Raw genomic sequence first — 112,367 nt, 5'->3', positions numbered from 1 at the left:
CGTTACCGGATAGCCGCACGTGGTTTGTTTTTAAAGGCTACGTAAGCGACTTCCCGTTTGATTTTGCAGCCAATACGGTTGTTTCCACTTCCGCCTCTATCCAGCGTTCCGGCTCTGCCGTCTGGGTACCAAAAGCGAGCGCCTAAAGCATGAAACTGACATTGGATTCACTGAAGCTGGCCGGAGCATTCACCGGCCGCCCGGTAGAGAAGGAAATCACCTGGAAGCAGGGCGAGCAGGAGCTCACGGCAACCGTCTTTATACGACCTATGGGCTACCATTCGGCAATGACCGACGTTATGGCGGCAAATGGCCGGGTGGATGGCGTGGCCGGGCGTATTGCGGCCTCCATCTGCGACGAAGCCGGGCATCCGGTGTTTTCCCCGGCGGACATTACCGGCGAAGCTGATCCGGAACGCGGCGCGCTGGATGGCCAGCTGACTATCGCTCTGCTGCTGGCTATCCAGGAGGTTAACGATCTGGGAAAGAGTACCAGCTCAGCGCCGAAGACGAGTTCTGGTGCGAGCTCGTCCTCAATGGCATCGGCGGAAGAACCATAGCCGAAGCGCGGGAAGCGATCAGTTTCAAAGAGTCGCAGCTCTGGGCGAAATACCGGGAACGATACGGCAGCCTGAACCCGATGATGCGAACGGAGTGGGGTGCTGCGCTTATCTCCTCCGTTCTGGCGAACGTCAATAAAGGCAAGGATGCCCCGGCATTCCGTATCAGTGATTTTGCTCCGCACATCCCCGAAGCGCCTGTCTCTCTGGAAGATGCCATGAATGCCTGGAATTGATGAAATAGGTTGAAGTTTTGTCATTACTCAATTCCCTGTTACTCTTTCAAAATCTGTGAAAGGAGGGGTGATGGCACTTATTAAATGTAAGGAATGTGGTGAGGCAGTATCAAGCAAGGCTGATGTTTGCCCTAAGTGCGGGGCACCTTTTAAGTTAAGGGTAAAAGGTCCTTCAGGATGCATGATGATATTGTTGGTTATGATTGGGGTTGTTTTTACTTTCTATTTCATAGCGAAAATGAGCTGAATTAATAATTAATATTAATTTCTATCGCTGTGAATTAACAATTTAATCATGCGATTGCAAATCAACCCGCTCCGGCGGGTTTTTCATTTTAGGGCTTTATATGGCTGGAAAATCACTTGGCACACTAACTATTGATTTAATAGCAAAGGTTGGCGGATTTGTAGCAGGTATGGATAAAGCCGAGAGGTCCTCAGCCAAGTGGAGACGGCAGATTGAAAATGATGCTAAGGCGGCGGGTTCAGCTATCCTGTCAGTTGGCACGGTTGCCGCTGGCGCAGCTGTGGCGACAGCATCTGCTGGAATTGTACTCTTAAAGACAATGTCCACTCAGGTAATTGAGACCGATCGCTGGGCTAAGTCCTTGAAGCTTTCCACTCAGGAATTATTGGCTTGGCAATTTGCTGCGGAAAAGGCCGGGGTTTCAGGTGAACAGATGGCCGATATCTTCAAGGACATTGGAGATAAGATTGGTGACGCTGTTTTAAATAAGTCAGGGGAGGCTGTTGATGCGCTTAATGCTCTTGGCTTATCTGCTTTAAAGCTCTCAAAAATAACGCCAGATAAACAATTATTAGCAATAGGTGAGGCACTAAGCAAGATCGGGACTAATGCTGAAAGAACAACAATATTAGAAAGCATCGGCAATGACCTCTCTAAATTACTTCCCCTATTCGATAACAATAACCAAAAACTTCAGCAGTTTATTCAATTAGCAAAAGATTATGGCGTAGCACCTTCGCCAGAATCAATTGATGATCTTGTTAAAGTGAACACCCTTTTTCAAGATATGGAGGCGCAAGCTAACGGCCTGAAAATGGAAATTGCTGCCGGACTGGCAAAGGTAGATTTATCACCGCTTCAGAACGGCTTGGATGACCTAAAGAAAACGTTCACGGACCCAAAAGTTTTGCAGGGTTTAGCTGAAATGGTCGGCGGGATTGCGTCTTTAGTTGGATGGATGGGGAAAGCGGCATCAGAGCTTGGGCGGCTGGTGGAGAATTTCCAAGGGGGCCAACGCGTTGCTGCTAATGCTTCTCGCAGTGAGATTGAGAGAAGAATTAAAAACCTTGAATCAGACCTTAACGATCAGGGTTTTCTTGCTGGCGTAAACCGAGTAGGAATGGACACTGATGCCAAGCAGAAAGAGTTAAAAGAATTACGAGATCGTCTGGCTGATGTTAAAAATTTCCAGACTTCTCTGCCGACCAGTCCAGCAACCCTTAGCGCTCCAGTAAGTAGTGGTTATGCACTTGGGAAAGGCGAAACTAATGGAAAACAAACTGCGGATGCTGGTGCTAAAAAGCTAGAAAACGCCTTCAAAGCTACAGAGCAAAGCTACCTTCGCCAGATAGCCCTGATCGACACAACTGGCAAAAAAACAGCTGAGGTTACAGAGCAGCAGAAGCTGCAATTTGATATCGCCGACGGCAAGCTGGAGGGCCTTAACTCGACGCAGCGCCAGCGCCTCGAGCAACTGGCCACAGAGGTTGATCGGCTTAATGCCGTTAAAAAGGCTAACGAAGATAATCTCAAGGTCGCTGAATTTGTGGCGAACCTGCAGCGCGAGAACGCCAACAACGCCGCCAGCCTCAATGCCGATATCTTTGGTGCTGGCATGGGTGACAAGACGCGAGATCGTATGCGCGAACGCCTGGCCGTCGAACGGGAATTCATCGAAAAGCGTGAAGATCTCCAGTTGCAGTACCAGTCAGGTGATATCACCGAAAGCGTTTATCAACGCGAATCGGAAGCTATTAATGATGCGCTGGCTACGCGACTCGGCAACTACGAATCCTACTACCAGCAGATAGACCAACTCGACGCCGACTGGGTAACCGGTGCGCGCGACGGCTTGGTTAACTGGGTTGATGACGCCACGAACTACTCCTCTCAGGCTGCCAGCGCAATGCAGAGCGCGATGTCCGGCATTACCAGCAATATTGTCGATATGCTCAACGATAACGAGGCTTCTTGGAAGGACTGGAGCGTCAGCGTGTTGAAGTCGATCCAGACCGTGCTGGTTAATATGGCAATCGCCAATGCTGTCAGCAGTATCGGCTCGTTTTTCAGCTTTGGCGCTGTAGCGGGCGGCAGCACGCCTTCAGGTTCATATGCCAACGCGGCGGCGGGGGTGAAGCTAAATGCTAAAGGCGGAGTGTACGAATCCGCGGATCTGAGCAAGTTCAGCAATTCCATCGTCAATAGCCCGACCATGTTCGCGTTCGCTAAAGGCGCTGGTCTGATGGGGGAGGCCGGGCCGGAGGCGATCATGCCGCTGACGCGTGCCGCCGACGGCTCGCTGGGGGTCCGTGCTCTTGACACTGGCGGGGGGAATGGTGGAGGCATGAATATCCATATCCATGCTCCCGTCAGCGTCGTGCAGGATGGTTCTGCAGGTGAAATCAGTAATGCCAATACCGCCAGCACAGCACGTCAGCTTGAAGGTATTGTCCAGAAAACCCTTACCGATCGCCTGAAGAAAGAAATATCGCCAGGCGGCATTCTCTATCGCCGCTAAGGAGCAATATGGCAATCGACACTTTTACCTGGTGCGTCCGCATAGGGCCTACTGGTGCAAATACTGTGGCCACGCTTCAGGCGCAGTTTGGCGACGGCTATAAGCAGGTGGCTGGCAATGGGATCAACACCGATGCCGAAACCTGGAATCTGGAATGCAATGGCGATGTGGCGACGATGAAGAAAGTGCGCGATTTCCTTCTGAGCCATGTCATCAAATCGTTCTGGTGGGTAAACCCGTGGGGAGAGCAGAAGCTATATCGGGTTAAAGCTGATTCTGTCAGCCCGACTTTTCCCCACGGTGGCTTTGTAGAGATATCTTTTATTTTTGAGCAGGCATTTTCACCATAGTTGGTGAAAATGCATTTGTTGGTGAAGTTTGTGTGAGTGATAATCACCAAAAATAATATTATTGACACCAAATCTGGTGTCATCTATATTTATTTTGTCCAAAGGAACACGGACCTAACTAAGAAGTTAAAGATTTCCATCCAGCATGATGAGGTTTTTATGTTTAAAGAGAGACTTAAAGCAACTAACGTAGCGTTATTAATCGTTATTAATGCCCGCTTATACGCAGAAGAAAAAGGCAAAGCCATTACGCGTTACCGATTGACCAGACGCAGTTTTAAGCTCCTGGCACAGCGCTCAGCACTACATGCCACCTTCGTCGCAAGCGTTAACGAGGAGCTTCAGGAGCTAGGTTGGCAGTTGATTGAAGATCCAGACGGTAACTTTGCTTTTTTTGATACTGGAATTATCGATAACTGGGCACGGTTAAGTATTAAGCGTGTTAAAGAACTCAGAAAAGAAGATGAGGATGACTTAGTTCGCAATCTTCTGAGCTATCAAACAGAAGAAGACGAAGAGCAATTAGACGACTAACCGACCTTTTTCAGAAAGCCCGCTTACATAGCGGGCTTTTTTTATGGGTGAAATATGAGCTTTACGAACGACGTACAGAAACTGGAGCCGGGTGAACTGATACAGCTCATCGAGATCGACGGCACCGAATTTGGCATGGATACCATTTTGCGCTTCCATGCCCACAATATTGCTACTGCAGGCTGGGCTGCATTCGCAGCTGACAACCTGCCTGCCATTATCTGGCAGGGTCAGCAGTACGACCCTTACCCTTACGAGCTGAAAGGCCTGGAGTTGTCCAGCACCGGGGCACAGCCCACACCCACGCTTTCCGTGTCGAACGTCGGCAACTATGTGACTGCACTTTGCCTGGAGTACGACGACCTGGCGAGGGCGAAGGTGAAGATCCACACCACGCTGGCGAAATATCTCGACGCGGCCAACTGGACAGCCGGCAACCCGAACGCCAGCCCGGCGGACGAGCGCGTGCAGCTTTTTTACGTCAACGCCAAAACCGCTGAAACGCGGGTGCAGGTCGACTTTGAACTGTGCTCACCCTTTGACATCCAGAATCTGCAGTTGCCCACCCGGCAGATCACGCCAGTCTGCACATGGTGCACGCGCGGCTGGTACCGCACCGGCACAGGGTGCGACTACAACGGAAACCGCTATTTTCTCAAGGACGGCACCCCCACGGATAACCCGGCGCTGGATATGTGCGGCGGCCAGATACAGGACTGCGAAGCGCGGTTCGGGACGGGTAACCCCATGCCGTTTGGCGGCTTCCCGGCGGCAAACCTTCAGGGTAAATAACCATGCGAAAAAAACTGATGGATGCGATCCGCGCTCATGTTGCCGCGGAATATCCGAACGAGGCCTGCGGCGTGGTGGTGCAGGCCGGACGGGCGCAGCAGTACATTCCGTGCCGGAATATTTCAGCAACGCCCACTGAGGCCTTCACGATCTCGCCGGAGGATAAGCTGGCAGCATCGGCGCAGGGCGAAATCATTATGGTTATCCACTCGCATCCTGATGTGGTGCAGCTTGTGCCGTCCGAAATGGACAGGGTGCAGTGCGACTGGTCCGGGGTGGAATGGGGCATCATGAGCTGGCCGGACGGTGATTTTTGCACGCTGGCACCCCGTGAGGACCGGGACTACGCCGGGCGGCGCTGGGTGCTGGGCTTTGCTGACTGCTGGTCGCTGATCCGTGAGTGGTTTCAGCGTGAGCACGGCATTACCCTGGGTGATTACTCGGTACCGTACGAGTGGTGGGAGCAGGGCGAAAATCGCTACGACGATAACTGGGAGGCAGAAGGCTTTATCCAGGTAGACCCCGCTGATATGAGTCCCGGCGATATGATCATGATGCGCATACAGGCGCAGGTAACCAACCACGCGGCCGTTTATCTCGGTCACCACGAGCACCAGGACAATATCATGCTGCACCATAATTTCGGCAGCCTGTCCGCCCGGGTGCCGTACGGCAAATATTACCGAGACCGCACCGTTCGTGTGGTCCGGCACAGGGAGCTGATGAATGCTGAAAACACTGATTCTTGAAGGCCGCATGGCGAAAAAGTTCGGGCGCGAACACCAGTTTCACGTTGAGGATCTGCGCGAGATGCTGCGCGCCATGTGCAGCCAGGTTCCCGGCTTTAAACGCTACCTGTCAGAAGGGCATATGCAGGGGATCCGCTTTGCCTTCTTCAATGGCAAAAACAACATCGGCCTCGACGAGTTCGACATGACCCGCGGCGGTGCGGTGTACCGGATTTCAGCCATTACTGAAGGTTCAAAGCGCGGCGGTGTGCTGCAGATCGTTATCGGAGCGGTGGCGCTCGTGGCCGCGTATTTTACCGCGGGGGCTTCGCTGACGGCGATAGGTCTGAGCACGGCTGCCGCAACTGCGACAACAACGGCCCTGACTGGACTCGGCCTGTCGATGATGCTGGGCGGCGTGGTGCAGCTGCTGACCCCGCAGCCAAAATATAACGTTGGCGCGTCGTCCAGCACAGACAACAAACCCAATTACGCCTTTGGCGCGCCGGTGAACACCGTGGCTGTGGGTTATCCGGTACCTGTGTTCTTTGGTGAGCGCGAGATCGGCGGGGCCGTCATCAGCGCAGGGATCTTCTCCAGCGACCAGCAGTGAAATTTATTCTCAGCTACAGGCCACCTGCGCGTGGCTTTTTTTATGGGTGAACTATGCGACTTCCCGAAGATGAAACCCTTATTCAGGGACGTAAAGGCGGTGGCGCTAAACAGCACACTCCTGTTGAGGATCCGGATGACCTGCTGTCGACAGCAAAATTAAAAATGCTGCTGGCGATCGCTGAAGGTGAAATCCAGGGCGAGCTGACAGCACAGAACATCTTCCTTAACGACACCCCGCTGGCGAACGCCGACGGCAGCTACAACTTCACCGGCGTGAAGTGGGATTTTCGCCCGGGCACTCAGGATCAGGACTACATTCAGGGATTGCCTGAGGTCGACAACGAAATGTCGGCCAACGTGACAGTGAGCACCACCGTACCGTGGACACGCCAGTTCTCTGACCTGATGCTGGATGCCGTGCGGATTAAGCTGAGCCTGCCCGTACAGTACACCTATAAAGACAACGGCGACATGGTCGGCACGGTCACGGAGTACGCCGTTGATCTCTCGACTGATGGTGCGGCCTGGCAGACGGTGGTTAACGGCAAATTCGACGGAAAGACAACCACGGAATACCAGCGCGACATCCGCATAGACCTGCCAGCGGCCACTACCGGCTGGGCGGTGCGGGTGCGTCGCATCACGCCTGATTCCGTGGGTAACTCAAAACTGATAAACGCCTTCAGGGTGTTCTCGTTTGCTGAGGTGATCGACAGCAAGTTACGCTATCCAAATACCGCGCTGCTGTATATCGAGGTCGATGCCAGCCAGTTTACCAGTGGGGCGCCAAAGGTGACCTGCAGGCCGAAGGGCAAACTGGTACGTGTCCCGGACTCCTACGACCCGGTTACGCGCACCTACAGCGGCACCTGGTCCGGTGGCTTCAAAATGGCCTACACCAACAACCCGGCCTGGGTATTCTACGATCTGGTGCTGGATGAGATTTACGGCATGGGCACCCGCATCGATGCTGCCATGATCGATAAGTGGGAGCTGTATGCGATTGCGCAGTACTGCGATCAGAAGGTGTCGAACGGGGCGGGTGGTACCGAGCCGCGCTTCACCTGCAACGTCTACATCCAGAGCCAGCAGGACGCCTACACCGTTCTCAGCGATCTGGCGGCGATATTCCGGGGGATCACCTTCTGGGGCAACGACCAGATTTACGTGCGCGCGGATGTGCCGCAGGATGAAGTGGATTTTACCTACCACGCATCAAACGTGATTGACGGGTTGTTTACCTACGGCGGCGGCAGCTACAAAAACCGCTACTCGTCTGCCCTGGTGTCCTGGTCTGATCCGCAGAACCATTACAGCGATACTGTTGAGAGTGTCTACGATTCCGACCTGGTGAAGCGGTACAAGGTCAACCAGATGTCGATGACGGCGATTGGCTGCACATCCCAGAGTGAAGCGCACCGCCGGGGCCGCTGGGCGCTGCTGTCTAATGCGCGCGACGGAACGGTGTCATTTGGCGTGGGGCTGGACGGTTATATTCCCTTGCCTGCAGAAATTATCGGTATCGCGGATCCGTTCCGTGCCGGTAAGCAGAACGGCGGGCGTATCCGGGCGGTGAGCGGGCGAAATGTCACGCTTGATCGTCCTGCTGACTACGCCGCCGGCGACCGCCTGGTGGTCAACCTGCCAGACGGCAAGGCGCAGACGCGGACAATCGAGTCCGTAAGCGCAGATAAACAGACAGTGACGGTCACCACCCCCTTCAGGCTGCCGCCTGAGTCCGGTGCAGTGTGGGCCATCGACAGCGATAACCTGGCTATCCAGTATTTTCGCGTGACATCCATCCGGGCGAACGACGACAGCAACGGTGGTTTCACGATCACCGCGGTTCAGCATGACCCGAATAAATACCGCTATATCGATGACGGTGTACGCATTACGCCGGCACCGGTCACCGTCACGCCGGTAAGTGTTCTGCCGGCACCGAAAAACATTACCCTCACTGAAACCGACCACATTGAGCAGGGACTTACCGTTGCCACCATGAATGTGTCCTGGGACAGGGTGGATGGTGCTATCCGGTACCAGGCGCAGTGGCGCAAGGATAATGGCGACTGGATAAACGTGCCGGTGAGCAGCGCCCAGGGATTTACGGTGCAGGGGATTTACACCGGAAGTTATGACGTGCGGGTGCGTGCGCTTAACGCCCAGGATTCAGGCTCTCCGTGGGGTTATGCTGACACTACCTACCTTACGGGCAAAAACGGCAGGCCGGGAACGCCGCAGGCACTGGCCGCCACGGATGATGTTGTCTGGGCTATCGACATCACCTGGGCTTTCCCGGATGGCTCTGGTGATACGGCATACACCGAAATTCAGCGCGCAACCACCGAAGACAAGGCTAACCCGCAGTTACTGGCGCTGGTGCCGTATCCGGCCACGCATTACCAGCATGGCCCGATGCGGGCGGGCGTCAGCCAGTGGTACCGCGCGCGCCTGGTGGATCGTATCGGCAACACCGGAGACTGGACGGAGTGGGCGGCAGGCCAGTCCAGCTCTAACGCCGGTGATTATCTCGACATGATCGGCGACACGCTTGAACAGACCGAGGGCTATAAAAACCTCGTGTCGGACATTGCGGATCTGGGTGAAGATATCCAGTCGGCGCGCGACGACATCACCGCAGTCACGACAGAGTCGGCGGCGACTAAAGCGGGCCTGGCGCAGGAGGTCACGGACCGTAAGAAAGCCATCACCGACGAGGCCGCCGCGCGCGGGCAGGCGCTGCTGACCGAGAAGAACCAGCGCGTTGCGGATATCAGCAACGTCAACCAGACGATTCAGACTACCTCTGACTCGTTGGCGCAGCAGATCGCCCAGGTGTCAGCCGGCACCGGCTCGCAGTTTGATCCACTCAAAATCTGGCATTTCGATTCGACAGTGGAGGGCTGGACCGGGAACGGGACCCCGACCTTTGTTGACGGCTGGATACGCCCGGCGAACCATGCTACCGATCCCTGGGTGGCGTCTCCCGGCTCACTGGGTGTTAACTCGTCGTCCTATCGCTTCGTTAAAATGCGCATCAGGAAGTTCGGGGCGCCGGGCTGGGCGGGGCAGCTGCGGTGGCGTGGTACCGGTGGCTTCAACGACACCAACATGCTCACTGTCGGCGAGCCTGCATACGACGCCAACGGGATCGCCACGCTGGAGTTCGACAATATTCCCTGGCTGACAGAAGCTACGATGAATCAGTTCAGGCTGGACCTGTCCACCAAACAGGACGCCACAAACTATTACCTGATTGACTGGGTAGCAGTCGGACGGCCAACGCCTGGGGCCGGGATGGCGGCGCTGCAGCAGGAAACGGCGGCGCGCGTATCAGGTGACCAGGCGGAAGCTACGGCGCGCGAGACGCTGGCGACTCAGATCCGGGGCGGCTATACCGGTGACGATCCGTCAAAACTGGCATCGGGCTTGCTGTACACCGAACGCCAGGCGCGCATCACCGCGCAGGAAGCGGAGGTGACAGCCCGGACAGCGCTGGAAGCGACCGTTAACGCCAACAAAGCCAGCGTGACGCAGGAGCTGTCAACGCTGACGACTGAGCAGGAGGCGCAGGCCACTACGCTCTCGGGCCTGCAGACTACTGTTGGTAAAAACTCCGGCGATATTACGCGCATCGATAAAGCCGTCGCTGATAACAACAAGGCGCAGACCACCGCGCTGGCTGCGGTGAAGGCCACGACCGACCAGAACACGGCGGACATCAGCACGGAAACCACGGCCCGCACGGATGGTGACAGCGCGCTGGGTCGTCGCATCGATACGTTGAAAGTTGATGTGGATGGCAATACCGCAAGCCGTGACGCCGGTATCATCGGTAACATCACCAACGCGCTTGCCAACTTCACAGCTTTCTCTGATCAGCGTGTTACATTTGCTGTAGCCGACACGAAAGCGATGGCCGAGATCAGCGACGTCCGGAAGACCTCTGCGGATGCCACAAGCGCCGTGGCGGAGCAGGTCACTACGCTTAAGGCCACGGTAGAGCAAAACGGCCAGACCAACGCTGCAGCCATCACGCGCATTGATAAAGCCGTTACGGATCTGGAGAGCGCCACGGCAACCAGCATTCAGCAGGTGACGGCCGCAATTGGCGATACCAACTCCGCAGTCCAGACGACCAGCGAAGCTGTTGCTGATATCAACGGCAAGCTCTCCGCGCAGTGGGGCGTTAAAGTTCAGGTGGAGGCGAACGGCATTAAGCGCATCGCGGGTATCCAACTGGGGATTGATGCCACCGGCTCCTCTAACTTCCTCGTCAGCGCCGACACGTTTGCGGTTTACAACCCGACGACTACCGGGCAGGAACTGGTGTTTGCGGCAACCGGCGGCCAGATGTTTTTGCGGTCGGTGTTCATCCAGGATGGTTCTATGGATAACGCCAAGATCGGCAATTACATCCAGTCCAGTACGTGGGACGGGACGGGAAATGTTGGCTGGCACATCAATAAATCCGGGTACGCAGTGTTCAACAACGTAACCGTTCGCGGAACTGTCTATGCCACCAACGGGAGTTTTAAAGGAAGCATTGAGGCGACCAGCGGGAGTTTCAGGGGCACGGTCGAGGCGACATCTTTCATTGGGGATGTGGCAAACGTGGGTATAGCTGCAGATGCCTACGTATCAGGCGCAGCCGCAGCCTCTAGTTCGATTACCTTTACAGATTCCTCCTCCTCATCGCTGGATAAATCGGCCCTGCTCGAGGCAATGGTGTATGTGTCCTCTACCTCTGGTACTACGACCATCACCATCACACTCAACATCAACGGTAATGTCCGTGACATGGGGGCTATCAGCGTGCCGGCCGGGACAGGAGGGTTATGGATAACAGTGCGTCACGCTGTACGGAATCTTACTGCCAACGTGATTACAGGGACCATTACGGTTACTGGCACCGGCACGGCAAGTAAGCGCATTGCCGCTCCAACACTGATCATAACCCGGGGCACCGGTTCCTTCTCCTGATCCTCATAACCTCAGACCATCACACCCGGCTCCGGCCGGGTTTTTCATTTTAAGGACATCACGAATGGCTACGATTGATGACAATTTAGCAAAAACCGTCACGGAAGCATTTCGCCAGGCTCAAATTGATATCTCCAATCAGGACAAATTGCTGGTAGGCCCCGGCGACGTGACGCTTACACGGGCAGACGGAACTACGTTTACTGGTCCGTCATGGCCGAAGATGGCAGGGATCACCTCTTCTGCGATGCAATGGCGCGGCGGGATTCCTGCCAGCACCAATCTGAACACCATGGGGCCAAACTCAACCTATGTCGGCGCTTGGGGCCAGTCAAGCGTCAGCGCCACCGCTGCCGATCTTGCGAATGGATATCCAGCAGCAGAGCGCGGCGTGCTGGAGATATTCGCGGGCGGGCGCAGCAACGGCACCCAGCGATACACTACTGATGCAGGTCGGTTATTTATCCGCTGGCTTACCGGGTCATGGAATGGGTCAGGCCCTTGGTCTGATTGGTCTGAGGTTGGCGGGCTAAGCTCAAATACGGTGCTGCCTGCTGCTGTTGGACTTTCTGATGCTGCTTACTTTTCTCAGAATCAGACGTATGTATTATCCGGTTCACGGACAGATTTGCCTGCTGGTATAAACGGTAACGCTGTAATTATGTCGATTCGCCGCCAAGGTGGAACAATCGCAGGGCTTAACCAACTGCTATTTACCACTATTGGCACATATGAGCGACATGGAGCGCCTAATGCAGCTACCGGATGGACTTCTGTCAGTTGGTACGCTGGCGGAGATGCCAATGGCTGGCGTCTAATGGGTGCCGATGCGATGGCGGCGATCGGTATTGGCTTGGTCGCTCAGGCTCCAGTGTCAGCTTTCGACTGGCAACAGGCAGATTTTGTATCAGGATCGCAAATAGTCATCAACTTCTCCTCATCAATCAATCCACCTGCAGGTATCATATATTCCGATGGTACAGGTGTAACGATTGAAGTTATTCGGACTGCTAACGGCCAGGCAACATTGCGGTTGACGGCACATACTGGTGCTGGAACTAACCGTCGCGAATATTTGGTGTTTGTGAACGGAGCTAAAGGTACGCGAGGGTTCATTGTAAACCAGTGCTTTAACAGCGATTCATCCACCGTAATACCCATCACCAACGGCGGCACCGGGGCCAGCACTCCGGCTCAGGCTCGATCTAACATCGGCATCACGCTACAGACCAGCCTCAACGATCAGACTTCTGGGCGCGTTACTTCGGTGGGGTCGTTCGGGCTTGGCTCGACCGCGTTAACCACAATAAACCAGGAGTCTCGTCTTGGATCAGGCTTCTACATCTCAAAAATGAAGCTAGGCGGCGTTGACGATAACGCATCGGTAATCCTCGCGCCTTTCGATGCCAATACCGTTTATCAGGTCATCCTGCCGACTGTACTCCGTGAGCCAAAGATGTACCTCCGGATACTGAACACAGATAGCACCGTGAACGGCAAGCTGTGCGAGGTGTATACCACTGCCAACACAACGAAAGCGGCAGATGGAACGCTCAAAGGGGCTTCCCCAATCATCCAGATCTTTCATGATGGATCGCATTTGACAAACTCTGAATCCGAAGGGTGTGTTGTAACGCGCCTGGGTGTTGGTGAGTATCTGGTAAGCGGATGCATGGGCCTGAACGCCGATGCCGAGTGGGGCGGTATTGATGGCGGCTTTGACATCCCGAAAGATCGCAACAGACAGCCTCTGGTTTGGCTCGACTATGAAGTGAACGCAGATGGTTCTGTACTGGTGAAAACCTATCATCGCACTCACCCGGGGGCCCCGGCATTCGCCCGCAACGAACGCGAAGGATTTGCCGAAGGGGACCCAATAGATATACCTGCCGATCAGTTCGTTTCTGTCCGTGTTGAGATGCCTGCTGACAGCATCTATAACAAAAAGATGGAAGAGGCGGCGCTCATTCAGGCCGAGCGCGACGAGGCCAAAAGGCTGGAAGAAGAGGAGGCGGAGCGCGCGAAATCCGAGCAGGACAGGCTGGAAGCTGAAGCAATAGTGGAGCAGGAAAGGCTAAGAGCAGAAGCGGAGGCTGCAACCAATTCTGACGAACAACCGGATTTTCAGCAGCAATGATCAATAGGTACAGCCGCCTTGCCCTGACCTCTCCTGAAAACTACTGTATATAAACACAGTAAAAATAATAAGGAGGGGTTATGCCACGCAGAATCGATATTGAAGGGGCTTTTCGCGAAGCCATCAAACGGGAACCAAACGGCCGCCAGACGGTTTCGACGCAGGACTTTGTTGCGCAGCTGGTGGCGGTTAACTGGGAGTGGACGCTTAAAGAGGCGAACGACTGGATCGAGAGCCACGTTTCCACCTTTAAAGATATCTCAACCAGTGAGGGCCAGGCGCGCACCTTTATGCTCTATAACCCGAACGGAGGTCTGTAATGGGCTTTCCATCTCCAGCGGCTGATTACACCTCCCAGCGGATGACACCGGAACTGATCTGTGGCGTAGGCATCGATACGCGCATTCTTGAAACATCATCCGGGTTCGCACTGATCGAGCCAGTTACTCGTTTAGTGCAGGGGCAGACTCTGCTGATCCTCATTGGCGGTCGAACGCAGTTTGCGAAACTCAGGGGAAGGGCATTAATCACGGATGATGGCGAAGCGATTGAGGGGGAGGCCGCAGAGGAAGTGGAAGTTCTGGGGCGCGTGACGTTCTTCATCAACAGTACAGACGCTGATGACATTCCGGTGTAAGAAGTGGTGTGTTTTGGGGGCGAAATTGGGGGCAAAAATCATTTAGGGGCGTATTTTGGGGCGAGGAATTGACCAACATTGCCCGATATTGTCCATTACTGTTCTTTTGCAACTAACTGATTTTACGATAATTAAATGAATTTTCTGAAATTATAAAATCAGTTTCGTAGTTTAACGCTGATTATGTTGCACCGCGGATTAAGCAGCAAATCGTCTGTGGTGAAGGCATCGGCACCAGAATACTCGAAACGGTATCCGACTTTATTGTATTGTAGTGGTCAACAGGTTGGTGCAGGACCGGTTGCTTCCGATCCTTAGTGGTTGTGATGGGCCAATTTATATGTGGATTATTTGCACAAACGGTTGCCAAACGTGTAAAATGAGGGAAATGTCGGGGGGAGTAACTATGAAAAACCACTACTTCATTCCAGGTTTTGAACCTGATGAAATCCACGATATGGCGAAATCCGCGCTGAAACAGATTCATGAAAGAAAAGTTAATCTCGTTACGCATGGCAGTGACGAACCAAATCTTACTGTGATGGACGTGCCAATTGTGAATCTGAATGAACAATATGAATTTGAAGTGCATTACAGCTCAAATAATACTGATCCAAGCTGCGGGTATGGAGCTGGCGTAAGCGCAGGTTATAGAGCATTTCACCAGAATCATTATGTAACACATGTCCATAAAGGTTATGAGATTGATATAACGATTCATGACTTTGATCGACAGTTGGATTCTGCTGATCATGGCAAAAATGTTGTTGCTTATACAACCTCTAGCTCTAAGAAAGTAGCACAATAACAATTTTCATTAAACGCCCCGATTGGGGCGTTTTTTTATGGATTGATTATGACAGGACAGGATAAGAAATATGTATTCAGGGAGCTGGTTCAGAACAGAACAGATGTCCCCCAATTGATAGCATATGCAATTTATAAATCCCATAAAGACGAACGGGCGGTGTTCTTTCATGATGAGTTTGGAGAAGCATTGGTTCCTGCGAAGTTGCAAGAATGGCACGACAGTGTTGTGAACGATCCTCGGTGGCTCGATAACTACAGAAACAGAGCCGATCTCATTATCAAGGAGATAGAGATGCAGGCAGTTAGTAACGCTATGCCTGAAATCGAATTGAACCATCAAGGGGCAATTACTGCTCTCGAAAATGTTCATAAAATTGAAGTTGAGGCATTGACGCAACGCGTGCTGTCTGCGGAAAGCAAAGCGCGTGAAGAATGGGCAGAAAAAACAGAGGCTTGGGCTGTTAACCAAACCAAACCAGCGTGGTGGGTAAGTAATTTATTAGCTCTGTTAAAACTAATTGGTGGCTCAGTAATGGGCGTTTTAGGTGGTGCAATTGCAACAGCTTGTGTTGTAGGTTTATTAGCAATAATGAACCCAAGTTTAAGTGCCTCTGCTAATTCTATAGCAAAGGGATTGGTTGATAAGTTATTACCAACGGATGATCCATCTGGATTAGGTATTGAGAGTTTTACTAACGGACAACCAGCCTTAAACGAGAAAAAGCCCTGAAGGGCTTTTTTTTCATTCGAAAATAAAAAACCTGAACCATCAATTGGTAATGTCCAGACATTTAACCAATTTATAACTCCAGCATACATACTGCGCGAAAAAAAACGGCCGTATCCTATGATCTTTATCCCCTAGCGCTTGATACAGTACGGACTTAACAAGGTTTGTTTAAGTTACTTATCATACTAATAACTTAAGAGGATCTTGATCTATTATATGCAAAATAGAGTTATCAAAACTCTATGCCACTAATGCAAAAACAAGAAGTTATAAAGCATACCAAGAAGGCATAGAAATTGATTTTTTATTATAAATCCATTATAAAACAATTGGTTACAATTGGTTCATGGAACTACTGCTGCGTCATATGGAATGGTTCGAAGCCGCAGACCTGATCGTTAAAGGTATGGAAGGCGCGATCAACAACAAGACCGTGACCTATGACTTCGAACGTCTGATGGAAGGCGCTAAACTGCTGAAATGCTCAGAGTTTGGTGACGCGATCATCGAAAACATGTAATCCGGATTTCGGTTGTATGCGAACGGGAGCCTGATGGCTCCCGTTTTTTATGGGCGTTTGATGAGCGGATCTGAAGAGACCCCGGGCTAAATCCCGGTTATTTTAATTTGAAACCGCGCTGCATGACCGTTTCGCGTAAATTGATTCGCCCGCCGAGATAATCCAGGCTGGTCGCGGAATCAACGACGGAGCCGGCCCAGGTTTTGTCGCGCATATTCTGGCGACGACGAAATGCCTGATATGCATTTTCATAGCCTTCAAGGTACGAGCGATAGCGATCCTGTTGGTAGTGATTGTAATGGAGTACCATTGGCTGAGCCGGTCGCGGGCGAATGCTGCTGGTTCTGGCTCTATCGGGCCACCCGGTTGCCATGCCAAACGTGACAAAGCTGTACTCAGGCAGGTTGATGATATTTGCCACCTCTTTGGCAATATTACGCATCACCCCGAGATAGACTATTCCTAAGCCTATGGATTCCGCTGCAACGGCAGCGTTCTGGGCGGCAAGCGCGGCATCAATCGATGCCATCAGGAAAGAGTCGAGGTAGTCGAGCACAACAGGCTCTTTACCGGCATCTTTTGTTATTCCTGCACCTCGCGACAGATCTGCTACCCAGAGGAGCAGGGCGGGTGCTTCCTCAATCCACGGGATACGGTCCACGGGCACTGAACGTGCTACGGTATCTGAAATACGCTGTTTAAGCGCCGGGTCCGTAACGGCTACCAGGCTCCACTGATTCAGGGCAGAGGAGTTTGAGGCTGATTGCGCCGCAGCGACCATGGTCTCAATTGCCCCATCCGGGAGAGGTTCAGGCAAAAATGTCCTGACAGATTTATGGCCCAGCAGGGCTTCGACCTGCGGCGTCCAGATAATGTTGTCTGGTTTGGGTTGCTCAACACCGTATCGGGCTTCCAGCAACGCCTGTTGTTTTGCAGTAACGTCAGTCATGGTTTTACTCTCCTTCGGCAAATTTCATGACCGCAGGATAGCTGGAGTTGCCACACGGATAAGCCCCCGATTTACGACTTCAGTTTCCATATGTGTGCACAATCAGATGGCATACTTTAAAATAGAGACATGGATCATCTGTTAGCTATACGTATATTCCAGCGCATCGTAGAGACGCGCTCTTTCACAAAGGCCGCAGCACACCTGGATTTGCCGCGCTCCACTGTCAGTAAGAATCTCAAATTATTAGAGGAACATATAGGCACTAAGCTGATACAGCGCACGACACGTACTGTCACCTTAACGACTGAGGGTGCCGAGTATTACAGAAGGATCAGTAAGCTCGTCACTAAACTCGATGAAACCGAAGGCGCCATTCGGGATATGGGCGCCGCCGCGAAAGGAAGGCTGCGCATTGATCTTCACTCCTCGCTGGCGAATTTTGTCCTGATGCCGGTACTCGAAGAGTTTCGTGAACGCTATCCCCATATACAGCTGGCGCTTGGGGTGGGCGATCGCCCGGTTAATCTCATAGAGGAAGGTGTAGACTGCGCCATTCGCGCAGGTGAGCTGACGGATTCTTCTCTGATTGCGCGAACGCTGTATAAAGATCGCTTAATCACCTGTGCAAGCCCCGGCTACCTGAAACAGTATGGCGTTCCCAAAAAACTGACTGACCTTGAAAATGGACATAAAATCGTCGGCTATTTCAGTGCTGCAACCGGTGAGGCCTGGCCTCTGCGTTTCATGAGCAGGGGAGGCGAAAAACAGTTGGCAGCATTTGATATCGCCGCGAATGATAGTGCCGCGCTGATAAGTATGCTTGTCCACGGCATGGGCATAGGGCAAACACATGCTTCCGTAAGCCGTCGCTTTATAGCATCGGGTGAACTTGTTCCTGTTCTTGAAGACCTGACGCACAGACAATTTCCTGTCTCTATTATTTTCCCGCCAACAAAGCCGTTAAATGGCCGATTGAGAATATTCATCGACTGGATGATTGAGAGATTTTCTGGAAATAGTGCTTGGTAGGAAGCCGATGGGTGCCCGTTTTTTATGGTTACGCAGGAGGAATAATGCTTGATGAGACAGCGCTTCGCCGCATTGCCGCAGGTGAACTCTTGGCGGCAACACCAGCAGAGCTTGCCGCCGAACTTCTGACTATCCGTCAGGAGAACGCCCGCCTGAAGCAGCTTCTCGCAACCGAAGTGAAGCTCCCTTATGTCAGCGCCAGCCCGGTGTGCGATATCGAGGCCGGATACGCGGCAGGCGTCACCGACTGTAAAGAGGCGATACGTCGGGCAGGTTTTTTAATCGAAGGGGATGATTAAAAGATGAAACCCGACGGATGCCGGGCCTGCTCACATTAAAACCAGTTAAATTTGTCCGAAAGTATAAGCAACAAGGAACTGGCACAAACAAGGTTAATACAAATCACGAATCTGCTGGAAACATTCATGTTATCAATACCATTATGGCTGTACTGGGATTGTGCTAATAAGCGTAATCGCAAATCCCAGAACGTCAAATCGCAGGATAACAGGCAAAAAAAAGCCCACGAAACGTGGGCAAGTAATACTGGAAGCAATGTGAGCAATGTCGTACTGAATACCTGAGTGATTTGCTCAACTATTCAGTATTGAGAAAGATAATGTTTCTCATTAACGATTACAACCCCATCTTTTGTGTGGGACGCCGTTTGTGGACTTAATCTTAAAATCTTCACGTGATGGCTATCACAAACTTGCATTTCTGAATCCTGTGCTAAGCTTTCTGTGTACTTGATTTGACGACAAAAACCATACAGAGAGGAAAGCAGTTATGGGAATCATATCCTGGATTATCTTTGGGCTTATTGCAGGTATTCTGGCGAAGTGGATCATGCCGGGCAAAGATGGCGGTGGGTTCATCGTTACGGTCATTCTGGGCATCATCGGTGCCGTAGTGGGTGGCTGGATCAGTACCCTGTTCGGATTCGGCAGAGTCGATGGCTTTAACTTCGGCAGCTTTATGGTTGCAGTAATTGGTGCGCTGGTGGTGCTGTTTATTTACCGTAAGGTAAGAAGCTAACCCGACACACTTCAGAAAAAAGACCGCCAATAGGCGGTCTTTTTTCGCGATTCACCACCAGCCTAACTGGCTTCCGGCCACGGCCACAATGGCGACAATCAGCATAATAATCGTCGTTTTTCTCATTTATCCCCCAGGCGCAGCGTAGCCGCCGATAAAAAACCACGTTAAAAACACCACCGCCGTGATAAAAATCACGATCGGGAACAGAATACCAAGCCGCATGCTATCACCTGTCCTGAAATACAAAACCCGTCGAGTGTACGGGGTTAATCGATATTGAGAAAGGGCGTTTTCCGTTTCCCTTTTTTATCGCTGTACATGGCGGCGTCGGCTACCCGCAGTGCGCTATCTGCATCCAGTCTGGCAGGATCCACCTCAATCACCCCCAGGCTGGCGCCCGGGTAGACCAGATGCACATCCCCCAGCCAGTACTCCCCGGCGATCTGTGCGCTCAGCTGTCTCTTCAGCACCGTCAGCGACGTCTGCTCGCCGCTTTCGCTATCATGACTCAGGCAGGCCACCAGGAACTCGTCGCCACCCAGCCTGCCGACGATATCATCCTCGTCGCGTCCTTCATTCAACCGTTTACCCACTTCCACCAGGAACCGATCGCCAGCCTCATGGCCAAAGCGATCGTTAATAAGTTTGAAATTATCCAGATCGATATAGGCGATAATGGCGTTGCGGTTCAGATGACGCGCCAGCGAGAAGAGGGTGGTGAGATTTTCAAAAATCGCGCGACGGTTAGGCAGCCCGGTCAGGGCATCGGTATAGGACCAGGTAATCAGGGCGGCGTTAGCTTCACGCAACTGCCGGACAAGCGACTCTTTCTCAATGTACTGGGCGATGAGCCCGGCGAAGAGCTTTAAGACCTGCTCGCCGCGTTCGCTCAACGGTTGTTTATGGGTGCTGGTGGCGCAGAGGGTGCCATAGAGCGAACCATCCGTCAGATGAACCGGTATGCTCACGTAGGTGGTGATACCCAGCGCTTTTGCCGCGTCGCAGTCTGCAAAGCGTTCGGGGACGTTATCGCTATAGAAGCAGTCGGAATCGATCGCCCGTTTGCACAGCGTGTCGCCCCAGGGAACGCTGAGCCCTTCCGGGATTTGCATCTGTTTGCTGTTTCTGGCGTAGAGAATATGCTGCAGACGGGCGTTGATATCAATTTTGGTAAGGTAGGTGGACTCCATGTCCGTCACTATCTCAAGCATTTCGAGCAGCTGACGCACCAGGCCCTCAAGTGATTGCTCAGTGCTGAGCGTTTCTGAAACACGGGCAAGAATAATATCCGACATGACGCTGCTCAACTCCCCTTACAGATGATCTCTGTACCTGTCTGATTTGCTCAAAGATTGACGGCGGATAGTAAAACATGAATTAACAACATTTCATATATTCAGGCGAGGAAGGGCACATTCTGGCAGGAAAAAGCCCCGGCGCAGGGCCGGGGAAAATAACAGCTTGATTACGGAATGATGTTCTCTGGTCTTTGCGAGAACGATGGCACTATAGCGAGGAAAGATGTTGGCAGAATGAAGAAATCATGGAGAAAGATTAACCGCCTCCCCTGGTGACAGGGCAGACCGGCTGGGATAAACTTTGCTAAGATAATTCTTAAACTCTCAGTATCCAGCACGAGGAAGTATGTTCCAGTTAAATCCGGGCAGCCTGGCGATGGTTATCGGCGCCCGCACGCCAGCAGGTCGTCGCAATATTGGTAAATCTGTGGAGCTGTTTAGCCTCTGTCAGCCGGGGCAGCGTTTTTTAAACCCGGTCAACGGCGTGGTGACCGAGCTGCCGCGAGGGGCAGAACGTCCCCTGTGGCTGGTGACCGGTGATGTCTGGTCGGTGGATAACCAGCACGGTTTTGCCTTTGTTCGCCCGGAACACCTGATGCCGCTCACTCCTGAAGAGGCGCCTGAAACTCTCGACGCGCTGATGCTGGACTGAATTACAGCTTACGCAGCCAGTCGGCTAACACCAGCGCGTGATTTTGCTCCCGGTCTTTCGCGCCGTAGAGCAGCGTCACGGGCTGGTTGTCGGCCAGACGGGCAATGCGCCGCCCCTCATCTTCCTGCAAGGCCAGCTCCTGACGATAATGTTTGCTGAAGCTGGCGAAATCGATGGTCTCACTGTGAAAGTCCTTGCGCAGTCCATTGGAAGGCGCCAGCGTTTTACACCACTCATCGCACGCTAACGCCTCCTTTTTCATGCCCCGCGGCCAGAGTCTATCCACCAGGATACGGTAGCCATCGTCCTGGCTTGCCTCGTCATACAGTCGTTTGCACTGAATCATTCTCTTGCTCCTTAATCCGGGTGACGCGGTGCTGGCGGTCACGATCGTAACGGTATCACAGGTTGGCTTTCCGCTTTTGCCCACTTATTTTAAAGTGTTGTGATATCAACGAAAGATCGGTAGTCTGACGCGCCTTATGTTATCTGATATTTATCTGGCATAAGGATCACTGTATGGAACTCTCTGCCCTAAAAGATACCCTCCGAATTGCGCTGGTCGGCGACTACAATCATGACGTGCCGGCTCACCAGGCGATTCCTCTCGCCATTGATGATGCCGCCGCGGTGCTGGACATTACCGCCGACTACGACTGGCTGGCCACCACCGAATTAACCAGCCCGGAAGACCTGGTCGGCTACGACGCGATCTGGCTGGTTCCTGCAAGTCCCTATAAAAATGCTGACGCTGCGTTCATTGCGGCGCGGTATGCCCGGGAGAACAGCGTGCCGTTTCTGGGCACCTGCGGCGGATTCCAGCATGCGCTCATTGAATATGCGCGTAACGTTCTTGGCTGGCAGGATGCCGCCCACGCAGAAACCGATACCGCAGGGCGAATGGTCATTGCCCCCCTGACCTGCTCGCTGGTGGAGGTCGCCGATACCATTGAACTACGCGCTAATACCCTGATTGCTAAAGCCTATGGTCAGGAGGAGATCGAGGAAGAATATCGCTGCAATTATGGCGTTTCGCCTGAATTTGCGCAGGAGCTGGAGAAGGGCGATATGCGCGTCACCGGCTGGGACGCGCAGGGGGAGATCCGTGCCGTAGAGCTGGTCACCCATCCATTCTTTGTGGCGACGCTGTTCCAGCACGAGCGCGCTGCCCTTGCAGGGCGTCCTGCGCCGCTGGTGCAGGCGCTGCTTCGCGCGGCACAGAGTTACTGAATAAAGGGCTTAGCCGGGTGTGATCTCCCGGTCACGCCCGGCAAGGATCCCGCACACGGCCATGATGACTGACACCAGCGCACAGGCCAGCAGCGGGATCCGCCAGTCGCCGTTGGCATCATGGATTTTACCCATCAGCGGCGGGCCACAGGCGGCAAGCAGATAGCCGACCGATTGCGCCATCCCGGAAAGGGCTGCCGCCTGATGGGCCGAACTGGCGCGCAGGCCAATAAACGTCAGGCCGAGGATCATCGTCGCACCGGAGCCAAAGCCAAAAATCAGCGTCCACATCACCGCCATCGCCGGCATAAACCACAGCCCGGCAGCACTTACCGCACACATCATCGCCGCCAGTCCGGCGATACCGCGCTGATCTTTCAGGCGAAGCAGGATCAGCGGCACGACAATTCCCGGTGCCGCGGTCGCCAGCTGTAACAGCCCGTGCAGGGAACCCGCCTCGGTTTCGCTGTATCCGTGACTCTGCAGGATCGCCGGAAGCCAGCCAATAATCACATAGTAAATCAGCGAGTTAATCCCCAGAAACAGCGTCACCTGCCAGGCCAGTGCGGAACGCCAGATGCCCCGGCTGTGCAGGGCGCGGGCGCCGCTCAGGGTGCCGGCAGGGCGCTGACGCCATTGCGGCAGCCACAGCAGCAGGGCCAGCAGAGGAAATACCATCAGCATTAACAGTGCGCCGTGCCAGCCCGCGCCGCTCAGGGCAACCGGCACCACCAGCGCCGAGCCCAGCGCGGCGGCAGCTCCCATGGTCAGGGAGTACGCCCCGGTAAGTTTCGCCACCTGGCCGGGGAAATCGCGTTTGATCAGCCCCGGCAGCAGGACGTTGCCCAGCGCAATACCGCAGCCAATGATGGCGGTGCCGCCAAACAGCAATGCCGAAGAGGGAAGCGAACGCAGGGCAATCCCGGCGATGATCAGCAGCAGGGCGATAAAGAGGCTGCGCTCCATCCCGATGCGCCGGGCGAGGCCGGCCGCCAGCGGCGAAATCAGCGCAAAGGCCAGCAGGGGAAGGGTGGTAAGCAGTCCGGTCTGGGCGGTGGTCAGGGCATAATCTGTACGAATAGCATCCAGCAGCGGCGCTGCACCGGTAAAGGTCACCCGCAGTGAGGTGGCAATCATCAGGATCCCGGCAATCAACAGCGCTCGCTGTTTGCCGGTAGCAGAAAGGGCAAGGGTCATGGGAATCTCTTACGTCGAAATGAGGCTACAGGATACGCATTTTCACCGTGGTTGAAATCAAGCTAAAATGACAGATTATCGCTAATATCGGACAAAATGATGCCTGGACTCGGCCTTGCGGGATACGATCCCGACAGCCAGCACGATCCTGCGGTGGCGTTTCATGTACGCGTGGTGGAAGACGAGCAGCGCATTCCGTTCCACCAGCACCGCAAAGGCCAGCTGATTCTCGCCCTGCACGGAGCCATTACCTGCGAGGTGGAAAATGCCATGTGGATGGTGCCCCCGCAGTTCGCCGTCTGGATCCCCGGCCTGCTGCCGCACAGCAATAAGGCCACGCCCAGCGCCCGCCTCTGCTTTTTGTTTATTGAACCCGGCGCGGTATCGATGCCGGACCGCTGCTGCACCCTGAAAATCTCACCTCTGGTGCGGGAGTTGATCCTGACCCTGGCGGAGCGCAGCCCCGCTGAGCAGGAGCCTGCCACCCGGCGGCTGGTGCAGGTGCTGTTTGATGAGCTGCCCCGACAGCCACAGGAGCAGTTGCAGCTTCCGGTATCCACGCATCCCAAAATCCGCCTGATGAGTGACACCATGGCCGAATCGCCTGCCGCCTGGCAGACGCTGCACCAGTGGGCGCGCCATTTTGCGATGAGTGAGCGCAATCTCGCCCGGCTGGTGGTCAGCGAAACCGGGCTCAGCTTTCGCCGCTGGCGGCATCAGCTCCAGCTGATTGTCGCCCTGCAGGGGCTCATTAGCGGGCAGTCGGTGCAGCAGGTGGCGCAAAACCTGGGTTATGACTCCACCACGGCGTTTATCACGATGTTCAAAAAGGGGCTGGGCCAGACCCCGGCCCGGTATGTCGCCAGCCTCGCTACGACTTCCCGATAAACAACGACACCAGCCCGGCGGCGATCAGCGGGCCGACCGGGACGCCGCGGAAGAGCGCCACGCCCAGCACCGTACCCACCAGCAGACCCGCGACCAGCGTGGGCTGGGAGCTCATCAGCGTAACGCCGCGACCGCCAAGCCAGGAGACAAATACCCCCACGGCAATGGCGATCAACGATTTCCAGTTCATAAAGGCATGGATAAGCGTGGAAGCCGGTAATGTGCCGCTGGCGATGGGGGCCATCACCCCGATGGTCAGGATGATGATCCCCACGGTCAGCCCCTGTTTTTCAATCCACGGGAAAAAACCGCTAAGCGGCGTCACGCGAACGATGATCAGAACCAGAATTGATATTGCGACCGTGGTGTTATGGCTGATAAAGCCCAGCGCGGCCAGGCCCAGAAGAATGAGCAGGGTAGGGTCAAACATAGGGTATTCCTTGCCAAAATAGAAAAGTAAGCCTGCTTACTTTACGTGCTCGCGTGCCGGTAAAAAGGGTTTTGTGCAAAAAAGAGTGTGATTTGGGCGATTGCCTGAAGCGGAGAGACGGTGCGGGTTAACGCCACGGACAGGCGGTTCAGCCGGGAAAAAATGGCGTTATTTTGAATATTCGCTGCTGGCGTTGAGTATCAGCAAAACCAACAACATGACAATTTACAACTTTTTTCTACCGCTCTTATTCTCCTCACGCAACGTTGTTCCGGTTTACCCCCTTCGGCAAACTTTACGTAGTTTATGTGCCTGCTCGTTAAGCGCTTTCGTTATCGAAAGGATTCGGTTTCGCAGCGGTACACCACGCCACTCTTCAATCAGGCACAGCAATGAAAAAATTTACGTTTCCCCCCCATCCTCTGGCTCTGGCGCTGCTCACCGCCTTTTCCGGCGCAGCGCTTGCCGCGGGGACTATCAGCACAGCACCGGTGAACGATCAGGATGTGATCACCGTGACGGCACCGGTTCTTTCTCCACTTGAAGTGGTCACGTCGCCCAAAACCCCGCGCCAGCCGGTGCCGGCCAGCGACGGCTCGGATTACCTTAAAACCATCCCCGGCTTTAGCCAGATCCGTAATGGCGGCAGTAATGGCGATCCGGTATTTCGCGGCATGTTTGGTTCGCGTCTGCGCCTGCTAACCAACGACAGTGAAATGCTCGGCGCCTGTCCGTCGCGAATGGATGCGCCAAGCTCATACATCTCGCCGGAAAGCTACGATCTGCTGACGGTCACCAAAGGGCCGGAAACCGTGCTCTGGGGGCCGGGAAACTCCGCCGGAACGGTGCGCTTCGAACGTGAACCGCCCCGTTTTGACAGCGCCGGCATCAAGGGCGACGCCAGCTTTCTCGCCGCTTCGAATGACCGCTTCGATGAAAATGCCAATGTCAGCTTCGGTAACGACACGGGCTATGTACGCCTCAACGGCAATAAATCGAAAGCGGGCGACTACAAAGACGGTAACGGCGATCGTGTGGCCTCGAAATGGGACAAGTGGAACACCGATCTGGCCATCGGCTGGACACCGGATGCGGATACGTTACTGGAACTCACCGCCGGTCAGGGGGATGGCGACGCAAGCTATGCCGGGCGCGGCATGGACGGATCCCAGTTCAAGCGCGAAAGCCTGGGCCTGCGCTTTAAGAAAGAGAATATCGGCGACATTTTCGATTCCCTGGAGATGAGCGCCTATTACAACTACGCCAACCACATCATGGACAACTACTCCATGCGCTCCTCCGGCACCCCGGATTCCGGCTCCATGAACGGCATGCCGATGGGATCGATGGATATGTCGATGCCGATGGAAAAACAGGTCGATCGTCGCACCGTCGGCGGCAGGATGGTGGGGACCTGGCTATGGTCAGATTTCCAGCTGCAAAGCGGGCTGGATATGCAGACCAACACCCATCGCAGCAATGAAGATGATGAGGACAAAGGCTGGCAGGAGGATGCACGTTTTCACGATTACGGCGCGTTCGGCGAGCTGACGTGGAATGCGACCGATCTGAGTAAAGTGATTGGCGGCGCGCGTCTGGATAAGGTCGAAGTGGATAACTATACCAGCATCGGCAGCGACAGCCGCGAGGATACCCTTCCGGCGGGCTTCCTGCGCGTGGAGCATAATCTGGGCACGGCACCGGCGATGGTCTACGCCGGGCTCGGTTATACCGAACGATTCCCCGATTACTGGGAGCTGTTTTCGCCCACCTATGGCCCGGACGGCACCTCGGATGTCTTTGATAATCTCAAACCAGAGCAAACCACCCAGCTTGACGTCGGCGCCCAGTATAAAGGCGAGCGTACCACCGGGTGGATCTCCGCCTATGTCGGGCGCATCAACGACTTTATTCTGTTTAGCTACGATCCTGACGATTCCCACGTCAGCCAGGCCGACAACGTGGATGCCACCATTATGGGTGGGGAGATGGGCGCCTCCTGGCAGCTGAGCGATCAGTGGAAAACCGACGCTACCCTTAACTACTCCTGGGGGGAGAACACGGACGACCACCAGCCGCTGCCGCAAATGCCGCCGCTGGAGGCGCGTCTTGGCCTCACGTGGGAGCAGGGCGACTGGAGTTCAACCGGCCTGCTGCGCATGGTGAGCCCGCAGCATCGGGTGGCGATGAATGAAGGTAACGTGGTCGGCAAAGATTTCGATCAGAGCGCTGGCTTTGCCATTCTCTCCGCCAACGCGGCATGGAAGGTGAATAACTACCTGAAGCTGAGCAGTGGGGTCGATAACCTGCTGGACAAAAACTACAGCGAGCATCTTAACCTGGCGGGGAACAGCAGCTTTGGCTACTCCTCCGACACGCCGGTCAATGAACCGGGTCGGACCGTGTGGGCAAAAATGAACGTTACGTTCTGACAGAAAGCTAACGTAAAACCGCCGGTCAATGACCGGCGGTGGCGTTAACTGTTGCTGGTGGCAGATTGCTTATGGAAAAGCTCTCTGAATACCGGATAGATATCGTCCTGGTCGCGAATGTGCTGCATCGCGAAGTTATCAAACGTGCTTTGCAGATGTTCATACTCACGCCACAGCGTCTGGTGAGCGCGGCGGGTGATCTCGATATAGCTGTAGTAACGCACAACCGGCAGCAGTTTTTTCGCCAGAATTTCATGGCACAGCGGCGAATCGTCTGCCCAGTTATCACCGTCCGACGCCTGAGCAGCATAGATGTTCCACTGCGCCGGGTCGTAACGCTCCTTCACCACCTCATCCATCAACTTCAGGGCACTGGAAACGATAGTCCCCCCCGTCTCCTGTGAGTAGAAGAACTCATGCTCATCCACCTCCTTGGCCTGGGTGTGATGGCGAATATAGACCACTTCCACGTTCTTATAGGTTCGGCTCAGGAAGAGATAGAGCAGAATATAAAAGCGCTTGGCCATATCTTTGGTAGCCTGATCCATCGAGCCGGAAACGTCCATCAGGCAGAACATCACCGCCTGGCTTGAAGGCTCAGGACGCTTTTCATAGTTCTTGTAACGCAGGTCAAAGGTGTCGATAAACGGCACGCGCTCGATTTTGGCGCGCAGTTCGGCGATCTCTTTGCGTAAACGCTCCTCTTCCAGCAGCTGCGCTGGCTCGCTTTTCGCCACAATATCCAGGCTTGCTTCCAGCTCGCGCAGTTCACGCCGTTTGCCCGCGGTCATGGCGGTACGGCGCGCCAGTGAGTTCTGCAGCGAACGCACCACGCTGATATTTGCCGGCACGCCGTTGGCGGTAAAACCGGCCCGGTGGGTTTTGTATTCGTTCAACTGACGATGCTGGTTCTTCTTCAGATTCGGCAGGGCCAAATCCTCAAACAGCAGATCCAGGTACTCATCCTTGGAGATCTGAAACACAAATTCGTCCTGACCTTCACCGTCCTGGCTGGCCTGGCCCTGACCACTGCCGCCGCCACCGCCGCCCCCCTGTGGACGTTCAATACGGTCATTCTGGACAAAATGGTCATTACCGGGATGAACGCGATGGCGCAAACCACCGCGCCCCTGATGGAACATCGGTTCGCTAATATCATCCGTCGGGATAGAGACGGACTCCCCACTGTCTACGTCGGTCACCGAACGCTTGTTAATGGCCTCGGAGATCGACTGTTTGATTTGCGCTTTATAACGACGCAAGAAGCGCTGGCGATTCACCGTGCTCTTGTTTTTGCCGTTAAGACGCCGGTCAATAAACCAGGTCATATGCCCCCCGTACTGCATTTGCCAACTTTCAGTGCCCGTAAGTGCCGGACAGCGCTGACGCTTATCCGGCCTACGGAACATTGTTGTAGGCCCGGCAAACCACACGCCGCCGGGCTTTTTGGGCTGTTAAGATGACTTACGCACGCGCAGGTACCATTCGCAGAGCAGGCGAACCTGTTTGCGGGTGTAACCTTTCTCCATCATGCGGTCGACAAAATCGTCGTGCTTTTTCTGCTCTTCGGTTGAGGTTTTGGCATTGAACGAAATGACCGGCAACAGCTCCTCGGTATTGGAGAACATTTTCTTCTCAATAACGGTGCGCAGTTTTTCGTAGCTGGTCCAGTTTGGATTCCGTCCGCTGAAGTTCGCTCTGGCGCGCAGCACGAAGTTGACGATCTCGTTACGGAAGTCTTTCGGGTTACTGATCCCGGCAGGCTTCTCGATTTTTTCCAGTTCCGCATTCAGTGACTCGCGGTCAAAGAGCTGGCCGGTATCCGGGTCGCGATACTCCTGATCCTGGATCCAGAAATCGGCATAGGTGACGTAGCGGTCAAAAATGTTCTGTCCATACTCGGAGTAAGATTCCAGATAGGCGGTCTGGATCTCTTTGCCAATAAACTCGGCATATTTCGGGATCAGATAGCCTTTCAGGAACTCCAGGTAACGTTCAGCCTGTTCCTGCGGGAACTGTTCACGTTCAATCTGCTGCTCCAGCACGTAGAAGAGGTGTACCGGGTTAGCGGCCACTTCGGTGTGGTCAAAGTTGAACACACGGGAGAGGATTTTGAACGCGAAACGCGTGGAGAGACCGTTCATCCCTTCATCGACACCGGCGTAGTCACGATACTCCTGATAGGATTTCGCTTTCGGGTCGGTATCTTTCAGGCTTTCACCGTCGTAAACACGCATTTTCGAGTAAATGCTGGAGTTTTCTGGCTCTTTCAGGCGCGACAGGATTGAGAAGCGCGACAGCGTCTCCAGGGTTCCCGGGGCGCAAGGGGCATGAACCAGCTCACTGTGGTTAAGCAGTTTTTCGTAAATCTTGATCTCTTCGGAGATCCGCAGGCAGTAAGGCACTTTGACAATGTAAACACGGTCAAGGAACGCCTCGTTGTTTTTATTGTTTCTGAACTGAACCCATTCAGATTCGTTGGAGTGCGCCAGGATAATGCCGTTAAACGGCAGGGCGGAAATACCTTCCGTCCCGTTGTAGTTACCTTCCTGGGTTGCCGTCAACAGTGGATGCAGCACCTTAATCGGCGCTTTAAACATCTCGACGAATTCCATAATCCCCTGGTTGGCGCGGCACAGCGCACCGGAATAGCCGTATGCGTCAGGATCGTTTTGCGCGTGGTTTTCCAGTTTACGGATATCCACTTTACCGACCAGAGCAGAGATATCCTGGTTGTTCTCATCACCCGGTTCAGTTTTGGCAATCGCAATCTGCTCCAGAATGGATGGCCATACTTTCACCACGCGGAATTTGGTGATATCACCGCCAAATTCGTGCAGGCGCTTCGCTGCCCACGGCGACATGATCGTCCCGAGATAGCGGCGAGGGATGCCGTACTCTTTATCCAGTATCTGCGCATCTTCCTGCGGGTTAAACAGGCACAGCGGATGGTCGTTCACCGGGCTACGTTCACCGTTGGCGCTCAGGACGTAGATAGGTACGCGCTGCATCAACGATTTCAGCCGCTCGGCCAGCGAGGATTTACCGCCGCCAACGGGACCCAACAGATACAAAATCTGTTTCTTCTCTTCCAGACCCTGAGCAGCATGTTTCAGATAAGAGACAATCTGCTCGATGGCATCTTCCATGCCGTAAAATTCTTCAAACGCAGGATATCGGGCGACGACCCGATTCGAAAACAGACGGGAAAGCCGTGGCTCCTGGGCGGTATCAACCATATTTGGCTCACCGATAGCCATCAATAGTCGTTCCGCCGCATTGGCATAAGCACTGCGATCTTGCCGGCAGATGGTAAGAAACTCCTGCAGTGTGAACTCTTCGTCCTTGGCAGCTTCATAACGCTGGCGATAGTGATCGAATATATTCATGGCATGCCGTCCTTTCGTTTTTTAGCACAGGAAAAGAGCCGTTCATATGAATAGTAGAGGCTCCCGGAAGCGGGATCCGTTGCACCTCACTGCCAGAGCAGCAACCCGTGTGCCAGGTCGGGCGGCTGAAACTGCGGGGTGATCAGGTATTCAGCTTCTTAAAATTAAGCGTAGATGGCATTTGCAAAACTTGCATGTATGCCAAAACTAATTTCAATGACATATCAATAACTCATCCAAAAAAATAGCCAAATCTTAAACGTCAAACACACTTATTTCACTGAACGGTAATGCGCGTGACAGCGTTTCGTCATCTGCCGCAAACAAAATATTCTGTTAATCAAATTGATTAGCAGACAAAAAATTTTGAGCAATGGGGGAGATGACGGTTACACTTCACTCGCTGATTATTTGACTACAGGAAAGAATGGATTGTGACCAAACTCAAACTTCTGGCACTGGGGATTATCGTTGCCACCTCAGTAAGTACAGCATACGCGGAGAATCAGTGGTCAATTGGTGCTGGTGTCGGCGTAATCAATAGCCCTTATAAACAGTACGATCGTGATTTCTACCCGGTTCCGGTTATCACCTATGAAGGCGATAACTTCTGGTTCCGTGGGCTGGGCGGTGGCTACTATCTGTGGAACGACCAGACCGACAAACTCTCCATCATGGCTTATTACGACCCGACGCACTTCAAGCCTGGCGACAGTGACAACCGTCAGCTGCGCCAGCTGGACAAGCGTAAAAGCACCATGATGGCGGGGATTTCATGGGTACATAACACGCAGTACGGTTTCCTGCGCACCGCCCTGGCTGGCGACACGCTCGACAACAGTAACGGTTATATCTGGGATCTGGCGTGGTTGTACCGTTACACCAACGGCGGGCTGACGCTCACCCCGGGCATCGGTCTGGAATACAACAGCGACAACTACAACGACTACTATTATGGCGTTTCCCGTAACGAAGCACGACGCAGCGGCCTGCGCAGCTACGATGCAGACGACAGCTGGCAACCGTACCTGGAGCTGACGGCCAGCTATAAATTCGCCACGGACTGGAACGTCTACGGTACCGGCCGCTATACCCGTCTCAGCGATGAGGTGAAAGACAGCCCGATGGTTGATAAATCGTGGACCGGTCTGATGTCGGTGGGTGTGACCTACAGTTTCTGATTGTGCATTTGTACTGCGCAATTTGTGCATCATAACGGGGCCCTCGGGCCCCGTTTGTTTTAGGGTGGTGCAGACAAACAGGAGCGTATTATGAGCGAAAAAACCGTCAACTTTGGCGACAACAGGGTGCTTCCGGCCATCGGTCAGGGCACCTGGTATATGGGTGAAAAGGCAAGCCGGCGCCGCCAGGAGAGCGATGCCTTACGGGCAGGCATTGAGCGGGGGCTGACCCTGATCGATACCGCGGAGATGTATGCCGAGGGCGGCGCGGAAGAGGTGGTTGGCGAGGCGATTAAAGGCCTGCGCGATAAGGTCTTTCTGGTCTCCAAAGTCTACCCGTGGAATGCCGGTGGCAAAAAAGGGATTGCCGCCTGCGAAGCCAGCCTGCGCCGTCTGGGCACCGATCATATTGACCTCTATCTGCTGCACTGGCGGGGAAATTATTCTCTGGCAGAGACTGTCGAACTGATGGAGACGCTGCAACAGCAGGGCAAAATTGGCCGCTGGGGCGTCTCGAACCTTGATTATGCGGATATGCAGGAGCTGGGACAGGTGCCGGGCGGGCAGGCCTGTGCCACCGATCAGGTGCTCTACCATCTGGCCTCACGCGGTATCGAATATGATCTGTTGCCCTGGTGCCAGCAACAGCAGATGCCGGTGATGGCCTATTGCCCGCTGGCGCAGGCCGGGCGACTGCGCGCCGGGCTGATGAATCACCCGGTGGTCAATGCGATTGCCAGAGAGTACAACGCCACGGCGGCCCAGGTGCTGCTGGCGTGGGTGATCGGTCACCCTGGGGTGATGGCGATCCCGAAGGCGTCATCAATCATGCATGTGGAAGAGAACGCGGGCGCGCTGGGCATTACCCTCTCAGCAGAGGCGTTACAGAAGCTGGATGCCGCCTTCCCGGCGCCGAAAAACAAAACGGCATTAGACGTGGTGTGAAGTGTGCGTCATGCCCTCTCAGCATGGAGAGGGCAAGGGCAGGGCATTAACGCTTCACAATGTGAATGGTTTGTCCCAGACGGGTCGGTTTCTCTTCCGTCGCTTTTTGCGGTTCGCTGACGCAGGCGGTCTCTACGCAGACAAAGGTTTTATAACCGTCATCCGGCATATCGCCCATGCTGACTGACAGCGCCGGGCCAGGGTTCCAGCCAACCACGTTGCTGTGGTGGTGATGAATTACTTCAATGGCGCGGTTCAGGGAGGTATCTTCGATAACGCTGCACGCTTCCGGGTTCAGATAGACGCGGTCGGTACGATCCGGGAAGGTTTGCGCGCCGTCGGTCAGTCGGCCTTCTTTCGCATTATCCACTTTGTCGATAAAGGTATCGCCAAGGCCGTTCACGGTGACGGCAGCGATATCGCCGACGTTGAAGTAAGTGTGCAGGGCGGAAGTGGTTTCAAATTCACCGTGCGCTTCCAGTTCGATCTCGCAGGTTTTACCCAGCTTAAAGCGGGCATAGAGAGTGAAGTCGTGCGGCCAGAGTTTGCGCGTTTCATCATCGCTTTGCAGCTCAAAGGTTAACACCACGCCGGACTCATCTTCGTTGTGGGCTTTCAGCGTCCACGGCAGGTTGCGGGCAAAACCGTGCGACGGCAGACCCTCCTGCGCCGCCGGGCCAAACCACGGCCAGCAGATTGGTACGCCGCCGCGAATAGCGGCCCCTTTTTTGAAAGAGGTGTTATCGCTTAGCCACAGCGCTTCCATTTCACCTTCCGGCTGCCAGGAGAGCAGGTGCGCGCCGTGCAGGGCAACAGAAGCCTGAACCTGCGGATGGTCAACTACGATCACTTCAACATCGTCAATCTGACGGCGGGAAAGCACAGGGGTAAGCTGTTCGACTACCGGAAGTGCAAAAATTGTTTTAATCATTACGCAATCCTCTGTCTTTAAAGCAAAAAAAAGGCGACCAGGGTCGCCTTTTTGGATCAATTTCTCATCTCACTTATTTGGAGATGTGAGCGATCAGGTCCAGAACTTTGTTAGAGTAGCCGGTTTCGTTGTCGTACCAGGAAACCAGTTTCACGAAGTTGTCGTTCAGTGCGATACCTGCTTTAGCATCGAACACGGAAGTGCAAACTTCGCCGTTGAAATCGGTAGAAACAACGTCGTCTTCGGTGTAACCCAGAACGCCTTTCATTGGGCCTTCAGAAGCCGCTTTGATTGCTTTCTTGATTTCTTCGTAGCTTGCTGCTTTTTCCAGACGAACGGTCAGGTCAACAACAGATACGTTTGGAGTTGGAACGCGGAACGCCATACCAGTCAGTTTGCCGTTCAGTTCTGGCAGAACTTTACCTACAGCTTTAGCTGCGCCGGTAGAAGATGGGATGATGTTCTGAGCTGCGCCGCGGCCGCCGCGCCAGTCTTTGTGAGACGGGCCGTCAACGGTTTTCTGAGTCGCGGTGGTTGCGTGAACAGTAGTCATCAGACCTTCGACGATGCCGAAGTTGTCGTTGATAACTTTTGCCAGCGGTGCCAGGCAGTTGGTGGTGCAGGATGCGTTAGAAACGATGTCCTGGCCAGCGTAAGTTTCGAAGTTAGCACCACGAACGAACATTGGGGTGTTGTCTTTGGAAGGACCGGTCAGAACAACTTTTTTCGCGCCAGCGGTGATGTGCTTACGCGCAGTTTCGTCGGTCAGGAAGATACCGGTTGCTTCAGCAACAACGTCAACACCGATTTCGTTCCATTTCAGGTTAGCTGGGTCTTTTTCAGCAGTAACACGGATGGTTTTGCCATTAACAACCAGGTGGCCGTCTTTCACTTCAACGGTGCCGTTGAAACGACCGTGAGTTGAGTCGTACTTCAGCATGTATGCCATGTACTCAGCGTCTAACAGATCGTTGATGCCAACGATTTCGATGTCAGAACGTTCCTGCGCAGCACGGAAAACAATACGGCCGATACGGCCAAAACCGTTGATACCTACTTTGATAGTCATATATTCCACCAGCTATTTGTTAGTGAATAAAAGGTTGCGTGTAAAATTACAAAAACCTTACGCAGCGTCAAGCGGAATCGTGTCAATCATTGCGACAAATCAATCCTTAGCATTAGCTTTGCTCGATTGACCTACCTCACATTCCCTTGGAGCTTGCACCCATATGGGGCCTGCGCACGGAATTTTAAAGGGCTGCCCACATAAAAACGTGGAGTAGATCACATTTGTCTGACCGCTTCTGCGCAACGAGTAAGTTTAGATCAAAAGTTCATACTTCAGTGTTAATGTTTTGTTAGAATCGGCTGTAAAAGTTGTCTGTTTCAACTGCGAGATGTAAGCCTATGTCGAATCAACATAACTCCGATGAACTGAAAAAAAACCTCACCGAAATGCAGTTCTACGTGACGCAAAATCACGGGACGGAACCGCCATTCACCGGGCGTCTGCTGCATAACAAAAGGGATGGTGTTTACCACTGCCTGGTCTGTGACGCTGCGCTGTTTAGCTCCCAGAGTAAATACGATTCTGGCTGTGGCTGGCCAAGCTTCTATGAACCGGTCAGTGAAGAGGCTATTCACTATCTGAAGGACCTCAGCCATGGTATGGAGCGCATCGAGATCCGCTGCGGAAACTGTGACGCCCATCTCGGTCACGTCTTCCCGGATGGCCCACAGCCGACAGGCGAGCGTTTTTGCGTCAATTCCGCCTCCTTAAGCTTCACCGACGACGAGAATGGCGACCAGACGAAAGGCTGAAAAATCGATTCAGCAAATTATTCCTTCGGAGCCCGATTTAACATGAATATTGAAGAGATGATCAATGGCATGACGCCGGAAGTGTATCAGCGTCTGGTCACGGCGGTAGAGCTTGGCAAATGGGCCGATGGCGTGGCCCTGACCCCGGAGCAGAAAGAGAATTGCCTGCAGCTGGTGATGCTCTGGCAGGCGCGCAATAACACCGAAGCGCAGCATATGACCATCGACACCCAGGGCCAGATGGTGATGAAAAGCAAACAGCAGCTGAAGGAAGATTTTGGTATTGCACCGAAGCCGATTGCGACGCTGAAGGTCCAGTAATCAGAACCATTGCAGCCCGGTGAATGGCTCACCGGGCCTGTTTAACGTTACGGGTGTTTTATCCCCAGCGACTCGGCCAGCTGCTTCGCCAGCTGGTTGTTATCATCCGCGCCGTACTCCCAGAACATCGCTCCGGCCAGACCTTTCTCTTTGATGTACTCGGCTTTGATCGCCACCGAGCGCGGGTTTTCATACGACAGGGCAAACAGCGGATTGCCGTTATCGGACTTCACCGACAGCCACGGCACTTTCGCCTCATCGTCCCACTGTTCGGTAAACCGTTTCTGCGGATCGTTTAAAAACGTCTTCACAATGTCGTTGTATTTCACGTAGGTGTCTTTGGTCAGATCGTAGCCCAGTGATTTGAACAGGGCGATCTGCTGTGCGCTGAAGTAGGGCTGGGTCGCGGGATTTTTCTGCGCGTCCGGTTTGCTCCAGTCGATACCTGGCTCGACGGCACGTTTCGGCACGCGACCATAGAAGCCGATACCGAGATTCATCTGCTGTGGCTTCAGCCCGGCGGCCAGATAGTTGTTCACCACAAAGTCGACGCTATATTTATCCGCGGCGGCAACGGTCGGCCAGGCGCTGGAGTCATAGAGGTTGGCGTTAAAATACTGGGTGCCATACGCCATGTCGTAGGTCATCAGGTTGATGTAATCGAGCAGGGGCGCCACTGCCTTCACATCCACCCAGCTTTTTGGGCTCTCGGCGTTGGCGCCCACCGCGATGGTCACCAGTTTTTTATCCCCGAACGCGCTACGCAGCTCTTTCAGCAGGGCGGTAAAGTTAGCCCGGTCTTCTGGCTTGCTGGCGACCAGCCCCCATGCGCCGTTAACCGGAAACTCCCAGTCGAGATCGATCCCGTCGAGGCCATATTTCTCTACGATCGCCCGTGCGGAGCGGATAAACACTGCGCGGGTCTCCGGGGTGGATGCCGCGCCCGAGAAGCCACGAGCCCCCCAGCCGCCAACAGAGAGGAGCACCTTAAGGGCAGGGTTCTGTTTACGCAGGACAGGGAGCAAAGCCAGATCGGCTTCAACCTTAGGAGATAACCAGATTTGATGCAGTCTGGCCGGGTCTTTTAACGCCGGATTGGTTTCGTCTTTCTCGTCGTTATAGATCAGACCAAAGGAGTAGTTCAGGTGGGTGATCTGGCGAACATCGAGTTTATTGATATCCCCGCCCGGCCCGGCAGTGACGTCGCCGCCACCGTTAAAATAGCCGACGGACATCAGCGAACTGGCGGAAGCAATGGATGCGCAGAGCAGGGGTAAAGCTGCCAGCAAGGGCAAACGTTTCATAGCAATTCCTCTTCAATTTTGACGGTAAAAAAAGCACGCCACGTAAGGGCGTGGCGAAAAAAGTGCCAAAAAAGAATAACATTGCCGTCTCGCTGAGAGTGCGAGGCAGTTCACTTTATGAGACTTAATGAGAATTATGCCCGGTGGCGCTGCGCTTGCACGTGCCGACGGATGGCGGGTTTTGCCCGGCGGCGCTGCGCTTGCACGGGCCTACGGTTGGCGGGGTTTTGCCCGGCGGCGCTGCGCTTGCACGGGCCTACGGTTGGCGGGGTTTTGCCCGGCGGCGCTGGCGCTTGCACGGGCCTGAGGGTTTTGTAGGCCGGGTAAGGCGTAGCCGCCACCCGGCACAAGGCTATCAGGCCTGCGTCTCCTGCCAGTCCGCCAGCGTATACAGCGTCGCACCTTCCGCCGCCATATCCATAAACGCCTGGGCGCTATCCTGGCGCTGAATATTCACCCCACGACAACCGTCGGTAATGACGTTCACCCGGTAGCCCAACTGCAACGCGTCCAGCACGGTAAATTTTACGCAGTAGTCCGTCGCCAGCCCCATCACAATCAGCTCCACAATTTCGTGATGGCGCAGCCACTGATCCAGCCCCGTTTTTTGCCGGTGCCCATTGTCGAAAAAGGCGCTGTAGCTGTCGATGTCAGGGTTTTCACCCTTCTGGAACACCGCGTCAATGGCTTTGCTGTTAAGCAGGGGATGCAGCTCTGCGCCTTCGGTATGCTGCACGCAGTGATCGGGCCAGAAGGTCTGCGGCAGGCCGTCCAGTTCGCCCTCGGTAAAGGGCTCAACGTCATGCTGGCTGGCAAAACTGCCGTGATCCGCCGGGTGCCAGTCCTGGCTGGCAACCACCGCTTCACCGCGCGCCTTACACCACGCAATCAATTCGTTGGCGACGTCTACCGTACTGTCGCCTTCGGCCACCGCCAGCGCGCCGCCCGCGCAAAAATCATTCTGTAAATCGACCAGTAACAGGGCTCGTTGCTTCATAGGAACTCCTTATTCGTCTGGCGTCAGTTCGCCACGCAGGTTTTGCATCATCGCGGTGCGGATCGCCTGCACATCCAGATCCTGACTGAGTAAGTAGTGAAGTTTAGTCAGCGTGGCCTCGACCGTCATATCGAATCCGCTCACTACCCCCGCTTGCGCCAGGGCGTTACCGGTGGCGTAGCCGCCCATATTTACTTTACCGGACATACACTGGGTCAGGTTCACCACCACAATCCCACGGCTGCTCGCCTCCTGAAGTTCTTTCAGGAACTCGCCGTTCTGCGGGGCGTTACCCACGCCGTAGGAGCGCAGGATCAGCGCTTTCACCGGCTGACGGAGGAAGTTACGCACCACCTCGGCGGAGATACCGGGGTAGATCGTCACCACGCCAATGGGCTGCGGGGTGATCGGATGGACCACCAGCTCGCCGGAGGTGTGCGGCGCCGGAGGCGTACCGAGGCGGCGAATATGAATACCCGCTTCCAGCAGTGGCGTGAGGTTCGGTGAGGCAAAAGCATCAAAGCCGTCGGCGTGGGCCTTGGTGGTGCGGTTTCCGCGGTAGAGCCGGTTATTGAAGAACAGGCTCACTTCGTTGATCGGGAAATTGGCCGCCACGTAGAGGGAATTAAGCAGGTTGATCTGCCCGTCGGAACGCAACTCCGCCAGCGGGATCTGCGATCCGGTGACGATCACCGGCTTGCTGAGGTTTTCCAGCATGAAGGAGAGCGCCGAGGCGGTAAACGCCATGGTGTCGGTGCCGTGCAGGATCACAAAGCCGTCGTAGTCGTCGTAATGCGCTTTAATGTCGTCGGCGATGTGCTGCCAGTCTTCCGGGGTCATGTCGGATGAGTCCATCAGCGGATCATATTCGTGAATGGTGAAGTCCGGCATCTCCGGGCGATGGAATTCAGGCATTAATGCCAGCTGGCGCTGCAGATGGCCAGATACCGGGATGTAGCCATTTTCCGAACGCTGCATACCGATGGTACCGCCGGTATAGGCCACATAAATTGATTTCTTTTGCATGATGTAAGGTTCGTTTGCTTCAAAGAAAAATCCCCTCTTCGCGGAAGAGGGGATGGGAATTACCGTACGTTAGCGCAGGTGAGGCAGAACGCGTAGCGGTTTTGCGGATCGTTGAAGGCGGCCAGCTTGTCGCCCTCGGCTTTGACCGCTTTCGCCGCCGTGGCGACCGGAGCGGGCAGGTAAGCCTGCAGCGCGTCTGGCAGCATGGCTTTTACCGAGCCGGAGACGCTGTCCATCACGAGATCCATGAAGGTCGGCTCATCCTGATAGAAATCGACGTGCCACTGCTTCAGCTTCGCCAGTTCAGCGGCTTTGGCGACGGCATCATCGAAGTCGCCCAGGTTATCCACCAGACCGTTGCTCTTCGCATCCTGACCTGTCCAGACGTGACCCTGGGCAATCTGGTCGATCTGCTCCGGGGTCCGCTTACGGGAGTCGGCCACCAGGGTGATAAAGCGCTTATAGCCATTCTCAATGCTAAGCTGCATCATCTGCGACACTTCCGGCGGTAACGCTTTGGTTACGGCAATGTCGGCCAGCGGCGACGTGGCGACGCCATCGGTATGCACCCCCAGATAGTCGAGGCTGTTTTCAACGGTGTTAATCACCCCGAAGATGCCGATGGAGCCGGTAAGGGTGCTCGGGTTCGCCACGATGTAGTTCGCCGGGGTGGAGATCCAGTAGCCACCGGATGCTGCCATACCGCCCATGGAGACCACTACCGGTTTCCCGGCGGCGCGCGCGGCTGCCAGCTCAGCGCGGATCACTTCCGATGCGCTGACGCTGCCGCCCGGGCTGTTAACCCGCAACACAATCGCTTTCACTTTCGGGTCGAGGCGCGCGTCGCGGATCTGCGCGGCAGTGGTATCGCCCCCAACGTTGCCCGGCGTCTCTTCGCCATCCATGATCGCGCCGTTCGCGAAGACCACAGCGATGCTGTCCCCGGTATCGGCTCGTTTTTTCGCCTGATAATCATAGAAGCTGATGGCGCTGTAGTTCTTCTCCTCTTTGCTCCAGCCGAACTGTTTGGTCAGGGACTTTTCAATTTCGGCGCTTGAGCCCAGGGCATCCACCAGCTTGTTATCCAGCGCATATTTCGCGGTATCGCCATCAACCTTACGCAGCCCATCCAGCACGCCCTGCGCGCCCGGGAAGACCTGCCCGGTGGTGATCTGGCGGTTAGCGGCCACGGTGCTGAGGTAGTTCTGCCACAGTTCGCCAATCCAGCGGCTGTCCGCTTCACGGGCGGCAGGGGACATATCGTCGCGGATAAATGGCTCAACGGCAGATTTATAGGTCCCGACGCGGAAGACGTGGGTGGTGACCTTCAGCTTATCGAGAAGCGATTTGTAATAGAGGCCGTTGGTGGCAAAACCGTGCAGATCGACGGTGCCCTGCGGCGAGAGCCACACTTTATTGGCAAAGCTCGCCAGATAGTACTGCCCCTGGCTGTAGTTATCGCCTACCGCAATCACCGGTTTGCCGCTGTCGCGGAATTCCCGCAGCGCTTTACCGATATACTGCATCGAAGGCTGATCTGCCCCGGCAAAATTTTTCAGATCCAGCACGATGCCGGTAATGTTGCGATCGTCCTTCGCCTGACGAATGGCGTCGACGATATCGAACAGTGAGTTTTCCTGCAGACGGTCACCGCTGGCACCAAACAGCTGGCGGCCCAGCACGCCAAGGCGATTGCTGGTGGACGGTTTATCCACCACCACGCCAGCGATATCCAGCAGCAGCGCGCCACGCCCGGCGCTCTGACTCTGGCTGGAGGCGCTGAGGTGCATCCAGACACCGACGCAAACTATCACAAACAGGATGAAAAAGAGGTTCATCACCAGGTTGCGGACGAAATTCAGCAGTCGCCACGTCCATTTAAAAAAGCCGGCAAACAGTCGCCAGAGGGTTCGCATGTATTCTCCCTGTCCAGATAATTACCTATTCCGTCGCTACTGGACGGCGTTGTCGGGCTATCGTAATGACCCGACCGTCACTTGTCAGCAGGAATCGCCTGCTACGCTGTAACAAAATCTGCCGTCGTGTTAATTTTGAGTAAATTTCAAGACAGGAGTTAACCCAATGGATGCACTCGAACTGCTTGTTAACCGTCGTAGCGCAGCGCGTCTGGCGGAGCCCGCGCCAGCAGGCGAACAGCTGGAGAATATTCTTCGCGCCGGAATGCGCGCCCCGGATCACGGTACCTTGCAGCCGTGGCACTTCTTTATCATCGAAGGGGAAGGACGCGAGCGCTTTAGCACCCTGCTGGAGAAGGGCGCTGTTGCCGCCGGGCAGGATGAAAAGGCGATTGAGAAAGCCCGTAACGCGCCGTTCCGCGCCCCGATGATCATCGCCGTGGTCGCGAAATGCCAGCCGCAGCACAAGGTGCCGGTGTGGGAGCAGGAGATGTCCGCGGGCTGCGCGGTCATGGCGATGCAGATGGCGGCAGTCGCCCAGGGCTATAACGGTATCTGGCGTAGCGGCGCACTGACCGACAGCCCGGTCGTGCGGGAAGGCCTCGACTGCGGCGCAGATGATAAAATCGTCGGTTTCCTCTATCTGGGCACCCCGCAGCTTAAAGCCTCCACCACCGTTTCCGTGCCTGACACCGCGCCTTTTATCACCCGTTTCTGATTAATGGCATAAAACTGTCTGGATCCTGAGCAAGTGCAGCAGAATTCAGACAGTCATACTTATCACTTAATGGAATGAGCGCTAACATAGTGCAATTGTAATGAAAGGAGATTGTCATGAGCGAGCAAGCTATTCGTTTAACGCAATACAGCCATGGAGCCGGTTGCGGTTGTAAAATTTCCCCCAAAGTGCTGGAAACCATTCTGCACAGCGAGCAGGCGAAGTTTATCGACCCGAACCTGCTTGTTGGCAATGAAACCCGCGATGATGCTGCCGTCTACGATCTGGGTAACGGCACCAGCATTATCAGCACCACCGATTTCTTTATGCCGATCGTAGACAATCCCTACGATTTCGGGCGCATTGCGGCCACGAACGCCATCAGCGACATTTTTGCAATGGGCGGCAAGCCGATCATGGCGATTGCGATCCTTGGCTGGCCGATTAACACCCTGGCCCCGGAGATCGCCCGCGAGGTAATCGAGGGCGGGCGTTTCGCCTGCCAGCAGGCGGGGATCGCCCTGGCGGGTGGCCACTCCATTGATGCCCCGGAGCCGATTTTTGGCCTGGCGGTGACCGGCGTGGTGCCAACGGAGCGCGTCAAGCGCAACAGCACCGCGGAAGCGGGCTGCAAGCTGTTCCTCACCAAGCCGCTGGGCATTGGCGTGCTCACCACCGCCGAGAAAAAATCGCTGCTGTTGCCTGAGCACAAAGGGCTGGCAACAGAGGTGATGTGCCAGATGAACCTTGCCGGTGCTGCCTTTGCCGACATCGAGGGGGTGAAGGCGATGACCGACGTCACCGGTTTTGGCCTGCTGGGCCACCTGAGCGAAGTGTGCCAGGGCGCAGGCGTTCAGGCGCAGGTCTGGTATCAGGACGTGCCGAAGCTGCCGGGCGTGGAAGCCTACATTGCGCAAGGCGCGGTCCCGGGCGGCACGCAGCGTAACTTCGCCAGCTACGGCCATCTGATGGGCGAGATGCCTGCCGAGTGGCGCGATCTGCTGTGCGACCCGCAGACCTCCGGCGGCCTGCTGCTGGCCGTGACGCCGGACGCCGAAGAGGCAGTGCGCGCGACCGCCGCCGAGTTCGGTATTACCCTGACCGCCATTGGCGAGCTGGTGACCGCCCGCGGTGGCCGTCCGATGATTGAGATCCGTTAATTCAATGCGGTTATTTATTGCCGAAAAACCCAGCCTTGCCCGGGCGATTGCGGACGTTTTACCCAAACCGCATCGCAAGGGTGACGGCTACATTGAGTGCGGAAACGGCCAGGTGGTCACCTGGTGTATCGGCCACCTGCTGGAGCAGGCCCAGCCGGACGCCTACGACAGCCGCTATGCGCGCTGGAATCTTAACGATCTGCCCATCGTGCCGGAGAAGTGGCAGCTGCAGCCGCGCCCGTCGGTCACCAAACAGCTCAACGTCATTAAGCGGTTGCTGAACGAGGCATCCGAGGTGATCCACGCCGGTGACCCGGACAGGGAAGGGCAGCTGCTGGTGGACGAGGTGCTGGATTACCTGAGTCTGGCGCCGGAAAAACGCCAGCAGGTGCAGCGCTGTCTGATTAACGACCTCAACCCGCAGGCGGTAGAGCGGGCCATCACCCGTCTGCGCGCCAACAGCGAGTTTGTTCCGCTGTGCGTGTCGGCGCTGGCCCGCGCCCGCGCCGACTGGCTCTACGGCATCAACATGACCCGCGCCTATACCATCCTCGGGCGCAACGCGGGTTACCAGGGGGTGCTCTCCGTTGGCCGGGTGCAGACGCCGGTGCTGGGGCTGGTGGTGCGTCGCGACGAAGAGATCGAGAACTTTGTCGCCAAAGACTTCTTCGAGGTGAAAGCCCATATCGTCACCCCGAAGGACGAACGCTTTACCGCAGTCTGGCAGCCGAGTGAGGCCTGTGAACCCTACCAGGATGAAGAGGGACGTCTGCTGCATCGTCCGCTGGCCGATCACGTGGTGACCCGCATCCAGGGCCAGCCCGCCGTCGTCACCAGCTATAACGATAAACGGGAATCAGAACCCGCGCCGCTGCCGTTCTCCCTCTCTGCTTTGCAGATCGAGGCGGCAAAACGCTACGGCCTGAGCGCGCAAAACGTACTCGATATCTGCCAGAAGCTGTACGAGACGCACAAACTCATTACCTACCCGCGTTCCGACAGCCGCTACCTGCCGGAAGAGCATTTCGCCGGGCGCCACGCGGTGCTGAACGCCATTGCCGTACACGCCCCCGATCTCGTTCCACAGCCGGTGGTCAACCCGGATACCCGCAACCGCTGCTGGGACGATAAAAAGGTGGATGCCCACCACGCCATCATTCCCACCGCGCGCAGCAGTTCCGTCAACCTGACGGATAACGAATCGAAGATTTATACCCTCGTGGCCCGCCAGTATCTGATGCAGTTCTGCCCCGATGCGGTGTTCCGCAAGTGCGTCATTGAGCTGGAGATCGCCAAAGGCAAGTTTATTGCCAAGGCGCGTTTTCTGGCGGAAGCAGGGTGGCGTACGCTGCTGGGCAATAAAGAGCGGGACGAGGAGAACGACGGTACGCCGTTGCCGGTGGTGGCAAAAAATGACGAGTTATTGTGCGAGAGGGGCGAAGTGGTGGAGCGACAGACCCAGCCGCCGCGGCACTTTACCGACGCCACGCTGCTCTCCGCGATGACCGGTATCGCCCGCTTTGTGCAGGATAAAGATCTGAAGAAGATCCTCCGCGCGACTGACGGCCTGGGAACCGAAGCGACCCGCGCCGGGATCATTGAGCTGCTGTTCAAACGCGGTTTTCTGCACAAGAAAGGGCGTTATATCCACTCGACGGATGCCGGAAGGGCGCTGATCCACTCCCTGCCGGAGATGGCCGCGAGGCCAGACATGACCGCCCACTGGGAGTCGGTGCTGACTCAGATCAGCGAAAAGCAGTGTCGCTATCAGGACTTTATGCAGCCGCTGGTGGGTACGCTGTTCGATCTGATCAACCAGGCGCGAAACACGTCGGTGAGGGATTTTCGCGGCATGGTGGCGCCGGGCGGCGACAAGAAGAAAAAGTTTAAGAAGAAGAGTGCGGCGTAAAGAATTGCCGGGTGGCGGCTTCGCCTTACCCGGCCTACAAAACACGAACCGTAGGCCGGGCAAGCGCCAGCGCCGCCCGGCGTAGCATCCGCAGTGAAGGCTTAGATCACACCCTGACCCATCATCGCATCGGCGACCTTCACAAACCCGGCGATGTTCGCGCCGCGAACGTAGTTGGTCTGCTTCTCTTCCCCACCGTACTCGACGCAGGCGTGGTGAATATCCAGCATGATATGGTGCAGACGCGCATCCACTTTCTCCGCCTTCCAGCCCATGCGAGCGGCGTTTTGCGCCATCTCGAGGCCAGAGGTCGCCACGCCGCCCGCGTTAGCCGCTTTACCCGGGGCAAACAGCACGTTCGCTTCGAGGAACAGGTCGGTGGCTTCAATGGTGGTGGGCATGTTGGCCCCTTCAGCTACCGCTTTCACGCCGTTGGCGATAAGCTGGCGCGCCGCCTCGACATCCAGTTCGTTCTGGGTGGCGCAAGGCAGGGCGATATCCACCGGCACTGACCACGGCTGTTTGCCTTCAAGGTAGGTCAGACCGAATTCACGGGCATAGTCGGCCACGCGACCGTCGCGGCTGGCTTTGATTTCGCACAGGCGCGCCAGTTTTTCGGTTGTAAAGCCCGCTTCATCCACCACGGTGCCGCTGGAGTCGGAGGCGGTGATGACGCGTGCGCCGAACTGCATCGCTTTTTCGATAGCGTACTGAGCCACGTTGCCGGAGCCGGATACGGCGACACGCATGCCCTCAAAGCTCATCCCATGACGCTTCAGCATTGCTTCAGTGAAATAGACCAGACCGTAACCGGTGGCTTCCGGGCGGATCAGGCTGCCGCCGAAGGAGAGGCCTTTACCGGTAAAGACGCAGGCGCTGTTGTTGGAGAGTTTTTTCATCATCCCGGCCATAAAGCCCACTTCGCGTCCGCCAACCCCGATATCGCCAGCCGGTACGTCGGTGTCGGCGCCCAGGTGACGATAGAGTTCCGTCATCAGCGCCTGGCAGAAACGCATCACTTCGCCTTCGCTCTTGCCTTTCGGATCAAAATCGCTGCCGCCTTTGCCGCCGCCCATCGGCAGGGTGGTCAGGGCATTTTTAAAGGTCTGTTCAAAGCCGAGGAACTTCAGAATCGACAGGTTTACCGACGGATGGAAACGCATGCCCCCCTTGAACGGGCCGATCGCCGAGTTGAACTGTACGCGCCAGGCACGGTTAACCTGTACCTGGTTGCGGTCATCAACCCAGACCACGCGGAACTGGATCACGCGTTCAGGTTCAACCAGGCGCTCAAGCAGGGACATCTGACGATAGCGGGGATTTTGTTCCAGGAATGGCCAGAGGGTGGTCATTACTTCGCGGACGGCCTGAGCAAATTCGCTCTGATGCGGGTCACGCTGCTGAACACGATTCAGAAAGGAGTCACGGGAGCAAGCCTGGTCCATAACTATAAGTTCCTCTAATATATTGGGATTATTTAATTTGTAACAAATATCTTCGTGATGTTGTGTTTTTCGACTATACCACCCGACAGGCTTTGTGACGCAAGCTAAATTTCGTCCTCAAGTTAAATTCATTAAACGCGCCGGGTCATAATAAAAAACGATGACCGAAGGGGGGATTAAAGCTTCGCGCTGTTTTTACCGTTATAGTGAATATCAGGACATAACAGGAAGAAGCGTCGATGAAGCGTATTGTGATGGCTGTTTTGCTTGGGGTTTTCGCGGCTGGCAGTCAGGCCGATCAGCGGTTTGGAACCGGGGTGGATGTGAATATCCCGCCGGAGATCTTCAGCTCCAGCGGTCAGCGTCCACCGCCGTGTAACCAGTGCTGTATCTATCAGGATCAGAACTATTCAGAAGGGGCGGTGGTAAAAGCCGAGGGGGTATTGTTGCAGTGCCAGCGCGATCCTAACGCCCTGAGTACGAATCCGCTGGTGTGGCGTCGCGTAAGAGAATAAACGCCTGTAACAAAGGGATATCTGCCGGGGCGAGGTCGTAATCCAGCGCCTCGTGCGGTGAACACCATACCAGCTGGCTGTGATAGCGCGCTTCCGGCGTGCCGGTGAATTCCGCGACGTGCCAGGCGTGTAGGTTAATCAGTCGCTGGGACACTTCCCGTTGATGGCTGGCGATATACTCTGCGGGGCAGGCCTCAATGCCCAACTCCTCGCGCAGTTCACGCACTAATGCCGCGGGCTGGGTTTCCCCCGCCTCCACTTTTCCCCCGGCAAACTCCCACAGACCGGGCTGATCCGCATGCAGCGGGCGTTGCGCCAGTAAAATTTTGCCATCCCGTTCGAGAATAGCGCAGACAACATCGAGTGTTTTTAGCATGGTCGTCAATAATGAATAAAAGAAAAAGAGTTAGGATCTGCGCACTTAACACGCCAGGAGCATCCTGTGAAAGAGAGACCACCCGTCTGGGTTAAACCCATCGAATCCATTCCCACCATTCTAACGCCTGTCGCGGCAATGCAGAAAAAACATTATGGCGCAGTGCTTAATCCGCTGCGCTGGTGGGGAAGAATGCCCCGGCTGTTCTGGCTGGTAGCGCTGTTTGTAGGCTTTCTGGAACGCAAAAAATCGCCCCTTGAGCCGGTACTGCGTTCGCTGCTGATGACCCGCGTCTCGCAGATCTGCCACTGCGCCTTTTGCATCGATGCCAACGCGCTGCGCCTGGCGGAACGCAGCGGCGGGCTGGATAAAGTGCAGGCCGTCGCGACATGGCGCGACAGCAGCCTGTTCAGCGATAAGGAGCGCGCCGCGCTGGCCTATGCGGAAGCCGTTACCGCCACACCGCCGGTGGTGGATGAGGCCACCAAAGCGGCGCTGCGCCAGTACTTCAATGACGAGGCGATTACCGAGATGACGGCGCTGATTGGATTTCAGAATTTATCCGCCCGCTTTAACGCGGCGCTGGATATCCCCTCCCAGGGGTTGTGCGCGATAAGAGGAGAAAAACAGGATGCTTGACCGCCACCTTCATCCGCGCATCAAGCCGCTGCTCAACCGGCTGGTCGCAACCCTGGATAAACCGGGCATCACCCCGGACGGTATTACGCTGATGGGCTTTGCCATCGGGGTACTGGCGCTGCCGTTTCTGGCGCTGGGCTGGTACCTGGCGGCGCTGGTGGCCATTGCGCTGAACCGCTTGCTCGATGGGCTGGACGGCGCGCTGGCCCGGCGGCGCGGGCTGAGCGATGCCGGAGGCTTTCTCGATATCTCCCTCGATTTCCTCTTCTATGCCCTGGTGCCCTTTGGCTTTGCCCTGGCGGATCCGGTTAACAATTCGCTGCCTGCCGCCTGGCTGCTGTTTGCCTTTATCGGCACTGGGAGCAGTTTTCTGGCGTTTGCTACCCTGGCCGCGAAGCATGAGATAGACAATCCAGGCTATGCCCACAAGTCGTTTTACTATCTGGGTGGCCTGACGGAGGGGACGGAAACGCTGCTGCTGTTCGTGCTCATTTGCCTGTTCCCGGCGCATTTCGGGTGGCTGGCGTGGGTGTTTGGCGCGTTGTGCTGGCTCACCACCACAACGCGCATCTGGAGCGGGTATCTGACGCTGAAGGAGGTTCAGCGCCAGCCGCGATCAGAGTGAACTGTCTGGCCCGCGTTCCCCAGCCACTACCGGGTTCTGCGGGTTGCTGCTCCACTCATACCAGCCGCCGTCATAGACGCCGATATGTTTCCAGCCCATCGCCCGGGCATACATAAAGGTTTCTGATGCCCGCCAGCCGGTGCCGCAATAGAAGGCCACCTGCTGATCCGGCAGGATGTTCCACTGCTTCCACATCCTGGCGATATCATCCGCGCTGCGCATGGTGCCGTCCGGGTTATGGAAATCCTCCATATGGGTCGAGTCGCTTCCGGCGTGGCCCCAGCGGGCGCCCTGGATCTCCCCTTTAGGTTTGATGTAGCTGTAGCCGCTGGTGACACCGGTAAACTCCGGCCACGAGCGAACGCTCACCAGCGAAGCGTCCTGACGATGCAGCAGGCCGCGGGCCTGTTCGGTGCTCAGCATCAGCTGCGGCTGACCGGGGATCGGCGCGCCAAAATCGGCGGCGGGTTTGACATCGTCGGGCGTGCCGCGCTCGACCGGCAGCTTCGCGTCATCCCACGTTTTCCAGCCGCCGTCCAGCAGGCGAACATCTTTCACGCCGGCATACAGCATGATCTGCGCCACGCGCGCGGCGGCGTAGACATCGCGTCCGTAGAGGATCACCGTGGTGTCATGGCGGATGCCGTGTTTCGCCAGCATCGCCTTCAGATCGGCATCAGAGACCTTGTTCCACAGCGGCTCGCTTTCCACTTCGTTGGTGTCGATATAGTCCGCGCCGGGAATGTGGCTCAACAGGTAAAATTTCGGCGCGCCCCAGGCGGCCTCAATCACTTTCCACTCGCCGGCAGGGGCGGCAGGGACCGGTTTTCCCTGCTGGAGCTTATGTAACCACTGGGGATAGACCAGCTGTTCGAAATGGGCGAGACGCTGCAGGCGAGACGGGGTTTGCAGGGCATCACCGAGCAGGGTGATGTGGCTGAAGCCTGCCTCAGTCAGCCGCGCCTTCACGGCCTGGTTATCACTGTCGCTGCCATATAATGCGATGGGGGTGGTCAGCGTCAGTTGATGCCGCATGGCCCAGGCTTTCAGCTGCGCCTCAGACATGGCACCCAGCCAGCTGGCAGAGAGGTTAAGAGCCGAAGGCTCATGTCCGGATGGGCCGTTCAGCGTCTGGGGCCAGCCGTTGTAAAAGGCGCTGATGCGGGTATCGATCACCGCGCCTTTCTGCTGCTGAAGCTCTGCAAGTGTGAGGGAAGGCGCCATATCAGCGGCAAAAGAGAAGAAAGAGGCGAGACCTAACGCGGCGGTCAGCGCGGTCAGTTGAGAAACACGTTTCATCGAAATGCCCGTCGTAAGAAAAAAGAGCGGTGATTGTGGCAATCCTCCCGACAAAAAACGTTGCGTTTGCGCAGGTTGCCATGGGATTCATTGCCACTTCTCCATCGCCAGCACCCGACCCGCAGCAGGAATATCCTCTTCATCGTGGGTCACCTGAACGACGGGAATGCGCCGGGCGCGCACTTCGGCAAATACCCAGCGGCGAAACTGGTCGCGCAGCGTTTTATCCAGTCGGCTAAAGGGTTCATCAAGCAGCAGCGCCTGGGGCCGGGCCAGCAGGGCGCGCAGCAGGCTGACCCGGGCGCGCTGCCCGCCGGACAGCGTGGCGGGATCGCGCTGAAAAAAACCGGGCAAATCGGCGGCATCCAGCGCCGCGATTACCTGCTGTTTACGCTGCTCCCCTTTGATGGACGCCGGAAGCGCCAGCAGCAAATTCTGTCCGACGCTGAAATGATCAAAAAGCAGTGCATCCTGAAACAGCAGACCCAGGCCGCGCTGTTCGGTGGGCAGCGTGTCGCAGCGACGGGCGTTGATCCACAGCTCCCCTTCGGCGCGAAAATCAGCGGGCAGGGCACCTACCATCCAGGCAAACAGCGACGATTTGCCGCTGCCGGAAGGGCCCATCAGGGTGAGGATTTCGCCGGGCACCACCGAAAAACTGATGTTGTGCAGCAGCGCCGTCTGACGCAGAGAGAGCGAAACATCCTTGACCACAAGCATTAACGTAACCCCTGTCGAAAACGGCCAACCAGCCGGGAAAGCAAAATGCAGGCGGCGAAAATCAGCATCGGCAGCAGCAGTTGCCAGAGCGCCTGGGCTGCCAGCACCGCGCTACTGCCGCCGCTGCTGAGCGCCACCGCGTCGGTGGTGAGGGTGGCAAACCGTCCGCTACCCAGCCACAGGGTGGGCAGATACTGCGCCACGCTGACGGAAAAGCCGACGGCAAACGCCGTCAGTGCCGGGCGGATCATCTGCGGGCATTTGATCAGCCAGAAAATTTTAAGCGATCCCCAGCCGAGGGTGCGGGCTGTCAGGATCAGGCGCGGATCGAGCCTGCGCCACGCCGGTTGCATCACCAGCAGCATCCACGGCAGCACCCACAGTAAATGTCCCCACAGCACGGCGACAAACTGCTCGTCCAGCTGCAACAGCAGCGCCAGCCGGTACTGCCCGGCCACCAGCGGCAGGGCGGGAAGGGCCAGCGGCAGCCAGACCCAAAATACCCCGCGCTGCGGGCCCCATTCGAGCCAGAGCAGGATCATCCCCAGCGCTATCCCCGCTGAGAGCAGCCCCAGCGTCAGACTCACCCCGGCCGTCTCCCGCGAAACGCTGGCATTGCCCGCCACCAGAACCAGCACCGCGATGCTGGCGATCCCGGCCAGGGGGAGCAGCAGGCCGCAGGCTCGCCCTGTTAGCAGCGGACGCGGCATCGGGCGCTCCCCGGAGATGGCCGGAATGGTGGTTCGCCAGCGCCGCCAGCTGATAAATATCGCGATGGCAATCAGCTCCAGCAGCAGAAGCAGGATCACGCACACCAGCATCCCCTTGGCCTGCTGGACGTTGTCCCCCTGCGTCAGCCACTGCCACGCCAGCACCGCCAGGGTGGGGGGATTACCCGGCCCGAGGATCAGGGCCACATCCACCACCGACAGCGACCAGGCGATCACCGCCAGCATCACAGCCCCCAGAGCAGGCGCAATGGCGGGCAGGATCAGCCAGCGCAGCGCCTGCCAGCGTCCGTAACCCAGCGATCGCAGGATCGTCACCTTTTGCGCCAGCTCTTTTTCCGGCAGCGAGGCGTAAATCGCCCAGACCACAAAGGCGCTCTCCTTGACGGCGAGGGTCAGCCCCAGCCCGATCCCGTAGCGATCCACTATCGGTGAACAGAGAGAACAGAGGCGGTAGAGTTCTCCCCCTTCGGCAAATATCAGCAGCACGCTGACGGCAAACGCCACGTGGGGGATCGCCAGCAGCCACGGCAGATGGTTGCACAGGCGTCGCCAGCGGCTGCCGGGCCACAGCGCGGCCACCACCGCCAGGGCCAGCATCAGCGCCCCGGCGGCGGCAATCAGAGTGGAAACCAGCGTGGCGGCCAGCGCCTGCGGGATCTGCGGATCGGCGGCCAGCGCCCGCCAGTTATCAAGGGAGAAGATCGGGGGCAGCAGCAGGCCGAAGGCGGGCAGCAGCGGCAGGTACACCGCCGCCATCAGCAGCCAGGCAAGCCCGCTTAGTGGGTGCCGTAACGACGCAGCCATTCCTGCTCCAGCGCGTTCACCCAGGCGGCATGTGGTTCAGCGAGCGTTGGCGGAAGCTCAGCCGGCATAAACTGGCGCAATTTATCCGCCGCTGCCGCCGGGAGTTTTTGAGGATCCAGCACAGTGGGATCGCCCCAGTTAGCCGGGTCCGCCTTGCGGATCTGTGCCTGCGGCGAGAGCAGGAAATTCGCGACGACTTTCGCCCCCGCGCTGGCGGAGGCGTTGGCCGGGATCGCCACAAAATGTACGTTGCCGATCATCCCCTGTTGAAAACCAAAGCTGTAGCTGTCTGCGGGCAGCGCTTTGCTGGCCACTTTCTGCCGGGCGTGGGCCGGGTTAAAGGTGATCGACAGGTTTAAATTGCCGCTGGCCAGCAGGGCATCCATCCGCGCCGGTGAAGGCGGGAAGTCTTTGCCCTCGCGCCACAGGTACGGATGTAGTTTATCGAGATAAGTCCAGAGCGGCGCGGTCACCCGGGCAAAGGTGGCGCTGTCCGGCGGCTGTTTCAGCGCCTCCGGCTGGGGGGTTTGCGTCAGCAGAAGCTGTTCCAGAAACGCGGTGCCGGTAAAGTCGGGCGGGCGCGGATAGGTGATGGTGCCGGGATGTTGCGTGGCGTACGCCAGCAGCGCCTGCGGGTCAGCCAGCGGCTGCGGCAGGCTCTTGCGGCTGGCGATAAAGGTCAGCTGGGCGCTGCCCCACGGAGACTCGGCTCCCTCGGTCGGGATGGCAAAATCTTCCGTCACTGGTTTCGCGGTATCCACATAGCGCCAGTCAGGCAGCATTTGCGCCCAGCCGGTCTGCAACAGCCCGGCGGTTTTGAGGGTGCGGAAGTTCTCGCCGTTGACCCACAGTAGATCTACCGAACCGTTGGTTTTGCGCCCGGCGCTGGCCTCGGTCTGGATGCGCTTCACCGCGTCGGCGGCATCCGCCAGACGGACAATCTTCAGGTTTATGGCGTAGTGGCTTTTCATCTCCCCGCTCACCCAGTCCAGGTAGCGGTTCACCGCCTCATCGCCGCCCCAGGCGTTAAACCAGACGGTCTGGCCCTGGGCCTCCTCTTTGATTTTCTGCCAGCCGTCATCGGCCAGCGCGTGTCCTGCCATCAGCAGGCCCGTTAACAACATGCAAAAACGCACACGGCGCATAGTGCCTCTCTGTTATGAAGAAGTGCGGGAAAAGCGGGCGAACAGCCAGCGGGTGATAAGCGGCAGCAGCCCCAGTAGCGTAAAGGCAATGACCACGCCGGATGAAAGGATATCACGCAGCGCGGCGATCTGCCCCAGCTGGTGTCCGGCATTAAGATAGACGATTGCCCCTGGCAGCATGCCGAGCTGACTGACCCACCAGTAGCGCCACAATCCGATCGGGGCGATCCCGGCCAGCAGGTTGACCATAAAGAACGGGAACAGCGGCATCAGGCGCAGGGCAAAGAGGTAGAACGCCCCGTCCCGCGAGACACCTTCGTTAACCGTGCGCATTGGCCCGGCAAAACGGCGCTGCACCCAGTCCCGCAGCAGGTAGCGGCTGCTCAGCATCGCCAGCGTGGCCCCCAGCGTCGAGGCGAACGACACCAGCAGGATCCCCGGCCACAGGCCAAACAGCGCCCCGCCGAGCAGGGTTAACACCGCGGCGCCCGGCAGCGACAGGGTAGTGACCAGCACATAGAGAAGGAAAAAGAGTATGGCGCTTTTCAGCGGCGCCTGCTGGCAGTATAGCTGCAGGGCCTGATGCTGCGCCTGAAGGTTTTCCAGCGTCAGCGTGCCGGGCGGCAGTAGCCTAAAAAGAAGGGTAAAAGCGCCCAGAAGGGCGCAAATAAGCAGAACTTTACCGGGACGTACAGCCATTTATTTCACGTCGAAGGTCGCCCAGACTGGGGCATGGTCGGACGGTTTTTCCATGCTGCGGATCTCATAGTCGATCCCGGTTTCGATGCAGCGCTCCGCCAGCGGGCTGCTTGCCAGCAGCAGGTCAATGCGCAGGCCGCGGTTATCATCAAAACCTTTAGAGCGGTAGTCAAACCACGAGAAGCGATCGTGGGTTTCCGGGTTGGCGTTGCGGAAGGTATCCACCAGACCCCAGCCCAGCAGACGCCCCATCCACTCGCGCTCTTCCGGCAGGAAAGAACATTTCCCGGTGCGCAGCCAGCGCTTGCGGCTGTCCTCGCCGATGCCGATATCCAGATCGGTCGGGCTGATGTTCATATCGCCCATGATCAGCACCGGATGATCTTTTTGCAGCTCCGTTTCCAGCAATGACTGCAGATCCTGGTAGAACTTCTCTTTGGCCGGGAATTTCAGCGGATGGTCGCGGCTCTCGCCCTGGGGAAAGTAACCGTTGATCACGGTGACATTACCCAGCGGGGAGGGCACTTCCGCCATGATGATACGGCGCTGGGACTCTTCGTTATCCCCCGGGAAACCGCGACGTACCGAGACAGGCGCCGCTTTGGTCAGCAGGGCCACGCCGTAGTGACCTTTCTGGCCGTGATAAAAGACGTTGTAACCCAGTTTTGCCACCTCTTCGAGGGGGAACATATCGTCGTGAACTTTTGTCTCCTGCAGGCCAATGACGTCAGGCTGATGTTTTTCGACGATGGCCTGCAGTTGATGAGGGCGGGCGCGCAGGCCGTTGATATTAAAAGAGACAAATTTCATAGTCGCTGCCAGTGCAAGGTGAATAGTGCAAGGATGGTAGCAGAATTTCCTCCCGCTGACTGCCGCCGCTGCGTATGTTCCACCCATTACTGCAACAGATCCTGCCGATAGTGCAATTTCTGCACCGTTCTGGCGCGTTGCGCCCTCCGATGGCGCATAAAAGCTACACAAATTTCGCGAGCGATCACAATTCCAGAATTATATTTGGCCTATGCATAATATTTCTGTTTTTCCTTCGGTAAAGCTGCGCTTGTTGTAAAAATATTCACTTTTTATGCAATAACAGTGAATAACTCTATGTTGTAACCTGTTGATATTTCGTTACCCCCTCCCGTTTATGCATTTTTATCGCTGGCTGGCACGAACGCTGCAATCTACATTCACAGGGCAAACACATAAATATTTAACATTTTATCAACCTTTTATTTACCGGATGAGGTCGCTATGTCTCTGTCAATTACGCGTGAAAACTTTGATGAATGGATGATGCCGGTTTACGCCCCGGCGGCTTTTATTCCGGTACGGGGAGAGGGCTCGCGCCTGTGGGATCAGCAGGGCAAAGAGTATATCGACTTTGCTGGGGGCATTGCGGTTAACGCCCTGGGACATGCTCATCCGGCGCTGCGTCAGGCGCTGAACGACCAGGCGGCAAAGTTCTGGCATACCGGGAATGGCTACACCAACGAGCCCGCGCTGCGCCTGGCGAAAAAACTGATCGACGCCACCTTCGCGGAAAAAGTGTTCTTCTGTAACTCAGGCGCTGAGGCCAACGAAGCCGCGCTGAAGCTGGCGCGTAAGTATGCGCACGACAATTTTGGCAGCCATAAAAGCGGTATCGTCGCCTTCAAAAATGCCTTCCACGGCCGCACCCTGTTTACCGTCAGCGCGGGCGGGCAACCCTCTTACTCCCAGGATTTCGTGCCGCTGCCACCGGATATCCGCCACGCGGTCTATAACGATCTGCAGTCCGCCAGCGAGCTGATAGATGAGTCCACCTGCGCGGTGATCGTCGAGCCGATGCAGGGCGAAGGCGGCGTTGTGCCTGCCGACAAAGCGTTCCTGCAGGGGCTGCGCGAGCTGTGCGATCGCCACAACGCGGTGCTGATTTTCGATGAAGTCCAGACCGGCGTCGGCCGCACCGGTGAGCTCTATGCCTATATGCACTACGGCGTGACGCCGGATGTGCTCTCCACCGCCAAAGCGCTGGGCGGCGGCTTCCCTGTCGGGGCAATGCTCACCACCGATAAATTTGCCCGGGTGATGACCGTCGGCACCCACGGCACCACCTACGGCGGCAACCCGCTGGCATCGGCGGTGGCCGGTCAGGTGCTGGATATCATCAACACGCCGGAAGTGCTGAACGGCGTGAAGCAGCGTCACGACTGGTTTGTTGAGCGTCTTCAGGCCATTAACAGCAAAACCGGCCTGTTTAAAGAGATTCGCGGTCTGGGGCTGCTGATTGGCTGCGTGCTCACGGATGAATTCGCCGGAAAAGCTAAACTCATTTCACAGGAAGCGGCAAAAGCGGGCGTGATGGTGTTGATCGCCGGGGCTAACGTAGTGCGCTTCGCGCCTGCGCTGGTTGTCAGCGAAGAAGAGGTGCGGACCGGGTTAGATCGCTTTGCGCTGGCCTGCGAACAGGTGAAGTCCGGGGTGTCATCATGATGGTCATCCGTCCCATTGAGCGCGGGGATCTCTCCGCCCTCATGCAGCTTGCCGGTAAGACGGGAGGCGGGCTAACCTCGCTTCCCGTTGACGAAAATACGCTCTCGGCGCGCATTGAGCGCTCCATCGAGACCTGGCAAGGGACGCTGCCGAAAGGCGAACAGGGCTACGTGTTTGTGCTGGAAGATACCGTTACCGGCACCGTGGCGGGGATCTGCGCCATTGAGGTGGCGGTAGGCCTGAACGATCCCTGGTATAACTACCGTGTGGGCACCCTGGTGCATGCCTCGAAAGAGCTGAACGTCTACAACGCACTGCCCACGCTGTTTCTCAGTAACGATCACACCGGCAGCAGCGAGCTCTGCTCGCTGTTTCTCGACCCGGAGTGGCGCAAAGAGGGCAACGGCTATCTGCTCTCCAAATCGCGCTTTCTGTTTATGGCCGCCTTCCGCGATCGCTTTAACGAAAAAGTGGTTGCCGAGATGCGCGGCGTCATCGACGAAACAGGCTTCTCGCCGTTCTGGAAAAGCCTGGGCGAGCGCTTCTTCTCCATGGAGTTCAGCAAGGCGGACTACCTGTGCGGCACCGGGCAGAAAGCTTTTATCGCCGAGCTGATGCCAAAACATCCCATCTACACCCATTTCCTCAGCCCCGAGGCGCAGGCGGTAATTGGCGAGGTCCATCCGCATACCGCGCCGGCCCGCGCGGTGCTGGAAAAAGAGGGCTTCCGCTACCGAAACTATGTCGACATCTTCGACGGCGGCCCGACGCTGGAGTGTGATATCGACCGGGTGCGGGCGATCCGCAAAAGCCGTCTGGTGGAGGTGGCCGAGGGGCAGCCCGCGCCGGGTGAGTTTCCGGCCTGCCTGGTGGCGAACGAACAATATGACAGCTATCGCGCCACGCTGATCCGCGTGGACCCCGAATGTGAACGTCTGGTGCTGACCGCAGCGCAACTGGATGCCCTGAAATGTTGCGCTGGCGATCGTATTCGCATGGTGCGTCTGTGCCCCGAGGAGAAAACGGTATGAACTTATGGATTAACGGTGACTGGGTAACCGGCGAAGGTGAACTTCGCAGCAAACATAACCCGGTGGGGCAGGAGAGATTATGGCAAGGGGCGGATGCCAGCCCCGGGCAGGTTGAGCAGGCGTGCCGCGCCGCGCGCGCCGCGTTCCCCGGCTGGGCGAAGCTGCCGTTCAGCGCTCGTCAGGCGATCGTGGAGAAATTTGCCACCCTGCTGGAGGCAAATAAGCAGGAGCTGACCCGCGTTATTGCCAGCGAAACCGGCAAGCCGCGCTGGGAGGCGGCGACCGAAATTACCGCCATGATCAACAAGGTCGCCATTTCAATTAAGGCGTACCACACCCGCACCGGCGAGCAGCGTACCGAGATGGCGGACGGGGCCGCTACGCTGCGCCATCGTCCGCACGGCGTGCTGGCGGTGTTTGGCCCCTATAACTTCCCCGGCCATCTGCCGAATGGCCACATCGTGCCCGCCCTGCTGGCGGGTAACACGGTGATCTTCAAGCCGAGCGAGCTAACGCCCTGGAGCGGCGAAGCGGTGGTCAAACTGTGGGAGCAGGCCGGGCTGCCGCCGGGGGTGCTCAATCTCGTCCAGGGCGGGCGCGAAACCGGTCAGGCGCTGAGTGCGCTGAGCGATATTGACGGGCTGCTCTTTACCGGCAGCGCCGGAACTGGCTATCAGCTGCACCGCCAGCTGGCCGGGCAACCGGAGAAAATTCTCGCCCTTGAGATGGGGGGCAACAATGCGCTGATCGTTGACGATCCGGCGGATACCGATGCCGCGGTCCACCTGACCATCCAGTCAGCCTTTATTACCGCCGGGCAGCGCTGCACCTGCGCCCGCCGGCTGCTGGTGAAACGCGGTGCTGAAGGGGATGCTTTCCTGGCCCGTCTGGTTGAGGTGAGCAGGCGGCTGCTGCCGGGCGAGTGGGATGCCAGCGAGCAGCCGTTTATCGGCGGGCTGATTTCCGAACAGGCGGCAAAAAATGTCTATCACGCCTGGCGGGAACATGTCGCCCGCGGCGGCCAGTCGCTGCTGGAGCCACGGCTGGTGAAGGCGGGAACCTCTTTATTAACCCCGGCAATCGTCGAGATGACTGGCGTGAGCGGTGTGCCGGACGAAGAGGTCTTTGGTCCGCTGCTCTGCGTCTGGCGCTATGACGATTTTGACCAGGCCATTGCGATGGCAAACGCCACACGCTACGGCCTGTCGTGCGGTCTCATCTCCCCGGATCGTGAGAAATTTGACCAGCTGCTGCTGGAGGCGCGCGCCGGGATTGTGAACTGGAATAAACCGCTCACCGGCGCGGCCAGTACCGCCCCGTTTGGCGGGGTGGGCGCCTCCGGTAACCATCGTGCCAGCGCCTGGTATGCGGCGGATTACTGCGCCTGGCCGATGGCGAGCCTGGAGACGCCGGCCATCGTCCTGCCGGAGCAGCTGAATCCGGGCCTCGATTTTACACGGGAGAAGCGTCATGAAAGCGCGTGAAGTTAACTTCGACGGGCTGGTGGGGTTAACCCACCACTATGCCGGGCTGTCTTTCGGCAATGAGGCCTCCACAAAACACCGCTTTCAGATCTCCAACCCGCGGCTGGCGGCAAAGCAGGGGTTGTTAAAAATGAAGGCGCTGGCGGATGCGGGTTTTCCTCAGGCGGTGATCCCGCCGCAGGAGCGGCCTAACGTCGCCGTCCTGCGCCAGCTCGGGTTTACCGGCAGCGACGAGCAGGTGGTGGAGAAAGCGGGCACCCAAATGCCGCAGCTGCTCTCTGCCGCCAGTTCGGCCTCCTCCATGTGGGTTGCCAACGCCGCGACGGTGGCCCCCTCCGCAGATACCCTCGACGGAAAAGTGCATCTGACGGTGGCGAACCTGAACAACAAGTTCCACCGCGCCAGTGAAGCTGGCACCACGGAACAGGTGCTGCGGGCTATTTTTCGCGATGAGTCCCGGTTCAGTGTCCATACAGCGCTGCCGCAAGTGGCGATGTTCGGCGACGAAGGGGCGGCCAACCATAACCGTCTTGGCGGCGATTATGGCGAGCCGGGTTTGCAACTGTTTGTCTATGGTCGTGATGAGGGGACTGGCCCCGCGCCTGCCCGTTACCCGGCCCGTCAGACTCTGGCCGCAAGCCAGGCCGTTGCCCGCCTGAATCAGGTCAATCCGGGCCAACTGATGTTTGCCCAGCAAAACCCGCTGGTGATCGACCAGGGAGTGTTCCATAACGACGTGATTGCGGTCTCGAACCGCCAGGTGCTGTTCTGCCACGAGCAGGCGTTTGTTCACCAGTCAGCGCTGCTGCACGCCCTGGGCGATCGCGTGCCCGGATTTATGCCGATTGAGGTGCCGACGGAAGCCGTTTCGGTGCAGGATGCGGTGGCAACCTATCTCTTTAACAGCCAGCTGCTGAGCCGTGACGACGGCAGCATGATGCTGGTGCTACCCCAGGAGTCGCAGAACCATCCTGGCGTCTGGCGCTATCTGAATCAGCTGGTGGCCGAGGATAACCCCATCAGCGAGCTGCGGGTGTTCGATCTGCGCGAAAGCATGGCCAACGGCGGCGGTCCGGCCTGTCTGCGCCTGCGCGTGGTGCTCACCCCTGAGGAGCAGCGGGCGGTTAACCCGGCGGTGATGATGAACGATACCCTGTTCAACACCCTTAATGACTGGGTGGATCGCTACTATCGCGATCGGTTGACCCAGGCCGACCTGGTCGATCCGCAGCTTTTACGGGAAGGACGCGAAGCGCTGGATGCCCTGACCCGCATTCTGCAACTGGGCTCCGTCTACCCGTTCCAGCAATAAAGGAGGCGTTATGGAAAATTTTCTGGCGCTGACCATGGCGAATGAAACGCCCGCCCGACGGGAGGGCAAAGGGGCTTCGTTTCACTGGCGCTGGCTGGCACGCGGCGTGCTGGAGCTCATCCCGGAGGCAGACAGCGAGCGAGCCCTGGTGCTCTCTGCCGGGATACACGGCAACGAAACGGCGCCGGTGGAGATTGTCGACCTGCTGGTCAGGGCGCTCTTTCGCGGCGAACTCTCGCTGCGCTGCCGTCTGCTGATTATCTACGGGAATCCTCCGGCGCTGCGAGCCGGCAAGCGCTACCTGACCTGCGATATCAATCGCCTGTTCAGCGGGCGCGGGACGCAGTTCCCGGCCTGCGAGGAGACCGAACGGGCGGCGCTGCTGGAGGATCTGTTAGCGGCCTTTTACCGGCAGGCGGGTTCCGATCGCTGGCATCTGGATCTGCATACCGCCATCCGCGCCTCGTATCATGAGCGCTTTGGCGTGCTGCCCCAGCGCAATCAGCCCTGGGATGAGGCGTTTATTCAGTGGCTGGCGGATGCCGGGCTGGAGGCGCTGGTCTTTCATCAGGCACCCGGCGGTACCTTCACCCATTTCACCTGCGAACGCTTTGGGGCGCTGGCCTGCACCCTGGAGCTGGGAAAAGCGCTGCCGTTCGGGCATAACGATTTAACGCGTTTTGCCACCACCCATCAGGCGCTGCGCGCGTTGCTGTGTGGTGAGGTATCGACGTCCCATGCCGGGCCCGTGGCGCAGTATCGGGTGGTGCAACAGATCACCCGCCGCAGCGAGGCCTTTGTGCTGCACATGGCGAGTCATACCCTGAACTTTACGCCGTTCCGCCAGGGGGTATTGTTGGCAGAGGATGGCGAAGAACGCTATGAAGTACAAAAGCCAACCGAGTATGTTCTTTTCCCGAACCCCGCCGTGGCCTTTGGTTTGCGCGCCGGGCTGATGCTGGAAAAAGTTGCCTGAAAATTACCTGACCCCATCTGCGTAACGCGGTGGGGTTGTTTATTTTCTCAGCCATTTCACTCGACTGCCGTTTTATTACGGATTATTCCTGGTTGTTTGCTTTATTATTAATCTGTTTGTCGGTATACTTCTCCACAATCTCTTTAAAATCATCTGCATGCATATTTTTGTTTCAACTCTCCACGCTTTATCCTTATTTTCTCCATATTTGACGATAATTTGTTTTTTACACTTTCACTGTTTTACCGTTGCTCTGACTAATTGACGATAAACCCCGTAAAGTTAATCTCGTCAACACGGCATAGCGCCGAAGAATAACTGAAAGGAAGGACAAAATTATGCGTAAATTAACTGCACTGTTTGTTGCCTCTACCCTGGCTCTGGGCGCTACCAGCGCGGCGTTCGCCGCTGATACCGCCACCACCACCACGGCTGCACCGACCGAAGGCAAAATGATGCATCACAAAGGTAAGCCGGGCATGCATCACGACATGATGTTTAAAGACCTGAACCTGACGGATGCGCAGAAAGAGCAGATCCGCGACATCATGAAAAGCCAGCGTGACCAGATGAAGCGTCCGCCGGTAGAAGAGCGCCGCGCAATGCATGACATCATCGCCAGCGACGCCTTCGATAAAGCGAAGGCCGAAGCGCAGGTTGATAAGATGGCCGAGCAGCATAAAGCCCGCATGCTGGCGCACATGGAAACCCAAAACAAGATTTACAACATCCTTACCCCGGAACAGAAAAAGCAGTTTAATGCCAATTTTGAGAAGCGTCTGACAGAACGTTCCGCGGCGAAAGGTAAAATGACCACCTCAGCCGAATAATCGGTTCAGCTATTCAAGACCGCCGGAGTCTTGTCCACTCAAGCAGATTTGCTGTGGGCAGGTCCGGCGGTTTTTTCTTTTCCAGCCTCTTGCCAGCCGCCGCCATCCCGGTATTCTCCTGTTATCGATTTGCAGAATGTGTTTGAAATTTCTGACGTTACTTTTTTCGTCGTCAGACTAAGGCCCACCCGCACATCTGCCGATACTGTTCTGCAGCGACCTAACGATAACAAACAAAAAGCGACCGCCCTGGGCGGGGTGCTTTGGCGCGTATTGCGCCATTTGGAGTGGTGATGGAATTCTTCGATATCCGCAAAATGCCGGTTAACCTCTGGCGCAACGGCGCGGGAGAGACGCGCGAAATATGTTGTTTCCCTCCTGCAACCCGGGACTTTAACTGGCGCGCCAGTATTGCCTCCCTTGCCAGCAACGGTGATTTTTCTGTTTCCCCCGGTGTTGATCGGGTGATCACCCTGCTGGAAGGGGGAGAAGTGCAGCTGGATGGTGGAAAGGCGTTTAATCACACGCTGCGGCGTCATCAACCCTTCAGCTTTGCCGGAGAACTGCCGGTCAAGGCGCAGCTGCTGGAAGGGCAGATGTCGATGGACTTTAACATCATGACCCGCCGGGATTGCTGCCGGGCTAAGGTGCGGGTGGCGGATCGCACCTTCACGACATTCGCGTCACGCGGCGGCGTGGTGTTTGTGCTGAGCGGCGCCTGGCAGTTGGGTGATAAACTGCTGACCGCCGATCAGGGGGCGTACTGGCATGAAGGCGACCATACCCTGCGATTGCTTAAGGACGAGGGCACCCTGCTGTTCAGCGAGATTTTCTGGCTTCCGGGCCACTGAGCGGAATGATCTCATACTTGCCCGCCAGCAGCGGCTTGCAGAGTATTTTATACCCATCCTGATCAAAACCGGCGGGCGTGCGCAGCAGTTCCGCCGCCTCGTCCAGGCTTTCGACCGCGCCCAGCCAGAGCCAGTTATGGATAATGTGGTAGTGGGTCATCTCCGGGCGCGACTCTTTCAGCGCCACGGCGCAGTCCCACGGCCAGCAGGTGACGCCTATCGCCTGCAACCCTTCAACCAGCCGCTGCTGATGCTCCTCCACGCTCTCTTTCCCGCAGCACGCCCCTGCACAACGCTTCAGGGCGGAGCGGAAACAGGCCCGCCCGCGGCTTAACGACTCCAGCCCCAGCAGGCCGTAACAGAGCTGTCGCTCGTCGGCCAGCGTCTGTAAGGTTTGCAGCGCCGCCCGGCGGTTAGCGAACAGGCCATACAGGTTCGGGGTATGGGAGAAATCGACCTCGCGGGCATAGACGATCTGCGGTTTACCCTCGGTGATTTGCAACGAGCAGAGCTGGCGGTTGCGACGTAATCGTTTATTGAACAGCGGCTGCTGCTCCTTGATTAAACGCGCTTCCAGCAGCAGGGCGCCCAGTTCGCCCGCGGTTTGCGTCCAGGTGATACGCCGGGACTGGCGCAGCATAGCGGCTTCGTCCGGCGTGCGCAGATGCGACAGCACCCGGCTGCGGATATTGACGCTCTTGCCGATGTAAAGCGGCATGGCATCGCTTTCGCCATGAAAGAAGTAGACGCCTGGCTGCCTGGGAAGTGCCTCAAGCCACGGGCGCAGATGTTCGGGATATTCATAGATTGCTGCCGCTTCAAATTCAAGCCGCGGTGCCGATTGACGCCTGCTCACAACATACTCCTGATACTGTTCAGGCATACAGTGTAGCAGCAGTGGTGCGGTTAAAAAAGAGGCGGCATAAGCCGCCCCGTCAGATTACGCTTTCCAGAAGTCGTCAAACACCGTGATCGGCGGGCGACGTTTGTGCTCGGTCTTCAGGTACCAGCCTTCGATAATGCGGGCGGTGCCTTCGTCCAGCGTCTTACCTTCCAGATAATCATCAATATTTTCATAGGTCACGCCCAGCGCAGCTTCGTCAGGCAGGGAAGGGCGATCGTCTTCCAGATCTGCGGTAGGGGCTTTTTTATACAGATGCTCCGGACAGCCCAGCGCGGCCAGCAGCTGTTTGCCCTGGCGCTTGTTAAGACGGAACAGCGGGTTAATGTCGGTACCGCCATCGCCATATTTGGTGAAGAAGCCGGTCAGGGCTTCTGCCGCATGGTCTGTCCCCACCACTACGCCGCTGGTCATCCCGGCGATGCTGTACTGCGCCTTCATGCGCTCGCGGGCTTTTTCGTTACCGCGGACGAAATCGCTCAGCTCAATGCCCGCCTCGCGCAGCGCTTTTTCGCTGGCCAGCACCGCTTCTTTAATATTGACGGTCAGCACGCGATCGGGCTGGATGAACGCGATGGCATCCTGACAATCCTGCTCGTCGAACTGCACACCGTAGGGCAGGCGCACCGCGATAAACTGCAGGTCGTTATTCCCCGTTTCGGCACGCAGTTCGTTGATCGCCATCTGGGCGAGCTTCCCGGCGAGCGTAGAGTCCTGACCGCCGCTGATGCCCAGCACCAGCGTTTTCAGAAACGGGAAGCGGGTTAAGTAGGATTTCAAAAAATCGACGCTACGGCGAATCTCTTCTTCCGCGTTGATAGTGGGTTTTGCACCCAGTGCCTGGATAATCTCTTGTTGCAGAGCCATCTAGCCCCTCCGTTACACAAATTTGCCTGATGAATGTACTGTTAAAGCTAACCTGTGATGGATAAAACGACAAGGATCACAAATTTGAATGGAGCGAAATAGAGCGATTTAGCAGGTTATTTTTGTTTTGCCGGAATTTTCCGAAAAAACTTTGCCGTCACGCTTGAGGTTGAAAAATGTGGTTTTCTATTCCAGGCTTACTTAACACGCTGATAAACAAGAGGACGGAATATGAACAAGAACGTAGCAGGAATGTTAGGCGCAGCGGCTGTACTGACTTTACTGGCGGGCTGTACCGCTTATGACCGCACAACCGATCAGTTTAAAGAGCCTGTGGTCAAAGATGTTAAGAAAGGGATGAGCCGCGCTCAGGTCGAGCAGCTGGCCGGTAAGCCATCCTCTGAAGTGACGATGATCCACGCTCGCGGTACTTGCCAGACCTATATCCTGGGTCAACGGGATGGTAAAACCGAAACCTATTTTGTTGCATTAGATGACACAGGTCACGTTATGAACTCTGGCTACCAGACCTGCGCGGAATATGACACCGATCCGCAGGCACCTAAAGCCTGATAACCCTTTTGCCTGAGCAGATCCAAACCGGCCAACTGGCCGGTTTTTCTTTTTCCCCCCTATAATCTTATTTCTTATCGCGAATTATTTGCCTGAAATGTGAAGGTTGTCATAACCGCAGGTCAATGAGAGACAATTCCAAAACATCCTAGATTACCACAGCCTTTTCGCTTGCCGTATACTCATCCCATCAGACCAGCCTGCGAGAAGAACGCCCGGTAACGGTGCTGAAGTCGCAGCTAACGCGGTGGCTATATAAGAGGGAAGTCATTATGGAAAAGAAACATATCTATCTGTTTTGCTCAGCAGGCATGTCAACGTCACTGCTGGTGTCAAAGATGCGCGCGCAGGCCGAGAAGTACGAAGTTCCGGTTATCATTGAAGCCTTCCCGGAAACGCTGGCAGGCGAAAAAGGCACCAGTGCCGATGTGGTACTGCTGGGGCCGCAAATTGCCTATATGTTGCCAGAAATTCAGCGTCTGTTACCGAATAAACCGGTTGAAGTGATCGACTCTGCCCTGTACGGCAAAGTGGATGGTTTGGGTGTTCTTAAAGCTGCAGTAGCGGCGATTAAAAAAGCTGCTAATTAATTTAATTTTTATTTTTCCCGTCAAAGAGCAATTTCACACATTTACGCCGCAATATTATTGCGGCATTTAAGGGTATTTTCTATGAGTAGATTTATTGCTGCGCTTGAAAAGGTACTCCTTCCTTTTGCAGTTAAAATAGGAAAGCAACCGCATGTCAACGCCATTAAAAACGGTTTTATTAAAGTAATGCCGTTAACACTGGCCGGGGCCATGTTCGTTTTAATTAACAACGTTTTTCTTAGCTTCGGTGATGGTTCATTTTTCTATTCATTAGGCGTGCGTTTAGATCCCTCAACTATTGAAACATTAAATGGTTTCAAGGCCATCGGCGGCAATGTGTACAACGGTACGCTGGGTATTATGTCGCTGATGGCACCTTTCTTTATCGGGATGGCGCTGGCAGAAGAGCGTAAAGTCGACTCACTGGCCGCCGGTTTATTATCTGTTGCTGCGTTTATGACCGTCACCCCTTACAGCGTGGGCGAAGCCTACGCAGTGGGTGCCAACTGGCTGGGCGGGGCAAACATCATCTCCGGCATTGTGATCGGTCTGGTGGTGGCGGAGATGTTTACCTTTATTATTCGACGCAACTGGGTGATTCGCTTACCGGACAGCGTTCCGGCATCGGTATCGCGCTCGTTCTCGGCGCTGATCCCCGGCTTCATTATTCTCTCCATCATGGGGACTATCGCCTGGGCGCTCTCACACTGGGGCACCAACTTCCACCAGATCATCATGGACACCATCTCCACACCGCTGGCATCCATGGGGGGCGTGGTAGGCTGGGCTTACGTGATTTTCACCTCCCTGCTGTGGTTCTTCGGTGTTCACGGCTCTCTGGCGCTGGCTGCGCTGGACAGCGGCATCATGACCCCATGGGCGCTGGAAAACGTGGCGCTCTACCAGCAGTACGGCTCCGTTGACGCAGCGCTGGCGGCCGGTAAAACCTTCCACGTGTGGGCGAAACCGATGCTGGACTCCTACATCTTCCTGGGCGGTACCGGGGCGACGCTGGGCCTGATCATCGCGGTGTTTATCACCTCCCGTCGTGCGGATCATCGTCAGGTGGCGAAGCTGGCCCTGCCGTCAGGCATCTTCCAGATTAACGAGCCCATCCTGTTCGGTCTGCCGATTATCATGAACCCGGTGATGTTTATTCCGTTCGTCCTGGTGCAGCCGCTGCTGGCGGCCATTACCCTGACGGCTTACTACCTGGGCATCATCCCGCCGGTCACTAACATTGCACCGTGGACCATGCCAGCCGGTCTGGGCGCCTTCTTCAACACCAACGGCAGCGTAGCGGCCTTCCTGTTGGCGATATTTAACCTGGGTGTGGCAACCCTGCTCTATATGCCATTCGTTGCCATCGCCAATAAAGCCCAGACCACCATTGATGAAGAAGAGAGCGAAGAGGATATCGCCCTCGCACTGAAATTCTGATGTCGTATGACGCGGGGCGACCCGCGTCACTACAGGAGAGAAAACATGTTTGATTTAGAGAATGTAGTTGCAGAAGCGGAAGAGGTCGCAGAGAACGATCTTGAAGAAGTGGTGATGGGGCTTATCATCAACTCCGGTCAGGCGCGCAGCCTGGCGTACGCGGCGCTGAAAAAAGCCAAGCAGGGCGATTTCGACACCGCGAAAGAGATGATGGCCCAGTCGCGCACCGCGCTCAATGAAGCGCACCTGGTGCAAACAAAACTGATCGAAAGCGATCAGGGTGAAGGTAAAATGAAGGTCAGCCTGGTGCTGGTACACGCCCAGGACCATCTGATGACCTCCATGCTGGCGCGTGAGCTGGTGGCGGAACTCATCGAACTTCACGAGAAAATGCAGTAGATCAGACTGATAGCAGGAGGTCAGCGCCATGGAAATCACTACCGCCCGGGAACAACAGCTGTTTAATGGTAAAAATTTTCATGTGTTTATCTACAACAAGGTGGAGAGCATCAGCGGTCTGCATCAGCATGACTACTATGAGTTCACCATCGTGCTGACCGGCCGCTATTTCCAGGAGATCAACGGCAAGCGGGTGCTGCTGGAGCGTGGGGATTTTGTTTTTATCCCGATGGGTTCTCACCATCAGAGCTTTTACGATTTTGGTGCCACGCGCATTCTCAACGTCAGCATCAGTAAACGCTTCTTCGAAACCCACTACTCGCCGCTGCTGCCGTTCTGCTTTGTTGCATCGCAGGTTTATCACGTTAAAAGTGAATTCCTGAACTGGATCGATACCGTTATTGCCTCACTCAACTTCCGCGACAATGAATTCGATGAATTTATTGAAACGGTGACCTTTTACGTCGTCAATCGGCTACGCCATTATCGCGAAGAGCAGCAGGCAACCGACGATATTCCGCAATGGCTGCGCACGACCGTTGAAATGATGCATGACAAGCTGCGTTTTGGTGAAAACGCGCTGGAAAATATGGTGGCGCTGTCGGGAAAATCCCAGGAATACCTGACCCGTGCCACCCAGCGTTATTACCAGAAAACGCCGATGCAGATTATTAATGAAATACGGATCAATTTCGCCAGAAAACAGCTGGAAATCACCAATTATTCGGTGACGGATATTGCTTACGAATCCGGTTATAGCAGTCCGAGTCTGTTTATTAAAACCTTTAAGAAATTGACCTCATTTACCCCTAACAGCTACCGGAAAAACCTCACAGTTATTAATTAACGTCCGGCGGGTTTACCGCCGGGAATATCGATTAACAGGCTTGCCCAATATAAATGGGACGGGATCGCTATACTTAAAAAGCGCATCTCCAGGGAGAATATTATGCAAAAGAAACTTAAAGTAGTGACCATCGGCGGCGGAAGCAGCTACACCCCGGAATTACTGGAAGGCTTCCTTAAGCGTTATCATGAACTGCCGGTCAGCGAATTGTGGCTGGTTGACGTGGCCGAGGGCCAGGAGAAGCTCGATATTATTTTCGACCTGTGCCAGCGTATGGTGAAAAAAGCGGGTGTGCCGATGACCGTGCATAAAACCCTCGACCGTCGTCAGGCGCTGAAAGATGCCGATTTCGTGACGACGCAGCTGCGTGTCGGCCAGCTGAAAGCGCGCGAGCTGGATGAGCGTATCCCGCTGAGCTACGGCTATCTGGGCCAGGAGACCAACGGTGCAGGCGGCCTGTTCAAAGGGCTGCGCACCATTCCGGTGGTGTTCGACATCATTAAAGATGTACAGGAGATCTGCCCCCAGGCATGGGTGATTAACTTCACCAACCCGGCCGGGATGGTCACCGAAGCGGTCTATCGCCATACCGGGTTCAAACGCTTCATTGGGGTCTGCAATATCCCTATCGGCATGAAGATGTTTATTCACGACGTGCTGGCCCTGACCGACAACGACGACCTCTCTATCGACCTGTTTGGCCTGAACCACATGGTCTTTATCAAGGATGTCCTGGTCAACGGCAAATCACGTTTCCCGGAGCTGCTGGATGGCGTTGCCAGCGGCACTCTGAAAGCAAGTTCGGTGAAGAACATCTTTGACCTGCCGTTTAGCGAAGGGCTGATCCGCTCCCTGAATCTGCTGCCATGCTCCTATCTGCTCTACTACTTCAAGCTGAAAGAGATGCTGGCGATCGAGATGGGCGAATACTACAAAGGCGGTGCCCGCGCGCAGGTGGTGCAGAAGGTGGAAAAACAGCTGTTCGAGCTCTATAAGAACCCGGATCTGGACGTGAAGCCGAAAGAGCTGGAGCAGCGCGGCGGAGCATACTACTCCGATGCGGCCTGCGAAGTGATCAACGCTATCTACAACGACAAGCAGGCGGAACACTACGTCAACGTGCCGCACCACGGCCACATCGATAACATCCCGGCGGACTGGGCGGTGGAGATGACCTGCATCCTGGGCCGTGACGGGGCGAAGCCACATCCGCGACTGACCCATTTCGATGACAAAGTGATGGGCCTCATCCACACCATCAAGGGCTTTGAAGTGGCGGCAAGCCAGGCGGCCATCAGCGGCGAGCTGAACGACGTGCTGCTGGCGCTGAACCTGAGCCCGCTGGTGCACTCCGATCGTGATGCCGAGAAGCTGGCGCGGGATCTGATCCTGGCCCATGAAAAATGGCTGCCGAACTTCGCCGCCACGATCGATAAACTGAAAAGCGAGCAGCACTAAGAGGGATCGCTATGGAATATCTGCTGATCGTCAATGCCGATGATTTTGGCCTCTCAAAAGGGCAGAACTACGGCATCGTGGAAGCCTGTCGGCACGGCGTGGTGACCTCCACCACCGCGATGGTGAACGGTGAAGCCATTGAGCACGCCGCGGCGCTCAGCCGGGATCTGCCCGATCTGGGCGTGGGCATGCACTTTGTTCTGACCCTTGGTATGCCGCTGACCGCTATGCCAGGGCTGACCCGGGAGGGGGTGTTGGGCAAATGGATCTGGGAGATGGCAGAGGAGGGGACGTTACCCCTGGAGGAGATCGCCCGCGAACTGGACTGTCAGTTCAATCGCTTCGTCGATCTCTTCGGGCGCGAACCGACCCATATCGACAGCCATCATCACGTGCATATGATCCCGGCCATCTTCCCGCTGGTGGCCGAGTTTGCCCGCCGCAAAGGGGTGGCGCTGCGTGTGGATCGTCAGGCCGACATGCCCGGCGAAATGGGGGGCGATCTGCCGCCCACGACGGACGGTTTCAGTAGCGCATTTTATGGCGATGAAATCAGTGAAGCGCTGTTTTTAAGCGTACTGGACAGGTCCGTACAGCAGGGAGAGCGGTCGCTGGAGGTGATGGCGCATCCGGCCTTTATCGACAATACGATCCGTAAAAGCGCTTACTGCTGGCCACGACTGACGGAGATGGAGGTGCTGACCTCGACGTCGCTGAAGTATGCGATTGCCGAGCGCGGGTATCGTCTGGGAACGTTCGGGGATCTGTGAGGAAATGCCGGGTGGCGGATTCGCCTTACCTGGCCTACAAATTCAATGGAACCTTGCGCCGGGTTTTATCCGGTTAGCAAATTACACGGAACCGTAGGCCGGGTAAGCGCAAGCGCCACCCGGCTTTTTTTACGCAGGTATTTGGTCAATCTTACTGCTGCGCGACCATACCCGGTGCGCCGCCATCAGCAACGTCAGTTCATCCATAAATGCACCCGCAGCCGTATCGCCTTCGACGATACCCTCTTCGCCCTGATCTGCCACCTTCAGCAGCGGCTTAAACTGACGGGCATCGCCAGCCAGCGCAATCGGCTTGAGATGCTTGTACGCTTCCAGCAGATAGTAAGCCGCGTCGCCGTTATTCAGCAGGCTCTGAATATCGCCGCACGGCACGACGACCGCATCGACGGTCAACGACGGTGAACCGGCGAAGGTGGCCGCCACTGGCAGTACCGAGCCGTCATCGGCGGTGACTTCACCCATGCGCGAATAGAGTAGTTTGGCATGAACGCCTTTGGCCTTGAGCGCCTGGAGCACCGCCAGCACGTCGCTGGCCCGTGGAGTATCGTTCAGCAATACCGCCACCACACGGCCTTTGATATCGCCGCCAGGAACTGCATACAGGCTGAGGGAGGGATCCTTTTGTACGCCGTTCACATCCTGCGGCGGAGCCAGGTTACGCTGCTCGTCGGTAAGGGTGATGCCCAGATTGTCCGCCACCTTCTGGGCCAGCGTGATATCGATATGGGCCAGCTGATCGACCACCCGCTCGCGGATATAGGCCCGCACCACTTTGCTCAGCTCAAAGCTGAAGGCGCCCACAATATGATCCTGCTCAACGGGCGTCTGGCTCTGCCAGAACAGGCGCGGATGGGCATAGTATTCACCGAAAGAGGGGCTACGCTCGCGGATCTTCGATCCCTCCACGCGCTCCTGATAGGACTCGAATCCGCCCCGTTTTGGCCCCGGCGGCGTTTCGCGCGGCCAGTTGTCGTTGATCGAGTTTGGCTCGTAGTTCGCCGGGTTGGTGTCGATCTCCATGCGGTGCATCCCGTCCCGCTGGAAATTATGGTACGGGCAGGTTGGTCGGTTGATTGGGATCTCGTGGAAGTTAGGCCCGCCCAGACGACTGATTTGCGTATCGGTATAGGAGAAGAGACGCCCCTGCAGTAATGGGTCGTTGGTGAAGTCCATCCCGGGGACAATATGCCCTGGGTGGAACGCGGCCTGCTCGTTTTCGGCAAAGAAGTTGTCCGGGTTACGGTTGAGCACCATTTTGCCCACCAGCTGAACCGGCACCAGCTCTTCGGGAATGAGCTTGGTCGGATCGAGGATATCAAAATCAAATTTGAACTCGTCCTCTTCCGGGATCAGCTGGAAACCGAGCTCAAATTCCGGGAAGTCGCCCGCTTCAATGGATTCCCACAGATCGCGGCGATGGAAGTCTGGATCGCGCCCGGTGAGCTTTTGCGCCTCATCCCATACCAGAGAGGCTTTACCGGCGACCGGTTTCCAGTGGAAGCGCACAAAGGTGGCTTTGCCTTCGGCGTTAATCAGCCGGAAGGTATGAATGCCAAAGCCCTCCATGGTGCGGTAGCTGCGCGGAATGCCGCGGTCGGACATCGCCCACATCACGTTGTGCAGGGTTTCCGGCTGCAGCGACACGTAATCCCAGAAGGTATCGTGTGCGCTCTGGCCCTGGGGAATAGCCCAGTGAGGTTCCGGTTTTACGGCGTGAACAAAATCGGGGAACTTGTGTGCGTCCTGAATAAAGAAGATCGGTGTGTTGTTGCCCACCAGATCAAAAACGCCTTCATCAGTGTAAAACTTGGTGGCGAAACCGCGAATATCGCGCACCGTGTCGGCGGAACCTGCGCCGCCCTGTACCGTGGAAAAGCGTACAAAAACCGGCGTGATTTTATCCGGATCCGACAGGAAATCGGCTTTAGTAATCTCTTTCAGGCTTTTATAAGGCTGGAAATAGCCGTGTGCGGCGGAGCCGCGGGCGTGTACGATGCGCTCCGGGATACGTTCATGGTCAAAGTGGGTGATCTTCTCCCGCAGGATAAAGTCTTCCAGCAGGGTGGGGCCGCGCGTACCGGCACGAAGGGAGTTCTGATCGTCACTTATACGCACACCCTGGTTGGTGGTCAACGGGAAGTTTTCCCCCCCTTTGCGAACCCCCTCCAGCGCATTCAGTTTCTGGTTGCCGGTATCAGGTGCCTTCATGCTGCCGGGGGCCGTCGGCTCCTGGCCTGGCGGAGTAGGGACTGGACTTGCGCGGTGAGAACCGTCTGCCGGGGCCAGCGAGTCCATTCCGGGTTTCGCTTCGCTGGCATCGTGAAGCGGGGACTGTTCAGGTTTATGGGTCTTATCATTTTGCGACATTGCACTCGTCTCCTTTTCATTGCTGAAATGCGGCCGTTTTTGCGTCAAAACTCAATAACTATAGAACATTACGGGTTATAAACCGGGTGAAAGGCCGATCTAAGGTCAGAGCTTATGTTGCATAAGACACGTGAGGCGCGACGCAGGAGGGGCAATCGGCTATGATAAGAATTTGCTGATTTTTATGCTTGTTTAGTGAAACTGCTGCTTATGAAACCTCTTCGCCAACAAAACCGCCCTGTGATCAGTTACCAGCCTCGCGTTGAACCTGCGCCGCCAGAACATGCCACCAAAATGGATGGCTTTCGTGACGTCTGGCTGTTACGCGGTAAATATGTGGCCTTTGTGCTGATCGGGGAGCGTTTTCGTCGTTCTCCAGCTTTTACCGTACCGGAATCAGCCCAGCGCTGGGCGCTACAGGTCCGTCAGGATGAAGAGGTTGAGGATTAACAGAGATAAAAAAACCGCCGTCATCACTGAAGGCGGTTTTTTTTAACTCAGAAGGCGATTAACGGTGCGCGAGCTCCGCGTCATTTTCACTTGCCAGGATAGTTTTGTCAGTCTGCTTCAGCCACTGGCTGGTCAGCGTCCCGGCGGTCATGGAGCCGCTGACGTTCAGTGCGGTACGCCCCATGTCGATCAACGGTTCAACGGAGATCAGCAGAGCCACCAGCGTTACCGGGAGACCCAGCGCAGGCAGAACAATCAGTGCCGCGAAGGTTGCGCCGCCGCCCACACCGGCCACACCGGCAGAGCTCACGGTGACAATCCCCACCAGGGTCGCAATCCAGACCGGATCCAGCGGGTTAATCCCAACCGTCGGGGCAACCATCACCGCCAGCATGGCAGGGTAGAGACCCGCACAACCGTTCTGGCCAATCGTTGCACCGAAGGAGGCAGAGAAGCTGGCAATCGATTCCGGCACGCCCAGACGACGGGTCTGCGCTTCCACGTTCAGTGGAATGGAGGCGGCGCTGGAGCGGCTGGTAAAGGCGAAGGTCAGTACCGGCCACACTTTGCGGAAGTATTTCAGCGGGCTGACGCCGTTTACGCTGAGCAGAATGGCGTGAACCACAAACATAATGCCCAGACCGAGATACGAGGCCACCACGAAACTACCCAGCTTAATGATGTCCTGCAGGTTCGAGCCCGCAACCACTTTGGTCATTAGCGCCAGAACGCCATACGGGGTCAGCTGCATCACCAGACGCACCAACTTCATCACCCAGCTCTGCAGGGTATCGATGGCGGTCAGTACGCGCTGGCCTTTCGGCGCATCATCTTTCAGCAGCTTCAGGGCAGCTACGCCCAGGAAGGCGGCAAAAATTACCACGCTGATGATAGACGTCGGGTTGGCACCGGTCAGATCGGCAAACGGGTTTTTCGGGATAAAGGAGAGCAACATCTGCGGAACGGTGAGATCCGCCACTTTACCCGCATAGTTGGTCTCGATGGCGGTCAGGCGCGCGGTCTCCGCGGTGCCCTGCACCAGGCCTTCTGCCGTCAGGCCAAACAGGTTGGTGACCAGCACACCGACCAGCGCCGCGATAAGCGTAGTAAACAGCAGCGTACCGATGGTCAGAAAGCTGATTTTCCCCAGTTGGGAGGCGTTATGCAGACGGGCAACCGCGCTCAGAATAGAGGCGAAGACCAGCGGCATGACGATCATCTGCAGCAACTGGACGTAGCCGTTGCCGACAATGTTAAACCACTGAATAGACTCTTTCAGTACCGGATTGCTGGAACCGTAAATGGCCTGCAGCGCCAGGCCAAAGACCACGCCCATGACCAGACCGACCAGCACTTTTTTAGCCAGGCTCCACTGTTTATGACGCGCCTGCGCCAGCAACAGCAGTAGGCCGACGAACACCACAATGTTCGCGATTAATGGAAAATTCATCCCCGTTCTCCTGATTTAATATCAGATCGGTATCAGTCCGACCTTGTTGGCGCAAGGTTAGCAGAAGTGTGATCCAGTCGCTTATATCCAAATGGAATGGGTTATGCCAAAACGGTTAAGTTTGTCCAGTTACTGCTCACTTTGCAGATGAATAAAGCGGTTGAACTGAAATTGCAGCGAATTGATCATGTGCGAAGACCAGCGCACGGCACCGTTTTCAGGCAGCGTCTGAGGCATCCAGACGGCCCAGGCAAACAGCGCCATGCACAGCGCACGCTCCAGCTGGTTACCTTTTTGCGGCCGGAGGATAGGCAAACGAAAACGCCAGCGGCAGGGCCAGAGGAGGGGAACCCCAGCCGGGGTGAGCATGTCGGCCAGGATATGGCTCAGGTAACCCAGCACCATTCCCTGAATGGCGTCTGCGGGGATAAGCCAGCTGTCGGGCACTTTTAAATAGAAGAGGGTCAGGGCGGCGAACACCGCCAGCAAGCTGTGGGTAAACCCACGATGGCCGCAGGCGCGGGCAATGGGTTTGGAGATCCACTTCAGCCGCTGCCCGAGCAGCGACTTAGGATGATCGATATCCGGTAACAGGCAGGTCAAAACCGCCGATGGCACAATATGCCACCAGTCACCCTGCGCCAGCACCGGTGTAAGCTCAGCGTTCTTGGCAAACACTGCGCAGGCGAGAGAAAAAAGCAGATGACCTTCCGCCGTCATGATAAAACCCACTAAACTGTCGATGCATCCAGTATAGGGATTTTATACAGTATACGGAAGTAGTGACGGTGTAACTCTTTGTCACAAAGCTGTTAACGCGCCAGCCAGCCACCATCGACGGCAAGGGTATAACCGTTCACATAGTCCGAGGCGGAAGAGGCCAGAAACACCGCCGGGCCCTGGAGATCGTCCGGCTTGCCCCAGCGACCCGCCGGAATACGGTCGAGGATCTCTTTGCTGCGCTGTTCGTCGTCGCGTAGCTGCTGGGTGTTGTTGGTCGCCATGTACCCCGGGGCGATTGCATTTACGTTAATACCATGTTGTGCCCACTCGTTGGCTAGCAGCCGGGTGAGCCCCAGCACGCCGCTTTTTGACGCGGTATAAGAGGGAACGCGGATCCCCCCCTGGAAGGAGAGCATGGAAGCGATATTGATAATTTTGCCCCCTTGCCCCTGGGCAATAAACTGGCGGGCCACGGCCTGAGAGAGGAAAAAGACCGACTTCAGGTTGAGGTTCATCACCTCATCCCAGTCTTTCTCACTGAAGGTCAACGCATCTTCCCGGCGAATGGTTCCGGCGTTATTCACCAGGATATCGACCCGCCCCATGCCGGTCACCGCCTGTTCAACCAGACTTTCAATGGCATCCTGCTTGCTGAGGTCGGCCTGAATAGCCAGAAACCGGCGCCCCAGCGCCTTCACGCCTGCGGCGGTCTCTTCCGGAACGCGGCGATTGACGCTGACAATATCGCATCCAGCCTGGGCCAGACCCAGCGCCATGCCCTGGCCGAGGCCGGTATCACAGCCGGTAACGATGGCAACTTTTCCTGAAAGATTAAAGGCATCCAGTATCATACAGACCTCAGTGTGTAGGGGGATATAGTTGTTCTGAGGTAAGCATAGAATCAGTTATCAGGAAGATCAAATTAAAATGAAATGGTGTTTCAAAAATTTTTAAGGCGGTCATGTTTGCGGGCAACAGGGTGCTGCCCGCCAGTGACCATTACCCGCGCAGATGCGCCACGGTAAGTGCCTGCAGGGAGGTCAGTTTGACATCGGCCAGTGCGTAACGCGCGTCGTGCTGGTTCTCTTCCGCAGGAACAACAATTGAGCGCATCCGGGCCGCTTTACTGGCAATCATGCCATTTACCGAGTCTTCCAGCGCCACGCAGGCGGTCGGGTCGACGCCCAGTTTCGCAGCGCAATCCATATAGACCTGCGGATGCGGCTTGCTGTACGGGAGCTTTTCTGCCGAGGCCAGCGCGTCGAAGCTGTCGCGCAGATCGAACATGATCAGCACCTTCTCCAGCATATGCAGCGGCGAGGCGGAGGCCAGACCGACCTTCAGTCCCTGCTCTTTACAGAGTAATACGGCCTCACGCGCGCCTTTGAGTAAGGGACGGGTCTCTTCCACCAGCGTAATGGCGCGGTTGATAATGCGATCGGTCACTTCATCCCGGCCTGGACCTACCCACGGCTGGTGGGCGTACCAGAGATCAACCACCATATCGATGCGCAGGCCGAGGGTATCCGGCAGCTCGTGACGGCGGCTGATATCCACACCCAGGCTCGCCATTACATCCAGTTCAGCCCGATCCCACAGCGGCTCAGAATCAATCAGTAATCCATCCATATCAAAAATGGCAGCAACAATTTGACGTGGCGTCGACATGCAACCTCTCCTTTCGTTGGTTTTAGCAGCGGTAAGCGCTACCTCACCCTGGCAATTTAGCATATCGCCAGTAAAGAGCGGGCGAAAATGAGATCCAGCAGGTAAACTTAGCCACAAAGGATGTAATTTCATAATGAGGAACCAATGACATATCAACAAGCTGGTCGCGTTGCGATACTGAAACAGATCGCCGGATGGGTGATTTTTATCCCATCAGTTATCTCGACCATTATTTCTGTTCTGAAATTTATCTATGACCACAGCGAGAAGCAGGCCGGGATTAATGCCGTGATGCTTGATTTTGCCCATGTCATGATTGAGATGATGCGGTTCAATACCCCATTCCTGAACTTTTTCTGGTACAACTCGCCCACGCCTGATTTTCGGCAGGGGATGAACATCGCGTTCTGGATTATTTTTGCCCTGATCTTTATTGCCCTCGCGCTGCAGGCCTCGGGAGCGCGGATGCGCCGCCAGACGCGCATGATCCGCGAAGGTTTGGAGGCGCAGCTGATTCTGGAGAAAGCGAGAGGGGAGGAGGGCTTGACCCGTGAGCAGATCGAATCACGTATTGTGGTACCGAATAACACTATTTTCCTGCAAATATTCACGCTCTACGTGCTGCCCGTGCTGATGATCGTCGCCGGGTATTTCCTGTTTTCGCTGCTCGGCCTGATCTAAGCGTTCGCTGCCGGGCGCTGAAGCCCGGCAGCCTGCGCGTTATGCCGCCAGTACCCGCTCCAGCGCTCGCTGCGCATTCACCATATGCTCCCCACCAAACAGAATGGCGCGGTTCATCAGCGTATAGAGCTGATACACCGGTTGCCTTTCCAGAAAATCTGCCGGCAGCGGTGATATCGACTGGTAGCCGTCGTAAATTTGCGGCGGCTGTTCAGGATGGAGCGGCAGCATGGCGAGATCGCACTCTCTGTCTCCCCAGTAACAGGCCGGGTCGAAGATGTAGGGGCCGTTCGGCCCCAGCGCGCAGTTGTCCGACCATAAATCGCCATGCAGCAGCGAAGGCTGCGGCTGGTGCGAGGCCAGGCGCTGCTGAATATGATCGACAATGGCGTCAATATTGCCGAACGCCAGCCCTTTTTCCGCTGCCAGCTCCAGCTGCCAGCCGATGCGCTGTTCGGCAAAGAAGGTTGACCAGCGTCGCTGCCAGGCGTTGGGTTGTGGCGTGGTGGAGAGGTCATTGTCAAAATCGAGGCCAAACTGTGGTTGCTCGCTCCACTGATGCAGGCGGGCGATTTGCTGCCCCAGAATAAAGGCATTATGCGCGTCGAGCGGGCGGGGAGGGAGATAGTCCATCACCAGGAAACTGTAGTCACGATCGCTACCGACGGCCCGGACTGTAGGAACAGATACGGTTTTGCTGCGGGAGAGCAGTTCCAGCTGATCGGCTTCTGCTGTGAATATCGGTAACAGTTCACGTTCGTCACATTTTACGAAGAGATCGAGGCCTGCATAGCGCAGATGCCACGCGGCGTGGATTTCGCCTCCTGGCAGCTCATTACGCAGTTCAATTTCACCTTCGCCCAACTGTTCACTCAAAAGATGACTGATAGCCTGCCACATGATCGCTCTCCCATGTTGTCTGCCAGATCATAAAGTTAGCGTGAAACTATGGTAAAAAAATACGAGCTAACGCACAGTTGGGCCGTTTGGTTGGCCCTCGGGCATTTATTGTTGCTCTTTTTGCCAGTTTTCCCAGCGCGTGACTTCAACCTGCGGCTCTTTCCCGGTTGCGCTCTCAACCAGCCCCGACGCCAGCGCCTTCACCTCGTCTTCACCCAGCGGGGTAACCAGACCATAAGTATGGGTGCCCAGCTCATGCAGCGTGCCCTCATCGTCAGTCATGGTCAGTAAAAAACCTCCGCGGGTGAGGTTGTTGTTCATTTCGTTGAGCTCGGTCAGCGTATCTTCATGCACTTTAATGGTTACCACGTAGCGCGCGATCTCTCCACTACTCATCATTCACCTCGTTGTTATCCCGAAATTTTTTAGCATAGTCGATTCATGCTATTTGTCGCCCTCGCCGGCTAACCGGGAGGGCTGTCATTACGCATTTGCCAGATACTTGAATATTTTTTGCGTGTCTTCCAGCGAGCAGAGTCGGGTGCCGTGATTGATGGTCGCCGCGCTGCCTGCTGCCACCCCGTACTGGGTCATCTCCCGTAAGGATGCGCCCTGCGCCAGTTTCAGGGTCATGGCGCCGACCATGCTGTCACCTGCGCCGACGGTGCTCTGGCTTTTCATCGGCGGCGGTACCACTTGTACCGAGCCGGTTTCATCAACGGCCAGCGCCCCCTGCGGTCCCAGGGAGACGACGACCCGCCGCGCTTTGCCGCTTTTCACTAACTCCTCGGCGGCCTTACGCACATCGTCTGGCTGGCTGAGGTCACGATTGACCAGCGCGCTCAGCTCTTTCTGGTTAGGTTTTACCAGCTCAATATTGCCAAGCGTCAGCGCGGCGCTGAGCGCCTCCCCGGAGCTATCGACAATGCAGCGAATGCCGTTCTGCTGGGCAGCGCGGATCAGCTGCGTCAGTTTTTCGGTTTTCACACCGGGTGGCAGACTGCCGCTGATAACCAGCAATGCGCCGCTTTCGATGGCCAGCACTTTCTCTTCAAGCTGGCGAAACTCATCTTCGCTTAATGTCGCACCAGGCATCACAAAGCGGTATTGCTCGTTAGAGGATTCAACGTGAACATGCAGGTTTTGCCGGGTCCAGTCCCGGGCCTCAACCGTATCGACGGCAACCTGCTCGTCGGCAAGGAGTGAGACGAGATGTTCGCCCGTCGCACCGCCCGCGGGGAAGATGGCTGTGGCTTTTCCGCCAAGGTGCGTAATAGCGCGGGCGACGTTAATGCCGCCGCCGCCGGGCTCAAAGACCGGCACGCTGCAGCGGAGTTTACCTTCAGGATAGATTTGTGCCGTCAGGGTAGCGCTGTCCAGGGAAGGGGAGAGCGTCAACGTAAAAATACGATCCATGCTTATCTCCTGTAAGTGAGGTTTGCATTAAGCCTGGCACCGAACCCACAGAAGCGAAAGAAATAACAATATGATTTCTAATATAAATATCTTTACGTAACGTGACTGTTTTTTATAAATATTAGAGGGCTTTGAGATCGTTCTTATTCCAAAAATGAAACAAGAAATCATTGCTATGTTATTTGAGCCTTTTTATAATTTGTTACCTTTCCAAGGATCCCATGGCATTGATCCGCAAGAAAGTTTCCGGGACCGTAATGGTCTCTTTTTTTGTTGTACGGACTCTTTATAAATGAAGCTCTTAAAGACAGTACCCGCTGCGATGATGTTAGCGGGAGGTCTGCTTGCGTCAATGAATGCAGCAGCCGATGATTCCGTTTTTACTGTCATGGATGATCCCTCCACTGCACAGAAACCCTTCGAAGGCAACCTTAACGCAGGTTATCTGGCGCAATCGGGCAATACGAAAAGCTCCTCCCTGACCGCAGACACCACCCTGACCTGGTACGGCAATACTACCGCCTGGTCGCTGTGGGGTAACGCAAGTAACACCTCTTCTAACGATGAGCGTTCTTCCGAGAAATATGCGGTAGGTGGGCGTAGCCGTTTCAATGTGACCGACTATGACTATCTGTTTGGCCAGGCAAGCTGGTTAACCGATCGCTATAACGGCTATCGTGAGCGTGACGTTGCGACCGCCGGTTACGGTCGGCAGTTCCTGAACGGTCCGGTACACAGCTTCCGCTTTGAATTTGGTCCGGGCGTACGTTATGACGAATACACTGACGGCGACACGGAAACTCAGCCGCTGGGCTACGCGTCCGGAACTTATGCATGGCAGATGACCGATAACGCGAAATTCAGCCAGGGCGTTTCTGTCTTTGGCGCTGACGACACCACCGTCAACTCCGAAACCGCGCTTAACGTGGCAATCAACGCCCATTTCGGGCTGAAAGTTGCATACAATGTGACCTGGAACTCCGAGCCGCCAGCGTCTGCGCCGGAACACACCGATCGTAGAACCACCGTCTCTCTGGGCTACAAAATGTAATTATCGCGGGCCAAGAATATATTGGCCCGTTTTTAATTTTTGTGCTGATAAATAATAAACACTGTTTTAGAATATAGCGGCAGCCGATATCTCCATATTCTCTCCATAATTCCTCGCTTCGTTAACTATTCAGTTTATTTGACACGAATTGATAAATATTTTGACTATGCAAAAGTGTGATCCAGATCTAAACTATGAACACAGGCTAGATATTGCCTTAAGTTGGTCTGTATTAATTCAGTAAGAGAAAAACATTATGAATAAAATCGCAACTGCATCTGCAGCATTGGTGCTTTCTGCACTGTCATTCGGCGCATTTGCCGCTGACGCTGTATATAACTCTGCCAGTGACACCTCTACACAAATCGGCATTACCAAAGCCTCTGATGTAGAAGCCGGATCAAACATCGCCCCGGGTTCGCAATCTACCGGGCAGTCCATGGATGACGCATTCGACGTGCATAAACTGGTCGCCGGGGAATGGTCCTGATCGATTTGTCAGATTATCTCCATTCATTTACGGGCTGTTATTGCCACTAAAAAAACCGGATTTTGATGTACCGGTTTTTTTATTTTTGTCATTTTTGTAAAGTTATATAGAACGCGATTTTATATTCGCGCCATTATTACCTACAAGACGCGAAATACCGTTATGGCGTAGGGGAAGGCGAGACGATTAACCCCAAAGCATTGCCGCCCAGCGTAATAACAGCATGGCAACGCAGATGGCGATTAACACAATCACCATCTTCCAGTGTTTTTTTGTAAAGCGTTTCGTTGGCATCCGATCATCCTTGTTCATTGATTCATGGAGTTTACCAAAGAACAAAGATAATTGCGCTTCACCGGGATGCTACATCCTCAGGCGCCTGCAACAACACGCGTCAAAACCAGTGAAACTTATCTGCCAGAATGACGAGTAAGGCGGTGGCAGAAAGAATGTTCAGGATAACGACTGTTTTGCTGGATACGTTCATAATTTGCCCCATGGAATGTTGAAGGACCTTTTCAAGAATAGCTTAGCAGCCCGCTATTGCGAGCAGCTGTCTGAAATTCCACGTCAAACTCATGCAAAAGTACTAACGCGTTCATTCTGCCTGTAAAGGGTGTTTTCACCCTTTTGTTAGTGTTACCATCTTCGGGCTGATCGTAAATTGTCATTTATCTGATTTCGATCCTGTGCATGGTTGCGGGCCAATTTGACGATTGTTGGTCAGATGGTTTTGCAATCCACTGTAAATTAAAGATTATTTTCTTTGCATATGCTCTTATGTGTGGGGCATCACTGCAAATAAGGATATAAAATGCCTGTTATTACTCTTCCTGATGGCAGCCAACGCCATTTTGACCGCGCCGTCAGCCCAATGGATGTTGCGCTGGATATCGGCCCGGGACTGGCGAAAGCCACTATTGCTGGCCGCGTAGATGGTGAGCTGGTTGATGCTTCCGATTTAATTGAAAACGATGCGAAGCTGTCGATCATCACCGCGAAAGACGAAGAAGGTCTGGAGATCATTCGTCACTCCTGCGCACACCTGCTCGGTCATGCGATCAAACAGCTGTGGCCTCACACCAAAATGGCTATCGGCCCGGTTATCGACAACGGCTTCTACTATGACGTTGACCTTGACCACACCCTGACCCAGGAAGATATCGAAGCCCTCGAAAAGCGTATGCACGAGCTGGCTGAGAGCAACTATGACGTCATTAAGAAGAAAGTGAGCTGGCACGAAGCGCGTGAAACCTTCGTGAAGCGTGGTGAAACCTACAAAGTCACTATTCTTGATGAAAACATTGCCCATGATGATAAGCCTGGCTTGTATCATCATGAAGAATATGTCGACATGTGCCGTGGACCGCACGTGCCGAACATGCGTTTCTGCCATCACTTCAAGCTGATGAAGACCGCAGGCGCTTACTGGCGTGGCGACAGCAACAATAAGATGCTGCAACGCATTTACGGTACCGCCTGGGCCGACAAAAAAGCCCTGAACGCGTACCTGCAGCGTCTGGAAGAAGCGGCGAAGCGTGACCACCGTAAAATCGGTAAACAGCTCGACCTGTATCACATGCAGGAAGAGGCGCCGGGTATGGTGTTCTGGCATAACGATGGCTGGACTATCTTCCGCGAACTGGAGACGTTCGTACGCTCCAAGCTGAAAGAGTACCAGTATCAGGAAGTGAAAGGCCCGTTCATGATGGACCGTGTGCTGTGGGAAAAAACCGGCCACTGGGACAACTACAAAGATGCAATGTTCACCACCTCTTCTGAGAACCGTGAATACTGCATTAAGCCGATGAACTGTCCGGGTCACGTTCAGATCTTCAACCAGGGTCTGAAATCCTACCGCGACCTGCCGCTGCGTATGGCGGAGTTCGGTAGCTGCCACCGTAACGAGCCATCAGGCGCGCTGCATGGCCTGATGCGTGTTCGTGGCTTTACGCAGGATGACGCGCATATCTTCTGTACTGAAGATCAGGTGCGTGATGAAGTTAACGCCTGTATTCGTATGGTCTACGATATGTACAGCACCTTTGGCTTCGAGAAGATCGTGGTCAAACTCTCAACTCGTCCTGAAAAACGTATCGGCAGTGACGAGACCTGGGATCGTGCTGAGGCGGACCTGGCCGTCGCGCTGGAAGAGAACGGTATCCCGTTTGAATACCAGCTGGGCGAAGGCGCATTTTACGGTCCGAAAATTGAATTTACCCTGTATGACTGCCTCGATCGTGCATGGCAATGCGGTACTGTACAGCTGGACTTCTCCCTGCCGCAGCGTTTAAGCGCCTCTTACGTTGGCGAAGACAACGAGCGTCAGGTTCCGGTAATGATTCACCGTGCGATTCTCGGTTCTCTGGAGCGCTTCATCGGCATCCTGACCGAAGAGTTCGCTGGCTTCTTCCCAACCTGGCTTGCGCCGGTGCAGGTAGTGGTGATGAACATTACCGATTCTCAGGCTGATTACGTTAAAGAATTGACGCAGAAACTACAAAATGCGGGCATTCGCGTAAAAGCAGACTTGAGAAATGAGAAGATTGGCTTTAAAATCCGCGAGCACACTTTACGTCGTGTCCCGTATATGTTGGTCTGTGGTGATAAAGAGGTGGAAGCAGGCAAAGTTGCCGTTCGCACCCGCCGTGGTAAAGACCTGGGCAGCCTGGACGTAAGTGAAGTGATTGAGAAGCTGCAACAAGAGATTCGCAGCCGCAGTCTTCAACAACTGGAGGAATAAGGTATTAAAGGCGGAAAACGAGTTCAAACGGCACGTCCGAATCGTATCAATGGCGAGATTCGCGCCCAGGAAGTTCGCTTAACAGGTCTGGAAGGCGAGCAGCTGGGGATTGTGAGTCTGAGAGAAGCAATCGAAAAGGCTGAAGAAGCTGGAGTAGATTTAGTTGAAATCAGCCCTAACGCCGAACCGCCAGTTTGTCGTATCATGGACTACGGCAAGTTCCTTTATGAAAAGAGTAAGTCTTCTAAGGAACAGAAGAAGAAGCAAAAAGTTATCCAGGTTAAGGAAATTAAATTCCGTCCTGGTACCGACGATGGCGATTATCAGGTAAAACTCCGCAGCCTGATTCGCTTTCTGGAAGATGGCGATAAGGCCAAGATCACGCTGCGTTTCCGCGGTCGTGAGATGGCCCACCAACAGATCGGTATGGAAGTGCTTAACCGCGTCCGTGACGATCTGAGTGAACTGGCAGTAGTCGAATCCTTCCCTACGAAGATCGAAGGCCGCCAGATGATCATGGTGCTCGCTCCTAAGAAGAAACAGTAAGGCCTTCAAGTAGCAACTCCTGTGGAGCCGACAGGCTTCGCAGGTTTTGTTCGCCTACGTTTCGTTTATTTAACAATGCGAAGTGGAAGTTATTAAAATGCCAAAAATTAAGACCGTACGCGGTGCTGCTAAGCGCTTCAAAAAAACCGGTAAAGGTGGTTTTAAGCACAAGCACGCTAACCTGCGTCACATTCTGACTAAGAAAGCTACCAAGCGTAAACGTCACCTGCGTCCAAAAGCCATGGTTTCTAAAGGCGATCTGGGCCTGGTAATCGCGTGCCTGCCGTACGCATAAGTCGTTAACGTTTAACTTTTTTAACTTAGAATAGATACAGGAGAGCACACATGGCTCGCGTAAAACGTGGTGTAATTGCACGTGCACGTCACAAGAAAATTTTGAAACAAGCTAAAGGCTACTACGGTGCGCGTTCACGCGTATACCGCGTTGCCTTCCAGGCTGTTATCAAAGCAGGTCAGTACGCTTACCGTGACCGTCGTCAGCGTAAGCGTCAGTTCCGTCAACTGTGGATTGCGCGTATCAACGCAGCAGCACGTCAGAACGGTATTTCTTACAGCAAGTTCATCAACGGCCTGAAAAAAGCCTCTGTTGAAATCGACCGTAAGATCCTGGCTGACATCGCAGTATTCGACAAAGTAGCGTTCACCGCTCTGGTCGAAAAAGCGAAAGCAGCTCTGGCATAAGCCAGTTGAAAGGGGGAGCTCTGCTCCCTCTTTTCGTTTCAACAGCATCAAAACATTGACAATTTTCTGGCGACCCTTTTCAATAGGGCGACAGGTCCCATACCACACAAGGTAACGCAAGCATGAATGCTGCTATTTTCCGCTTCTTCTTTTACTTTAGCACCTGACATCAGGAGGCTAGCGCGTGAAAGACGAAACGGAAAACAGCGCCAGAAAGCCTCCTGATGGAGGCTTTTTTCGTATCTGCCGCTTGTAAATATCGCTACATAACGAGGAAAACCATGTCACATCTCGCAGAGCTGGTTGCCAGTGCAACGGCCGCCATTAACCAGGCCTCAGATGTTGCCGCGTTAGACAATGTCCGCGTGGAATATCTGGGCAAGAAAGGGCAATTGACCCTTCAAATGACTACCCTGCGTGAATTGCCGCCAGAAGAGCGCCCGGCTGCAGGTGCGGTAATTAACGAAGCCAAAGAGCAGGTTCAGCAGGCGCTGAACGAGCGTAAAAACGCGCTGGAAAGCGCTGCGCTGAATGCGCGTCTGGCTGCAGAAACCATCGACGTCTCCCTGCCGGGTCGTCGTATTGAAAACGGTGGTCTGCATCCGGTCACGCGAACTATCGACCGCATTGAAAGTTTCTTCGGTGAGCTCGGCTTTACCGTGGCGACCGGCCCGGAAATCGAAGACGATTACCATAACTTCGATGCCCTGAATATCCCAGGCCATCACCCGGCACGTGCTGACCACGACACTTTCTGGTTCGATGCTACCCGTCTGCTGCGTACCCAGACCTCTGGCGTACAGATCCGTACCATGAAAGAGAAGCAGCCGCCAATCCGCATTATCGCGCCGGGCCGCGTCTATCGTAACGACTACGACCAGACCCACACCCCGATGTTCCACCAGATGGAAGGGCTGATCGTGGATAAAAACATCAGCTTTACCAACCTGAAAGGTACTCTGCACGACTTCCTGAGCAACTTCTTTGAAGAAGATCTGCAGATCCGTTTCCGTCCTTCCTACTTCCCGTTCACTGAACCTTCTGCCGAAGTTGACGTGATGGGTAAAAACGGCAAATGGCTGGAAGTGCTGGGCTGCGGCATGGTGCACCCGAACGTCCTGCGTAACGTTGGCATCGATCCGGAAGTTTACTCCGGCTTTGCGTTCGGTATGGGGATGGAGCGCCTGACCATGCTGCGTTATGGCGTGACCGACTTACGCGCTTTCTTCGAAAACGATTTGCGTTTCCTCAAACAGTTTAAATAAGGGCAGGACAGAACAATGAAATTCAGTGAACTGTGGTTACGCGAATGGGTAAACACCGCGCTCGACAGCGAGGCGCTCTCTAACCAGATCACCATGGCAGGCCTGGAAGTGGACGGCGTTGAGCCGGTTGCAGGTGCGTTTAATGGCGTGGTTGTGGGTGAAGTGGTGGAGTGCGGCCAGCACCCGAATGCAGACAAACTGCGTGTCACCAAAGTGAACGTGGGCGGCGAACGCCTGCTGGATATCGTCTGCGGCGCGCCAAACTGCCGTCAGGGCCTGAAGGTAGCCGTGGCCACCGTTGGGGCGGTACTGCCTGGCGATTTCAAAATTAAAGCGGCGAAACTGCGCGGCGAGCCGTCTGAAGGCATGCTGTGCTCTTACTCTGAGCTGGGTATTTCTGACGACCACTCTGGCATCATTGAGCTGCCAGCAGATGCCCCGATCGGTACCGACCTGCGCGAATACCTGAAGCTCGATGACAACACCATCGAAATCAGCGTGACGCCGAACCGTGCCGACTGCTTAGGCATTATCGGCGTTGCGCGCGACGTCGCTGTGCTGAACCAGACCGAACTGAACGTGCCAGAGATTGCACCGGTTGCTGCCACCATCAACGATACGGTATCGATTCAGGTTGACGCACCAGAGGCCTGTCCGCGCTACCTTGGCCGTGTGGTTAAAGGCATTAACGTTAAGGCGCCTACTCCGCTGTGGATGAAAGAGAAGCTGCGCCGCTGCGGCATCCGCTCCATCGATGCCGTGGTAGATGTGACCAACTACGTTCTGCTGGAGCTGGGTCAGCCAATGCACGCGTTCGATAAAGATCGCATTGAAGGCGGCATTGTGGTTCGTATGGCGAAAGAGGGCGAGACCCTGGTTCTGCTCGACGGCAGCGAAGCCAAACTCAATGCCGACACGCTGGTGATTGCCGACCATGGCCAGGCGCTGGCGATGGGCGGGATCTTTGGCGGCGACCACTCCGGCGTGAACGATGAAACCCAGAACGTGCTGCTGGAATGCGCCTTCTTCAGCCCGCTCTCCATTACCGGTCGCGCACGTCGTCACGGCCTGCATACCGACGCTTCTCACCGCTATGAGCGCGGCGTCGATCCGGCGCTGCAGTACAAAGCGATGGAGCGCGCTACCCGCCTGCTGATCGACATCTGCGGTGGCGAAGCCGGTCCGGTTATTGACGTGACCAGCGAGGCGCATCTGCCGAAGCCTGCGACCATCACCCTGCGCCGCAGCAAACTGGATCGCCTGATTGGCCACCACATTGCCGATGCGCAGGTGAGCGACATTCTGCGTCGTCTGGGCTGTGAAGTAACCGAAGGCCAGGACCAGTGGACAGCCGTTGCGCCAAGCTGGCGTTTCGATATGGAGATCGAAGAAGATCTGGTGGAAGAGGTGGCCCGCGTTTACGGCTACAACAATATTCCTGATGAGCCGGTACAGGCTGGCCTGGTGATGGGCTCCCACCGTGAAGCTGACCTCTCTCTGAAGCGTGTGAAGACCATGCTGAACGATAAAGGCTACCAGGAAGTGATCACCTACAGCTTCGTTGACCCTAAAGTGCAGCAGCTGATCCACCCGGGCCAGGAAGCGTTGATCCTGCCAAGCCCAATCTCCAGCGAGATGTCCGCGATGCGCCTGTCGCTGCTGACCGGCCTGCTGACTACCATCGTCTACAACCAGAACCGTCAGCAGAGCCGCGTACGCATTTTCGAAACCGGTCTGCGCTTTGTGCCGGACACTCAGGCGAACCTGGGTATCCGTCAGGATCTGATGCTGGCGGGCGCTATCTGCGGCAACCGCTATGAAGAGCACTGGGATCTCAGTAAAAACAGCGTTGATTATTACGATCTGAAAGGCGATCTGGAAGCTGTACTGGAACTTACCGGTAAATTGTCTGAAATTGAGTTCCGTGCTGAAGCTATTCCTGCGCTGCATCCGGGGCAAAGTGCCGCGATTTATCTGAAAGGTGAACGCGTTGGTTTCATTGGTGTTGTGCATCCGGAACTGGAACGCAAACTCGATCTCAATGGCCGTACACTGGCGTTTGAGCTGGAGTGGAACAAGGTCGCAGACCGCGTCATTCCTCAGGCTCAGGAGATTTCTCGCTTCCCGGCAAACCGTCGTGATATCGCCGTTGTCGTGGCTGAAAATGTGCCTGCCGCAGATATTTTGGCCGAATGTAAGAAAGTTGGCGTAAATCAGGTAGTTGGCGTAAACTTATTTGACGTGTACCGCGGCAAGGGCGTGGCAGAGGGCTTTAAGAGCCTGGCTATCAGCCTGATCCTTCAGGATACCAGCCGTACACTCGAAGAAGAGGAGATTGCCGCTACCGTTGCCAAATGTGTAGAGGCATTAAAAGAGCGATTCCAGGCATCATTGAGGGATTGAACCTATGGCGCTTACAAAAGCTGAAATGTCCGAATATCTGTTTGATAAGCTTGGGCTTAGCAAACGGGATGCCAAAGAGCTGGTTGAGCTGTTTTTCGAAGAGATTCGTCGCGCTCTGGAAAACGGTGAGCAGGTGAAACTCTCCGGCTTTGGTAACTTTGATTTGCGCGACAAGAATCAACGTCCGGGTCGTAACCCGAAGACGGGTGAGGATATTCCCATTACGGCTCGCCGCGTGGTGACCTTCAGACCCGGCCAGAAGTTAAAAAGCCGTGTCGAAAACGCTTCACCCAAAGCAGAGTGAGATGATCTAACTAAAAAGGCCGCGAAAGCGGCCTTTTTTCTTTGCGCTGCTGTAAACCCACCGTAAAATCAACTACATCTTTTTCCCGCAAAATGATTCCAATGTCTGAATTTGCCCGTCTGCAATACCGTTCCGATCTACGTAAAGTGCTCTTACTGCTGCTGGCGCTGATCACCGCGCTAGGGCTGAGCCTCTGTGCGGGCGAGCAATGGATCGGGCCGCAGTCGTGGTTTACGCCGCAGGGGGAGCTCTTTATCTGGCAAATCCGCCTGCCGCGCACGCTGGCCGTGGTGCTGGTGGGCGCTGCGCTGGCGCTAAGCGGGACAATTATGCAGGCGCTGTTTGATAATCCGCTGGCGGAGCCTGGCTTACTGGGCGTTTCGAACGGGGCGGGGGTCGGGTTGATTGCCGCAGTAATGCTGGGTGGGGGAGCCCTGTCAGGAGGGGAACTGAGCCTCTGTGCCATTGCCGGCGCGCTCATCATTACCCTTATTCTGTTGCGCTTCGCCCGCCGTCATCTCTCGGTGAGCCGTCTGTTGCTTGCCGGTGTGGCGCTGGGCATCATCTGTAGCGCCCTGATGACCTGGGCGGTCTATTTTTCTACCTCATTTGATTTGCGCCAGCTGATGTACTGGATGATGGGCGGCTTCGGTGGCGTGAATTGGGAACAGGGCTGGCTAATGTTGTTGCTGGTGCCTGCCATCGTCTGGGGCTGCTTTCAGGCAGCGCCGCTGAACATCCTGGTGCTGGGCGAAGTTTCTGCTCGCCAACTGGGACTGCCGCTAACCTTCTGGCGCAACATCCTGGTGATCGCCATCGGCTGGATGGTGGGGGTGAGCGTGGCGCTGTCTGGGGCCATCGGCTTTATCGGCCTCGTTATCCCCCATATGCTGCGTCTGTGCGGGATTACCGACCATCGCTTGCTGCTGCCTGCTGCGGCCGTGACAGGCGGCGCTACGCTGCTTATTGCCGACATCATTGCGCGTCTGGCTCTGACCGCGGCAGAGTTGCCGATTGGTGTTGTCACCGCTACGCTGGGAGCACCGGTATTTATCTGGCTATTATTAAAAGCGGGCCGCTAAGGCTGCCACTCTGAACATCAACCTGAGGGAATGTTATGCCGAACGATATTCTGAACACCGAAGTGACGACCATTGATGGAGAAAAGACCACTCTGGAAAGCTACAAAGGCAAAGTGCTGCTGGTGGTTAACGTGGCCTCTAAATGCGGTTTGACGTCCCAGTATGAGCAACTGGAAGCGATGCAAAAGGCGCGGGAAAAAGAGGGGTTCAGCGTGCTGGGCTTCCCTTGCAATCAGTTCCTCGGCCAGGAGCCAGGCAGCGAAGAAGAGATCAAAACATTCTGCAGCACAACCTATGGCGTGACCTTCCCGATGTTCAGTAAAGTGGATGTTAACGGTGAGAACCGCCATCCGGTTTATCAGAAGCTGATTGCGGCAGCACCGACCGCCCTGGCGCCAGAGGGCAGCGGTTTTTATGAACGTATGGCCAGTAAAGGCCGCGCGCCGCTCTCGCCGGAGGACATCCTGTGGAACTTCGAGAAGTTCCTGATCGGTCGCGACGGGAAGGTGATCCAGCGCTTTTCACCGGATATGACGCCAGACGATCCGGCCATCACCTCTGCGGTTGAAAAGGCGCTGGCCAGCTAATGACCGTCCTGATGCAGCTCAGCGCCGTAGCGGTGAAAGGGCGGCTGGGCCCGCTCGATAGCACCGTCAATGGTGGGGAGATCGTGCATCTTGTCGGGCCGAACGGTGCCGGGAAAAGCACGCTGCTCTCCCGTATGGCGGGTTTAACCGGTGGTAAAGGGAACATTACCTTACTGGGGGAACCCCTTTCGCGCTGGTCTCCCGCCTCGCTGGCCTGCCGCAGGGCATATCTGGCGCAGCAGCAAACTGCGCCGTTCGCTATGCCGGTCTGGCACTATCTGACGCTGCATCAGCATACCAACCCGCAAAAGGGGCTGTTAAGTGACGTGGCAGCGATGCTGGGTATTGAAGATAAGCTGTCCCGAAACGTCAGTCAGCTTTCGGGGGGAGAGTGGCAGCGTGTGCGGCTGGCAGCGGTGATCCTGCAAATCCATCCCCAGGGCAATCCCCACGGTCAACTGCTGCTGCTGGATGAACCCATGACCAGTCTCGATGTGGCCCAGCAGGTAGCGCTCGACAGAGCATTGAGCGCACTTTCACAGCAGGGGGTTGCGGTAGTCATGAGCAGCCACGATCTCAACCATACGCTACGCCACGCGCATCGCGTCTGGCTGCTGAAGCGGGGGCAACTCATTGCCAGCGGGGCGCGTGACAGCGTGCTGACGCCGCCGAATCTGGCGAAAGCGTATGAGATGTCTTTCCGCCGCCTGGACATCGAAGGTCACAGAATGATCATTTCGACGTCACAGGAATAACCGCTTGTTGCACAGCGACATATTCACAGGCTAAATTACAGAAAATTCAAAAAATCAGAGGATTCATCGGGAATGCGATTCTGTTTTCTCCTGGTAGCCGCGCTATTTCTTGCAGGATGCAGCAGCCATCGCGCACCGCCGCCCAACGCGCGGCTGTCTGATTCTATCGCCGTAATTGCCGGTCTTAACGATCAACTCCATAGCTGGGGAGGCACGCCTTATCGTTACGGCGGCATGACCCGTGGTGGGGTGGATTGCTCGGGGTTTGTCCTGCTGACCTTTCGCGACAAGTTTGCCCTGCAGTTGCCGCGAGAAACGCGCCAGCAGGCAACTATAGGCACCGAAATTGATAAAGACGATCTGTTACCGGGCGATCTGGTGTTCTTCAAAACCGGCTCCGGAGAGAGCGGCCTGCATGTCGGGATCTACGATACCGATAATCAATTTATACACGCCTCGACCAGCCGCGGTGTAATGCGTTCGTCTCTCAACAACGTTTACTGGCGCAAAAATTTCTGGCAAGCCCGGCGTATTTAACCCCGTCGCGCCAGGCGGGCGCGACGCAGCATAATTTTTAAATGAGATTCGTTTTAAGGCTTAATTTACCGGGAGGCCAGAGGTCTGAATTAATTTGATGCAATTCTGGTAGTTAAGCTAAACTGGCTATTAAGCAGCAACCAGGATAAGATTATTTCAGGGCTAAGGAAAATCCGAAAATTAAAAGGAACGAATGAATTTATTCCTATTAAAATCCATAAGGTTGAATTGCTTCAGCACATGTTTCAGGATGTCATGTATCGTCTTTAAATCAGGACGGATGCCATGATTGTGATGCTGGATATTGCGTACCAAACAGAATTTTTATTAGTCCCTGCGCGCCATGACTCAGGAGCGCTTAAAGGACTTGAAATAAACGTCAACTTTGTTGGCGTTAACAACCAGGTGCGCATACCTACCGAGCTGGTGCGGCCTATGCTAACCCCTGCACAGGAGTTGATGCTGTTTCAGGAGCAGCTCGCCTTGCTTGAAACCTGCAAGCTCTTTTTTATTCAGCATCAGCTCATCGCCTGGATAAATATCTCCCCGGTTATCGTTGAATACCTGTTAACAGAAGACGAAGGTGTTTCAATATGTGAACGATATCCATGGCTGGAGTTCACCATTTATGAGAACTACCCTGACCTTAATAAAGGTAATTTAAATAACACGCTAATGAATTTTGCGCTGCGCTTTCCGCTGGTGTTGGGTAATTTCGGAACCGGGGATGCGTCAACCAAAGCCATTTTTGATGGCATGTTTAAACGCGTGGCGCTGGATAAAAATTTCATTCAGAATCATCTTACTGAAAATACCTTCGATCCTTTTTTACGGGCTATCTTTGCCCAGATATCGCCGTACTGTCAGTCGCTGATGGTGGCGGGGGTTAATGATGATATCGCCTTGCAACGGCTGTCGGTTTACGGCTTCAGTGCCATGCAGGGCAACCTCTGGCCTGCCGTTCCCCTTGAGCGGATCACGTCCCTGGTGCAGTGATAACCTTGGTCTTAACCGGTGTTTAACATCTGACAAACCCACTACACTAAAAGCAGGAGGACCTATGACCCTGTCTTTTACCGCGCACTGGCATGATGAACTACCTGGTTTTTACACGGCACTGAAACCCACGCCCCTGAACAATGCCCGTCTAATCTGGCATAACACGGCGCTGGCAGACGAACTGGCAATCCCGGCCTCGCTCTTTCGCCCTGAACAGGGCGCTGGCGTCTTTGGCGGCGAAACGCTGCTGCCGGGCATGCAGCCGCTGGCGCAAGTCTACAGCGGGCACCAGTTCGGCGTCTGGGCCGGACAACTGGGTGACGGGCGGGGGATCCTGCTTGGCGAACAGCAGCTTGCCAATGGCCAAACGATGGACTGGCACCTGAAAGGGGCCGGGCTCACGCCATACTCGCGTATGGGCGACGGTCGCGCCGTGCTGCGCTCCACCATCCGCGAAAGCCTGGCTTCCGAGGCGATGCATGCCCTGGGCATTCCCACTACCCGCGCACTGTCGATTGTCACCAGCGATACCCCCGTCGCGCGTGAAACGATGGAGCAGGGAGCCATGCTGATCCGTGTTGCCCGGAGCCATGCCCGTTTCGGCCATTTTGAACACTTCTACTATCGCCGCGAGCCGGAAAAAGTCCGCCAGCTGGCAGATTTTGTTATTCGTCACTACTGGCCGCAGTGGCAGGACGAGGCCGATAAGTACTTTCTCTGGTTCCGCGACGTGGTGGCGCGTACCGCATCCCTGATCGCCAGCTGGCAGACGGTGGGCTTTGCTCACGGGGTAATGAATACCGATAACATGTCGATTCTCGGGCTGACTATCGATTATGGCCCATACGGTTTCCTCGATGACTATCAGCCGGGTTATATCTGCAACCACTCCGACTATCAGGGGCGTTACAGCTTTGATAACCAACCTGCTGTCGGGCTGTGGAACCTGCAGCGTCTGGCCCAGTCTCTGTCGCCGTTTATTGACGTTGAGGCGCTCAACGACGCGCTGGATAGCTATCAGGAGGTGCTCCTGCAGCAATACGGCAAACTGATGCGCCGCAAGCTGGGGCTGATGACCGAGGAGAAGGGCGATAACACCATCCTGAATAACCTGTTTGCGCTGATGGCCCGGGAAGGCAGCGACTACACCCGCACCTTCCGCATGCTGGGGCAAACCGAGCAGCAGAGCCCCGCTTCGCCGCTTCGCGATGAGTTTATCGACCGTCAGGCCTTTGATGACTGGTTTGCGTCTTACCGCGCGCGCCTGCAGCAGGAGAATGTTGCCGACGATGTGCGTCAGGCCCAAATGAATGCCGTCAACCCGGCGATGGTGCTGCGTAACTGGCTGGCGCAGCGGGCGATCGAGCAGGCCGAAAAAGGCGATTACGCTGAGCTTCACCGCCTGCATGAGGCCCTGCGGACGCCGTTTGCTGACCGTAACGATGACTATATCAGCCGCCCGCCAGACTGGGGCAAGCGGCTTGAGGTGAGTTGCTCAAGCTAACGCGTGAGAATACCGGCTGCGGTGGCGAAGGGATTATTTTGTGAGGATGAGTTTTCCGGCATGTGTCTGGCGCAACAGGTAGTGCTGACCATGATGCTCAATGATGACGCGTCCCTCTTCGCCCAGCAGCTGTTTACTGTCGATACGGCGATCGGTCGCCTCCGTGGCTGGCGCGGTTTTGTCTTCATGACGGGTAAGCGTTGCTGCACTGTTATCCATAGGTGACATATAATTTTTTAAAATAGCAATCAATGTAACATTGATAAGCATTATCGATAAACTGACCGGTCCAGCAACTCTTTTTGTGAGAAAAGGTGAGAGGCTTGAGAGATGCGACCTGAAAAAAAGCCCGGTGGTGCTTAACTTACCGGGCCTACGGAAGGGGTTTGTAGGCCGGGTAAGGCGTAGCCGCCACCCGGCGCAGGTGCTAAAAGCGTGAGTCCACCGCCGCCGCCAGTTTATCCAGCAGCACTTCAGTATCTTCCCAGCTCAGGCAAGGATCGGTGATTGACTGTCCGTAAGTAACAGGCTGGCCGACCACCACTTTTTGCGTACCTTCGCGCAGGAAACTTTCCGCCATCACCCCGGCAATGGCGCTGGAGCCGTTGCGGATCTGCTGGCAAACCTCGTCGCAGACGTCGAGCTGGCGACGGTGCTGCTTCTGGCAGTTACCGTGGCTGAAATCCACCACCAGCTGTTCCGGCAGGTCGAACTCGCGCAAGGTATCGCAGGCTTCCGCGATATCCTGGGGATGATAGTTTGGCTGTTTGCCGCCGCGCATAATGATATGGCCGTAGGGGTTGCCGCTGGTCTGATAGATGGTCATCTGACCGTTCTTGTCCGGCGACAGGAACATATGGCTGGCGCGGGCGGCGCGGATGGCATCTACCGCGATGCGGGTATTGCCGTCGGTGCCGTTTTTAAAGCCCACCGGGCAGGAGAGCGCCGAGGCCATTTCACGGTGGATCTGGCTTTCGGTGGTACGGGCGCCAATCGCCCCCCAGCTGATGAGATCGGCAATAAACTGCCCGGTCACCATATCGAGAAATTCAGTGGCGGTAGGCACGCCAAGTTCGTTGACCTGCAATAGCAGTTTACGTGCCAGCTGGATGCCGTGATTGACCCGGTAGCTGCCGTTTAAATCGGGGTCCGAGATCAGCCCCTTCCAGCCTACCACCGTGCGCGGTTTCTCAAAGTAGGTACGCATCACGATCTCCAGTCGTGACTGCTGTTTATCCCGGAGTCCTTTCAGGCGCTGGGCGTAGTCCATCGCTGCGTCGAGATCGTGAATAGAGCAGGGACCGACAATCACCAGCAGGCGGCGATCGTCCCCGTTAAGGATTTTTTCAATACGTTTTCGTGACGTTGTCACGTGTTCGGCTACTGTCGCAGAAACAGGGTACCGCTGGGCCAGCTCTGCTGGCGTCACCAGGCTATCGATACGCGCTGTGCGCAGTTCATCGGTTTTATTCATGGTATTTCTCAGAATGTAGTGCTTCATCGGTAACTTACCGGGAAGTGATGGGCATCACCTTAAACCAATCCCCGCTGATTTCAAGTGCAGGGCACAGACGTGCCCTGTAATGGGGAGCGAGTATAAAGGATTATGAACCAATGTACTAGCCTGTTAGTACATGCGGCGATTCAGGCCCATAATATCGAGAATTTTGGTGGCGATCTCTTCGACCGAATAGTTGGTGCTGTTCAGACACGGAATATTGTTTTTTCGGTACAGGGCTTCGACTTCAGCCACCTCCATACGGCACTGGCGCATCGAGGCGTAGCGGCTGTTTTCCCGGCGCTCTTCACGGATGGCCGCCAGGCGTTCCGGGTTAATGGTCAGACCAAACAGCTTATGTTGCAGGGGTTTTAACGCTGCCGGAAGCACCAGATTATCCATGTCATCGGCGATGAAGGGGTAGTTGGCGGCGCGGATCCCGAACTGCATCGCCAGATAGAGGCTGGTAGGGGTCTTACCGCAGCGCGACACCCCGAGCAGAATGACCTGGGCCTGATCGAGATTACGCAGCGAAATGCCGTCGTCATGGGCGAGAGTGTAATCGATGGCGGCGATACGCGCGTCATATTTAATGATGTTCGCCGGGTTCAGGCCGTGGGTGCGGTGCGCCACCGGGGTGGGGTCCAGCTTCATCTCCTGTTGTAGAGGGGCCACCAGCGCCTGGACGATATCCTGGCAAAAGCCTTCGCTCTGCAAAATGATCTGGCGAATCTCCGGGATGACAATCGAATAGAAGACCAGCGGGCGCACGCCGGTCTGCTGAAAAATGGCATCGATTTGATCTTTCACCGCTCTGGCGCGGCTCTCGTTTTCTACAAACGGCAGGGTGATGCTGTTAATGGAAACCGGGAACTGCGACATGACTGCGTGGCCCAGTACTTCGGCGGTGATGGCCGTACCATCGGAAATATAAAAAACGTGGCGATCGACAGCATTATCCATTTTGCACACTCGGTATATCAGATGTAATTGACTGAAAGCATAAATTAAAAAAGTAAAATACAACAGGCAATGTAGGCCGGAAAATAAAAATGAAACGCTATTTTTATTTTAAATGAAAGGGGTGTTTCATTTTTCAAAATCACCCTAAAGTCTGAGTATTTTTGTGGGAATCCATAAGAATCATTAGGTTAGCATTTAAGCGGGAAGAGTCTGAAAAGCTAAAAAATAAATGTGCTTACACGATTCACCGTTTTTTTAGCGCGAATAAATATGACAGTATAAATACGCAGTAAGGAACTTCTCAAAACCCGTTCATATATCATAAAAGGATTGTTTCGATGTCCAACAATGGCTCGTCACCGCTGGTGCTTTGGTATAACCAACTCGGCATGAATGATGTAGACAGAGTTGGAGGCAAAAATGCCTCCCTGGGTGAAATGATTACAAATCTGTCCAGTATGGGTGTCTCCGTACCGAATGGATTTGCTACCACCGCCGATGCTTTTAACTATTTTCTGGATCAAAGCGGCGTAAACCAGCGCATTTACGAACTACTGGATAATACGGACATTGATGATGTCTCCGAGCTTGCAAAAGCCGGGGCTCAGATCCGCCAGTGGATCATCGACACACCTTTCCAGCCTGAACTGGAAAAAGCCATTCACGACGCCTACAACCAGCTTTCCGCTGACGATGCGCAGGCCTCCTTTGCCGTGCGCTCCTCTGCGACCGCAGAAGATATGCCAGATGCCTCCTTCGCCGGACAGCAGGAGACCTTCCTCAACGTGCAGGGCTACGATGCGGTGCTGGTGGCGGTAAAACATGTGTTTGCCTCCCTGTTTAACGACCGCGCAATCTCCTATCGCGTGCATCAGGGTTATGACCACCGTGGCGTTGCGCTCTCGGCGGGCGTGCAGCGCATGGTGCGTTCAGATCTGGCCTCATCAGGGGTGATGTTCTCTATTGATACCGAATCGGGTTTCGATCAGGTGGTCTTTATCACCTCTGCCTGGGGTCTGGGCGAGATGGTGGTGCAGGGTGCCGTCAACCCTGACGAATTCTATGTTCACAAGCCAACCCTGGCTGCGGATCGCCCGGCTATCGTGCGCCGTACCATGGGGTCGAAAAAGATCCGCATGGTTTACGCCCCAACCCAGGAGCACGGCAAGCAGGTTCGCATTGAAGATGTGCCGCAGGAACAGTGCGATCGCTTCTCGCTGACCGATGCCGAGGTGCAGGAGCTGGCGAAGCAGGCGGTGCAGATTGAGAAGCACTATGGCCGTCCGATGGATATCGAATGGGCGAAAGACGGTAACACCGGCAAACTGTTCATCGTCCAGGCGCGTCCGGAAACCGTCCGTTCCCGCGGCCAGGTGATGGAGCGTTACACCCTGCATGCCCAGGGCAAAATCATCGCTGAAGGCCGTGCCATCGGCCACCGCATCGGCGCAGGCCCGGTGAAGGTTATCCACGACATCAGCGAAATGAACCGTATCCAGCCGGGGGACGTGCTGGTAACAGACATGACCGACCCGGACTGGGAACCGATCATGAAAAAGGCCTCGGCAATTGTCACCAACCGTGGCGGTCGCACCTGTCACGCGGCGATCATCGCCCGTGAGCTGGGTATTCCGGCGGTCGTCGGCTGTGGTGACGCCACGGAACGTATGAAGGACGATGAGAACGTCACCGTCTCCTGCGCCGAAGGCGACACCGGTTATGTCTACGCGGAGCTGCTGGACTTCAGCGTGAAGAGCTCCAGCGTGGATACCATGCCGGATCTGCCGCTGAAGATTATGATGAACGTCGGCAACCCGGACCGGGCGTTTGACTTCGCCTGCCTGCCAAACGAAGGCGTTGGCCTGGCGCGACTGGAGTTCATCATCAATCGTATGATCGGGGTTCACCCGCGTGCACTGCTGGAGTTCGACGACCAGGATCAGAAGCTGCAAAAAGAGATCCGCGAGATGATGAAGGGCTACGACTCGCCGAAAGAGTTCTACGTTGGCCGTCTGACTGAAGGGATTGCGACGCTGGGTGCGGCATTCTTCCCGAAACGCGTCATCGTGCGTCTCTCCGACTTCAAATCTAACGAATATGCCAACCTGGTGGGCGGCGAGCGTTATGAACCAGAAGAAGAGAACCCGATGCTGGGCTTCCGTGGCGCCGGTCGTTATGTCTCTGACAGCTTCCGCGACTGCTTTGCCCTGGAGTGCGAGGCGGTAAAACGCGTGCGTAACGATATGGGGCTGACCAATGTTGAGATCATGGTGCCGTTCGTGCGGACCGTGGATCAGGCGAAAGCGGTCATTGACGAACTGGCGCGTCAGGGGCTGAAGCGCGGCGAGAACGGGCTCAAAATCATTATGATGTGTGAGATCCCGTCCAACGCCCTGCTGGCAGAGCAGTTCCTGGAACACTTCGACGGCTTCTCTATCGGCTCGAACGATATGACGCAGCTGGCGCTGGGTCTGGATCGCGACTCCGGCGTGGTTTCCGCGCTGTTTGATGAGCGTAACGAGGCGGTTAAAGCGCTGCTGTCGATGGCCATCCGCGCCGCGAAGAAGCAGGGTAAGTACGTGGGTATCTGTGGTCAGGGCCCGTCCGACCATGAAGACTTTGCCGCATGGCTGATGGACGAGGGGATCGACAGTCTCTCCCTCAACCCGGACACCGTGGTACAAACCTGGCTGAGCCTGGCCGAACTGAAAAAGTAACATTCAGCTTCTGCACGATAAAAGGTGAGGATATTGATCCTCACCTTTTTTATTTCCCCCGAGACTTGCTCTCCATCACAAATAAATCAAAAAACTAAATATCATAATTTGTCTGTTAATTTAGACAATTGTTAGCGGGCAAAGCGTTGCTAATAATTGAGCCTCGAATGCGCACGAATCTGATTCTTGCGCAGCTGGTTGAAATAATTTTAACCTGATAAAAAGGCTCATTAAAAATGACAATTTCCTCTGTATTGAGTACGAAGGATAAAATAGGCTATGGATTAGGTGATATGGCCAGCGCGCTGGTTTGGCAAACCGCGACGTTATTTTTGGCCTACTTTTATACCGATGTTTTTGGCCTGCCTGCGGCCATTATGGGTACCATGTTTTTAGTCGTCAGGGTGGTGGATGCCTTTGTCGATCCCTGTATTGGGGCGCTGGTCGATCGCACCCAAACCCGCCACGGTCGTTTTCGCCCCTGGCTGCTCTGGTTCGCCATTCCGTTTGGCGTCAGCTGCCTGATTACCTTCTATGTTCCGGACGTAGGCGCCACGGCAAAAATTATCTATGCCTGCGTAACCTACGCTATTTTAAGCCTTATCTACTCCGCCATTAACGTGCCTTACTGCGCAATGCCCGGCGCTCTGACGCTGGATCCGCGCGAGCGCCACTCCCTGCAATCCTGGCGTTTTGGTTTGTCGTTTATCGGCGGTCTGATCGTCACGGTTATCGCCTTACCGCTGGTCTCTTATTTAGGCAATGATAACGTTCAGAAGGGCTATTTTTATGCCATGAGCCTTATGGGGTTATTAGGCATTATCTTATTCTTCTGCTGTTTCTTTATGACCCGCGAACGTTATTCTCCCCGTAATGACACCTCGGGCTCAATGCTGACGGATTTAAAACTGCTGGCCGGAAATAGCCAGTGGCGAATCGTTTTTCTGTTCAATATTCTCCTGCTTACCGCGGTGGTCACGCGTGGGTCAGCAACGATGTATTACGTGAAATATGTTCTGCTGCGCCCCGAACTGATTTTTGCCTTTATTGTCTCTGGGATGGTGGCTTCGCTGAGTGGCGCCTTATTATCCGAACGCCTGCTGGGTAAATTTGACCGGGTTCGCGCTTATCAGTGGACCATTATTACCTTCGTTATTTTTGGCACGCTGATTTTCTTCATTCCGCCCTCCCAGGTCTGGCTGATCTTTGGTTTGAATATCATCTTCAGCTTCATACAAAACCTGACCACGCCGCTCCAGTGGACCATGTTCTCGGACGTGGTGGACTACGAAGAGCATCGCAGCGGTCGCCGACTCGACGGGCTGGTGTTCTCTACCGCGCTGTTCGCCATCAAATTTGGTCTTGCGCTGGGCGGTGCCGTGGTGGGCTGGGTGCTGGGGATGGTGGATTACGCGCCGGGAGAGGCCACCCAGGCCCCGCACGTGCTCTCTACGATCAACGCCTTGTTCACCCTGATCCCCTGCGGCCTGTTTATTTGCATGGTGCTGCTGCTGGCTGTCTACAAGCTCAACAGCCGACTGGTGGATACCATTGCGCGTGAACTCGCCAGCAAACGTGAAACCCGTAACGAGGCAGGGCACCTCAGCCCGGCAATTCATTCCGCAACTCAGGAGTAACTGATGACTGCTATTTACAAGGATGCGGGCCGTCCCGTGCAGGAGCGCGTCGCCGACTTACTGGCGCGCATGACCCCGGAAGAGAAATTTGCCCAGATGCACGCTTACTGGCTGATCCTCGATGAGAACGGCAACCACCGTGAGCGTAGCGATTTGAGCGATGAATTTGCCGGCGTAAGTGAACAGGCCGCCCTGAGTGAACGCCTGAAGCTGGGCGTCGGGCAGATCACCCGTCCGCTGGGCACCCACATTGTTGATGCCAGAACCGGCGTGCGCGCCGCTAACCGTCTGCAACGCATGATGATGGAGGAGACGCGGCTCGGTATACCGGCGCTGTTCCACGAAGAGTGCCTGGTGGGGCTGCTGTGTAAAGACGCCACCCTGTTTCCCTCCTCACTGAACTACGGTTCAACCTGGGATCCGGCGCTGGTGCATCGTGCCGCTGAACAGATAGGTAACGAGGCTCGTTCGGTTGGCTGCCAGCAGGGACTGGCACCGGTGCTGGACGTCTCCCGCGACGTGCGATGGGGACGAACAGAAGAGACCTTTGGCGAGGACCCGTGGCTGGTGGGGGTGATGGCAACGGCATATGTGAAGGGCTTGCAGGGCGATAAGCGCGATCTGCTGGCGACCCTCAAGCACTATGTTGGCCACTCCTTTAGCGAAGGGGCGCGCAACCACGCCCCGGTCCATCTTGGTTTCAGCGAACTCAACGACACCTTCCTGCTGCCTTTTGAGATGGCGGTGAAGCTGGCGAATGCCGGGTCAGTGATGCCGGCTTATCACGATATTGATAATCAACCCGGCCACAGCGACCACTTCCTGCTCACCACCGTGCTGCGCGAGCAGTGGGGCTTTGACGGCATCATCGTGGCGGATTACGGCGGCGTGAGTCTGTTGCATCAGCACCATGGTGTGTCTCACGATGCAGCCGAATCGGCCGCGCTGGCCTTTAACGCCGGGCTGGACGTCGAACTGCCAAAAGATGACTGCGCCCGGCATCTGGCCGGGGCGGTGGAGCGGGGCCTGATGGCCATGGAGAAAGTGGATGAGATCGTCGCCCGCATACTGACCGAAAAATTCCGCCTTGGGCTCTTTGAACATCCCTATGCCGACGAAAACGCCATCGATCTGCAAAGTGACGAGACTCGCCGGGTGGCCCGCGAGGTGGCGACGCGCTCGCTAACCCTGCTGGAGAACCGCGGCGTTCTGCCTCTCTCCGGTAAACCTCGCGTGGCGGTGGTCGGGCCCACGGCGGACGATCCGCTGGCGCTGTTAAGCGGCTACAGCTTCCCGGTCCATTTGATCATCAGTGACATGGTGGAAGAGACCGCTCAGGTGACCACCCCGCTGCAGGCACTGAAGCACTACCTGGGCGAGGCCCACGTTCAGTATGCGCAAGGGTGTCATATCATCGAAAAACGTATGGCGGGGGCCCCGGTTTTCCCGGGGGACAGCAGCGGTAAACCGATGCAGCAGTCGCCGGTTTCGCAGGATACCCAGCTCATCCCGCACGCTGTGCGGGTCGCCAACGACAGCGATGTGGTGGTGGCATGCGTGGGGGACCTGGCGGGCCTGTTCCAGAGCGGCACCGTGGGTGAGGGCTCGGATACGGACAGCCTGAATCTGCCCGGCGTACAGCAGCAGTTGCTGGAGGCGCTGGTGGCGACCGGCAAACCGGTGATCGTGGTGATGACGGGAGGGCGGCCATACAACCTGCAGGGGCTGGAAGATCGCGTAGCGGCCCTGATGATGGCCTGGGCGCCGGGTCAGGAAGGCGGCTGGGCCATCGCCGATGTACTGACCGGGCGGGCAGAGCCACAGGGCAGGCTGGTGGTCAGCGTACCGAAAAGCGCGGGGGCAATGCCTTTCTACTACAACCACAAGCTGAAAAGCGGCGGTACGCCGTTCGCCTTCCACTTTGGGGCTCGCTATCCCTTTGGCTATGGCCTGGGCTGGACGACCTTCAACTGGGGAGCCGCGCGGCTGGCTGAGAGCAGGGTGCCCGTCGACGGCGAGGTGAGGCTGAGCATCGACGTGAAAAACAGCGGCGAGCGCAGCGGGAGCGAAGTGGTCCAGGTTTACGTCCGGGATAAAGTCGCCAGTCAGGTACGGCCTTTGCAGGAGCTAAAAGCCTTCCAGCGCGTCACCTTGTCTCCTGGTGAAAGCGCCACGTTCACCTTTACGCTGCCAGTGGATCTCTTCAACTTTACGCGGCGGGACGGCAAACGCGTTGTCGAACCGGGTGAGTTTGAGCTGCAGGTTGGGGCATCGTCGGCGGATATTCGCGAGGTGGTCACTGTCGAGGCGACGGGCGACACCCGGGTATTACCTTGCGAGTGGCGTATGGTGAGTCACTGCACGGTTGAGAAGAGCGCGAGCTAAGGTGCTGTAAAGGCGGGAGTCTTTTCTCCCGCCTGGTTTGCAGGATAAAAAAAAGCCCATCGTGGGAGATGGGCAAAGACTACACACAGCAATTCGTTGTTTCACTCAGGGGATTTCCATGCTTATAAATCAAGGTGTTGTTGATTCATAACCGTGACCTAATAGTAGGCATAGGGAATTTTTGCGTCGATCAGATTCGTCTCAATAGTTTAAAAAGCATGAAGAATTTATGAAGTAGATTGAAGGAATTACGCGCAGGAAAGGCTTTAGCAGCGCTTAAGGGAAACCCAATTGATAAGTGGAGCTTAACATTCTGGTGGGCGAACCCACCAGAACGGGAGCGTTACTTTTTGACCTCGTCCGTTTCGTTAAGGGAGGCGAGCAGGACAGCAGGATCGGTCGGCGGCAGCGGGACCTCGTGCACCCACGCAGAGAAGAGTCGCCAGGAGACGGCCAGCAGCACCGGTCCGATAAACAGACCGATCATCCCAAAAGCAATCAGCCCCCCAATAACGCCGGAGAGGATCAGAATCAACGGCAGGTCGGCACCCATGCGAATCAGAATCGGGCGGATGACGTTATCCATCGTGCCCACCACGCAGCTCCACACCAGCAGGAAGGTGCCCCAGGTGGTATCGCCGCTCCAGTAGAGCCAGACAATCGCCGGGACCAGAACCAGCAATGGCCCCAGCTGCATCAGGCAGGTTAACAGCATCAGCACCGTAAAGAGGGTGGCGTAAGGCACCCCGGCGATCGCCAGACCCACACCGCCCAGCACCGACTGCACCAGAGCAGTCACCACCACACCTAAAGCCACGGCCCGCACGGCCTGCGCCGCCAGCAGCATCGCCGCGTCGCCGCGTGTCGAGGCCAGACGGGTGGCGAAATGGCGAACGCCCAGCGCTACCTGCTCGCCGCGCCAGTAGAGCAGGGCGCTGAACAGCAGCATCAGCACGCAGTGCACGACGAAGCGGCCAAGATGGGCGGCGGTACCCACAAACCAGGTGGTGGTGGCGCCAATATAAGGCCGTACTTTCGCCATAATCGCGCTGCCGCCCATATCCAGCAGGTTATGCCAGCCGGCATAGAGTTTATCGCCAATCAGGGGGATATCGTTGAGCCAGGCCAGCTCCGGCAGCGTCATATCGCCGCTGGTGACACTGCTGATAAGCGGGCCGCTGCCGTCAACCAGGCTATTAACCAGCAACGCGACAGGAATGACAAAGAGCAGGACCAGGAGCAACGTCATCACCAGCACCGCCAGCGTCCGGCGACCAAACAGTAAGCGTTCAAGACGAATAAATAGCGGCCAGGTGGCGATAACCACCGTTCCTGCCCAGGCAAAACCGAGAATAAAGGGTTGAACAATCCACAGACACGCAATAATCATGATTGCCAGAAACAGCACCGACAGCAAAACTTGTGCAACGTCCCTGGGCTGGTGTCGATTGACCATAGATGAAATTTACCTTTTGAGAACACCGGCAAACCGGCGAGAACATAAAACCGCATCACTACAATCATTAGTGATTTCAGCCATTTTTAACAGGCAGATTCTGCCTGTAATTCTGTCGGGCGGATACGTTTAAAATGTGATACAAAATGTGAGACACAACGCAAACGATTATCTACAACTCTTAAGATTGGGCAGGGTCGACAGTAATGATCCCACAAATTTCTCAGGCACCCGGCGTCGTTCAGCTGGTGCTTAATTTTTTGCAGGCACTGGAGCAACAGGGTTTTACCGGCGATACCGCCACACGTTATGCCGACCGGCTGACCATGGCGACCGACAACAGTATCTACCAGCTACTTCCCGATGCAGTCGTTTTTCCCCGTTCTACCGCTGATGTGGCGCTCCTGGCCCGTGTGGCCTCCCAGGAGCGTTTCGCTTCGCTGATTTTCACCCCTCGCGGCGGCGGCACTGGCACCAACGGCCAGGCGCTTAACACGGGGATCGTCGTCGATATGTCCCGCTACATGAACCGCATCATTGAGATCAACCCGGAAGAGGGTTGGGTGCGGGTGGAAGCCGGGGTGATTAAGGATCAACTCAATCAGTTTCTGAAGCCTTACGGCTATTTTTTTGCCCCGGAGCTGTCGACCAGTAACCGGGCTACTCTCGGCGGGATGATCAATACCGACGCCTCGGGACAGGGCTCGCTGGTCTACGGTAAAACCTCCGATCACGTTCTCGGCGTGCGGGCAGTTCTGCTGGGCGGCGATATTCTTGATACCCAGCCTGTGCCGGTTCAGCTTGCCGAAACGCTCGGCAAGGACAACACCGCCACCGGGCGCATCTACCGCACCGTGCTGGAACGCTGCCGCGATAACCGCCAGCTGATTATTGATAAATTCCCGAAACTGAACCGCTTCCTGACCGGTTACGATCTGCGTCATGTCTTTAATAACGATCTCAGCCAGTTCGATTTGACCCGTATCCTCACCGGCTCAGAAGGGACGCTGGCCTTTATCACTGAAGCGCGTCTCGATATCACCCGCCTGCCAAAAGTGCGCCGCCTGGTGAATGTGAAGTACAACTCCTTCGACTCTGCGCTGCGTAATGCGCCGTTTATGGTGGATGCCCGGGCGCTGTCTGTTGAGACCGTCGACTCAAAAGTGCTCAACCTGGCGCGGGAAGATATCGTCTGGCACTCGGTGAGCGAACTTATCACTGACGTGCCCGATAAAGAGATGCTGGGCCTGAACATTGTTGAGTTTGCTGGCGATGACGCAGCGCTTATCGAAAGCCAGGTCGCTGCCCTGTGCCAGCGGCTGGACGAACTTATCGCCCGGGGCGAGGGCGGGGTGATTGGCTGGCAACTGTGTAACGATCTCGCTGGCATCGAACGTATCTATGCGATGCGTAAAAAAGCGGTGGGGCTGCTGGGCAACGCCAAAGGGGCTGCCAAGCCGATACCGTTTGCTGAAGACACCTGCGTGCCGCCGGAGAACCTGGCGGACTATATCGTGGAGTTCCGCGCTCTGCTCGACAGCCACGGCCTGAGCTACGGCATGTTCGGCCATGTCGATGCCGGGGTGCTGCACGTGCGCCCGGCGCTGGATATGTGCGATCCGCAGCAGGAGATCCTGATGAAGCAGATCTCCGATGAGGTGGTGGCGCTCACCGCCAAATATGGCGGCCTGCTGTGGGGCGAGCACGGGAAGGGCTTCCGCGCAGAGTACAGTCCGGCCTTCTTTGGCGAACAGCTCTATGGCGAGCTGCGCAAAATCAAAGCGGCCTTTGACCCGAACAACCGCCTCAACCCCGGTAAAATCTGTCCGCCGGAGGGTGTCGATGCCCCGATGATGCAGGTGGATGCGGTCAAGCGTGGCACCTTTGACCGCCAGATCCCGATAGCCGTGCGCGCCTCCTGGCGCGGGGCGATGGAGTGTAACGGCAACGGCCTTTGCTTTAACTTCGATGCGAAAAGCCCGATGTGCCCGTCAATGAAGATCACCAGCAACCGCATTCACTCGCCGAAAGGACGTGCGACGCTGGTGCGCGAGTGGCTGCGCCTGCTGGCCGAACGCGGCGTCGATCCGCTTGCGCTGGAGAAAGAGTTGCCGGAGAAACGCGCCAGCCTGCGCACCCTTATCGATCGCACCCGCAACAGCTGGCATGCGCGTAAAGGGGAGTACGACTTCTCCCACGAGGTGAAAGAGGCGATGTCGGGCTGCCTGGCCTGTAAAGCCTGCTCTACCCAGTGCCCGATTAAGATCGACGTGCCGGAGTTCCGCTCCCGCTTCCTGCAGCTCTATCACAGCCGGTATCTGCGCCCGATGCGCGATCACCTGGTCGCGACGGTGGAGAGTTATGCCCCGCTGATGGCCCGCGCGCCGCGCACCTTTAACTTCTTTATTAACCAGCCGCTGGTACGGAAACTTTCCGAGAAGCATATCGGCATGATCGACCTGCCGCTGCTCTCCACGCCCTCCCTGCAGCGTCAGATGGTCGGCCACCGCTCAGCCAACCTGACCCTCGAGCAGCTTGAGGCGCTGAGCGCAGAGCAAAAAGCGAAAACGGTGCTGGTGGTGCAGGATCCCTTTACCAGCTATTACGATGCCCAGGTGGTAGCGGACTTTATTCGTCTTGCCGAGCGGTTAGGCTACCAGCCGGTGCTGCTGCCGTTTTCACCGAACGGCAAGGCGCAGCACATCAAAGGTTTCCTCAACCGCTTTGCGAAAACCGCGCAAAAAACCTCGGATTTCCTTAACCGGGTGGCGCAGCTGGGTATGCCGATGGTTGGGGTCGATCCGGCGCTGGTGCTCTGCTATCGCGATGAGTACAAGCAGACCCTCGGTGACAAGCGCGGCGACTTCCACGTCATGCTGGTACATGAGTGGCTGCCGACGATCCTCGATGCGCAACCCGCCCAGGAGACCAGCGGCGAGGCGTGGTATCTGTTCGGACACTGTACAGAAGTAACCGCATTGCCGGGCGCGCCAGCACAGTGGTCGGCCATCTTTGCCCGTTTTGGCGCGAAGCTGGAGAGCGTCAGCGTTGGCTGTTGCGGCATGGCCGGAACCTACGGGCACGAGGTGGTGAACCATGCGAACTCGCTGGGGATCTATGAGCTCTCCTGGCACCAGGCGATGCAGCGCCTGCCGCGCAACCGCTGCCTGGCGACCGGCTACTCCTGCCGCAGCCAGGTCAAACGCGTCGAGGGCAACGGCGTGCGCCATCCACTGCAGGCCTTACTGGAGATTATGGGATGATCTGGAAACGGGCTGTCACGTTACAGGCGTTAAACGCCATGGGCGACGGGAATATGGTGGGGTTGCTGGATATCCAGTTTACCCGTATCGGCGAGGATGAACTGGAGGCCACTATGCCGGTCGACAGCCGCACCCATCAGCCCTTTGGGCTGCTGCACGGCGGTGCGTCGGTGGTGCTGGCCGAAACCCTGGGCTCGGTGGCGGGCTATCTCTGCACCGAAGGAGAGCAGAAGGTGGTGGGGCTGGAGGTGAATGCCAACCATATTCGTTCCGTGCGCAGCGGCCGGGTGCGCGGCGTCTGCCGTGCGCTGCATGCTGGCTCACGCCATCAGGTCTGGGAGATTGAGATCCTGGATGAACAGAATCGCTTGTGCTGCTCGTCGCGGCTGACTACGGCTGTGATCTAAAGCGAAAGGCAGCAAAAGCGGCCTTTTTTCTTTTTTATCACCTTGAAAAAGGGGGACTTACTGGCGGGCCGCAAGAAATGTTAATTCGTGCGTCAAGGTTTATGAGATTATTCCTATGCTCCTTCAAGAGCTAAGCCATATTGAGTGCCGGAGATAAGCGCCGGATGGAGCGAGAAGCCCTTAAGATTACTTCTGGTAGTCTTAAGGGCTTTCTTTTTTCTGCATTCAGTAATCGTTGTTAATGTCCTGCATGGCAGACAGGATAACCAGACCGGTTATGACGACGGCAACGATGGCGATGGTCACAACTGCAATGAGCATTTTCCCCTCCGTATGCTGCCCTTTTGCCGAAGCATAGCGCACCCGGCGGCGTTCGCCTCACCCTTCCGACTGAGATTCAGAATACGCTTACAAAAAGAAAAACCCTGCTGGGGCGCAGGTTTGCCTGTTGGCCTAAAGTACCCAAATAAGGTCATGCCTCAATCCTGGAGAGCCTGGCTCACCTGGCACCGCCCTTCAGGAGATCCTCTGTCCTTGCGTCTTATCTATCTGGCTATTCCAAAAATAGGCATTTTCTATACATATTTTAACTTTTGACCATTATGGTCGATTTGTTCTGTTAATCATCAAGATTATCAAGAGATTAAACAATCTTCGTCAGGCCTGTTAAGCCTGTCATCAGGGTCTATGCTTAATAAAAGTATGCAAAAAGGGCGATTAAGCCGAATGCCCCTGCAAGTGAGGGGTTGAAGTGATAATCATTATCACTAACATGGTGTTATGCCCAGAGGGCGCAATACATGAGGTGGACTTATGGAACAGCATTCAGAAACGTTTGATCCGACAGATTTTGCATGGCGCGGATTATCGCTGACCCCTGCCGCAGCGGCGCACATTCGCGAGCTGGTGAGCAAACAGGCAGATATGCTCGGCGTGCGGTTAGGGGTGAAACAGACGGGCTGCGCCGGTTTCGGCTATGTCCTCACCACCGTCAGCCAGCCGGAAAAAGACGATCTGGTTTTTGAACATGACGGCGCCCGGCTCTATGTGCCGCTCCAGGCGATGCCGTTTATTGACGGTACGGAAGTGGATTACGTGCGCGAAGGCTTAAACCAGTTATTCAAATTCAATAACCCGAAAGCCCAGAACGAATGCGGCTGCGGCGAAAGTTTTGGGGTATAGGCGGTATTATGTCTCGACATACTGAAGCAACTGACGACGTCAACACTTGGTCCGGCGGCCACATTAATTACAAAGAGGGCTTCTTCACCCAATTGCAGACCGACGAGCTGGCAAAAGGGATTAACGAAGAGGTCATCCGCGCGATTTCCGCCAAGCGTAACGAACCCGACTGGATGCTGGAGTTCCGGCTGAATGCGTTCAAAGCCTGGCTGGAGATGGAAGAGCCGCACTGGCTGAAGGCGCACTACGATAAGCTTAACTATCAGAATTACAGCTACTACTCTGCCCCCTCCTGCGGTCATTGCGACGACACCTGCGCCTCTGAGCCCGGTGCGGTACAGCAGACCGGGGCTAACGCCTTTTTAAGTAAAGAGGTGGAGGAGGCGTTCGAACAGCTCGGCGTGCCGGTACGTGAAGGGCGCGAGGTGGCGGTGGACGCCATCTTTGACTCCGTCTCGGTCGCGACTACTTATCGCGAAAAACTGGGCGAGCAGGGGATCATCTTCTGCTCCTTCGGGGAAGCTATCCACGATCACCCAGAGCTGGTGAAGAAATATCTTGGCACCGTCGTGCCGGGCAATGACAACTTCTTTGCCGCCCTCAACGCGGCGGTAGCCTCCGACGGCACCTTTATCTACGTGCCGAAAGGCGTGCGCTGCCCGATGGAACTCTCTACCTATTTCCGTATCAACGCCGAGAAAACCGGCCAGTTTGAACGCACCATCCTCGTTGCCGATGAGGGTAGCTACGTCAGCTATATCGAGGGCTGTTCCGCCCCGGTGCGCGACAGCTACCAGCTGCACGCGGCAGTGGTGGAGGTGATCATCCATAAAGACGCCGAGGTGAAATATTCGACGGTGCAGAACTGGTTCCCGGGGGATAATAACACCGGCGGCATCCTGAACTTCGTCACCAAGCGCGCCCTGTGCGAAGGCGAAAACAGTAAAATGTCGTGGACCCAGTCTGAGACCGGCTCCGCCATCACCTGGAAATATCCGAGCTGTATTCTGCGCGGGGATAACTCCATCGGCGAGTTCTACTCCGTGGCGCTGACCAGCGGGCATCAGCAGGCCGATACCGGCACCAAGATGATCCACATCGGCAAAAACACCCGGTCGACCATCATTTCGAAAGGGATCTCCGCTGGGCAGAGCCAGAACAGCTATCGCGGCTTAGTCAAAATCATGCCGACGGCCACCAACGCCCGTAACTTTACCCAGTGCGACTCCATGCTGATTGGCCC

At 55.8% G+C, this 112,367-nt stretch carries 111 protein-coding genes, 1 other RNA gene, 2 pseudogenes and 1 other annotated feature (2 of these 115 running past the window's edge); of the genes and pseudogenes, 73 read left to right on the top strand and 41 right to left on the bottom strand.

Translation table 11 applies throughout. From position 1 onward, the window contains the following. From B3X29_RS08480 to B3X29_RS08400, 17 genes and pseudogenes are all read left to right on the top strand, one after another. Nucleotides 1-146, top strand: the 3' portion of a protein-coding gene (locus B3X29_RS08480) for a phage tail tube protein (protein ID WP_290522121.1). Its footprint begins 352 nt before the window's first position; only the last 146 of its 498 coding nucleotides appear in the window; the start codon falls outside the window, past its left edge; the stop codon is at nt 144-146. A 3-nt stretch (nt 147-149) separates the two neighbouring features. Continuing rightward, nucleotides 150-560 carry a phage tail assembly chaperone family protein, TAC gene (locus tag B3X29_RS08475; protein WP_290522119.1) on the top strand — a complete coding sequence of 137 codons (411 nt, stop codon included), beginning with the start codon at nt 150-152 and terminating at the stop codon, nt 558-560. An 80-nt stretch (nt 561-640) separates the two neighbouring features. Continuing rightward, nucleotides 641-796 carry a phage tail assembly protein T gene (locus tag B3X29_RS08470; RefSeq protein WP_290522117.1) on the top strand — a complete coding sequence of 52 codons (156 nt, stop codon included), beginning with the start codon at nt 641-643 and terminating at the stop codon, nt 794-796. Nucleotides 797-1,143: 347 nt separating this feature from the next. Further along, nucleotides 1,144-3,561 (top strand): phage tail tape measure protein, encoded by a 2,418-nt coding sequence (locus B3X29_RS08465; protein ID WP_290522115.1) that lies wholly within the window; start codon nt 1,144-1,146, stop codon nt 3,559-3,561. A gap of 8 nt (nt 3,562-3,569) precedes the next feature. Further along, nucleotides 3,570-3,911, top strand: coding sequence for a phage tail protein (locus B3X29_RS08460; RefSeq protein WP_290522114.1), 342 nt, complete (start codon nt 3,570-3,572; stop codon nt 3,909-3,911). A gap of 36 nt (nt 3,912-3,947) precedes the next feature. Then, nucleotides 3,948-4,445: a hypothetical protein gene (locus B3X29_RS08455; RefSeq protein ID WP_290522113.1), complete on the top strand. Its 498-nt coding sequence runs from the start codon at nt 3,948-3,950 to the stop codon at nt 4,443-4,445. Between the two features lie 54 nt (nt 4,446-4,499). After that, complete coding sequence (locus B3X29_RS08450; protein WP_290522111.1) at nt 4,500-5,237, top strand: phage minor tail protein L; 738 nt, start codon at nt 4,500-4,502, stop codon at nt 5,235-5,237. A gap of 2 nt (nt 5,238-5,239) precedes the next feature. Then, entirely contained in the window at nt 5,240-5,986 is a 747-nt protein-coding gene (locus tag B3X29_RS08445; protein WP_290522109.1) for a C40 family peptidase, read from the top strand. Further along, complete coding sequence (locus tag B3X29_RS08440; protein WP_290522107.1) at nt 5,964-6,578, top strand: tail assembly protein; 615 nt, start codon at nt 5,964-5,966, stop codon at nt 6,576-6,578. Before B3X29_RS08445 ends, B3X29_RS08440 begins: the two co-directional genes overlap by 23 nt. 53 nt (nt 6,579-6,631) lie before the next feature. Continuing rightward, a pseudogene (locus tag B3X29_RS08435) lies at nt 6,632-9,095 on the top strand (host specificity protein J); the annotation flags it as partial. Between the two features lie 23 nt (nt 9,096-9,118). Continuing rightward, on the top strand, nt 9,119-11,566 hold the full coding sequence (locus B3X29_RS22540; protein ID WP_409454958.1) for a phage tail tip fiber protein: 2,448 nt from the start codon (nt 9,119-9,121) through the stop codon (nt 11,564-11,566). A 64-nt stretch (nt 11,567-11,630) separates the two neighbouring features. Continuing rightward, nucleotides 11,631-13,703, top strand: a complete 2,073-nt coding sequence (locus tag B3X29_RS08425) for a pyocin knob domain-containing protein (RefSeq protein ID WP_290522106.1) — start codon at nt 11,631-11,633, stop codon at nt 13,701-13,703. 80 nt (nt 13,704-13,783) lie between these two features. Further along, on the top strand, nt 13,784-14,023 hold the full coding sequence (locus tag B3X29_RS08420; protein ID WP_230431227.1) for a DNA polymerase V: 240 nt from the start codon (nt 13,784-13,786) through the stop codon (nt 14,021-14,023). Further along, nucleotides 14,023-14,340 carry a hypothetical protein gene (locus B3X29_RS08415; protein WP_220316849.1) on the top strand — a complete coding sequence of 106 codons (318 nt, stop codon included), beginning with the start codon at nt 14,023-14,025 and terminating at the stop codon, nt 14,338-14,340. The genes B3X29_RS08420 and B3X29_RS08415 overlap by 1 nt, the downstream gene beginning before the upstream one ends. A 406-nt stretch (nt 14,341-14,746) precedes the next feature. Continuing rightward, nucleotides 14,747-15,148 (top strand): hypothetical protein, encoded by a 402-nt coding sequence (locus B3X29_RS08410; RefSeq protein WP_290522101.1) that lies wholly within the window; start codon nt 14,747-14,749, stop codon nt 15,146-15,148. A 48-nt stretch (nt 15,149-15,196) separates the two neighbouring features. After that, nucleotides 15,197-15,880, top strand: a complete 684-nt coding sequence (locus B3X29_RS08405; RefSeq protein ID WP_290522099.1) for a hypothetical protein — start codon at nt 15,197-15,199, stop codon at nt 15,878-15,880. 349 nt (nt 15,881-16,229) lie between these two features. Continuing rightward, a pseudogene (locus tag B3X29_RS08400) lies at nt 16,230-16,400 on the top strand (isocitrate/isopropylmalate family dehydrogenase); the annotation flags it as partial. A 97-nt stretch (nt 16,401-16,497) separates the two neighbouring features. Here the strand turns inward: B3X29_RS08400 and B3X29_RS08395 are convergent. Next, on the bottom strand, nt 16,498-17,349 hold the full coding sequence (locus B3X29_RS08395; protein ID WP_159339099.1) for a nitroreductase family protein: 852 nt from the start codon (nt 17,347-17,349) through the stop codon (nt 16,498-16,500). A 129-nt stretch (nt 17,350-17,478) separates the two neighbouring features. On the opposite strand from B3X29_RS08395, the gene B3X29_RS08390 reads away from it, so the two are divergent. Together B3X29_RS08390 and B3X29_RS08385 are read left to right on the top strand one after the other, a co-directional pair. Continuing rightward, nucleotides 17,479-18,381: a LysR family transcriptional regulator gene (locus tag B3X29_RS08390; protein ID WP_159339098.1), complete on the top strand. Its 903-nt coding sequence runs from the start codon at nt 17,479-17,481 to the stop codon at nt 18,379-18,381. 44 nt (nt 18,382-18,425) lie between these two features. After that, nucleotides 18,426-18,680, top strand: coding sequence for a hypothetical protein (locus B3X29_RS08385; RefSeq protein WP_103179241.1), 255 nt, complete (start codon nt 18,426-18,428; stop codon nt 18,678-18,680). Nucleotides 18,681-18,715: 35 nt separating this feature from the next. Here the strand turns inward: B3X29_RS08385 and yncL (B3X29_RS22580) are convergent, their stop codons facing one another. Then, nucleotides 18,716-18,808, bottom strand: coding sequence for a stress response membrane protein YncL (gene yncL / locus B3X29_RS22580; RefSeq protein WP_071886459.1), 93 nt, complete (start codon nt 18,806-18,808; stop codon nt 18,716-18,718). A 362-nt stretch (nt 18,809-19,170) separates the two neighbouring features. Between yncL (B3X29_RS22580) and B3X29_RS08380 the strand changes: the two genes are divergently transcribed. After that, on the top strand, nt 19,171-19,419 hold the full coding sequence (locus B3X29_RS08380) for a GlsB/YeaQ/YmgE family stress response membrane protein (protein ID WP_032617669.1): 249 nt from the start codon (nt 19,171-19,173) through the stop codon (nt 19,417-19,419). A gap of 51 nt (nt 19,420-19,470) precedes the next feature. On the opposite strand, the gene yoaJ is transcribed toward B3X29_RS08380, so the two are convergent. From yoaJ to B3X29_RS08370, 3 genes are read right to left on the bottom strand one after another with little or no spacing between them, the layout of a single operon-like run. Continuing rightward, nucleotides 19,471-19,545: a protein YoaJ gene (gene yoaJ, locus B3X29_RS22575; RefSeq protein ID WP_073885218.1), complete on the bottom strand. Its 75-nt coding sequence runs from the start codon at nt 19,543-19,545 to the stop codon at nt 19,471-19,473. Next, the gene (locus B3X29_RS08375) at nt 19,546-19,644 is read right to left on the bottom strand and encodes a YoaK family small membrane protein (protein WP_103179242.1); all 99 of its coding nucleotides are present in this window, start codon (nt 19,642-19,644) and stop codon (nt 19,546-19,548) included. Between the two features lie 44 nt (nt 19,645-19,688). Beyond that, entirely contained in the window at nt 19,689-20,717 is a 1,029-nt protein-coding gene (locus B3X29_RS08370) for a sensor domain-containing diguanylate cyclase (RefSeq protein ID WP_103179243.1), read from the bottom strand. Between the two features lie 349 nt (nt 20,718-21,066). On the opposite strand from B3X29_RS08370, the gene B3X29_RS08365 reads away from it, so the two are divergent. Then, the gene (locus B3X29_RS08365; RefSeq protein WP_103179244.1) at nt 21,067-21,372 is read left to right on the top strand and encodes a hypothetical protein; all 306 of its coding nucleotides are present in this window, start codon (nt 21,067-21,069) and stop codon (nt 21,370-21,372) included. A 1-nt stretch (nt 21,373) separates the two neighbouring features. Here B3X29_RS08365 and B3X29_RS08360 read toward each other — a convergent pair whose 3' ends face one another. Continuing rightward, nucleotides 21,374-21,718, bottom strand: coding sequence for a DUF488 domain-containing protein (locus tag B3X29_RS08360; protein WP_159339097.1), 345 nt, complete (start codon nt 21,716-21,718; stop codon nt 21,374-21,376). Nucleotides 21,719-21,891: 173 nt separating this feature from the next. Between B3X29_RS08360 and B3X29_RS08355 the strand changes: the two genes are divergently transcribed. Next, nucleotides 21,892-22,602: a CTP synthase C-terminal region-related (seleno)protein gene (locus B3X29_RS08355; RefSeq protein ID WP_103179246.1), complete on the top strand. Its 711-nt coding sequence runs from the start codon at nt 21,892-21,894 to the stop codon at nt 22,600-22,602. 9 nt (nt 22,603-22,611) lie between these two features. Here the strand turns inward: B3X29_RS08355 and B3X29_RS08350 are convergent, their stop codons facing one another. After that, complete coding sequence (locus B3X29_RS08350; protein ID WP_159339095.1) at nt 22,612-23,799, bottom strand: CynX/NimT family MFS transporter; 1,188 nt, start codon at nt 23,797-23,799, stop codon at nt 22,612-22,614. A gap of 96 nt (nt 23,800-23,895) precedes the next feature. On the opposite strand from B3X29_RS08350, the gene B3X29_RS08345 reads away from it, so the two are divergent. Then, nucleotides 23,896-24,687, top strand: coding sequence for an AraC family transcriptional regulator (locus B3X29_RS08345; RefSeq protein WP_103179248.1), 792 nt, complete (start codon nt 23,896-23,898; stop codon nt 24,685-24,687). Here B3X29_RS08345 and B3X29_RS08340 read toward each other — a convergent pair. Continuing rightward, nucleotides 24,671-25,117 (bottom strand): DUF441 domain-containing protein, encoded by a 447-nt coding sequence (locus B3X29_RS08340; protein ID WP_103179249.1) that lies wholly within the window; start codon nt 25,115-25,117, stop codon nt 24,671-24,673. The two genes, B3X29_RS08345 and B3X29_RS08340, sit on opposite strands and share 17 nt — an antisense overlap. Before the next feature lie 392 nt (nt 25,118-25,509). On the opposite strand from B3X29_RS08340, the gene B3X29_RS08335 reads away from it, so the two are divergent. Next, complete coding sequence (locus tag B3X29_RS08335) at nt 25,510-27,549, top strand: TonB-dependent copper receptor (RefSeq protein ID WP_263950938.1); 2,040 nt, start codon at nt 25,510-25,512, stop codon at nt 27,547-27,549. 44 nt (nt 27,550-27,593) lie between these two features. On the opposite strand, the gene B3X29_RS08330 is transcribed toward B3X29_RS08335, so the two are convergent. Then, nucleotides 27,594-28,877, bottom strand: a complete 1,284-nt coding sequence (locus B3X29_RS08330) for a YeaH/YhbH family protein (protein ID WP_103823926.1) — start codon at nt 28,875-28,877, stop codon at nt 27,594-27,596. A gap of 126 nt (nt 28,878-29,003) precedes the next feature. Then, a complete protein-coding gene (gene yeaG / locus B3X29_RS08325; protein ID WP_159339093.1) occupies nt 29,004-30,938 on the bottom strand; it encodes a protein kinase YeaG in 1,935 nt (644 codons plus the stop codon). A gap of 434 nt (nt 30,939-31,372) precedes the next feature. On the opposite strand from yeaG, the gene B3X29_RS08320 reads away from it, so the two are divergent. Further along, the gene (locus tag B3X29_RS08320; RefSeq protein ID WP_156654338.1) at nt 31,373-32,119 is read left to right on the top strand and encodes a MipA/OmpV family protein; all 747 of its coding nucleotides are present in this window, start codon (nt 31,373-31,375) and stop codon (nt 32,117-32,119) included. 90 nt (nt 32,120-32,209) lie between these two features. Next, nucleotides 32,210-33,064 carry an aldo/keto reductase gene (locus B3X29_RS08315; RefSeq protein WP_159339092.1) on the top strand — a complete coding sequence of 285 codons (855 nt, stop codon included), beginning with the start codon at nt 32,210-32,212 and terminating at the stop codon, nt 33,062-33,064. 46 nt (nt 33,065-33,110) lie between these two features. On the opposite strand, the gene B3X29_RS08310 is transcribed toward B3X29_RS08315, so the two are convergent. Further along, complete coding sequence (locus tag B3X29_RS08310; RefSeq protein ID WP_103179254.1) at nt 33,111-33,995, bottom strand: D-hexose-6-phosphate mutarotase; 885 nt, start codon at nt 33,993-33,995, stop codon at nt 33,111-33,113. 73 nt (nt 33,996-34,068) lie between these two features. Beyond that, nucleotides 34,069-35,064, bottom strand: coding sequence for a glyceraldehyde-3-phosphate dehydrogenase (gene gapA / locus B3X29_RS08305; protein ID WP_103179255.1), 996 nt, complete (start codon nt 35,062-35,064; stop codon nt 34,069-34,071). A 341-nt stretch (nt 35,065-35,405) separates the two neighbouring features. Here gapA and msrB point away from each other — a divergent pair, with 341 nt between their 5' ends. Together msrB and B3X29_RS08295 are read left to right on the top strand one after the other, a co-directional pair. Beyond that, nucleotides 35,406-35,819 carry a peptide-methionine (R)-S-oxide reductase MsrB gene (msrB, locus tag B3X29_RS08300; protein ID WP_159339091.1) on the top strand — a complete coding sequence of 138 codons (414 nt, stop codon included), beginning with the start codon at nt 35,406-35,408 and terminating at the stop codon, nt 35,817-35,819. A 42-nt stretch (nt 35,820-35,861) separates the two neighbouring features. Then, a complete protein-coding gene (locus B3X29_RS08295) occupies nt 35,862-36,140 on the top strand; it encodes a YeaC family protein (RefSeq protein WP_103179257.1) in 279 nt (92 codons plus the stop codon). A gap of 47 nt (nt 36,141-36,187) precedes the next feature. On the opposite strand, the gene B3X29_RS08290 is transcribed toward B3X29_RS08295, so the two are convergent. From B3X29_RS08290 to sppA, 4 genes are all read right to left on the bottom strand, one after another. Then, the gene (locus B3X29_RS08290) at nt 36,188-37,444 is read right to left on the bottom strand and encodes a glycoside hydrolase family 18 protein (RefSeq protein WP_159339090.1); all 1,257 of its coding nucleotides are present in this window, start codon (nt 37,442-37,444) and stop codon (nt 36,188-36,190) included. 355 nt (nt 37,445-37,799) lie between these two features. Beyond that, on the bottom strand, nt 37,800-38,441 hold the full coding sequence (pncA, locus tag B3X29_RS08285; protein ID WP_103179259.1) for a bifunctional nicotinamidase/pyrazinamidase: 642 nt from the start codon (nt 38,439-38,441) through the stop codon (nt 37,800-37,802). A gap of 9 nt (nt 38,442-38,450) precedes the next feature. Beyond that, nucleotides 38,451-39,467: an asparaginase gene (gene ansA, locus B3X29_RS08280; RefSeq protein ID WP_103179260.1), complete on the bottom strand. Its 1,017-nt coding sequence runs from the start codon at nt 39,465-39,467 to the stop codon at nt 38,451-38,453. Nucleotides 39,468-39,526: 59 nt separating this feature from the next. Then, the gene (sppA, locus tag B3X29_RS08275; protein WP_159339089.1) at nt 39,527-41,383 is read right to left on the bottom strand and encodes a signal peptide peptidase SppA; all 1,857 of its coding nucleotides are present in this window, start codon (nt 41,381-41,383) and stop codon (nt 39,527-39,529) included. 166 nt (nt 41,384-41,549) lie between these two features. Here sppA and B3X29_RS08270 point away from each other — a divergent pair, with 166 nt between their 5' ends. The 3 genes from B3X29_RS08270 (at nt 41,550) to B3X29_RS08260 (ending at nt 45,170) form a co-directional block, all read left to right on the top strand. After that, the gene (locus tag B3X29_RS08270) at nt 41,550-42,101 is read left to right on the top strand and encodes an NAD(P)H nitroreductase (protein WP_156654341.1); all 552 of its coding nucleotides are present in this window, start codon (nt 41,550-41,552) and stop codon (nt 42,099-42,101) included. A 116-nt stretch (nt 42,102-42,217) separates the two neighbouring features. Beyond that, nucleotides 42,218-43,261 carry a selenide, water dikinase SelD gene (gene selD, locus B3X29_RS08265; RefSeq protein WP_159339088.1) on the top strand — a complete coding sequence of 348 codons (1,044 nt, stop codon included), beginning with the start codon at nt 42,218-42,220 and terminating at the stop codon, nt 43,259-43,261. 4 nt (nt 43,262-43,265) lie between these two features. After that, nucleotides 43,266-45,170 carry a DNA topoisomerase III gene (locus tag B3X29_RS08260; protein WP_156654343.1) on the top strand — a complete coding sequence of 635 codons (1,905 nt, stop codon included), beginning with the start codon at nt 43,266-43,268 and terminating at the stop codon, nt 45,168-45,170. Nucleotides 45,171-45,271: 101 nt separating this feature from the next. Here B3X29_RS08260 and gdhA read toward each other — a convergent pair whose 3' ends face one another. Next, the gene (gene gdhA / locus B3X29_RS08255) at nt 45,272-46,615 is read right to left on the bottom strand and encodes an NADP-specific glutamate dehydrogenase (protein WP_159339087.1); all 1,344 of its coding nucleotides are present in this window, start codon (nt 46,613-46,615) and stop codon (nt 45,272-45,274) included. 239 nt (nt 46,616-46,854) lie between these two features. Between gdhA and B3X29_RS08250 the strand changes: the two genes are divergently transcribed. After that, nucleotides 46,855-47,130 carry a YnjH family protein gene (locus B3X29_RS08250; protein ID WP_114387331.1) on the top strand — a complete coding sequence of 92 codons (276 nt, stop codon included), beginning with the start codon at nt 46,855-46,857 and terminating at the stop codon, nt 47,128-47,130. On the opposite strand, the gene B3X29_RS08245 is transcribed toward B3X29_RS08250, so the two are convergent. After that, nucleotides 47,081-47,506: a pyrimidine (deoxy)nucleoside triphosphate diphosphatase gene (locus B3X29_RS08245; protein ID WP_103179267.1), complete on the bottom strand. Its 426-nt coding sequence runs from the start codon at nt 47,504-47,506 to the stop codon at nt 47,081-47,083. The genes B3X29_RS08250 and B3X29_RS08245 overlap by 50 nt on opposite strands. Nucleotides 47,507-47,644: 138 nt before the next feature. Between B3X29_RS08245 and B3X29_RS08240 the strand changes: the two genes are divergently transcribed. Together B3X29_RS08240 and B3X29_RS08235 are read left to right on the top strand one after the other, a co-directional pair. Beyond that, nucleotides 47,645-48,145, top strand: coding sequence for a carboxymuconolactone decarboxylase family protein (locus B3X29_RS08240; RefSeq protein ID WP_103181074.1), 501 nt, complete (start codon nt 47,645-47,647; stop codon nt 48,143-48,145). Next, on the top strand, nt 48,138-48,770 hold the full coding sequence (locus B3X29_RS08235) for a CDP-alcohol phosphatidyltransferase family protein (RefSeq protein WP_159339086.1): 633 nt from the start codon (nt 48,138-48,140) through the stop codon (nt 48,768-48,770). Before B3X29_RS08240 ends, B3X29_RS08235 begins: the two co-directional genes overlap by 8 nt. Here the strand turns inward: B3X29_RS08235 and B3X29_RS08230 are convergent. The 6 genes from B3X29_RS08230 to xthA all read right to left on the bottom strand — a co-directional run bounded on the left by B3X29_RS08230 (nt 48,762) and on the right by xthA (nt 54,978). Then, a complete protein-coding gene (locus B3X29_RS08230; RefSeq protein WP_159339085.1) occupies nt 48,762-50,069 on the bottom strand; it encodes a sulfurtransferase in 1,308 nt (435 codons plus the stop codon). The two genes, B3X29_RS08235 and B3X29_RS08230, sit on opposite strands and share 9 nt — an antisense overlap. 87 nt (nt 50,070-50,156) lie before the next feature. After that, a complete protein-coding gene (locus B3X29_RS08225) occupies nt 50,157-50,789 on the bottom strand; it encodes an ATP-binding cassette domain-containing protein (protein WP_159339084.1) in 633 nt (210 codons plus the stop codon). Further along, nucleotides 50,789-52,324 carry a thiamine ABC transporter permease gene (locus B3X29_RS08220; RefSeq protein WP_159339083.1) on the bottom strand — a complete coding sequence of 512 codons (1,536 nt, stop codon included), beginning with the start codon at nt 52,322-52,324 and terminating at the stop codon, nt 50,789-50,791. The genes B3X29_RS08225 and B3X29_RS08220 overlap by 1 nt, the downstream gene beginning before the upstream one ends. Next, nucleotides 52,297-53,460 (bottom strand): ABC transporter substrate-binding protein, encoded by a 1,164-nt coding sequence (locus B3X29_RS08215; protein ID WP_371816552.1) that lies wholly within the window; start codon nt 53,458-53,460, stop codon nt 52,297-52,299. Before B3X29_RS08215 ends, B3X29_RS08220 begins: the two co-directional genes overlap by 28 nt. A 21-nt stretch (nt 53,461-53,481) precedes the next feature. After that, on the bottom strand, nt 53,482-54,168 hold the full coding sequence (locus B3X29_RS08210; protein ID WP_103179273.1) for a TVP38/TMEM64 family protein: 687 nt from the start codon (nt 54,166-54,168) through the stop codon (nt 53,482-53,484). Further along, the gene (xthA, locus tag B3X29_RS08205) at nt 54,169-54,978 is read right to left on the bottom strand and encodes an exodeoxyribonuclease III (RefSeq protein WP_156654345.1); all 810 of its coding nucleotides are present in this window, start codon (nt 54,976-54,978) and stop codon (nt 54,169-54,171) included. It lies immediately after the preceding gene. A 444-nt stretch (nt 54,979-55,422) separates the two neighbouring features. Here xthA and astC point away from each other — a divergent pair, with 444 nt between their 5' ends. From astC to ves, 7 genes are all read left to right on the top strand, one after another. Continuing rightward, the gene (gene astC / locus B3X29_RS08200; RefSeq protein WP_159339082.1) at nt 55,423-56,643 is read left to right on the top strand and encodes a succinylornithine/acetylornithine transaminase; all 1,221 of its coding nucleotides are present in this window, start codon (nt 55,423-55,425) and stop codon (nt 56,641-56,643) included. After that, on the top strand, nt 56,640-57,674 hold the full coding sequence (astA, locus tag B3X29_RS08195; RefSeq protein WP_103179276.1) for an arginine N-succinyltransferase: 1,035 nt from the start codon (nt 56,640-56,642) through the stop codon (nt 57,672-57,674). Before astC ends, astA begins: the two co-directional genes overlap by 4 nt. Next, entirely contained in the window at nt 57,671-59,158 is a 1,488-nt protein-coding gene (gene astD / locus B3X29_RS08190) for a succinylglutamate-semialdehyde dehydrogenase (RefSeq protein ID WP_159339081.1), read from the top strand. Before astA ends, astD begins: the two co-directional genes overlap by 4 nt. Continuing rightward, entirely contained in the window at nt 59,145-60,470 is a 1,326-nt protein-coding gene (gene astB / locus B3X29_RS08185) for an N-succinylarginine dihydrolase (protein ID WP_103179278.1), read from the top strand. The genes astD and astB overlap by 14 nt, the downstream gene beginning before the upstream one ends. 10 nt (nt 60,471-60,480) lie before the next feature. Next, complete coding sequence (gene astE, locus B3X29_RS08180; protein ID WP_159339080.1) at nt 60,481-61,446, top strand: succinylglutamate desuccinylase; 966 nt, start codon at nt 60,481-60,483, stop codon at nt 61,444-61,446. A 338-nt stretch (nt 61,447-61,784) separates the two neighbouring features. Further along, a complete protein-coding gene (spy, locus tag B3X29_RS08175; RefSeq protein ID WP_103179280.1) occupies nt 61,785-62,276 on the top strand; it encodes an ATP-independent periplasmic protein-refolding chaperone Spy in 492 nt (163 codons plus the stop codon). A gap of 293 nt (nt 62,277-62,569) precedes the next feature. Then, a complete protein-coding gene (gene ves, locus B3X29_RS08170; RefSeq protein WP_159339079.1) occupies nt 62,570-63,127 on the top strand; it encodes an environmental stress-induced protein Ves in 558 nt (185 codons plus the stop codon). On the opposite strand, the gene cho is transcribed toward ves, so the two are convergent. Next, nucleotides 63,096-63,983, bottom strand: a complete 888-nt coding sequence (gene cho / locus B3X29_RS08165; RefSeq protein ID WP_168192013.1) for an excinuclease Cho — start codon at nt 63,981-63,983, stop codon at nt 63,096-63,098. The two genes, ves and cho, sit on opposite strands and share 32 nt — an antisense overlap. A gap of 84 nt (nt 63,984-64,067) precedes the next feature. Then, nucleotides 64,068-64,895: an ammonia-dependent NAD(+) synthetase gene (gene nadE / locus B3X29_RS08160; protein ID WP_103179283.1), complete on the bottom strand. Its 828-nt coding sequence runs from the start codon at nt 64,893-64,895 to the stop codon at nt 64,068-64,070. Between the two features lie 231 nt (nt 64,896-65,126). Between nadE and osmE the strand changes: the two genes are divergently transcribed. From osmE to chbG, 7 genes are all read left to right on the top strand, one after another. Then, nucleotides 65,127-65,468, top strand: coding sequence for an osmotically-inducible lipoprotein OsmE (gene osmE, locus B3X29_RS08155; RefSeq protein ID WP_103179284.1), 342 nt, complete (start codon nt 65,127-65,129; stop codon nt 65,466-65,468). A 272-nt stretch (nt 65,469-65,740) separates the two neighbouring features. Further along, entirely contained in the window at nt 65,741-66,058 is a 318-nt protein-coding gene (chbB, locus tag B3X29_RS08150) for a PTS N,N'-diacetylchitobiose transporter subunit IIB (RefSeq protein ID WP_103823836.1), read from the top strand. Between the two features lie 81 nt (nt 66,059-66,139). Beyond that, nucleotides 66,140-67,498, top strand: a complete 1,359-nt coding sequence (gene chbC, locus B3X29_RS08145) for a PTS N,N'-diacetylchitobiose transporter subunit IIC (RefSeq protein WP_103179286.1) — start codon at nt 66,140-66,142, stop codon at nt 67,496-67,498. Between the two features lie 45 nt (nt 67,499-67,543). Beyond that, nucleotides 67,544-67,897, top strand: coding sequence for a PTS N,N'-diacetylchitobiose transporter subunit IIA (gene chbA, locus B3X29_RS08140; RefSeq protein ID WP_103179287.1), 354 nt, complete (start codon nt 67,544-67,546; stop codon nt 67,895-67,897). A 28-nt stretch (nt 67,898-67,925) separates the two neighbouring features. Then, nucleotides 67,926-68,744: a transcriptional regulator ChbR gene (gene chbR, locus B3X29_RS08135; RefSeq protein ID WP_290522074.1), complete on the top strand. Its 819-nt coding sequence runs from the start codon at nt 67,926-67,928 to the stop codon at nt 68,742-68,744. Nucleotides 68,745-68,846: 102 nt separating this feature from the next. Beyond that, nucleotides 68,847-70,202, top strand: coding sequence for a 6-phospho-beta-glucosidase (locus B3X29_RS08130; RefSeq protein WP_103179289.1), 1,356 nt, complete (start codon nt 68,847-68,849; stop codon nt 70,200-70,202). A gap of 11 nt (nt 70,203-70,213) precedes the next feature. Beyond that, complete coding sequence (gene chbG / locus B3X29_RS08125) at nt 70,214-70,972, top strand: chitin disaccharide deacetylase (RefSeq protein ID WP_159339078.1); 759 nt, start codon at nt 70,214-70,216, stop codon at nt 70,970-70,972. 129 nt (nt 70,973-71,101) lie between these two features. Here the strand turns inward: chbG and katE are convergent, their stop codons facing one another. Beyond that, complete coding sequence (katE, locus tag B3X29_RS08120; protein ID WP_156654352.1) at nt 71,102-73,360, bottom strand: catalase HPII; 2,259 nt, start codon at nt 73,358-73,360, stop codon at nt 71,102-71,104. A 195-nt stretch (nt 73,361-73,555) separates the two neighbouring features. Here katE and cedA point away from each other — a divergent pair, with 195 nt between their 5' ends. Next, nucleotides 73,556-73,810 (top strand): cell division activator CedA, encoded by a 255-nt coding sequence (gene cedA, locus B3X29_RS08115; RefSeq protein WP_103179292.1) that lies wholly within the window; start codon nt 73,556-73,558, stop codon nt 73,808-73,810. Nucleotides 73,811-73,868: 58 nt separating this feature from the next. Here cedA and B3X29_RS08110 read toward each other — a convergent pair whose 3' ends face one another. From B3X29_RS08110 to hxpB, 4 genes are all read right to left on the bottom strand, one after another. Then, nucleotides 73,869-75,260 (bottom strand): L-cystine transporter, encoded by a 1,392-nt coding sequence (locus B3X29_RS08110; protein ID WP_159339077.1) that lies wholly within the window; start codon nt 75,258-75,260, stop codon nt 73,869-73,871. Between the two features lie 129 nt (nt 75,261-75,389). After that, entirely contained in the window at nt 75,390-75,980 is a 591-nt protein-coding gene (locus B3X29_RS08105; protein ID WP_103179294.1) for a metal-dependent hydrolase, read from the bottom strand. 92 nt (nt 75,981-76,072) lie between these two features. Further along, nucleotides 76,073-76,834: a 2-dehydro-3-deoxy-D-gluconate 5-dehydrogenase KduD gene (gene kduD, locus B3X29_RS08100; protein WP_103823845.1), complete on the bottom strand. Its 762-nt coding sequence runs from the start codon at nt 76,832-76,834 to the stop codon at nt 76,073-76,075. A 148-nt stretch (nt 76,835-76,982) separates the two neighbouring features. Further along, entirely contained in the window at nt 76,983-77,651 is a 669-nt protein-coding gene (hxpB, locus tag B3X29_RS08095) for a hexitol phosphatase HxpB (RefSeq protein ID WP_103179296.1), read from the bottom strand. A 144-nt stretch (nt 77,652-77,795) separates the two neighbouring features. Here hxpB and B3X29_RS08090 point away from each other — a divergent pair, with 144 nt between their 5' ends. After that, nucleotides 77,796-78,332 (top strand): YniB family protein, encoded by a 537-nt coding sequence (locus B3X29_RS08090; RefSeq protein ID WP_103179297.1) that lies wholly within the window; start codon nt 77,796-77,798, stop codon nt 78,330-78,332. Between the two features lie 39 nt (nt 78,333-78,371). Here the strand turns inward: B3X29_RS08090 and B3X29_RS08085 are convergent, their stop codons facing one another. The 3 genes from B3X29_RS08085 to pfkB all read right to left on the bottom strand — a co-directional run bounded on the left by B3X29_RS08085 (nt 78,372) and on the right by pfkB (nt 80,648). Continuing rightward, nucleotides 78,372-79,232, bottom strand: a complete 861-nt coding sequence (locus B3X29_RS08085) for a fructosamine kinase family protein (protein WP_103179298.1) — start codon at nt 79,230-79,232, stop codon at nt 78,372-78,374. A gap of 105 nt (nt 79,233-79,337) precedes the next feature. Then, entirely contained in the window at nt 79,338-79,628 is a 291-nt protein-coding gene (gene ghoS, locus B3X29_RS08080) for a type V toxin-antitoxin system endoribonuclease antitoxin GhoS (RefSeq protein ID WP_103179299.1), read from the bottom strand. A gap of 87 nt (nt 79,629-79,715) precedes the next feature. Then, nucleotides 79,716-80,648, bottom strand: a complete 933-nt coding sequence (gene pfkB / locus B3X29_RS08075) for a 6-phosphofructokinase II (RefSeq protein WP_103179300.1) — start codon at nt 80,646-80,648, stop codon at nt 79,716-79,718. A gap of 292 nt (nt 80,649-80,940) precedes the next feature. Between pfkB and B3X29_RS08070 the strand changes: the two genes are divergently transcribed. After that, nucleotides 80,941-81,699, top strand: a complete 759-nt coding sequence (locus B3X29_RS08070) for a DUF481 domain-containing protein (protein WP_103179301.1) — start codon at nt 80,941-80,943, stop codon at nt 81,697-81,699. Nucleotides 81,700-81,955: 256 nt separating this feature from the next. Continuing rightward, the gene (locus B3X29_RS08065) at nt 81,956-82,189 is read left to right on the top strand and encodes a hypothetical protein (protein ID WP_156654356.1); all 234 of its coding nucleotides are present in this window, start codon (nt 81,956-81,958) and stop codon (nt 82,187-82,189) included. Between the two features lie 186 nt (nt 82,190-82,375). Here B3X29_RS08065 and yniD read toward each other — a convergent pair whose 3' ends face one another. Then, nucleotides 82,376-82,483 carry a small membrane protein YniD gene (yniD, locus tag B3X29_RS08060; protein WP_103179303.1) on the bottom strand — a complete coding sequence of 36 codons (108 nt, stop codon included), beginning with the start codon at nt 82,481-82,483 and terminating at the stop codon, nt 82,376-82,378. A gap of 100 nt (nt 82,484-82,583) precedes the next feature. Next, complete coding sequence (gene yncL, locus B3X29_RS08055) at nt 82,584-82,676, bottom strand: stress response membrane protein YncL (protein WP_103179304.1); 93 nt, start codon at nt 82,674-82,676, stop codon at nt 82,584-82,586. A 327-nt stretch (nt 82,677-83,003) separates the two neighbouring features. Between yncL (B3X29_RS08055) and thrS the strand changes: the two genes are divergently transcribed. The 14 genes from thrS to selO all read left to right on the top strand — a co-directional run bounded on the left by thrS (nt 83,004) and on the right by selO (nt 95,616). Continuing rightward, the gene (gene thrS, locus B3X29_RS08050) at nt 83,004-84,932 is read left to right on the top strand and encodes a threonine--tRNA ligase (RefSeq protein WP_103179305.1); all 1,929 of its coding nucleotides are present in this window, start codon (nt 83,004-83,006) and stop codon (nt 84,930-84,932) included. Between the two features lie 3 nt (nt 84,933-84,935). Beyond that, nucleotides 84,936-85,478 (top strand): translation initiation factor IF-3, encoded by a 543-nt coding sequence (infC, locus tag B3X29_RS08045; RefSeq protein ID WP_023616141.1) that lies wholly within the window; start codon nt 84,936-84,938, stop codon nt 85,476-85,478. A 97-nt stretch (nt 85,479-85,575) separates the two neighbouring features. Then, complete coding sequence (gene rpmI / locus B3X29_RS08040) at nt 85,576-85,773, top strand: 50S ribosomal protein L35 (protein WP_001124225.1); 198 nt, start codon at nt 85,576-85,578, stop codon at nt 85,771-85,773. 50 nt (nt 85,774-85,823) lie between these two features. Continuing rightward, complete coding sequence (gene rplT, locus B3X29_RS08035) at nt 85,824-86,180, top strand: 50S ribosomal protein L20 (protein WP_000124850.1); 357 nt, start codon at nt 85,824-85,826, stop codon at nt 86,178-86,180. A gap of 117 nt (nt 86,181-86,297) precedes the next feature. Next, nucleotides 86,298-86,421: a sequence feature (Phe leader region), on the top strand. Continuing rightward, nucleotides 86,303-86,347 (top strand): pheST operon leader peptide PheM, encoded by a 45-nt coding sequence (gene pheM / locus B3X29_RS08030; protein WP_001386830.1) that lies wholly within the window; start codon nt 86,303-86,305, stop codon nt 86,345-86,347. (Overlaps the previous feature by 45 nt.) A gap of 40 nt (nt 86,422-86,461) precedes the next feature. After that, the gene (gene pheS / locus B3X29_RS08025) at nt 86,462-87,445 is read left to right on the top strand and encodes a phenylalanine--tRNA ligase subunit alpha (RefSeq protein ID WP_103179306.1); all 984 of its coding nucleotides are present in this window, start codon (nt 86,462-86,464) and stop codon (nt 87,443-87,445) included. Nucleotides 87,446-87,460: 15 nt separating this feature from the next. Then, entirely contained in the window at nt 87,461-89,848 is a 2,388-nt protein-coding gene (pheT, locus tag B3X29_RS08020; RefSeq protein WP_159339074.1) for a phenylalanine--tRNA ligase subunit beta, read from the top strand. A 4-nt stretch (nt 89,849-89,852) separates the two neighbouring features. Continuing rightward, a complete protein-coding gene (ihfA, locus tag B3X29_RS08015) occupies nt 89,853-90,152 on the top strand; it encodes an integration host factor subunit alpha (RefSeq protein WP_006820203.1) in 300 nt (99 codons plus the stop codon). A 101-nt stretch (nt 90,153-90,253) separates the two neighbouring features. Beyond that, nucleotides 90,254-91,234, top strand: coding sequence for a vitamin B12 ABC transporter permease BtuC (btuC, locus tag B3X29_RS08010; RefSeq protein ID WP_103179308.1), 981 nt, complete (start codon nt 90,254-90,256; stop codon nt 91,232-91,234). A gap of 35 nt (nt 91,235-91,269) precedes the next feature. Then, the gene (locus B3X29_RS08005; protein ID WP_159339073.1) at nt 91,270-91,821 is read left to right on the top strand and encodes a glutathione peroxidase; all 552 of its coding nucleotides are present in this window, start codon (nt 91,270-91,272) and stop codon (nt 91,819-91,821) included. Next, nucleotides 91,821-92,576 carry a vitamin B12 ABC transporter ATP-binding protein BtuD gene (btuD, locus tag B3X29_RS08000; RefSeq protein WP_159339072.1) on the top strand — a complete coding sequence of 252 codons (756 nt, stop codon included), beginning with the start codon at nt 91,821-91,823 and terminating at the stop codon, nt 92,574-92,576. Before B3X29_RS08005 ends, btuD begins: the two co-directional genes overlap by 1 nt. Before the next feature lie 72 nt (nt 92,577-92,648). Then, a complete protein-coding gene (locus B3X29_RS07995) occupies nt 92,649-93,113 on the top strand; it encodes an NlpC/P60 family protein (protein ID WP_103179311.1) in 465 nt (154 codons plus the stop codon). Nucleotides 93,114-93,398: 285 nt separating this feature from the next. Continuing rightward, nucleotides 93,399-94,109 (top strand): EAL domain-containing protein, encoded by a 711-nt coding sequence (locus tag B3X29_RS07990; RefSeq protein WP_159339071.1) that lies wholly within the window; start codon nt 93,399-93,401, stop codon nt 94,107-94,109. Nucleotides 94,110-94,173: 64 nt separating this feature from the next. Continuing rightward, nucleotides 94,174-95,616, top strand: a complete 1,443-nt coding sequence (gene selO / locus B3X29_RS07985; RefSeq protein ID WP_159339070.1) for a protein adenylyltransferase SelO — start codon at nt 94,174-94,176, stop codon at nt 95,614-95,616. Between the two features lie 33 nt (nt 95,617-95,649). Here selO and hemP read toward each other — a convergent pair whose 3' ends face one another. From hemP to ppsR, 3 genes are all read right to left on the bottom strand, one after another. Then, complete coding sequence (hemP, locus tag B3X29_RS07980; protein WP_159339069.1) at nt 95,650-95,844, bottom strand: hemin uptake protein HemP; 195 nt, start codon at nt 95,842-95,844, stop codon at nt 95,650-95,652. 199 nt (nt 95,845-96,043) lie between these two features. Then, nucleotides 96,044-97,090 (bottom strand): 3-deoxy-7-phosphoheptulonate synthase AroH, encoded by a 1,047-nt coding sequence (gene aroH / locus B3X29_RS07975; RefSeq protein ID WP_159339068.1) that lies wholly within the window; start codon nt 97,088-97,090, stop codon nt 96,044-96,046. Between the two features lie 153 nt (nt 97,091-97,243). Next, entirely contained in the window at nt 97,244-98,077 is an 834-nt protein-coding gene (ppsR, locus tag B3X29_RS07970; protein WP_103179315.1) for a posphoenolpyruvate synthetase regulatory kinase/phosphorylase PpsR, read from the bottom strand. Between the two features lie 338 nt (nt 98,078-98,415). On the opposite strand from ppsR, the gene ppsA reads away from it, so the two are divergent. The 3 genes from ppsA (at nt 98,416) to B3X29_RS07955 (ending at nt 104,816) form a co-directional block, all read left to right on the top strand. Beyond that, nucleotides 98,416-100,794, top strand: a complete 2,379-nt coding sequence (ppsA, locus tag B3X29_RS07965; RefSeq protein WP_103179316.1) for a phosphoenolpyruvate synthase — start codon at nt 98,416-98,418, stop codon at nt 100,792-100,794. A gap of 236 nt (nt 100,795-101,030) precedes the next feature. Then, nucleotides 101,031-102,431, top strand: a complete 1,401-nt coding sequence (locus B3X29_RS07960; protein ID WP_159339067.1) for an MFS transporter — start codon at nt 101,031-101,033, stop codon at nt 102,429-102,431. 3 nt (nt 102,432-102,434) lie between these two features. Further along, complete coding sequence (locus B3X29_RS07955; RefSeq protein ID WP_159339066.1) at nt 102,435-104,816, top strand: glycoside hydrolase family 3 N-terminal domain-containing protein; 2,382 nt, start codon at nt 102,435-102,437, stop codon at nt 104,814-104,816. 44 nt (nt 104,817-104,860) lie between these two features. Here the strand turns inward: B3X29_RS07955 and rprA are convergent. Further along, nucleotides 104,861-104,971: antisense sRNA RprA (rprA, locus tag B3X29_RS07950), an RNA gene on the bottom strand. 188 nt (nt 104,972-105,159) lie between these two features. Continuing rightward, on the bottom strand, nt 105,160-106,272 hold the full coding sequence (gene ydiK / locus B3X29_RS07945) for an AI-2E family transporter YdiK (RefSeq protein WP_103179319.1): 1,113 nt from the start codon (nt 106,270-106,272) through the stop codon (nt 105,160-105,162). A gap of 206 nt (nt 106,273-106,478) precedes the next feature. Here ydiK and ydiJ point away from each other — a divergent pair, with 206 nt between their 5' ends. The 4 genes from ydiJ to sufB form a co-directional block, all read left to right on the top strand. Continuing rightward, nucleotides 106,479-109,535 carry a D-2-hydroxyglutarate dehydrogenase YdiJ gene (gene ydiJ, locus B3X29_RS07940; RefSeq protein ID WP_159339065.1) on the top strand — a complete coding sequence of 1,019 codons (3,057 nt, stop codon included), beginning with the start codon at nt 106,479-106,481 and terminating at the stop codon, nt 109,533-109,535. Then, entirely contained in the window at nt 109,532-109,942 is a 411-nt protein-coding gene (gene menI, locus B3X29_RS07935) for a 1,4-dihydroxy-2-naphthoyl-CoA hydrolase (protein WP_103179321.1), read from the top strand. The genes ydiJ and menI overlap by 4 nt, the downstream gene beginning before the upstream one ends. A gap of 813 nt (nt 109,943-110,755) precedes the next feature. After that, nucleotides 110,756-111,124 (top strand): Fe-S cluster assembly scaffold SufA, encoded by a 369-nt coding sequence (gene sufA / locus B3X29_RS07930; protein ID WP_103179322.1) that lies wholly within the window; start codon nt 110,756-110,758, stop codon nt 111,122-111,124. Nucleotides 111,125-111,132: 8 nt separating this feature from the next. Further along, nucleotides 111,133-112,367, top strand: the 5' portion of a protein-coding gene (sufB, locus tag B3X29_RS07925; RefSeq protein ID WP_103179323.1) for a Fe-S cluster assembly protein SufB. The gene runs 253 nt beyond the window's last position; the window shows 1,235 of its 1,488 coding nt (coding positions 1-1,235); the start codon lies at nt 111,133-111,135; the stop codon falls past the right edge of the window.

The organism is Leclercia sp. UBA5076, assembly GCF_002416465.1.
GTDB lineage: Bacteria > Pseudomonadota > Gammaproteobacteria > Enterobacterales > Enterobacteriaceae > Enterobacter.
The sequence above is the reverse complement of the archived record's forward strand: the minus strand, read 5'-3'. Positions and strand labels throughout refer to the sequence as shown.

What these genes read in the sequence shown, in the direction of transcription:
- pncA (WP_103179259.1), bottom strand. Translation starts at nt 38,441, where the DNA reads ATGAAGCAACGAGCCCTGTTACTGGTCGATTTACAGAATGATTTTTGC.
- ansA (WP_103179260.1), bottom strand. Translation starts at nt 39,467, where the DNA reads ATGCAAAAGAAATCAATTTATGTGGCCTATACCGGCGGTACCATCGGT.
- menI (WP_103179321.1), top strand. Translation starts at nt 109,532, where the DNA reads ATGATCTGGAAACGGGCTGTCACGTTACAGGCGTTAAACGCCATGGGC.
- chbB (WP_103823836.1), top strand. Translation starts at nt 65,741, where the DNA reads ATGGAAAAGAAACATATCTATCTGTTTTGCTCAGCAGGCATGTCAACG.
- B3X29_RS07955 (WP_159339066.1), top strand. Translation starts at nt 102,435, where the DNA reads ATGACTGCTATTTACAAGGATGCGGGCCGTCCCGTGCAGGAGCGCGTC.
- B3X29_RS08360 (WP_159339097.1), bottom strand. Translation starts at nt 21,718, where the DNA reads ATGATTCAGTGCAAACGACTGTATGACGAGGCAAGCCAGGACGATGGC.
- B3X29_RS08250 (WP_114387331.1), top strand. Translation starts at nt 46,855, where the DNA reads ATGAAGCGTATTGTGATGGCTGTTTTGCTTGGGGTTTTCGCGGCTGGC.
- yncL (WP_103179304.1), bottom strand. Translation starts at nt 82,676, where the DNA reads ATGAACGTATCCAGCAAAACAGTCGTTATCCTGAACATTCTTTCTGCC.
- B3X29_RS08005 (WP_159339073.1), top strand. Translation starts at nt 91,270, where the DNA reads ATGCCGAACGATATTCTGAACACCGAAGTGACGACCATTGATGGAGAA.
- B3X29_RS08420 (WP_230431227.1), top strand. Translation starts at nt 13,784, where the DNA reads ATGCCACGCAGAATCGATATTGAAGGGGCTTTTCGCGAAGCCATCAAA.
- astA (WP_103179276.1), top strand. Translation starts at nt 56,640, where the DNA reads ATGATGGTCATCCGTCCCATTGAGCGCGGGGATCTCTCCGCCCTCATG.
- B3X29_RS08470 (WP_290522117.1), top strand. Translation starts at nt 641, where the DNA reads ATGATGCGAACGGAGTGGGGTGCTGCGCTTATCTCCTCCGTTCTGGCG.
- B3X29_RS08345 (WP_103179248.1), top strand. Translation starts at nt 23,896, where the DNA reads ATGATGCCTGGACTCGGCCTTGCGGGATACGATCCCGACAGCCAGCAC.
- B3X29_RS08330 (WP_103823926.1), bottom strand. Translation starts at nt 28,877, where the DNA reads ATGACCTGGTTTATTGACCGGCGTCTTAACGGCAAAAACAAGAGCACG.
- selO (WP_159339070.1), top strand. Translation starts at nt 94,174, where the DNA reads ATGACCCTGTCTTTTACCGCGCACTGGCATGATGAACTACCTGGTTTT.
- rpmI (WP_001124225.1), top strand. Translation starts at nt 85,576, where the DNA reads ATGCCAAAAATTAAGACCGTACGCGGTGCTGCTAAGCGCTTCAAAAAA.
- B3X29_RS08445 (WP_290522109.1), top strand. Translation starts at nt 5,240, where the DNA reads ATGCGAAAAAAACTGATGGATGCGATCCGCGCTCATGTTGCCGCGGAA.
- B3X29_RS08410 (WP_290522101.1), top strand. Translation starts at nt 14,747, where the DNA reads ATGAAAAACCACTACTTCATTCCAGGTTTTGAACCTGATGAAATCCAC.
- thrS (WP_103179305.1), top strand. Translation starts at nt 83,004, where the DNA reads ATGCCTGTTATTACTCTTCCTGATGGCAGCCAACGCCATTTTGACCGC.
- spy (WP_103179280.1), top strand. Translation starts at nt 61,785, where the DNA reads ATGCGTAAATTAACTGCACTGTTTGTTGCCTCTACCCTGGCTCTGGGC.
- B3X29_RS08130 (WP_103179289.1), top strand. Translation starts at nt 68,847, where the DNA reads ATGCAAAAGAAACTTAAAGTAGTGACCATCGGCGGCGGAAGCAGCTAC.
- ghoS (WP_103179299.1), bottom strand. Translation starts at nt 79,628, where the DNA reads ATGAGTAGTGGAGAGATCGCGCGCTACGTGGTAACCATTAAAGTGCAT.
- ppsR (WP_103179315.1), bottom strand. Translation starts at nt 98,077, where the DNA reads ATGGATAATGCTGTCGATCGCCACGTTTTTTATATTTCCGATGGTACG.
- ydiK (WP_103179319.1), bottom strand. Translation starts at nt 106,272, where the DNA reads ATGGTCAATCGACACCAGCCCAGGGACGTTGCACAAGTTTTGCTGTCG.
- B3X29_RS08375 (WP_103179242.1), bottom strand. Translation starts at nt 19,644, where the DNA reads ATGCGGCTTGGTATTCTGTTCCCGATCGTGATTTTTATCACGGCGGTG.
- astD (WP_159339081.1), top strand. Translation starts at nt 57,671, where the DNA reads ATGAACTTATGGATTAACGGTGACTGGGTAACCGGCGAAGGTGAACTT.
- B3X29_RS08460 (WP_290522114.1), top strand. Translation starts at nt 3,570, where the DNA reads ATGGCAATCGACACTTTTACCTGGTGCGTCCGCATAGGGCCTACTGGT.
- B3X29_RS08225 (WP_159339084.1), bottom strand. Translation starts at nt 50,789, where the DNA reads ATGCTTGTGGTCAAGGATGTTTCGCTCTCTCTGCGTCAGACGGCGCTG.
- osmE (WP_103179284.1), top strand. Translation starts at nt 65,127, where the DNA reads ATGAACAAGAACGTAGCAGGAATGTTAGGCGCAGCGGCTGTACTGACT.
- B3X29_RS08315 (WP_159339092.1), top strand. Translation starts at nt 32,210, where the DNA reads ATGAGCGAAAAAACCGTCAACTTTGGCGACAACAGGGTGCTTCCGGCC.
- ydiJ (WP_159339065.1), top strand. Translation starts at nt 106,479, where the DNA reads ATGATCCCACAAATTTCTCAGGCACCCGGCGTCGTTCAGCTGGTGCTT.
- B3X29_RS08380 (WP_032617669.1), top strand. Translation starts at nt 19,171, where the DNA reads ATGGGAATCATATCCTGGATTATCTTTGGGCTTATTGCAGGTATTCTG.
- B3X29_RS08405 (WP_290522099.1), top strand. Translation starts at nt 15,197, where the DNA reads ATGACAGGACAGGATAAGAAATATGTATTCAGGGAGCTGGTTCAGAAC.
- selD (WP_159339088.1), top strand. Translation starts at nt 42,218, where the DNA reads ATGAGCGAGCAAGCTATTCGTTTAACGCAATACAGCCATGGAGCCGGT.
- B3X29_RS08110 (WP_159339077.1), bottom strand. Translation starts at nt 75,260, where the DNA reads ATGAATTTTCCATTAATCGCGAACATTGTGGTGTTCGTCGGCCTACTG.
- B3X29_RS08390 (WP_159339098.1), top strand. Translation starts at nt 17,479, where the DNA reads ATGGATCATCTGTTAGCTATACGTATATTCCAGCGCATCGTAGAGACG.
- chbA (WP_103179287.1), top strand. Translation starts at nt 67,544, where the DNA reads ATGTTTGATTTAGAGAATGTAGTTGCAGAAGCGGAAGAGGTCGCAGAG.
- B3X29_RS07995 (WP_103179311.1), top strand. Translation starts at nt 92,649, where the DNA reads ATGCGATTCTGTTTTCTCCTGGTAGCCGCGCTATTTCTTGCAGGATGC.
- btuC (WP_103179308.1), top strand. Translation starts at nt 90,254, where the DNA reads ATGTCTGAATTTGCCCGTCTGCAATACCGTTCCGATCTACGTAAAGTG.
- B3X29_RS08465 (WP_290522115.1), top strand. Translation starts at nt 1,144, where the DNA reads ATGGCTGGAAAATCACTTGGCACACTAACTATTGATTTAATAGCAAAG.
- B3X29_RS08310 (WP_103179254.1), bottom strand. Translation starts at nt 33,995, where the DNA reads ATGATTAAAACAATTTTTGCACTTCCGGTAGTCGAACAGCTTACCCCT.
- B3X29_RS08090 (WP_103179297.1), top strand. Translation starts at nt 77,796, where the DNA reads ATGACATATCAACAAGCTGGTCGCGTTGCGATACTGAAACAGATCGCC.
- B3X29_RS08295 (WP_103179257.1), top strand. Translation starts at nt 35,862, where the DNA reads ATGAATATTGAAGAGATGATCAATGGCATGACGCCGGAAGTGTATCAG.
- B3X29_RS08370 (WP_103179243.1), bottom strand. Translation starts at nt 20,717, where the DNA reads ATGTCGGATATTATTCTTGCCCGTGTTTCAGAAACGCTCAGCACTGAG.
- ppsA (WP_103179316.1), top strand. Translation starts at nt 98,416, where the DNA reads ATGTCCAACAATGGCTCGTCACCGCTGGTGCTTTGGTATAACCAACTC.
- aroH (WP_159339068.1), bottom strand. Translation starts at nt 97,090, where the DNA reads ATGAATAAAACCGATGAACTGCGCACAGCGCGTATCGATAGCCTGGTG.
- msrB (WP_159339091.1), top strand. Translation starts at nt 35,406, where the DNA reads ATGTCGAATCAACATAACTCCGATGAACTGAAAAAAAACCTCACCGAA.
- rplT (WP_000124850.1), top strand. Translation starts at nt 85,824, where the DNA reads ATGGCTCGCGTAAAACGTGGTGTAATTGCACGTGCACGTCACAAGAAA.
- yeaG (WP_159339093.1), bottom strand. Translation starts at nt 30,938, where the DNA reads ATGAATATATTCGATCACTATCGCCAGCGTTATGAAGCTGCCAAGGAC.
- xthA (WP_156654345.1), bottom strand. Translation starts at nt 54,978, where the DNA reads ATGAAATTTGTCTCTTTTAATATCAACGGCCTGCGCGCCCGCCCTCAT.
- B3X29_RS08245 (WP_103179267.1), bottom strand. Translation starts at nt 47,506, where the DNA reads ATGCTAAAAACACTCGATGTTGTCTGCGCTATTCTCGAACGGGATGGC.
- pheS (WP_103179306.1), top strand. Translation starts at nt 86,462, where the DNA reads ATGTCACATCTCGCAGAGCTGGTTGCCAGTGCAACGGCCGCCATTAAC.
- B3X29_RS08355 (WP_103179246.1), top strand. Translation starts at nt 21,892, where the DNA reads ATGGAACTCTCTGCCCTAAAAGATACCCTCCGAATTGCGCTGGTCGGC.
- btuD (WP_159339072.1), top strand. Translation starts at nt 91,821, where the DNA reads ATGACCGTCCTGATGCAGCTCAGCGCCGTAGCGGTGAAAGGGCGGCTG.
- astC (WP_159339082.1), top strand. Translation starts at nt 55,423, where the DNA reads ATGTCTCTGTCAATTACGCGTGAAAACTTTGATGAATGGATGATGCCG.
- astE (WP_159339080.1), top strand. Translation starts at nt 60,481, where the DNA reads ATGGAAAATTTTCTGGCGCTGACCATGGCGAATGAAACGCCCGCCCGA.
- B3X29_RS08290 (WP_159339090.1), bottom strand. Translation starts at nt 37,444, where the DNA reads ATGAAACGTTTGCCCTTGCTGGCAGCTTTACCCCTGCTCTGCGCATCC.
- B3X29_RS08365 (WP_103179244.1), top strand. Translation starts at nt 21,067, where the DNA reads ATGTTCCAGTTAAATCCGGGCAGCCTGGCGATGGTTATCGGCGCCCGC.
- gdhA (WP_159339087.1), bottom strand. Translation starts at nt 46,615, where the DNA reads ATGGACCAGGCTTGCTCCCGTGACTCCTTTCTGAATCGTGTTCAGCAG.
- B3X29_RS08230 (WP_159339085.1), bottom strand. Translation starts at nt 50,069, where the DNA reads ATGAAACGTGTTTCTCAACTGACCGCGCTGACCGCCGCGTTAGGTCTC.
- B3X29_RS08220 (WP_159339083.1), bottom strand. Translation starts at nt 52,324, where the DNA reads ATGGCTGCGTCGTTACGGCACCCACTAAGCGGGCTTGCCTGGCTGCTG.
- B3X29_RS07960 (WP_159339067.1), top strand. Translation starts at nt 101,031, where the DNA reads ATGACAATTTCCTCTGTATTGAGTACGAAGGATAAAATAGGCTATGGA.
- B3X29_RS08450 (WP_290522111.1), top strand. Translation starts at nt 4,500, where the DNA reads ATGAGCTTTACGAACGACGTACAGAAACTGGAGCCGGGTGAACTGATA.
- B3X29_RS07990 (WP_159339071.1), top strand. Translation starts at nt 93,399, where the DNA reads ATGATTGTGATGCTGGATATTGCGTACCAAACAGAATTTTTATTAGTC.
- B3X29_RS08070 (WP_103179301.1), top strand. Translation starts at nt 80,941, where the DNA reads ATGAAGCTCTTAAAGACAGTACCCGCTGCGATGATGTTAGCGGGAGGT.
- B3X29_RS08065 (WP_156654356.1), top strand. Translation starts at nt 81,956, where the DNA reads ATGAATAAAATCGCAACTGCATCTGCAGCATTGGTGCTTTCTGCACTG.
- hxpB (WP_103179296.1), bottom strand. Translation starts at nt 77,651, where the DNA reads ATGTCGACGCCACGTCAAATTGTTGCTGCCATTTTTGATATGGATGGA.
- B3X29_RS08425 (WP_290522106.1), top strand. Translation starts at nt 11,631, where the DNA reads ATGGCTACGATTGATGACAATTTAGCAAAAACCGTCACGGAAGCATTT.
- yniD (WP_103179303.1), bottom strand. Translation starts at nt 82,483, where the DNA reads ATGCCAACGAAACGCTTTACAAAAAAACACTGGAAGATGGTGATTGTG.
- ihfA (WP_006820203.1), top strand. Translation starts at nt 89,853, where the DNA reads ATGGCGCTTACAAAAGCTGAAATGTCCGAATATCTGTTTGATAAGCTT.
- B3X29_RS08260 (WP_156654343.1), top strand. Translation starts at nt 43,266, where the DNA reads ATGCGGTTATTTATTGCCGAAAAACCCAGCCTTGCCCGGGCGATTGCG.
- chbG (WP_159339078.1), top strand. Translation starts at nt 70,214, where the DNA reads ATGGAATATCTGCTGATCGTCAATGCCGATGATTTTGGCCTCTCAAAA.
- sufA (WP_103179322.1), top strand. Translation starts at nt 110,756, where the DNA reads ATGGAACAGCATTCAGAAACGTTTGATCCGACAGATTTTGCATGGCGC.
- sppA (WP_159339089.1), bottom strand. Translation starts at nt 41,383, where the DNA reads ATGCGAACCCTCTGGCGACTGTTTGCCGGCTTTTTTAAATGGACGTGG.
- B3X29_RS08415 (WP_220316849.1), top strand. Translation starts at nt 14,023, where the DNA reads ATGGGCTTTCCATCTCCAGCGGCTGATTACACCTCCCAGCGGATGACA.
- B3X29_RS08270 (WP_156654341.1), top strand. Translation starts at nt 41,550, where the DNA reads ATGGATGCACTCGAACTGCTTGTTAACCGTCGTAGCGCAGCGCGTCTG.
- pheT (WP_159339074.1), top strand. Translation starts at nt 87,461, where the DNA reads ATGAAATTCAGTGAACTGTGGTTACGCGAATGGGTAAACACCGCGCTC.
- B3X29_RS08085 (WP_103179298.1), bottom strand. Translation starts at nt 79,232, where the DNA reads ATGTGGCAGGCTATCAGTCATCTTTTGAGTGAACAGTTGGGCGAAGGT.
- B3X29_RS08395 (WP_159339099.1), bottom strand. Translation starts at nt 17,349, where the DNA reads ATGACTGACGTTACTGCAAAACAACAGGCGTTGCTGGAAGCCCGATAC.
- B3X29_RS08440 (WP_290522107.1), top strand. Translation starts at nt 5,964, where the DNA reads ATGCTGAAAACACTGATTCTTGAAGGCCGCATGGCGAAAAAGTTCGGG.
- chbR (WP_290522074.1), top strand. Translation starts at nt 67,926, where the DNA reads ATGGAAATCACTACCGCCCGGGAACAACAGCTGTTTAATGGTAAAAAT.
- B3X29_RS08210 (WP_103179273.1), bottom strand. Translation starts at nt 54,168, where the DNA reads ATGGCTGTACGTCCCGGTAAAGTTCTGCTTATTTGCGCCCTTCTGGGC.
- B3X29_RS08335 (WP_263950938.1), top strand. Translation starts at nt 25,510, where the DNA reads ATGAAAAAATTTACGTTTCCCCCCCATCCTCTGGCTCTGGCGCTGCTC.
- B3X29_RS08475 (WP_290522119.1), top strand. Translation starts at nt 150, where the DNA reads ATGAAACTGACATTGGATTCACTGAAGCTGGCCGGAGCATTCACCGGC.
- pfkB (WP_103179300.1), bottom strand. Translation starts at nt 80,648, where the DNA reads ATGGATCGTATTTTTACGTTGACGCTCTCCCCTTCCCTGGACAGCGCT.
- gapA (WP_103179255.1), bottom strand. Translation starts at nt 35,064, where the DNA reads ATGACTATCAAAGTAGGTATCAACGGTTTTGGCCGTATCGGCCGTATT.
- kduD (WP_103823845.1), bottom strand. Translation starts at nt 76,834, where the DNA reads ATGATACTGGATGCCTTTAATCTTTCAGGAAAAGTTGCCATCGTTACC.
- chbC (WP_103179286.1), top strand. Translation starts at nt 66,140, where the DNA reads ATGAGTAGATTTATTGCTGCGCTTGAAAAGGTACTCCTTCCTTTTGCA.
- B3X29_RS08240 (WP_103181074.1), top strand. Translation starts at nt 47,645, where the DNA reads ATGCAGAAAAAACATTATGGCGCAGTGCTTAATCCGCTGCGCTGGTGG.
- B3X29_RS08235 (WP_159339086.1), top strand. Translation starts at nt 48,138, where the DNA reads ATGCTTGACCGCCACCTTCATCCGCGCATCAAGCCGCTGCTCAACCGG.
- B3X29_RS08350 (WP_159339095.1), bottom strand. Translation starts at nt 23,799, where the DNA reads ATGACCCTTGCCCTTTCTGCTACCGGCAAACAGCGAGCGCTGTTGATT.
- ves (WP_159339079.1), top strand. Translation starts at nt 62,570, where the DNA reads ATGGAATTCTTCGATATCCGCAAAATGCCGGTTAACCTCTGGCGCAAC.
- astB (WP_103179278.1), top strand. Translation starts at nt 59,145, where the DNA reads ATGAAAGCGCGTGAAGTTAACTTCGACGGGCTGGTGGGGTTAACCCAC.
- nadE (WP_103179283.1), bottom strand. Translation starts at nt 64,895, where the DNA reads ATGGCTCTGCAACAAGAGATTATCCAGGCACTGGGTGCAAAACCCACT.
- yncL (WP_071886459.1), bottom strand. Translation starts at nt 18,808, where the DNA reads ATGAATGTTTCCAGCAGATTCGTGATTTGTATTAACCTTGTTTGTGCC.
- B3X29_RS08340 (WP_103179249.1), bottom strand. Translation starts at nt 25,117, where the DNA reads ATGTTTGACCCTACCCTGCTCATTCTTCTGGGCCTGGCCGCGCTGGGC.
- B3X29_RS08105 (WP_103179294.1), bottom strand. Translation starts at nt 75,980, where the DNA reads ATGACGGCGGAAGGTCATCTGCTTTTTTCTCTCGCCTGCGCAGTGTTT.
- katE (WP_156654352.1), bottom strand. Translation starts at nt 73,360, where the DNA reads ATGTCGCAAAATGATAAGACCCATAAACCTGAACAGTCCCCGCTTCAC.
- hemP (WP_159339069.1), bottom strand. Translation starts at nt 95,844, where the DNA reads ATGTCACCTATGGATAACAGTGCAGCAACGCTTACCCGTCATGAAGAC.
- B3X29_RS08385 (WP_103179241.1), top strand. Translation starts at nt 18,426, where the DNA reads ATGCTTGATGAGACAGCGCTTCGCCGCATTGCCGCAGGTGAACTCTTG.
- B3X29_RS22540 (WP_409454958.1), top strand. Translation starts at nt 9,119, where the DNA reads ATGATCGGCGACACGCTTGAACAGACCGAGGGCTATAAAAACCTCGTG.